This window comes from Halorubrum depositum, assembly GCF_007671725.1.
Taxonomy (GTDB): Archaea; Halobacteriota; Halobacteria; order Halobacteriales; family Haloferacaceae; genus Halorubrum; species Halorubrum depositum.
The window spans coordinates 550,331-661,414 of sequence record NZ_VCNM01000001.1 but is presented as its reverse complement, the minus strand read 5'-3'; the positions used below and the strand labels follow the sequence as shown (position 1 = coordinate 661,414).

The 111,084-nt window shown below is 69.0% G+C and carries 105 protein-coding genes, 5 tRNA genes and 1 pseudogene (2 of these 111 only partly in view); 52 read left to right on the top strand and 59 right to left on the bottom strand.

What is annotated here, in order from left to right:
• The 5 genes from thyX to FGM06_RS03375 all read left to right on the top strand — a co-directional run.
• Positions 1-270: the 3' portion of an FAD-dependent thymidylate synthase gene (gene thyX / locus FGM06_RS03400; protein ID WP_144797554.1), read on the top strand. Its footprint begins 435 nt before the window's first position; only the last 270 of its 705 coding nucleotides appear in the window; the start codon falls outside the window, past its left edge; the stop codon is at positions 268-270.
• A complete protein-coding gene (gene dcd, locus FGM06_RS03395; protein ID WP_144797552.1) occupies positions 267-824 on the top strand; it encodes a dCTP deaminase in 558 nt (185 codons plus the stop codon). Before thyX ends, dcd begins: the two co-directional genes overlap by 4 nt.
• The gene (locus tag FGM06_RS03390; protein ID WP_144797550.1) at positions 811-1,239 is read left to right on the top strand and encodes a hypothetical protein; all 429 of its coding nucleotides are present in this window, start codon (positions 811-813) and stop codon (positions 1,237-1,239) included. The genes dcd and FGM06_RS03390 overlap by 14 nt, the downstream gene beginning before the upstream one ends.
• Before the next feature lie 177 nt (positions 1,240-1,416).
• Positions 1,417-1,629, top strand: a complete 213-nt coding sequence (locus FGM06_RS03380; RefSeq protein WP_144797546.1) for a hypothetical protein — start codon at positions 1,417-1,419, stop codon at positions 1,627-1,629.
• A 360-nt stretch (positions 1,630-1,989) separates the two neighbouring features.
• Positions 1,990-2,433 (top strand): hypothetical protein, encoded by a 444-nt coding sequence (locus FGM06_RS03375; protein ID WP_206668651.1) that lies wholly within the window; start codon positions 1,990-1,992, stop codon positions 2,431-2,433.
• Between the two features lie 21 nt (positions 2,434-2,454).
• On the opposite strand, the gene FGM06_RS03370 is transcribed toward FGM06_RS03375, so the two are convergent.
• The 5 genes from FGM06_RS03370 to FGM06_RS03350 form a co-directional block, all read right to left on the bottom strand.
• The gene (locus FGM06_RS03370; protein ID WP_144797542.1) at positions 2,455-4,284 is read right to left on the bottom strand and encodes a DUF262 domain-containing protein; all 1,830 of its coding nucleotides are present in this window, start codon (positions 4,282-4,284) and stop codon (positions 2,455-2,457) included.
• A 112-nt stretch (positions 4,285-4,396) separates the two neighbouring features.
• Positions 4,397-4,639, bottom strand: a complete 243-nt coding sequence (locus FGM06_RS03365) for a HalOD1 output domain-containing protein (protein WP_144797540.1) — start codon at positions 4,637-4,639, stop codon at positions 4,397-4,399.
• Positions 4,640-4,760: 121 nt separating this feature from the next.
• Entirely contained in the window at positions 4,761-5,954 is a 1,194-nt protein-coding gene (locus FGM06_RS03360) for a tyrosine-type recombinase/integrase (protein WP_144797538.1), read from the bottom strand.
• 183 nt (positions 5,955-6,137) lie between these two features.
• A tRNA-Thr gene (locus FGM06_RS03355) sits at positions 6,138-6,209 on the bottom strand.
• A 110-nt stretch (positions 6,210-6,319) separates the two neighbouring features.
• Entirely contained in the window at positions 6,320-6,985 is a 666-nt protein-coding gene (locus FGM06_RS03350; protein ID WP_144797536.1) for a DUF7114 family protein, read from the bottom strand.
• 59 nt (positions 6,986-7,044) lie between these two features.
• Between FGM06_RS03350 and FGM06_RS03345 the strand changes: the two genes are divergently transcribed.
• The 3 genes from FGM06_RS03345 (at position 7,045) to FGM06_RS03330 (ending at position 9,326) form a co-directional block, all read left to right on the top strand.
• A complete protein-coding gene (locus FGM06_RS03345) occupies positions 7,045-7,758 on the top strand; it encodes an enoyl-CoA hydratase/isomerase family protein (RefSeq protein WP_144797534.1) in 714 nt (237 codons plus the stop codon).
• 88 nt (positions 7,759-7,846) lie between these two features.
• Positions 7,847-7,917, top strand: a tRNA-Gly gene (locus FGM06_RS03340).
• A 242-nt stretch (positions 7,918-8,159) separates the two neighbouring features.
• Positions 8,160-9,326 carry an inorganic phosphate transporter gene (locus tag FGM06_RS03330; protein WP_144797530.1) on the top strand — a complete coding sequence of 389 codons (1,167 nt, stop codon included), beginning with the start codon at positions 8,160-8,162 and terminating at the stop codon, positions 9,324-9,326.
• Positions 9,327-9,353: 27 nt separating this feature from the next.
• Here the strand turns inward: FGM06_RS03330 and FGM06_RS03325 are convergent, their stop codons facing one another.
• On the bottom strand, positions 9,354-10,034 hold the full coding sequence (locus tag FGM06_RS03325) for an undecaprenyl diphosphate synthase family protein (protein WP_144797528.1): 681 nt from the start codon (positions 10,032-10,034) through the stop codon (positions 9,354-9,356).
• A gap of 82 nt (positions 10,035-10,116) precedes the next feature.
• Between FGM06_RS03325 and FGM06_RS03320 the strand changes: the two genes are divergently transcribed.
• Both FGM06_RS03320 and FGM06_RS03315 read left to right on the top strand, forming a co-directional pair.
• On the top strand, positions 10,117-10,689 hold the full coding sequence (locus FGM06_RS03320) for a hypothetical protein (RefSeq protein WP_144797526.1): 573 nt from the start codon (positions 10,117-10,119) through the stop codon (positions 10,687-10,689).
• A 44-nt stretch (positions 10,690-10,733) separates the two neighbouring features.
• A complete protein-coding gene (locus FGM06_RS03315; protein ID WP_144797524.1) occupies positions 10,734-11,222 on the top strand; it encodes a DUF5812 family protein in 489 nt (162 codons plus the stop codon).
• A 1-nt stretch (position 11,223) separates the two neighbouring features.
• Here the strand turns inward: FGM06_RS03315 and FGM06_RS03310 are convergent, their stop codons facing one another.
• Complete coding sequence (locus FGM06_RS03310; RefSeq protein ID WP_144797522.1) at positions 11,224-11,628, bottom strand: hypothetical protein; 405 nt, start codon at positions 11,626-11,628, stop codon at positions 11,224-11,226.
• Positions 11,629-11,787: 159 nt separating this feature from the next.
• On the opposite strand from FGM06_RS03310, the gene secF reads away from it, so the two are divergent.
• From secF to FGM06_RS03295, 3 genes are all read left to right on the top strand, one after another.
• Positions 11,788-12,669, top strand: coding sequence for a protein translocase subunit SecF (gene secF / locus FGM06_RS03305; protein WP_144797520.1), 882 nt, complete (start codon positions 11,788-11,790; stop codon positions 12,667-12,669).
• Positions 12,669-14,270, top strand: coding sequence for a preprotein translocase subunit SecD (locus FGM06_RS03300; RefSeq protein ID WP_144797518.1), 1,602 nt, complete (start codon positions 12,669-12,671; stop codon positions 14,268-14,270). Before secF ends, FGM06_RS03300 begins: the two co-directional genes overlap by 1 nt.
• A 210-nt stretch (positions 14,271-14,480) precedes the next feature.
• The gene (locus FGM06_RS03295) at positions 14,481-15,233 is read left to right on the top strand and encodes a TMEM165/GDT1 family protein (RefSeq protein ID WP_144797516.1); all 753 of its coding nucleotides are present in this window, start codon (positions 14,481-14,483) and stop codon (positions 15,231-15,233) included.
• A gap of 8 nt (positions 15,234-15,241) precedes the next feature.
• Here FGM06_RS03295 and rnhB read toward each other — a convergent pair whose 3' ends face one another.
• The 3 genes from rnhB to FGM06_RS03280 form a co-directional block, all read right to left on the bottom strand.
• Positions 15,242-15,979 carry a ribonuclease HII gene (gene rnhB / locus FGM06_RS03290; protein WP_144797513.1) on the bottom strand — a complete coding sequence of 246 codons (738 nt, stop codon included), beginning with the start codon at positions 15,977-15,979 and terminating at the stop codon, positions 15,242-15,244.
• 55 nt (positions 15,980-16,034) lie between these two features.
• Positions 16,035-16,406 carry a 30S ribosomal protein S8e gene (locus FGM06_RS03285; protein WP_144797511.1) on the bottom strand — a complete coding sequence of 124 codons (372 nt, stop codon included), beginning with the start codon at positions 16,404-16,406 and terminating at the stop codon, positions 16,035-16,037.
• Positions 16,407-16,554: 148 nt separating this feature from the next.
• A complete protein-coding gene (locus FGM06_RS03280; RefSeq protein WP_144797509.1) occupies positions 16,555-18,189 on the bottom strand; it encodes a potassium channel family protein in 1,635 nt (544 codons plus the stop codon).
• A 129-nt stretch (positions 18,190-18,318) separates the two neighbouring features.
• On the opposite strand from FGM06_RS03280, the gene FGM06_RS03275 reads away from it, so the two are divergent.
• The 4 genes from FGM06_RS03275 to FGM06_RS03260 all read left to right on the top strand — a co-directional run bounded on the left by FGM06_RS03275 (position 18,319) and on the right by FGM06_RS03260 (position 20,436).
• Entirely contained in the window at positions 18,319-18,717 is a 399-nt protein-coding gene (locus FGM06_RS03275) for an ArsR/SmtB family transcription factor (protein ID WP_144797507.1), read from the top strand.
• The gene (locus FGM06_RS03270) at positions 18,714-18,992 is read left to right on the top strand and encodes a DUF7521 family protein (RefSeq protein WP_144797505.1); all 279 of its coding nucleotides are present in this window, start codon (positions 18,714-18,716) and stop codon (positions 18,990-18,992) included. Before FGM06_RS03275 ends, FGM06_RS03270 begins: the two co-directional genes overlap by 4 nt.
• A 111-nt stretch (positions 18,993-19,103) precedes the next feature.
• Positions 19,104-19,805, top strand: a complete 702-nt coding sequence (locus FGM06_RS03265) for a helix-turn-helix domain-containing protein (RefSeq protein ID WP_144797503.1) — start codon at positions 19,104-19,106, stop codon at positions 19,803-19,805.
• A gap of 85 nt (positions 19,806-19,890) precedes the next feature.
• Positions 19,891-20,436, top strand: a complete 546-nt coding sequence (locus FGM06_RS03260) for a DUF1684 domain-containing protein (protein ID WP_144797501.1) — start codon at positions 19,891-19,893, stop codon at positions 20,434-20,436.
• Between the two features lie 38 nt (positions 20,437-20,474).
• Here the strand turns inward: FGM06_RS03260 and FGM06_RS03255 are convergent, their stop codons facing one another.
• Complete coding sequence (locus FGM06_RS03255; protein ID WP_144797499.1) at positions 20,475-20,870, bottom strand: CopG family ribbon-helix-helix protein; 396 nt, start codon at positions 20,868-20,870, stop codon at positions 20,475-20,477.
• A 101-nt stretch (positions 20,871-20,971) separates the two neighbouring features.
• Here FGM06_RS03255 and FGM06_RS03250 point away from each other — a divergent pair, with 101 nt between their 5' ends.
• A complete protein-coding gene (locus tag FGM06_RS03250; protein ID WP_144797496.1) occupies positions 20,972-21,721 on the top strand; it encodes a hypothetical protein in 750 nt (249 codons plus the stop codon).
• Between the two features lie 60 nt (positions 21,722-21,781).
• Here the strand turns inward: FGM06_RS03250 and FGM06_RS15940 are convergent, their stop codons facing one another.
• Positions 21,782-21,943: a hypothetical protein gene (locus tag FGM06_RS15940; protein WP_186310955.1), complete on the bottom strand. Its 162-nt coding sequence runs from the start codon at positions 21,941-21,943 to the stop codon at positions 21,782-21,784.
• Positions 21,944-22,095: 152 nt separating this feature from the next.
• On the opposite strand from FGM06_RS15940, the gene FGM06_RS03245 reads away from it, so the two are divergent.
• The 3 genes from FGM06_RS03245 to FGM06_RS03235 all read left to right on the top strand — a co-directional run bounded on the left by FGM06_RS03245 (position 22,096) and on the right by FGM06_RS03235 (position 24,682).
• On the top strand, positions 22,096-23,199 hold the full coding sequence (locus FGM06_RS03245) for an NADH:flavin oxidoreductase/NADH oxidase (protein ID WP_144797494.1): 1,104 nt from the start codon (positions 22,096-22,098) through the stop codon (positions 23,197-23,199).
• 56 nt (positions 23,200-23,255) lie between these two features.
• On the top strand, positions 23,256-24,068 hold the full coding sequence (locus tag FGM06_RS03240; RefSeq protein WP_144797492.1) for a DUF7547 family protein: 813 nt from the start codon (positions 23,256-23,258) through the stop codon (positions 24,066-24,068).
• 104 nt (positions 24,069-24,172) lie between these two features.
• The gene (locus tag FGM06_RS03235) at positions 24,173-24,682 is read left to right on the top strand and encodes a universal stress protein (RefSeq protein ID WP_144797490.1); all 510 of its coding nucleotides are present in this window, start codon (positions 24,173-24,175) and stop codon (positions 24,680-24,682) included.
• Positions 24,683-24,725: 43 nt separating this feature from the next.
• Here FGM06_RS03235 and FGM06_RS03230 read toward each other — a convergent pair whose 3' ends face one another.
• The 4 genes from FGM06_RS03230 to FGM06_RS03215 all read right to left on the bottom strand — a co-directional run bounded on the left by FGM06_RS03230 (position 24,726) and on the right by FGM06_RS03215 (position 28,939).
• Positions 24,726-25,475 carry a sugar phosphate isomerase/epimerase family protein gene (locus FGM06_RS03230; RefSeq protein WP_144797488.1) on the bottom strand — a complete coding sequence of 250 codons (750 nt, stop codon included), beginning with the start codon at positions 25,473-25,475 and terminating at the stop codon, positions 24,726-24,728.
• A gap of 255 nt (positions 25,476-25,730) precedes the next feature.
• Positions 25,731-26,645, bottom strand: coding sequence for a DMT family transporter (locus FGM06_RS03225; protein ID WP_144797486.1), 915 nt, complete (start codon positions 26,643-26,645; stop codon positions 25,731-25,733).
• A 222-nt stretch (positions 26,646-26,867) separates the two neighbouring features.
• The gene (locus tag FGM06_RS03220; RefSeq protein WP_144797484.1) at positions 26,868-27,938 is read right to left on the bottom strand and encodes a methionine synthase; all 1,071 of its coding nucleotides are present in this window, start codon (positions 27,936-27,938) and stop codon (positions 26,868-26,870) included.
• Positions 27,938-28,939, bottom strand: a complete 1,002-nt coding sequence (locus FGM06_RS03215; protein ID WP_144797482.1) for a 5-methyltetrahydropteroyltriglutamate--homocysteine methyltransferase — start codon at positions 28,937-28,939, stop codon at positions 27,938-27,940. Before FGM06_RS03215 ends, FGM06_RS03220 begins: the two co-directional genes overlap by 1 nt.
• A gap of 112 nt (positions 28,940-29,051) precedes the next feature.
• Here FGM06_RS03215 and FGM06_RS03210 point away from each other — a divergent pair, with 112 nt between their 5' ends.
• A complete protein-coding gene (locus FGM06_RS03210) occupies positions 29,052-29,963 on the top strand; it encodes an ABC transporter substrate-binding protein (protein WP_144797480.1) in 912 nt (303 codons plus the stop codon).
• A 7-nt stretch (positions 29,964-29,970) separates the two neighbouring features.
• On the opposite strand, the gene FGM06_RS03205 is transcribed toward FGM06_RS03210, so the two are convergent.
• The 6 genes from FGM06_RS03205 to gpmI form a co-directional block, all read right to left on the bottom strand.
• Positions 29,971-30,588, bottom strand: a complete 618-nt coding sequence (locus FGM06_RS03205) for a HemK2/MTQ2 family protein methyltransferase (protein WP_144797478.1) — start codon at positions 30,586-30,588, stop codon at positions 29,971-29,973.
• Positions 30,585-31,706, bottom strand: coding sequence for a mechanosensitive ion channel family protein (locus tag FGM06_RS03200; RefSeq protein WP_394348615.1), 1,122 nt, complete (start codon positions 31,704-31,706; stop codon positions 30,585-30,587). Before FGM06_RS03200 ends, FGM06_RS03205 begins: the two co-directional genes overlap by 4 nt.
• A gap of 209 nt (positions 31,707-31,915) precedes the next feature.
• Positions 31,916-32,815, bottom strand: a complete 900-nt coding sequence (locus FGM06_RS03195; RefSeq protein WP_144797474.1) for a 16S ribosomal RNA methyltransferase A — start codon at positions 32,813-32,815, stop codon at positions 31,916-31,918.
• Positions 32,816-32,860: 45 nt separating this feature from the next.
• Positions 32,861-33,445, bottom strand: a complete 585-nt coding sequence (locus FGM06_RS03190) for a DUF655 domain-containing protein (protein ID WP_144797472.1) — start codon at positions 33,443-33,445, stop codon at positions 32,861-32,863.
• Positions 33,446-33,492: 47 nt separating this feature from the next.
• Positions 33,493-34,635, bottom strand: coding sequence for a thiolase family protein (locus tag FGM06_RS03185; protein ID WP_144797470.1), 1,143 nt, complete (start codon positions 34,633-34,635; stop codon positions 33,493-33,495).
• Between the two features lie 63 nt (positions 34,636-34,698).
• A complete protein-coding gene (gpmI, locus tag FGM06_RS03180; RefSeq protein WP_144797468.1) occupies positions 34,699-36,276 on the bottom strand; it encodes a 2,3-bisphosphoglycerate-independent phosphoglycerate mutase in 1,578 nt (525 codons plus the stop codon).
• A gap of 167 nt (positions 36,277-36,443) precedes the next feature.
• On the opposite strand from gpmI, the gene FGM06_RS03175 reads away from it, so the two are divergent.
• The 4 genes and pseudogenes from FGM06_RS03175 (at position 36,444) to FGM06_RS03160 (ending at position 39,529) form a co-directional block, all read left to right on the top strand.
• A complete protein-coding gene (locus FGM06_RS03175; RefSeq protein ID WP_144797465.1) occupies positions 36,444-37,115 on the top strand; it encodes an ArsR/SmtB family transcription factor in 672 nt (223 codons plus the stop codon).
• Between the two features lie 99 nt (positions 37,116-37,214).
• Positions 37,215-38,132, top strand: a complete 918-nt coding sequence (locus tag FGM06_RS03170) for a DMT family transporter (protein ID WP_144797463.1) — start codon at positions 37,215-37,217, stop codon at positions 38,130-38,132.
• Positions 38,133-38,235: 103 nt separating this feature from the next.
• Positions 38,236-38,848, top strand: a pseudogene (locus FGM06_RS03165) (GNAT family N-acetyltransferase).
• Between the two features lie 102 nt (positions 38,849-38,950).
• Entirely contained in the window at positions 38,951-39,529 is a 579-nt protein-coding gene (locus tag FGM06_RS03160) for a transporter (RefSeq protein ID WP_144797461.1), read from the top strand.
• 40 nt (positions 39,530-39,569) lie between these two features.
• Here FGM06_RS03160 and FGM06_RS03155 read toward each other — a convergent pair whose 3' ends face one another.
• A complete protein-coding gene (locus FGM06_RS03155; protein ID WP_144797459.1) occupies positions 39,570-40,022 on the bottom strand; it encodes an RNA-binding domain-containing protein in 453 nt (150 codons plus the stop codon).
• Entirely contained in the window at positions 40,019-40,621 is a 603-nt protein-coding gene (locus FGM06_RS03150; protein ID WP_144797457.1) for an AAA family ATPase, read from the bottom strand. The genes FGM06_RS03155 and FGM06_RS03150 overlap by 4 nt, the downstream gene beginning before the upstream one ends.
• A gap of 101 nt (positions 40,622-40,722) precedes the next feature.
• Between FGM06_RS03150 and FGM06_RS03145 the strand changes: the two genes are divergently transcribed.
• The 3 genes from FGM06_RS03145 (at position 40,723) to FGM06_RS03135 (ending at position 44,234) form a co-directional block, all read left to right on the top strand.
• A tRNA-Arg gene (locus FGM06_RS03145) sits at positions 40,723-40,797 on the top strand.
• 509 nt (positions 40,798-41,306) lie between these two features.
• Positions 41,307-42,221: a substrate-binding domain-containing protein gene (locus tag FGM06_RS03140; protein ID WP_144797454.1), complete on the top strand. Its 915-nt coding sequence runs from the start codon at positions 41,307-41,309 to the stop codon at positions 42,219-42,221.
• A gap of 99 nt (positions 42,222-42,320) precedes the next feature.
• The gene (locus FGM06_RS03135; protein ID WP_144797453.1) at positions 42,321-44,234 is read left to right on the top strand and encodes a S9 family peptidase; all 1,914 of its coding nucleotides are present in this window, start codon (positions 42,321-42,323) and stop codon (positions 44,232-44,234) included.
• Positions 44,235-44,267: 33 nt separating this feature from the next.
• Here the strand turns inward: FGM06_RS03135 and moaA are convergent, their stop codons facing one another.
• Together moaA and FGM06_RS03125 are read right to left on the bottom strand one after the other, a co-directional pair.
• Positions 44,268-45,272, bottom strand: a complete 1,005-nt coding sequence (moaA, locus tag FGM06_RS03130) for a GTP 3',8-cyclase MoaA (protein ID WP_144797451.1) — start codon at positions 45,270-45,272, stop codon at positions 44,268-44,270.
• Positions 45,273-45,395: 123 nt separating this feature from the next.
• Positions 45,396-46,163, bottom strand: a complete 768-nt coding sequence (locus tag FGM06_RS03125) for an MBL fold metallo-hydrolase (RefSeq protein ID WP_144797449.1) — start codon at positions 46,161-46,163, stop codon at positions 45,396-45,398.
• A 265-nt stretch (positions 46,164-46,428) separates the two neighbouring features.
• Between FGM06_RS03125 and FGM06_RS03120 the strand changes: the two genes are divergently transcribed.
• Positions 46,429-47,832 (top strand): FAD-dependent oxidoreductase, encoded by a 1,404-nt coding sequence (locus FGM06_RS03120; RefSeq protein WP_144797447.1) that lies wholly within the window; start codon positions 46,429-46,431, stop codon positions 47,830-47,832.
• A gap of 28 nt (positions 47,833-47,860) precedes the next feature.
• On the opposite strand, the gene FGM06_RS03115 is transcribed toward FGM06_RS03120, so the two are convergent.
• The 6 genes from FGM06_RS03115 to FGM06_RS03090 all read right to left on the bottom strand — a co-directional run bounded on the left by FGM06_RS03115 (position 47,861) and on the right by FGM06_RS03090 (position 55,337).
• Positions 47,861-48,286: a universal stress protein gene (locus FGM06_RS03115; RefSeq protein WP_144797445.1), complete on the bottom strand. Its 426-nt coding sequence runs from the start codon at positions 48,284-48,286 to the stop codon at positions 47,861-47,863.
• Between the two features lie 405 nt (positions 48,287-48,691).
• A complete protein-coding gene (locus FGM06_RS03110; protein ID WP_206668650.1) occupies positions 48,692-50,518 on the bottom strand; it encodes a flavin-containing monooxygenase in 1,827 nt (608 codons plus the stop codon).
• A gap of 869 nt (positions 50,519-51,387) precedes the next feature.
• Complete coding sequence (locus FGM06_RS03105) at positions 51,388-51,945, bottom strand: diadenylate cyclase (protein ID WP_144797443.1); 558 nt, start codon at positions 51,943-51,945, stop codon at positions 51,388-51,390.
• A gap of 97 nt (positions 51,946-52,042) precedes the next feature.
• Entirely contained in the window at positions 52,043-52,945 is a 903-nt protein-coding gene (gene cruF, locus FGM06_RS03100; RefSeq protein ID WP_144797441.1) for a bisanhydrobacterioruberin hydratase, read from the bottom strand.
• On the bottom strand, positions 52,942-53,841 hold the full coding sequence (locus tag FGM06_RS03095) for a prenyltransferase (RefSeq protein ID WP_144797439.1): 900 nt from the start codon (positions 53,839-53,841) through the stop codon (positions 52,942-52,944). The genes cruF and FGM06_RS03095 overlap by 4 nt, the downstream gene beginning before the upstream one ends.
• Positions 53,838-55,337 carry a phytoene desaturase family protein gene (locus FGM06_RS03090; protein WP_144797437.1) on the bottom strand — a complete coding sequence of 500 codons (1,500 nt, stop codon included), beginning with the start codon at positions 55,335-55,337 and terminating at the stop codon, positions 53,838-53,840. The genes FGM06_RS03095 and FGM06_RS03090 overlap by 4 nt, the downstream gene beginning before the upstream one ends.
• Before the next feature lie 183 nt (positions 55,338-55,520).
• Between FGM06_RS03090 and FGM06_RS03085 the strand changes: the two genes are divergently transcribed.
• Both FGM06_RS03085 and FGM06_RS03080 read left to right on the top strand, forming a co-directional pair.
• Positions 55,521-56,267 (top strand): SDR family oxidoreductase, encoded by a 747-nt coding sequence (locus FGM06_RS03085; RefSeq protein ID WP_144797435.1) that lies wholly within the window; start codon positions 55,521-55,523, stop codon positions 56,265-56,267.
• A 438-nt stretch (positions 56,268-56,705) separates the two neighbouring features.
• On the top strand, positions 56,706-57,557 hold the full coding sequence (locus tag FGM06_RS03080) for an SDR family oxidoreductase (RefSeq protein ID WP_144797433.1): 852 nt from the start codon (positions 56,706-56,708) through the stop codon (positions 57,555-57,557).
• Positions 57,558-57,584: 27 nt separating this feature from the next.
• Here the strand turns inward: FGM06_RS03080 and thiE are convergent, their stop codons facing one another.
• On the bottom strand, positions 57,585-58,217 hold the full coding sequence (thiE, locus tag FGM06_RS03075; RefSeq protein ID WP_144797431.1) for a thiamine phosphate synthase: 633 nt from the start codon (positions 58,215-58,217) through the stop codon (positions 57,585-57,587).
• Between the two features lie 83 nt (positions 58,218-58,300).
• On the opposite strand from thiE, the gene FGM06_RS03070 reads away from it, so the two are divergent.
• Complete coding sequence (locus FGM06_RS03070; protein WP_144797428.1) at positions 58,301-59,764, top strand: MATE family efflux transporter; 1,464 nt, start codon at positions 58,301-58,303, stop codon at positions 59,762-59,764.
• Between the two features lie 50 nt (positions 59,765-59,814).
• Here the strand turns inward: FGM06_RS03070 and FGM06_RS03065 are convergent, their stop codons facing one another.
• From FGM06_RS03065 to FGM06_RS03035, 7 genes are all read right to left on the bottom strand, one after another.
• On the bottom strand, positions 59,815-60,678 hold the full coding sequence (locus FGM06_RS03065) for a mechanosensitive ion channel family protein (protein WP_144797426.1): 864 nt from the start codon (positions 60,676-60,678) through the stop codon (positions 59,815-59,817).
• Between the two features lie 111 nt (positions 60,679-60,789).
• Entirely contained in the window at positions 60,790-61,953 is a 1,164-nt protein-coding gene (gene cofG / locus FGM06_RS03060; protein ID WP_144797424.1) for a 7,8-didemethyl-8-hydroxy-5-deazariboflavin synthase subunit CofG, read from the bottom strand.
• Positions 61,954-62,045: 92 nt separating this feature from the next.
• The gene (gene cofC / locus FGM06_RS03055) at positions 62,046-62,744 is read right to left on the bottom strand and encodes a 2-phospho-L-lactate guanylyltransferase (protein ID WP_144797422.1); all 699 of its coding nucleotides are present in this window, start codon (positions 62,742-62,744) and stop codon (positions 62,046-62,048) included.
• Between the two features lie 13 nt (positions 62,745-62,757).
• On the bottom strand, positions 62,758-63,936 hold the full coding sequence (locus FGM06_RS03050) for a tubulin/FtsZ family protein (RefSeq protein ID WP_186310954.1): 1,179 nt from the start codon (positions 63,934-63,936) through the stop codon (positions 62,758-62,760).
• Positions 63,937-64,093: 157 nt separating this feature from the next.
• Positions 64,094-64,990 carry a complex I NDUFA9 subunit family protein gene (locus tag FGM06_RS03045; RefSeq protein ID WP_144797420.1) on the bottom strand — a complete coding sequence of 299 codons (897 nt, stop codon included), beginning with the start codon at positions 64,988-64,990 and terminating at the stop codon, positions 64,094-64,096.
• A 131-nt stretch (positions 64,991-65,121) separates the two neighbouring features.
• Positions 65,122-65,988, bottom strand: coding sequence for a universal stress protein (locus FGM06_RS03040; RefSeq protein WP_144797418.1), 867 nt, complete (start codon positions 65,986-65,988; stop codon positions 65,122-65,124).
• A gap of 52 nt (positions 65,989-66,040) precedes the next feature.
• Positions 66,041-67,390: a hemolysin family protein gene (locus tag FGM06_RS03035; protein ID WP_144797416.1), complete on the bottom strand. Its 1,350-nt coding sequence runs from the start codon at positions 67,388-67,390 to the stop codon at positions 66,041-66,043.
• Positions 67,391-67,524: 134 nt separating this feature from the next.
• Between FGM06_RS03035 and tmk the strand changes: the two genes are divergently transcribed.
• The gene (gene tmk, locus FGM06_RS03030) at positions 67,525-68,124 is read left to right on the top strand and encodes a dTMP kinase (RefSeq protein WP_144797414.1); all 600 of its coding nucleotides are present in this window, start codon (positions 67,525-67,527) and stop codon (positions 68,122-68,124) included.
• 12 nt (positions 68,125-68,136) lie between these two features.
• On the opposite strand, the gene FGM06_RS03025 is transcribed toward tmk, so the two are convergent.
• Together FGM06_RS03025 and FGM06_RS03020 are read right to left on the bottom strand one after the other, a co-directional pair.
• Complete coding sequence (locus tag FGM06_RS03025; protein ID WP_144797412.1) at positions 68,137-68,460, bottom strand: hypothetical protein; 324 nt, start codon at positions 68,458-68,460, stop codon at positions 68,137-68,139.
• Positions 68,461-68,530: 70 nt separating this feature from the next.
• Entirely contained in the window at positions 68,531-69,037 is a 507-nt protein-coding gene (locus FGM06_RS03020) for a DUF5813 family protein (protein ID WP_144797410.1), read from the bottom strand.
• Between the two features lie 104 nt (positions 69,038-69,141).
• Between FGM06_RS03020 and FGM06_RS03015 the strand changes: the two genes are divergently transcribed.
• Together FGM06_RS03015 and FGM06_RS03010 are read left to right on the top strand one after the other, a co-directional pair.
• Entirely contained in the window at positions 69,142-70,452 is a 1,311-nt protein-coding gene (locus tag FGM06_RS03015; RefSeq protein ID WP_144797408.1) for a carboxylate--amine ligase, read from the top strand.
• Between the two features lie 215 nt (positions 70,453-70,667).
• A complete protein-coding gene (locus FGM06_RS03010) occupies positions 70,668-71,375 on the top strand; it encodes a hypothetical protein (protein ID WP_144797406.1) in 708 nt (235 codons plus the stop codon).
• Positions 71,376-71,433: 58 nt separating this feature from the next.
• On the opposite strand, the gene FGM06_RS03005 is transcribed toward FGM06_RS03010, so the two are convergent.
• The 4 genes from FGM06_RS03005 to FGM06_RS02990 all read right to left on the bottom strand — a co-directional run bounded on the left by FGM06_RS03005 (position 71,434) and on the right by FGM06_RS02990 (position 74,101).
• On the bottom strand, positions 71,434-72,348 hold the full coding sequence (locus tag FGM06_RS03005; RefSeq protein WP_144797404.1) for a DUF106 domain-containing protein: 915 nt from the start codon (positions 72,346-72,348) through the stop codon (positions 71,434-71,436).
• 98 nt (positions 72,349-72,446) lie between these two features.
• Positions 72,447-73,070, bottom strand: a complete 624-nt coding sequence (locus FGM06_RS03000) for an adenylate kinase (RefSeq protein ID WP_144797402.1) — start codon at positions 73,068-73,070, stop codon at positions 72,447-72,449.
• Between the two features lie 93 nt (positions 73,071-73,163).
• Positions 73,164-73,736, bottom strand: a complete 573-nt coding sequence (locus tag FGM06_RS02995; RefSeq protein WP_144797399.1) for a GNAT family N-acetyltransferase — start codon at positions 73,734-73,736, stop codon at positions 73,164-73,166.
• A complete protein-coding gene (locus FGM06_RS02990; protein WP_144797397.1) occupies positions 73,733-74,101 on the bottom strand; it encodes a universal stress protein in 369 nt (122 codons plus the stop codon). The genes FGM06_RS02995 and FGM06_RS02990 overlap by 4 nt, the downstream gene beginning before the upstream one ends.
• Positions 74,102-74,220: 119 nt before the next feature.
• On the opposite strand from FGM06_RS02990, the gene FGM06_RS02985 reads away from it, so the two are divergent.
• Positions 74,221-75,036, top strand: a complete 816-nt coding sequence (locus FGM06_RS02985; RefSeq protein WP_144797395.1) for a DUF5806 family protein — start codon at positions 74,221-74,223, stop codon at positions 75,034-75,036.
• Positions 75,037-75,049: 13 nt separating this feature from the next.
• Positions 75,050-76,624, top strand: a complete 1,575-nt coding sequence (locus FGM06_RS02980) for a sensor histidine kinase (RefSeq protein WP_144797393.1) — start codon at positions 75,050-75,052, stop codon at positions 76,622-76,624.
• A gap of 4 nt (positions 76,625-76,628) precedes the next feature.
• Here the strand turns inward: FGM06_RS02980 and FGM06_RS02975 are convergent, their stop codons facing one another.
• Entirely contained in the window at positions 76,629-77,447 is an 819-nt protein-coding gene (locus FGM06_RS02975; protein WP_144797391.1) for a hypothetical protein, read from the bottom strand.
• 85 nt (positions 77,448-77,532) lie between these two features.
• Positions 77,533-78,111 (bottom strand): YfcE family phosphodiesterase, encoded by a 579-nt coding sequence (locus tag FGM06_RS02970; RefSeq protein WP_144797389.1) that lies wholly within the window; start codon positions 78,109-78,111, stop codon positions 77,533-77,535.
• A 153-nt stretch (positions 78,112-78,264) separates the two neighbouring features.
• Between FGM06_RS02970 and FGM06_RS02965 the strand changes: the two genes are divergently transcribed.
• Positions 78,265-79,461: a multicopper oxidase domain-containing protein gene (locus FGM06_RS02965; protein ID WP_144797387.1), complete on the top strand. Its 1,197-nt coding sequence runs from the start codon at positions 78,265-78,267 to the stop codon at positions 79,459-79,461.
• Positions 79,462-79,485: 24 nt separating this feature from the next.
• On the opposite strand, the gene FGM06_RS02960 is transcribed toward FGM06_RS02965, so the two are convergent.
• The 3 genes from FGM06_RS02960 to FGM06_RS02950 all read right to left on the bottom strand — a co-directional run bounded on the left by FGM06_RS02960 (position 79,486) and on the right by FGM06_RS02950 (position 84,042).
• A complete protein-coding gene (locus tag FGM06_RS02960; protein WP_144797385.1) occupies positions 79,486-80,253 on the bottom strand; it encodes an SIMPL domain-containing protein in 768 nt (255 codons plus the stop codon).
• A gap of 91 nt (positions 80,254-80,344) precedes the next feature.
• Positions 80,345-82,609 (bottom strand): formate/nitrite transporter family protein, encoded by a 2,265-nt coding sequence (locus tag FGM06_RS02955; RefSeq protein ID WP_144797383.1) that lies wholly within the window; start codon positions 82,607-82,609, stop codon positions 80,345-80,347.
• A gap of 158 nt (positions 82,610-82,767) precedes the next feature.
• A complete protein-coding gene (locus tag FGM06_RS02950; protein ID WP_144798512.1) occupies positions 82,768-84,042 on the bottom strand; it encodes a TIGR00341 family protein in 1,275 nt (424 codons plus the stop codon).
• A gap of 136 nt (positions 84,043-84,178) precedes the next feature.
• Here FGM06_RS02950 and FGM06_RS02945 point away from each other — a divergent pair, with 136 nt between their 5' ends.
• On the top strand, positions 84,179-84,430 hold the full coding sequence (locus FGM06_RS02945) for a hypothetical protein (RefSeq protein ID WP_144797381.1): 252 nt from the start codon (positions 84,179-84,181) through the stop codon (positions 84,428-84,430).
• Between the two features lie 139 nt (positions 84,431-84,569).
• On the top strand, positions 84,570-85,451 hold the full coding sequence (locus FGM06_RS02940) for a homoserine kinase (protein WP_144797378.1): 882 nt from the start codon (positions 84,570-84,572) through the stop codon (positions 85,449-85,451).
• A 32-nt stretch (positions 85,452-85,483) separates the two neighbouring features.
• Here FGM06_RS02940 and FGM06_RS02935 read toward each other — a convergent pair whose 3' ends face one another.
• The gene (locus FGM06_RS02935; protein WP_144797376.1) at positions 85,484-86,035 is read right to left on the bottom strand and encodes a hypothetical protein; all 552 of its coding nucleotides are present in this window, start codon (positions 86,033-86,035) and stop codon (positions 85,484-85,486) included.
• A gap of 133 nt (positions 86,036-86,168) precedes the next feature.
• Positions 86,169-87,077 carry a pyridoxal 5'-phosphate synthase lyase subunit PdxS gene (gene pdxS, locus FGM06_RS02930; RefSeq protein WP_144797374.1) on the bottom strand — a complete coding sequence of 303 codons (909 nt, stop codon included), beginning with the start codon at positions 87,075-87,077 and terminating at the stop codon, positions 86,169-86,171.
• 165 nt (positions 87,078-87,242) lie between these two features.
• Here pdxS and mobA point away from each other — a divergent pair, with 165 nt between their 5' ends.
• Entirely contained in the window at positions 87,243-87,944 is a 702-nt protein-coding gene (gene mobA / locus FGM06_RS02925; protein WP_144797372.1) for a molybdenum cofactor guanylyltransferase, read from the top strand.
• A gap of 20 nt (positions 87,945-87,964) precedes the next feature.
• On the opposite strand, the gene FGM06_RS02920 is transcribed toward mobA, so the two are convergent.
• Complete coding sequence (locus tag FGM06_RS02920; RefSeq protein ID WP_144797370.1) at positions 87,965-88,534, bottom strand: J domain-containing protein; 570 nt, start codon at positions 88,532-88,534, stop codon at positions 87,965-87,967.
• A gap of 121 nt (positions 88,535-88,655) precedes the next feature.
• On the opposite strand from FGM06_RS02920, the gene mutS reads away from it, so the two are divergent.
• The gene (mutS, locus tag FGM06_RS02915; protein WP_144797368.1) at positions 88,656-91,526 is read left to right on the top strand and encodes a DNA mismatch repair protein MutS; all 2,871 of its coding nucleotides are present in this window, start codon (positions 88,656-88,658) and stop codon (positions 91,524-91,526) included.
• On the top strand, positions 91,516-93,276 hold the full coding sequence (gene mutL, locus FGM06_RS02910; protein ID WP_144797366.1) for a DNA mismatch repair endonuclease MutL: 1,761 nt from the start codon (positions 91,516-91,518) through the stop codon (positions 93,274-93,276). The genes mutS and mutL overlap by 11 nt, the downstream gene beginning before the upstream one ends.
• A 37-nt stretch (positions 93,277-93,313) precedes the next feature.
• On the opposite strand, the gene FGM06_RS02905 is transcribed toward mutL, so the two are convergent.
• Positions 93,314-94,537, bottom strand: a complete 1,224-nt coding sequence (locus FGM06_RS02905; protein WP_186310953.1) for a mechanosensitive ion channel family protein — start codon at positions 94,535-94,537, stop codon at positions 93,314-93,316.
• An 84-nt stretch (positions 94,538-94,621) separates the two neighbouring features.
• Positions 94,622-96,022 (bottom strand): DUF7115 domain-containing protein, encoded by a 1,401-nt coding sequence (locus FGM06_RS02900; protein ID WP_144797363.1) that lies wholly within the window; start codon positions 96,020-96,022, stop codon positions 94,622-94,624.
• A 167-nt stretch (positions 96,023-96,189) separates the two neighbouring features.
• On the opposite strand from FGM06_RS02900, the gene FGM06_RS15935 reads away from it, so the two are divergent.
• The 4 genes from FGM06_RS15935 (at position 96,190) to FGM06_RS02880 (ending at position 100,895) form a co-directional block, all read left to right on the top strand.
• Positions 96,190-96,343: transfer RNA gene (locus FGM06_RS15935), tRNA-Met, on the top strand.
• 538 nt (positions 96,344-96,881) lie between these two features.
• Positions 96,882-99,722 (top strand): BGTF surface domain-containing protein, encoded by a 2,841-nt coding sequence (locus FGM06_RS02890; protein WP_144797361.1) that lies wholly within the window; start codon positions 96,882-96,884, stop codon positions 99,720-99,722.
• A gap of 148 nt (positions 99,723-99,870) precedes the next feature.
• Complete coding sequence (locus FGM06_RS02885; protein WP_144797359.1) at positions 99,871-100,365, top strand: CBS domain-containing protein; 495 nt, start codon at positions 99,871-99,873, stop codon at positions 100,363-100,365.
• Between the two features lie 62 nt (positions 100,366-100,427).
• Positions 100,428-100,895, top strand: coding sequence for an OsmC family protein (locus FGM06_RS02880; protein ID WP_144797357.1), 468 nt, complete (start codon positions 100,428-100,430; stop codon positions 100,893-100,895).
• A gap of 16 nt (positions 100,896-100,911) precedes the next feature.
• Here the strand turns inward: FGM06_RS02880 and FGM06_RS02875 are convergent, their stop codons facing one another.
• Positions 100,912-102,060: a zinc-dependent metalloprotease gene (locus FGM06_RS02875; RefSeq protein WP_144797355.1), complete on the bottom strand. Its 1,149-nt coding sequence runs from the start codon at positions 102,058-102,060 to the stop codon at positions 100,912-100,914.
• A gap of 45 nt (positions 102,061-102,105) precedes the next feature.
• Positions 102,106-102,396: a hypothetical protein gene (locus tag FGM06_RS02870; protein ID WP_144797353.1), complete on the bottom strand. Its 291-nt coding sequence runs from the start codon at positions 102,394-102,396 to the stop codon at positions 102,106-102,108.
• 142 nt (positions 102,397-102,538) lie between these two features.
• On the opposite strand from FGM06_RS02870, the gene FGM06_RS02865 reads away from it, so the two are divergent.
• Positions 102,539-103,603, top strand: coding sequence for a M20/M25/M40 family metallo-hydrolase (locus tag FGM06_RS02865; RefSeq protein ID WP_144797351.1), 1,065 nt, complete (start codon positions 102,539-102,541; stop codon positions 103,601-103,603).
• 145 nt (positions 103,604-103,748) lie between these two features.
• Positions 103,749-103,823 (top strand) — tRNA-Glu (locus tag FGM06_RS02860).
• Positions 103,824-104,610: 787 nt separating this feature from the next.
• On the opposite strand, the gene FGM06_RS02850 is transcribed toward FGM06_RS02860, so the two are convergent.
• Positions 104,611-105,351 (bottom strand): hypothetical protein, encoded by a 741-nt coding sequence (locus FGM06_RS02850; protein WP_144797349.1) that lies wholly within the window; start codon positions 105,349-105,351, stop codon positions 104,611-104,613.
• Positions 105,352-105,693: 342 nt separating this feature from the next.
• Here FGM06_RS02850 and FGM06_RS02845 point away from each other — a divergent pair, with 342 nt between their 5' ends.
• Entirely contained in the window at positions 105,694-108,279 is a 2,586-nt protein-coding gene (locus FGM06_RS02845) for a PD-(D/E)XK nuclease family protein (RefSeq protein WP_144797347.1), read from the top strand.
• Positions 108,276-111,084, top strand: the 5' portion of a protein-coding gene (locus FGM06_RS02840) for a UvrD-helicase domain-containing protein (protein ID WP_144797344.1). 38 nt of this gene lie beyond the right edge of the window; only the first 2,809 of its 2,847 coding nucleotides appear in the window; it begins with the start codon at positions 108,276-108,278; its stop codon lies off the right edge, out of view. Before FGM06_RS02845 ends, FGM06_RS02840 begins: the two co-directional genes overlap by 4 nt.

Sequence of the window (111,084 nt, the reverse complement as noted above, 5' to 3'; positions counted from 1 at the left end):
TCGGTGGAGCTGTATGAACGGCTCATCGAGCAGGGAATGGCGAAGGAGGACGCCCGGTTCATCCTCCCTATTGGCGTGGAGGTTGATCTGACGTTCTCCGCGAATGCTCGGACGCTGATGCACTTCTTCGACCTTCGGAAGAACATGAAGGCCCAATGGGAGGCCCGCGAGTTCGCCACTCAGGTACTCAATGAGTGTAAGGAGTGGTCGCCGCTCGTCTTCACGGCCTACGAGGAAGTCACGAACAACAACTCAATCATCGCCCCATGATTCTCTCTCAACACGATATTCAGCGGTCGATTAGCAACGGCGATCTCGGGGCTGTTCGCGGCGACGGGAAGACTCTCGCCGTCGAGCCTGCCTCGATGGATTTGCACCTCGGGTCGGAGCTTCGGATTCCTGCCGCGACCGGCGTGGTCGAGGTGGACGACGCCGACACTTACCCCGGTCACTACGAAAGAACCAGCGAGCTATCGCTCTCTCCCGGCAAGTTCGCGCTGGCCCATACGGAGGAGAACATTACCGTCCCCGACGACAAGGTAGGAATCCTCCACGGTCGCTCGTCGGTCGGTCGGCTCGGGCTGTTCATCCACAATGCAGGGTTCATCGACCCCGGTTTCCGTGGGCAGATCACGCTCGAACTGTTCAACGCCGCACCGTATCCGATTCGACTCTGCGACGAGATGCGGATTTGCCAGCTCGCGCTTCACGATATGAAGTCGAAGCCTGACGTGGCCTACTCATCTGAGAACGGGAACAAATACAACGACCAGACCGGGCCGACCCCCTCCCGTCTGTACGAAGACTTCGATGAATCGGCTTGAGCAAGTCCACGAGCTTCTGGAACAGACCAAGCTCGGGGAAGAACCCATCAAGAACGGCGTTGCTGGAGACATAGGGACGCTCCAGCAGTTTGTCCCGAAGCCGGAGCCGAACGCTGACGTTCGGATTGCTCGCCACCTGAACGCCCTCCTACAAGAGCTACCGCGTAGTGCGCTCTCCCCGGAGACGGAACACGAACTCTACAATCTCCGCAACGAGTTTGAGGCCGTGGCGAAGGACGCGATCTTCGAGCGGTGTGAAATCGACTCGATGGAGTTGATGAACTTGCAGAGCTACGATGCTCACGACCCGGTTTCCAAAATCCGGTTCAGCATCTCCGAGTCGGAATACAAACACCACGACAACCCGGTTCGGACGGCGAAGCATTGGCTCGCGCGGGCTGTGATGGAGCCTTGACGACACCTGCTATTCCCGAGGACGCAGAGGTTCGAGCGATTACTGACCATAATGGAAACGTCTGCGGCTATCTGTTCGGTCGATACGAACTCCCGTGGCCGCTCATTGAGCAGATCGACCAGCACACTCCGACGACCGGCTATCACGGGGTGAACTACCGCACAAGACCTCTCTCCGATGAGGGCTGAGAACACCTACATCTACTCGTTCTACCTCGGGTTCACGGTTCAGATATTCTTGCTTCTGTTCGTGAAGGTCGCGTTCTACGCGGTGCTGGCTGTTTCGTTCCTGAATGTGCTGGCGACGATGTTCGTCTATCCGTGGTTCTTCGTGTGGATGATGAGGGGAGAGTGGTCGGTTCCTCTCCGGTTTTTGGAGCCGCCTCAGTAGCCCGTCAAGACTCAAATAAGTATCTTTAAGTCATATAGTACCGTCTGGTACTATACGACGAAACATCCGAATGAACGCGGGTGTGGCCGCTAACGCGGGCGAAATATCTAACTTAGATATATACTCTAAGTAGTTAGCTACTCAGAGTTCTACTCTAAGTGTTCTACCACATCGAGGGTTTTTCAGTAAACTAAGACAGTACCAAGTAGAACACTCTAAGTTATACAGTCAGATTCAGACAGAGGTAGAAATCAGAGGAGGTGAGATGGGGGATGGGACTTCTTAGTTTTTGTAGCCAAGGGGTTTTCACACCTTCAGGTAGAACGTCAAATTATGTCGTCAGACCAACCGGATGGCGTAATGACGCTCGAACTTTCGGGAGAACAGGGACTTCACGCCTTCAATCAATTCATCGAGGAGGCCGGGTTTGCTGATTCAGTCGAAAACATCAGGGTGACAATCGAGGCCGATTCCCCGATAGATTTGACTCAATACATCACGGGCGAGGCAATCGAGCCAAGAGAAACGGACGAGCCGGAGGTAGTTACCTTTGAGGAAGGCTCTCGGACTCGAAAGCTCGCTGAATTTCTATACGAACATAACGGTGAGGAGTGGCACACGACGACTGAGATCAGGGGAAAACTGCCCGAGGATTCGGAGATAGACCCGGATGACGTGAGCCAAATTCTGTGGGAATTATCGGAGCGTGGTGTAGTGGAGAAGCAACCTCACGATGGGGATGGTCGGAAGAAGGAATATCGTCTGAACGATCTCGGAACGCGCTCTATTTCGCAACTGAACTAATCCGGTAGATTTGCTCCCTCTCTAATTCGTATCGTGTGCTTCGCGTAGTTCGTCACAGACTTCGAGCAGATGCTCCCGAATCAGTTGTTCGCGCTGTTCCACGAACTCGGGGAAGTTCTCTAATTCGTAGAGCGACCCATCATCCGATTCCGGGATATAGTGGCGCTCTTTGTATTCCTCAGTCTGTGAGGTGAGCCAATTAGCGAAGTCGCTACTGTGTTTAGACAGGTTCTCGTCGTCACGAAGGAACTGGAGATTCCCCACGCGGTGCATCAAGTCCGCGTACTCATCTTCGACCTGACTCTGTGGGAAGATGTGGTCGGCTTCATAGCTATGTCCGGGGTCAGCAGACTCGGGGAACCTGAGCAGATGGAGAAGGAACTCCCCACGTTGCGTATTGTACGTCGCTTCATCGAAGATGCTGTCAATATCGTCGTGTGAGAGGTAGACAGATTCTCCGTAGCTCGTTCTTAGCCGTTCGTCGATGCGGTCTATCGGGAAGCGAACCTCATCGGTGTCGTCTATCTCGTCTCGTACCGCCTCGGCAATTTGGGCGGACGACAGCCGGGACAGCCGTTTGAGCTTGGCCGCACACAACCAGTAGAGAACGTCCCGTCGAGCATCGTGGCCTTGGGCACTATTCCAGCCTAACGCGGGGCTGTCGTGTTTGTAGAGGAAGTAGATGGCAGGAGCCGAGAGCAGGGGACTGTGGACGTGCGAGATCGTAATATCGTAGCCCCGCATCAGGTTCACGAACTCCTCCAGACTGTTCCTGAATCGGTCTGTTAGCCAGACTTCCTTCATCCGCTCAAGGTTCTCCGCGCTGAAGTTCGAGAGTCGATACTGAACTTCCATACCGGAGCAGGTCAACAGGGCGCGGAGGACGAAGTTCGTCGTGAACGGCTCATTCCCACCGGGAACATCACGGTTCAGTCGATCTCGCAGTTTAGGGACGGCCTCTCTTGCGACGATGAAAGGCTCCTCCTGTTGCCACTCCGACGTTGCGAGGGATAGTAGAATTTCGTGGTGTTGGAGCTGTGTACCGCCCTGATTGATGCGGATGAATATGTCTAAGATGCGGTCGTGGTCTTCGGTGTCGTCGGTGAAGAAGTTGAGATGATCGCGGTCGTGAACGTTCGTCCAGAGACTATTGAGATTCTGTTTCGCCCACTTCTTGTATTCTCTGACCCGTTCGGCGCTGAGTTCGGGGTCTTCTTCTATGAGGTGTTGTTCGATCTCGTCTTCGACCTCGAACAGATAGTTGTTAAAGTCGTTCTCGTCGCGGTATTGGAGTATATCGCCAACGGAATACCAGTAGTGTTCTGCGTCGTTCTCGGGGTGTGGCTTCTTAAATTCGAGATGATACCGACGACCGATTCCTTCGGTAATCCGATTCGGGTTCGAGAGAAGATTCAGATAGAGTTTCTTGCGAACCCACGAGCTGACCTCATCCCGGCGGGCGTTGAATTTCCGCTCACAGAAGCTTCCATTGAGTCCGATATTGAGCGCGGTCAGCCGTTGCTGGCCGTCGATAACGAGGTTCGTTGTTGGAGGGAGCGCCCCGTCTAAGTCTTCGCTCCACTTCGGGTTGTGGTGATTTACGTCGTCAATTTCTCGGGGGTAGTTCGGTTCCTCGATGTAGTCGCTGACGAACTTGTATTTGATTTCGCTCTGCGCCCGGTCATCTCGGACTTTCCAGAGTAGCAGAGAGCCGATGGGGTAGTCGCGGAGAATAGAGTCGAACAGATCGAGAATTTGGTCGGTATCCCATACGAACTCTCGCTGGATTGCAGGAATCAGATACGTGCTGTTTAGTTCCGGTATAACATCCGAGATAGTCTTCGGCTCCATACTACCGACTTAATTTGTGCTATACACATAACAGTACGCAAGATGCGAGCGCAGATGTCGCGCAAGGGTTCCCGCCAAGCCCGTACTTCACTAATCGGTTGACCGCAGGCTTTCAATTAGTGGCTTCGATGGCTATCTCCGAATCGGCGGTCACAGTTACCTGATACCCCTCATAGTGAAAGATCACTTCTCCACTATCCATTGATTCTATCAAACACACTAATGCATCACAATCTACTGTTGACCCAATCGGTGGGAGTTCGGCTTCATCTTTCGACTCTCTATCAGCAATACGCCCCACTATCTCCTCAACTATGCCCCCGTATTCCGGTTCACCCGAAAATATGTCTCCCATAATAGGGTGCTAATGGCTAACAGTCAGTAAAGATTAGGTGTCTCAAATACGGTCGAATCCAGCGATAGAGTGCCGTATTCTGTTACCCACATCTTCAAAATAAGATTTCAACGGCATCTGCTCACCAGATTTGTTCGACCGCGCTCCCTCGGGTGTCCGAGTCCGAGTGGAGATACTTCATCGTCGTCGTCACGCTCTTGTGCCGGAGCTGTTCCTTCGCGTGGTGCGGGCCGACGTGGTTCGCCCAATACGTTGCGACCCCGTGGCGGATGCTGTACCACGAGAGGTCTTCCTTCTGGTTCTCGGGAATCGGGACGTTCCCCGACTCAATGATTCGATCAAGGAGGCCGTTACACGAATCGGAGTTGTACGGGCGGGCTTTCTGCGTGAGCCACAGCTCGTCCCGACCGTCGTACTTCTCCATCGTCGCCCGCTCGTCTATCCAGCGTTCGAGCGCCTTCGCCGTGCGCTTCTGAATCGCGCAGTTCCAATGGCCCTCGTTCTTCGTGGACTCGTCCTTCGGGATATTCAGCTCGTTATCTTGGAGGTTCACCCACGACACCTTGGCGCGACCGACCTCGATGGGTCGAAGCCCTGTATCGAGAGTCGCGGCGATCATCGAGGGGTACTTCCACGAGTTTGCCCGCTTGAACTCCTCCGCCCCGACCTTCGACTTGGGGACTTGGAGCCGCTGAGAGACGTAGGACTTCAACTCCTGTCGTTCCTCCGGGGTGCAGGAGTAGTAGCTCTTGACCGACGAGTGCTGGAGCGCGGCTTGATACAGCGGCTCGAACGCGGCCCGGCGGAGGTAGTCTCGTTCGTCGCCGTTCGACTGAGAGAGTTCTATGTCGGGTTCCCAATCGTAGTCCTTCCCCTGAACGTGGTTACAGTAGCGGAAGTACCGGCGAATATCCTTCGCGTGGTGAAGCACCGTGCTGTCGATCATCGAGTCGCTTTGATTCAACAGCGAGATGAACTTCTCCGCGTGTTCGGGCGTGAACTTGGTGGTGTATTGGCCCTCGTACTTCCATAGCCACCGGAAGACGGTTTCGAGCTTGTAGTGCGTGGACTCCAGCGTGGTGGGGGCCAGCCCTTCGTGCTTGTCGGGGTTCTTCCCGTAGTTGCCGAGCCACGTCAGGACTTCCTCTTTGAAATCGCGGTAGTCCTGAACCATGTTGAGGCCGAACGCTTCGAGGTCTTCGCGCGACCGTTGGCTCACGAGTGGGAAGCCGAACTCGATGGGTTTGGGCGCGGGTGGTATATCCTCGGATGCCGCGCTCATTTCCATCTGGTCGAGGGGGTCGTCGCGGTTCATCGTCCGGCCCCCACCCCGAGAATACGCGCTTCTCGGGGGTTCTGTTTTATAGTGTCCTGACAGTTCTCGGAATCGCAAGACGGCGTGGGGGTGGCCGTTTGTGGGTAGAGTGCTTTCTTGGGGTACATTGATTCGCTCCCAAGAAGCACGCAAAGTGGGAATACAGGCCGTGTAGCCCGTGAAAGCCTGAGGCGGGATTTGAACCCGCGCTCTCGTCCTTACCAAGGACGCGCTTTACCGCTAAGCTACCCAGGCACGCAATCAGTCGTTGACCGGATTCGACTTTATGGGTTTCGATCCGCCGCCGCCTCCCCCCGATCCGGCTGCCCCGCGGTGGCGCGACCGGGCGCTCGTCGATCGGACGCTCACCGGTCCGTCGCGCTCACGGCGCGGTCGGAGATGTCCGCGATCCGGTCGGCGGTCGCGTCCGGGAGCGCGCGCCCCGGCGGCGGGAACTCGTCGTCGTAATCGGCCGCCAGCTCCCGGGCGTACGTCAGCAGCTCCTCGGGCGGGTCGCCGCCGACCGCCGTGGTGCCGGCGACGACCGCCAGCTCGAGGGCGTCGACCTCCAGGTTCCGGTCGAGCGCGGCCGCCGCCGCGGGGTCGGTCCCCTCGCGGTCGCGGAGGGTCTGGTCCCGGCCGAACGCGCGCACGACCTCGACCGCGGCGGTGGCGGCGTCGGTACACGCCAGCAGCGAGAAGCCGCGCGAGACGAGCACGTCGGCCGTGAGCACGTCCATGTCCGCGTCGATGTCGGTCTCGCGCGTGGGCGCGGTCAGCCACGGCTCGTCGTGGGCCACGGTGCGGGTGAGCCGGAGCCCCTCGTAGATGAGCTGTACGCCCGCCGCCCGGTCGACGACCCCGTCGAGGCGCACGTCTGGGTCGACCGCCCGGGCCGTGACGAGCGCCAGCACACCGGGCGTCACGGCGGCGTCCAGAATACGGCTCTCGAGGGCCTCGCGCAGCCGCTCGGGCTCGACGTCCGCGAGCGCCTCGTGAGCGGCCTCACGCGCTCGCGCGGCATCGTCCATTACCGCGATGTAGTCGAGCGAAGGGCAAAGACCTTTGGAAACGACCGGGATACGAGGCCGTGATCCACACCAGCACCGACGGCCGCGTCCGCGTCGTCACGATCGACCGCCCGGAGCGACGAAACGCGCTTCGTCCCGAGGACCTGGACGCGCTCCGCAGCGCCGTCTCCGACGCCGAGACGTCCGTCACCTACCTCCGCGGCGCCGGAGACGCCTTCTGCGCCGGCGCCGACCTCGACGCCGTCGCGGCCCTCGACACGGCCGCCGACTCGGAGGACGCGGCGTCGTTCGCCCGACGGGGACAGCGCACCGCCGCCGCGATCGAAGGTGCGGACACGGTCGTCGTCTGCGGGATCGACGGCGCGGCCCGCGGCGGCGGGGTCGAGATGGCGCTCGCGGCCGACGTCCGGGTCGCCACGCCCGCGGCGACGTTCGCCGAGCCGGGCGTCGATTTCGGGCTCTTCGGCGCGTGGGGCGGCACGGTCCGCCTCCCGCGGGTGATGCGCGAGGGCGACGCCCTGGAGTTCGCGCTCTCGGGCCGCGTCCTCGACGCCGACGAAGCGCTCCGGACTGGACTCGTCTCCCGGGTCGTCGACGACCCCCGCGCGGTCGCCGACGAGATCGCGGACGGGAAGCCGGACGCGCTGCGCACCGTGAAGCGCCGGGTGCGCGACCGGCGGGACGACGCGACGCAGGCGGACGCGGAGGCCGAGGCGTTCGCCGCCCTCGTCCGGTCGCACGGCGCGGAGATCGCGGCGTCGCGGAGGGAGTGAGCCGCGCGAGCGAAGCGGTCCGACCCCGGCGCCGTCCCGATGTGACAGGTTTAAGTGAACCTCCGACCAACCATTAAGTGCGAAGCACGCACCGGTAGTGTAGTGGTATCACGCAACCTTGCCATGGTTGCAACCCGAGTTCAAATCTCGGCCGGTGCACTCCTTGCAGTCGTGCACCGCCCTGACTCCCCGCTCGCGCTGTCGCCGGCGCTACGCGCCGGCTGCAAGAGGGACCGGAGGTCCCTCCCTGCTCGCGGGGAGTCTCGGCCAGTGCATTTCTCGAACTGACTTCCGTCGGTAGCGTCCAGCTCGTTCGACCGCTGATCAAACCGCGAGAACATCCCGTTATCGTCGGCGCGAACCTGTTCGCTTAACCGGGCGTGTGTCGTTGTAGCGAGTATATGGTTGAGGTCTTACTTCTCGTCGGATTCGTGGTCGCGGCGTTCGTCGGGTACAACATCGGTGGCGCCACGACCGGTCCGGCCTTCGGGCCGGCCGTCGGGTCGGGAGTGCTCTCGAAGTCGGGTGCGGCGGCGCTGATGTCGATCTTCTTCTTCGTCGGCGCCGGGACGCTCGGGCAGCGCGTCGTGACGACGCTCGGAGAGGACCTCGTCACCGGCGGCAACGTGTTCACGCTTGAGACGAGCATCGTGGTCCTCTTTTTCATCGGCGGCGCGCTGTTCGTCGGGAACTTCGCCGGCGTCCCGGCGTCGACGTCGATGACGGCGGTCGGGGCGATCGCGGGGCTCGGGCTCGCGACGGGCACCCTCGACCGGGCGGTGATGGGCGAGATCGCCATCTGGTGGATCGTCGCGCCGATCATCGGCTTCTGGGTGTCGGGCGTCGTGGGACGCTACTTCTACCCGGCAATCGACAGCTGGGTGGCGATAGACAGCACGGAGGGGGCGCTGTTCGAGTTCGACCGGTCCGGGCCGATCCCGAAGCCGGTTCCGGGCCCGAACACCACTCGACGCGAGCTCGTTGGCGGCTTCGTTGTCATCGCCATCGGCTGTCTGATGGCGTTCTCGTCGGGTACCTCGAACATCGCGAACGCGATCGCGCCGCTCGTCGCGCTCGATAACGTCGAGATGACGCCGATGATCCTGCTCGGGAGCGCCGCCGTCGCGGTCGGCGCGTTCACGATCGCCCGGCGGACGCTCGACACGCTCGGCAACGACATCACCGACCTCCCGCTGACCGCGGCGATCGTCGTCGCCTGCGTCTCCTCCGGGATCGTCATCAGCCTCTCGGCGGTCGGGATCCCGGCGTCGTTCGTCATCATCGCGACGATGTCGATCGTCGGGCTCGGCTGGGGGCGCGCGACGCGGACCGTCACGGTGCGGCAGGGGATCCGCGGCGAGAAGGAGCCGAAGGTGTCCGTCGGCGCGCTGAAGGCGGACGAGACGGGGCCGATCGGCGAGGGCGACCCGACCGACATCCCCTCGGCGTCGGACCTGTTCAACCCGAGCACCAGCGCGCGCGTCGTCCTGATGCAGAACGTCGTCCCGATCCTCTCGACGGTCGGGGCGCTCGTCACGTTCACGGTCCTGTTCCGCTTCGTCTGGTAGCCGTCGAACCAGCCGCTCTCGGACGTCCTACCGACCGAACCGTCGCTGCCGGTCCTGGAAGTCGAGCACCGCGCGCAGGTAGTCCCGCCTCCTGAAGTCGCGCCAGTTCACGTCGGTGAAGTAGAGCTCGGCGTACACCGACTGCCAGATCGCGAAGTCGGAGAGCCGCTCCGCGCCCGTCTTGATCACGAGGTCCGGCTCCTCCGGGAACACGAGCCGGTCGGCGACGTCGTCGGCGTCGATCGCCGCCGGATCGAGCGCTCCGGCGTCGACGTCGCTCGCTATCTCGCGGACCGCGGCCGCGAACTCCGCCTTCCCACCGAGTCCGACGGTGATCCTGATCGGGGCGTCGCCGTCGGCGGTTCCGTCGTCGGCGCCCCCTCCGTCGCCGTCCGCGCTCCCCGCCTCTCGGTCGACGCTCCTCTCCACGTCGGCGTCGTCCGGCCCGCGAACGACGAACGGGGCGGGCGCGTCGAGCCGGCGGAGCTCGCGCGCGAGCGTCGGGACCACGGACTCGTCGAGCACCGACACCGAGACGGTGACGCGCTCGGCGCCGTACTCCAGCGCCCATCCGAGCGCCTCGGCGAGGGTGTCGAACGCGCCGTCGACGAGGAGGTCCCGTTCGGTGATGACGATCGCGACGTGCTCGGGAGGGTCCCCGTCGTGGAGTCGGTGGCGGACGGCGAGGTACGCGTCGTACAGGCCCACGGGAGACGATTCCGTCGCGGGAATTTAAAAGCTCGCGTCCGCCGACGAGGGGTTTAATTCGGCGTCGGCCCTAGCCGAGGCGATGGCAGACAGCTACCGCGGGGTGTTCGGCGCGATCCCCTACGCGATCCGGCACACCGAGTCGTGGACCATGCGCGTGTACGGGGTCGTCGGCGCGCTCGCGGCCGGGCTGATCGCGACCGTCGTCACCCTCGCGCTCGTCGTCTGGATGGCGGAGACGGCCGACGTGCAGGGCGGCACGTTCCTGTTCTCGCGGTCGCTGTACGTGATCGCCGGCTTCGCCGCGGTCGCGCCGCTGCTCGCGCCGCTTCTGTTCGTCGCGCGCCGCCACCGCCGCGGCGACCCCGTCCGGTCGGGGTACGACCGGAAGATGGCGTACGGCGGTTTCCTCTTCCTCCTGTCGCTGTACGTCGGCCTGGTGATCTCCGCGCCGGCGGCGCTCCGGGACCCGACCGAGTCCGCCGTCGTCGGCGCCCTCTACGCGCTCCCGCAACCGGTCGGCGTCGTTCCCCCGGTCGCCGCCGCGGTCGTCGTGTTCGCGATCCACTACCGTCTCCGCGTGACCGACGACGCGGGCGCCGCGGAGACGGTCGACGATCCCGCGGCCGACGAGCCCACAGTCGACGACGACTGACGCGGCTCGAAACCCGGAAAAGGGTCGGTCGCCTATCTCGCCCAATGACCGACGAGCCGACGGATACGGACGAAAAAGAGAGCACGTTCCTCGTCACGCACGTCGAGAGCGACTCGGCGGTGCTGAAGGACGTCCACGACGGACAGGTCCACACCCTGAGCTCGAACCCGGGCCTCGACGTCGACGACGCGGTGGAGGCGACCGTCGCCCCCGACCCCCCGATGGAGGTCACGTACCGGGTGATCGAGGTGGCGGCGCGCCGACCACTCTCGATCGAGGAGAGCGAGGAGCCCCCGACCGTCCACGAGCGCGAGCTCGCGGCGGAGACGCCGACGGGGGAGCTCGCCCGCGAGCCCCGCGCCGGCGAGGGCGAGGTCCACGTGCTGACGCCGCCCGAGCCGGACACCGAGGACGCGGTCGCCGACGTGATCGAGGACCGCGAAGCGACGCTCTCTCGGGCGGCTCGGCTCGGAGTGAACCGCGTCGAGATCCGGTCGGAGCCGGGGGTCGTCAGCGTCCGCTACATGCCCTGACTCATCCGGCCTCGGTGTTCGAACCCGACGGACCGGCCGCGCTCTGGACCCGCCAGCCGCCGTCGACGTCGCCGTCGCGCGTCTCGTAGTCGACGGTCGTCTCGCTCGTCACGACCGCGGTGTCGACGGTATCGCCGCGAGTGCCGTCGAGGCCGTCGCCGCGAGTCTCGTCGGCGTCGTCGCCACCGCCGCCGGCCTCGATCCGCTCCACGCGGAACGGCACGTCGAGGCTGTCCCCGCAGCAGCCGACGTCGACGAACTCCTCGCGGACGTCGCCGACGGCGACCTCGTCCATGACCCGGGCGAAGTACGACCGATAGCGGTCCGTCTCGACCTGATCGCGTCCCCAGTCGCTGAGCCCCTCGGGGTACGAGAGGACGACGCGGGCGGCCTCAGGCGCATCCATGGGTGACGGTAGCACGCCCGGCGGTTAGTCCGTTTCGGCGGTCCGCGTCTCGGTCGCCCGGACGGGGGCGAACGGGATCGCCGGCTCGCGACCGAACGACGCCGCCGGCTCGCGGTCGAGTGAGAAGGCTTATTCGCGCCCGCGCAGGAACCGGTATTTATGGTAGCGATCGAGGTACCGGAGGTCAACTACACCGAGTACTCGAACCGGCAGCTCGTGGCGGTCCCGCTCGCGGTCCTCGCTCTCGCGCTCGCGATCATCCTGGGATGGTATCTCGTCACGGGAGCGCCGGCGAACCTCGGGCTGGCGTTCACGGGCGGCGTCGAGCTCCGGATAGCCGACGACGGCGGTAACGTCGAGGAACGCATCGAAACCGAGTTCGACAGGCAGCCCGACTCGATCCGGTCGATCCCCGCGGACGACGTGTACGTCGTCACCTTCCGCGCGGCCGACGAGGACCCGGAAGGACTGGCCGAGGGTCTCGAGCAACAGGCCGACGACGCGGGGCTCACCACGACCGCGGTCGACCAGGTGTCGCCGAGCTTCGCCGGCGACACGGCCCGGACCGCGGTGTTCGGAGTCGCGCTGGCGTTCCTCGGGATGAGCGTGCTCGTGTTCGCGCTGTTCCGGACGTTCGTCCCCTCGCTCGCGGTGGTCGCCTCGGCGTTCTCCGACCTGGTCATCCCCGTCGCGGTGATGAACCTCCTCGGGATCCAGATGACACTCGGGACGATCGCGGCGCTGCTGATGATCATCGGCTACAGCGTCGACTCAGACATCCTGTTGAACAACTCCGTGCTGCGGCGGACGGGCGACTTCTACGAGTCGGTGAGCCGCGCGATGCGGACCGGGGTCACGATGACGCTCACGTCGATGGCCGCGATGATCGTGATGGCGGTCGTCGCGACCCTCTTCGGCGTCGACCTCCTGCGGAACATCGGGATCATCCTCTCGGTCGGCCTCTGTGCGGACCTGATGAACACGTACCTGCTGAACGTCTCGCTGCTCCGCTGGTACAAGTTCGAGGGGGTGAAGCGCTAATGCTCGAACCGATCAAGAACAACTGGCGCATCCTGCTCCTCGTCGTCGTCGTGCTCGGCGCGACGGTCGCGCTGTTCGCCCCGCAGTTCGCGCCCGCGACCGCGCCGGGTGAGAACCAGAGCGAGGCGAGCCAGGGGATCACGAACCTCCAGTACGGGCTGGACCTAGAGGGCGGCACCCGCGTGCGGGCCCCGCTGGAGGGGTACACCGCGACCGGCGTCGACTTCGCCGGCGACGACCCCGCGACGGTCGAACGGGCCGTCGCCGACGAGCTCGAGGACGTCCAGCTCCGCGACGTGAGCTCGAGCGTCGGCGAGGACGTCCGCGCCGTCGAGGTCACGGACCCGTCCGTGACCGAGGAGGAGTTCCGCGCGGCGATGGACGCCTCGGGGTACTCCTACGAGGGCGTCCGGCCCGGCGTGACCGCGGAGACCCGCGACCTCACGCAGAGCATCATCGAAGGCAAGATCAACGAGGCGGGGCTCTCCGGCGGGAGCGTCCAGCAGGTCCAGTCGCTCTCCGGCGAGTACTTCATCCTCGTCGAGGTGCCCGGCGAGGGACGAAGCGACGTCGTCGACCTGCTTCAGGAGCGGGGGACGGTCCAGATCGACATCGCGTACCCGAGCGGGAACGGGACCGCCGTCGACGACGGAGTGCTCATCCAGGACGACTTCGAGAACATCGGTACGGCCTCCCAGCGCGAGGGGACCACCCGCGCGTACGTGCCCGTGAACGTTCGGAACACGGCCTCCGGCGGCCAGCCGTCGCCGGCGGAGCGGTTCCAGCAGGCCGTCGTCGACCGCGGGTTCCCCTCGTCGTACCAGTCGGAGGCGGACCGCTGCGAGTACGACCCCGAGACGGGCGAGCTCGGCAACTCGAACCCCTGTCTCCTGCTCACCGTCAACGGCGAGGTCGTCAACTCCTTCGGGATGGACCCGGGGCTCGCCGACAGCATGGCGAGCGGCTCGTGGGCCGAGCGCGGGAGCTTCGAGCTGACCACCAACGAGTTCTCGACGGCCCAGGAGATCTCGGTCAACCTGCGCGCCGGCGCGCTGCCGGCGGAACTGGACATCAGCGGCGAGGGGACTTCCAGCACGATCTCCGCCACGCAGGGCGAGAACTACAAGAACTACTCGCTGGTGACGGGGATCCTCGCGGTGTTCGCGGTCGCGGGCATGGTGTTCCTGCGCTACCGCGAGCCCGCGGTGGCGCTGCCGATGATCGTCACGGCGCTCGCGGAGGTGTACGCCCTGCTCGGCTTCGCGGCGCTGGTGAGCTACCCGATCGAGCTGGCGGTCATCGCCGGCTTCATCGCGGTCGTCGGGACCGGCGTCGACGACCTCGTGATCATCGCCGACGAGGTGATGAGCGAGGGCGAGGTGAACTCCCGGAAGGTTTTCAACTCCCGGTTCCGCCGGGCCTTCTGGGTCATCGGCGCCGCCGCCGCGACGACGATCGTCGCGATGTCGCCGCTGATGGTGCTCTCGCTCGGGGACCTCTCCGGGTTCGCGATCTTCACCATCCTCGGCGTCCTGATCGGCGTCCTGATCACGCGGCCCGCCTACGGCGACATCCTGCGCCGCCTGCTGACGATCCGGTGAGGCGACGCGGCGGCGGTCCCGTCTCGCTGACTCGCCGCCGCGCCGTCGCTCCGTCCCGCCGCTACCCCCTTTCCGCCCCGCCGTTCGGTCCGACGACGCGGACGGGAGCCAACAAACTCTTAATTTAGACTCCTCTAAATCGACCATGACGACCGGCGGCCGCCTCGGGACGGGGGGCTCGACCGACGAGCGTCGAGGGGACGGAAACGCATGACCTACACCGAGATACTGATCGTCGCGTTCGCGGCCCAGCTCGCTGTGCTTCCCGGCGAGAAGGTGCAGTTCATGATCGCCGCGCTGTCGACGCGGTACGACCCGAAGGTGGTCGTCGCGGCCGCCGGGTCGGCGTTCGCCGGCTGGACCGCGGTCGAGATCGCCTTCGGACAGGCGCTCCAGTCGGCGCTGCCGGGCGTCGTCCTCGACGCCGTGACCGCGGCGCTGTTTTTCGCGTTCGCGTACCTGCTGTACCGGTCGATGCCAGAGCGCGACACCGGTCGGGTCGCGTCCAGCGACGGCGGCACGGAGGCGACGGTCGCCGGCGCCGAGCCGCCGGATTCTCCGACGGTCGACGCCGACTACGCCGACCTCGACTCGGTGACGCTCCCCGGCCCGCTCGACCGGTACGAGGGGTCGCTCGGCGGCTTCCTCCCGATCTTCGTGCTCATGGCCACCGGCGAGTTCGGCGACAAGACGCAGCTGGTCACGATCGGGCTGGCGGTGCAGTACGGGGCGACCTCCGCGATCTGGGTCGGCGAGATGCTCGCGATCATCCCGATCAGCCTCGCGAACGCCTACTTCTTCCACACGTTCGCCCACCGCTTCGACGTGCGGCGCGCGCATATCGCCTCCGCGGCGCTGTTCGCCTTCTTCGGCGCCGACACGGTCCTCTCGATCGTCGCCGGCTTCTCGGTCTGGGAGACGTTCATCGGCGCCGTGAGCGCGGCGGCCTCGGCGCTCGTTTGAGCGGCGGTCTAGAACTCGTCGAGCCCCGACTGCTCGGCGGCCGCCAACACGTCGTCGCAGGTCGCCCACGACCGACGGGCGCAGTTCGGGACGTCGCCGTCGTCGGCGACGTACGCCCGCAGGAACGACCGCGTCGTCGGGTCGCTCGGGTAGCCGCTCCCGACGCCGTCGTACTCCGGATACCGCTCGCCGATCGCGGCCATCCGGGCGTCGCGGACCACCTTCGCGACCACGCTCGCCGCGCCGACGACCGGGTCGTCCTCGTCGGCGCCGTGGAAGGCCTCGACGTCGACTGCGGGGAGGGCGGCGGAATCACCGTCGTCGGGGTCGCCGATCCCGTCCTCGTCGACGGCCTCGACGAACTCGCCGAGCCGACGCGCGAACCGTTTCTCGCTGGTGTCGCCCGCGTCGGCGACGACGCGGATCGGTTCCGTGGGAGGCTCCTCGCCGGAGATCTCCCCGATCTCGGCGAGCGCGGCCCGCACCGCTCGCGCCTGCCCGCGGACCGTGAGCGTGTTCATGTCGGTGTCCGGCCGGTCGATCTCGGCCGGTTCGACGAGCGCGACGCCGACGGCGACGCCGTCGCTCTCGCGGACGGTCTCGGCTATCGCCTCGCGCCGATCGGGAGAGAGCCGCTTCGAGTCGTCGACGTCGGCCGGGAGGCTCGCCGGGGTCGCGAGCACGGCCGCGGCGACCATCGGTCCGAGCACGGGTCCCTTACCGGCCTCGTCGACGCCGAGGTACACGCGTCGCTCGTCGTCGGCGAACGGTAAATACGTTCAGAAAGCGGGCGGGGCGGACTCAGTCGATGAGGACCGCGTTGACCTGTCCGGTCTGGCCGGGGCGCGAGGTGACGCGGGCGCGGCCGGCGGAGGTGTCGATGACGGCGCCCTTGGTGACGATGTTCCGGCGGGCGTAGTTGACGTTCGAGGGGTTGTCGACGACGTTCTCGATCTCGGCCTCGCTGACCTCGCCGCCGTCGGCGACCTGCGCGACGTTGGTCGAGAGCGCGCGGACCTTCTTCTCCGTGCCGCGGGAGTCGATGTACTGGACCCGCGTCTCGCCGACGGTGGTCTCGGCGGGCTCGCGGCCGAGCTGGTGGCGCTTCTTGTTCGAGGCGTGCTTGAGTCGACCGCCCGTCCGCTTGCGCGTGGAGCGTCCCTGATCTTTCATACAGGTACGAACAGCCAGCGAATACTTGAAGCGTTCGACTCGCCTCGGCGGCGAGCCGGCCCGTGACGGGTCCGAGGAGACGTGACGGCGCGACGCACGCGAGTCCGCGCGAACCGGCGAACGCGGTCAGGCGGACCGGCGAACGCGGTCAGGCGAACCGGCGCTCGAACGACCGGATCCCCTCGTCGGTGCCGACGACGACGAGTTCGTCGTCCGCCCCGATCCGGGTGTCGGGACCGAGATCGGTCAGGGTCTCCTCGTCGCGCTCGATGGCGATGACGGTGCAGCCGGTGGTCTCTCGCACGTTCGCCCGGCCGAGCGTCCGCCCGGCGAGCCGCGGCACGCGCCTCCTGACGACCTCTATCTGCTGGTCGAGCGAGAGCACGTCGCGGTCCTCGATGACCGTCGAGGCGGACAGCCGCCCGGTGACGGTCGCGAGCGAGAGGACGTAGTCGGCGCCCGCCCTGTGCATCTTCCGGACGCTCGCGGCGTCCTCGACGCGGGCGAGCACCTGCGTGTTCGGCGCCAGGTCGCGGACCACGAGCGTCGTGAACTCCGTCGTCGTGTCGTCCGGGAGCGCGAGCACGACCGTCTGCGCCGCCTCGACGCCGGCGGCGCGCAGCGTCTCCGGCTCGGTCGCGTCGCCGACCACGTCGACGCCCTCGGCGTCCTCCCGGTCCACGACCGTTACGGGCAGGTCGGCGTCGGCGACCGTCTCGGCGACCGCCCGCCCGACCTGTCCGTACCCGATCACCACCGTCTCGCCCGCGCCGAACCGCCGCGTGGCGGAGTTCGTCAGCTCGACGAGCCGCTCCAGCTGGTCCGGCCGCCCGGAGACGAGCAGGACCGTCCCGGCCGACAGCGTCGCGTCCGGCGGAGGCGCCGCGTCGAACTCGCCGTTGAACCACGCGCCGATGACGTTGACGCCGGCGCGCTCGCGGATCCCGCTGTCGCCCAGCGTCGACCCGGCGAGGCGGCTCCCGTGCGGGACCGACACCTCCGCGAGCCGGAGGGAGTCGCCGATGGCGACCGCCTCGCCGAGGTCGGTCTGGAGCGCGGTCGTCACCTTCGCGGCGAGGCTCTCCCCGAGCAGCGACCGCGGCGAGAGCACCTCGTCCGCGCCGGCGAGCCGGTGGTACCGCTCGCGGTCCGGGTCCTCGACGACGCTGACCACGCGCACGTCCGGGGCCAGCTCCTTCGCGGCGAGCACGATGCTCGCGTCCACCTGGTCGGAGACGTCCGTCACCAGCGCCCGGGCGTCGGCGAGGTTCGCGGCCGCCAGCCCGTCCGTCGACTCCGGGTCGGCGCGGATCACGGTCCGGCCCCCCTCGTGGAGCCGCACGGCGCGGTCGTCGTCGGGTTCGACGATCACGTAGGGGATCCCGTGGGAGTCGAACTCCGCGATGAGCGCCGTCGACCGAGAGGTGTCCGAACAGACGACGACGTGGTCGGACAGGTCCTCGTCCAGCGACCGGGGGGCGGTCGTCGAGAACGCCTCCTCCAACAGCGGCGTCACCACGACCGGCAGCGCGCCGATCAGCAGCACCATCCCGACGAGGTCCATCACGGCGATGAAGGCGTTCAGCTGTTGGCTCTCCCACGGGGAGTCTCCGCCGAACCCGGTGGTGGTGAACATCTCGACCGAGAAGCGCAGCGCCTCGATCATCGTGCGCGGGTCGCCCTCGTACACCCGCATCCCGTAGCGGTAGACGACCGCGGTGAAGATCAGCACGAAGAGGACGAAGCCGAAGTACCCGACGACGCGGCGCTTCCACGAGTCCATCGAACCGTCGTACGCCGTCCACCCACAAAAACGGGCGGCGTCCGGCCGCGCGACGGCGGGGTCGCGGTCGCGCGCTCGGCCGGGCCGAAGTTCGATGGTTTAAGACACGGGGGGTACCAACGGTAGGACATGGTGCGGGACCCGTCGCGCGAGGAGGATCCGCCGTCGGTCGACGACGTGCTGGACGCGTTGGCCGACGACGCCGCGCGCCGGATCGTGACGGCGCTCACCGAACCGAAGACGGCGAGCGACCTCTCCGAGGAGTGCGACATCCCCCTGTCGACGACGTATCGGAAGCTGGAGAAGCTCACCGACGCCTCCCTGCTCCGGGAGTCGACGGACATCCGCCGCGACGGACAGCACACGACGCGCTACTCCGTCTCGTTCGACTCCGTGACGGTCTCGATCGACGGCGGGGACGGCGAGGCGGACGATCGCCGCGAGCTCGCCGTCGAGTTCTCCCGCCCGGAGCGCACTCGGGACGAACGGCTGGCCGACCTCTGGTCGGAACTGCGAGAGGAAACATGACAACGCACATCGACCTCGCCATCATCGTGGCAAAGACCGCCATCCTCGTGCTCGGTGGCAGCATCACCTACTACGCGCTCCGCGCGTACGGCAGGACCGGCGACCCCTCGCTGCGCGCGCTCGGACTCGGGTTCGGGATCGTCACCGTCGGCGCGCTCATCGGCGGCGTCTCCCACCAAGTCATCGGGGCCGATCTGGCCGTGGGTATCGCGATCAACAGCCTGCTGACCGCGGTCGGCTTCGGCGTCATCGTCTACTCGCTGTACGTGGAGTAGTTCCGCTCGCGTTTCTCCTTTGGCCCGCCCTCCGATCCCGCGGCGGCTGTCGACGTTCGACGAACCTCGCTTTCGGTAGCCTTTTGCAGCGCTCCGCCTTCGGACCGCCTAATGAGCGACGCACGCGAGGAGCTCTCCCGCCGGATCGCCGGCGAGATAACGCTCAGCGACGACCCCGGGGCGACGCTCCGGAAGTGGCGGACCGACTTCGACGTCTCTCAGACCGAGCTCGCCGAGCAGCTCGACGTCTCCTCGTCGGTGATCTCCGACTACGAGAGCGGGCGGCGGAAGAGCCCGGGTATCGGCGTCGTGCGCCGGATCGTCGACGGCCTCCTCGACATCGACGAGCGGCGCGGCGGCGGGCGCCTCCGCCAGTACGCCCGCGTGCTCTCGGCGGGCTTCGAGAGCGACATCGTCCACGACCTCCGCGAGTACTCCACCGCGGTGCCGGTCGAGGAGTTCTACGAGGCGATGGACGCCACGGAGATCGTCCGCGGCGACCAGGATCACGTCAACGGCCACACCGTGATCAACTCCATCGAGGCGATCACGCGGCTCTCCAGCGAGGAGTTCTACCGCCTCTACGGGCAGTCGACGAACCGCGCGCTCGTGTTCACGGGGGTGACTCGCGGCGAGTCGCCGCTGGTCGCGCTGCGGGTCGTGAGCCCGACGCCGAACGCGGTCGTCCTCCACGGGATCGAGGCCGAGGACCTCTGGGACCACGCCGCCGACCTCGCGCGCGTCGACCGCTTCTCGCTGGCGACGTCGACCCGCGACCTGGACGACTGCCTCGCCGATCTGCAGGCGCTGTGAGCGCCCCGGCGCGGGACGCCCTTGGTTTCGGCGCCGACCCGCCCGAACCGCGGCCCTGAAACCGCCGGCGCTCCTCTCGCCGCGTATGACCGACGAGTACGCCGAGCGGCTCCGCGCCAACCGCCGCGAGAAGGACGAGTTCTTCGCCGATCACCCGCAGTCGCCGATCCCGCCCGAGCACCGCGACGGGTTCGACGGGCTCGACTACTTCCCGCCCGACGCCGACTACCGCGTTGAGGCGACCGTGACGGTCCACGACGACCCTGAGCCGGTCGAGATGGAGACCACCGCGAGCAACCCGGTCCGGTACCTCCGGGTCGTCACCTTCTCCTTCGAGGTCAACGGCGAGGAGCACGCGCTCGCCGGCTATCGACAGGAGGGCGAGGACGGCGCGATATTCGTCCCGTTCCGCGACAAGACGACCGGCCAGCAGACGTACCACCAGGGCCGGTACATGGAGCTGGAGCCGGAGGGGGAGATCGCCGACGGGGACGTCGTCACCCTCGATTTCAACCTCGCGTACAACCCGTTCTGCGCGTACAGCGAGACGTTCGCCTGCCCGCTCCCGCCCGAGGAGAACTGGCTGGAGATCGTCGTCCTGGCCGGCGAGCGCGCGCCCGACGTCGAGTAGCCGCTCGGCGGCGACGCGCCCCGCCGTCGCGAACCCGCTCACTCCCCGCGGTCGCGGATGACCATGACCTTCACCCGGCTGACCGCGTCGAAGTCGCGGAGCCGGTAGCTCAGGTCGCGGACGCGCGCGGCCTCGCCGCGGCAGAACAAAGACTCCAGACACCACTCCCCCTGGTGGGTGTGGCTGGTGTTGAGGATCACGTCCTGGTACGCGTGCTGGACGCCGTGGAGCTCTCGGATCACGTCGTGGTGGCGGTAGTCGAAGCCGACGAGCGCGACCACCTCGCCGGTCATCGATTCGAGCCGCGCGTGCGACTCGACGTACTCGCGCATCGCCTCCCGGACCGCCCGCGAGCGGTTGTCGAGTCCCTCCTCCCGCCAGACCCGGTCGAACTCGTCGCGGAGGTCCGCCGGCACGTTGACGCTCGTTCGCATGGGTCCGGCTTCGCCGCGCCCGCACAAGAGTCCCGAGTATTACGCTTCCCCGGATCCGGTAGTAACAACGGTTATCCTCCGATCGCTCGGAGTCGACGACGATGCTCCACGGCGACGCGACCGGACTGCTCCTCGGGGCCGTCGCGCTCGGCGCCGTCCACGGCGTCGAGCCGGGCCACGGCTGGCCCGTCGCGGCCTCCTACGCCCTCGATCGGACGCACAAGTGGACGTACGGGCTCGCCGCGAGCCTGATCATCGGCGTCGGCCACCTGGTGAGCAGCGTCGCGATGGTGGGGATCTTCTTCTACGCGAAGGAGTACTTCGAGCTCACGCGGGTCAACGAGCCGATCGCCGTGTTCGGCGACGTGCAGATCGGCGGTCCGGTCAGCCTCGTGGCCGGCATCCTGCTCATCGCACTCGGGGTCCGGGAGTACACGCACGGGCACGGACACTCGCACGGTGACGGGCACGAACACGGCGACGATCACTCGCACGACCACGGGGGAGGCCACTCACACGATCACGACGATCACACTCACTCCGGCGCGAGCCCCGCCGAAGCCGCCGATCGCGGGCTCCTCGGGATCGCGTGGTTCGCGTTCGTGCTCGGGTTCGCACACGAGGAGGAGTTCGAGATCATCGCCCTCTGTGCGGGCTCGACGCACTGTATCGAACTGATGACGGCGTACGCGCTCACGGTCATCGCCGGCATCGTCGGCCTGACGCTGCTTTTGATCGCGGGCTACGAGCGCCACGAGGAGCGGGTCGAACGGTACGCGCCGTACCTCCCGGTCTTCTCGGCCGCGGTCCTCGTCGCGATGGGGCTCGGATTCGTCTCCGGCCTGCTCTGAGCGAGCGACCGGCTGTACGGTCGGCGTGTCGAAAGAGAGGGCGGAGTCGGTCGTGCGGCGCTAGCGTTCCAACTCGACGGTCAGGTCCGTCGCGATCCACGCGTCGGTGTTCCCCTGCTCCGTGAAGACGGTTCGGTCGGGCGAGCAGCGACTCGCCGCGACGATCGGCCGTGCGTCCGCCGACTCCTCGGCGCCGCGCTCGATCCGGTCCCCAGTGCTCATTACCACTCCGTCAGGGGTACGGGGGGTTATAGGTTTCGGTCGGCCTAAAATAGTGGGATCCCCCGACGGCGCCGATCCGCGCGCCGGTGCGGTCGCGGTGATCCGCGCGGGGAATCGGAGCGCATTACCCGGCGGCGGCCGTCCCTCCGACGATGACGGATTCGCTCTTCGCGCCGCTGACGCTGCGCGACACCGAGCTCCGGAACCGCGTAATGTTGTCGCCCATGTGCCAGTACTCCGCGGACGACGGGTTCGCGAACGACTGGCACCGGATCCACCTCGGCTCCCGCGCGGTCGGCGGCGCCGGCGTCGTGATGACCGAGGCGACCGCCGTCGAGGAGCGCGGCCGGATCACCCCGGGCTGTCTCGGGATCTGGTCCGACGAGCACGCCGACGCGATCGAGCCGATCGTCGACTTCGTCCGGTCGCAGGGCGCGACGCCCGGGATCCAGCTGGCGCACGCGGGCCGCAAGGGCTCCCACCGCCCGCCGGCCGAGGGCGGCGACCCGATCCCCGCGGCCGACCCGGCGGGGTGGGAGACGGTATCGGCGACCGACGCGCCGTATCCCGACGGCGACCGCGCGGAGGGCGTCGAGCCCGCGGCGACCCGTCGGATGGACGGCGACGACGTCGACGACGTGATCGAGTCGTTCGCCGACGCCGCGGCGCGCGCGCTCGACGCCGGCTTCGAGATCGCCGAGGTCCACGCGGCCCACGGCTACCTCCTCCACCAGTTTCTCTCGCCGGTCACCAACGACCGGGACGACGCGTACGGCGGGAGCTTCGAGGATCGGACGCGACTCCTCCGCGAGGTCGTCGCGTCCGTCCGGGACGTGTGGCCCGACGACAAGCCCGTGTTCGTCCGGATCTCCGCGACCGACTGGCTGCCCGACCGCGACTCGTGGGACGTCGACGACTCCGTGCGGCTGGCCCCGCTGCTCGCCGAGGCCGGCGCGGACCTGATCGACGTCTCCGGCGGCGGGATTCACCCCGACCAGCGGCTCCCGGGCACGGGTCCGGGGTACCAGGTGCCGTACGCCGAGGCGATCCGCGAGGGGACCGGCGTGCCGGTCGCCGCGGTCGGCGGGATCACGGAGCCGACCCACGCCGACGCGCTCGTCCGGAACGGCCGGGCCGACCTCGTCGCGCTCGGCCGCGAGATGCTCCGGCACCCCTACTGGCCGCTCGAGGCCGCCCACGAGCTCGGCGCGGAGGTCGAGTGGCCGGTGCAGTACCGGCGCGGCCGGTTCGACTGAGGCCGACGCGGAGGCGCCGGCCGGGCTTTTTATCCGCGCGCCGCGTACCACGCGGTATGAGTTCCCGCGACGACCGACGCGACGACGAGCTCGAGGAGCGGCTCGACGAGCTCGAGGACGTCCTCAGCGAGCTTCGGCGCGACCTCCGGGACACGGAACGCGACCGCCCGGGGCCGCCGCGGCCGCCCCGGCTCTCCGAGCTGCTTCGGTTCACCGAGCAGTACACGATCCCGACGATCATCGCCCTCTTGGAGACGACGATCAAGTCGCTCGAACTGCTCCGCGGGACGCTCCGGCTCGCGGACCCCGGTCGGAGCCTCGCCGACGACTCCGACGCGACGGCCGACCGCCTCGCCGACGTCCGCGACGGCGCGAGCGCCGGCCTCGCGCGGTCGCTCTCGGAGCTCCGGACGGCGCTCTCCGAGGCCGACCTTCCGGAGGAGGCCGCCTCCCGCTCGATCATCGAGGACGCCCGCGACCTCACCGCCGAGATCGAGTCGCGGATCGAGGAGGGCCGCCGGGAGGCCGACGCCGCGCGTCGCGGACGACGGGACCGGCCCGACGGGCGGAGCGAGGAGCGACGACGCGAGACCGGCGGCGGTGACGCCACCGGTTCGGCCGGCGACGACCGCGGCGTCCGGATCGACGTGACCGACCCGGACGCGGACGGCGAGAGCGACGGAGACGGTGAGGCGGACGACTCGGGCGACGACCGCGCGCCCGAGGTCGACGTCGAGTCGGAACTGGAGTCCATCAAGCGCCAGTTCGACGACGAGTCGGGGGACGCCGGGGAAGAGGCCACGGGCGCCGACGGAGAGGCTGCGGACGACGGAGGAGAGGACGACGACACCGACCCCGAATCGGCCTGACGGCCGCACCGGCGGTGTTTACACGGTGGATTGCACGATATTGTCGGTTTCTCGTTGGCGGGAAACACCGGAAGACATTCTCGTACACCGGACAATACAGAGGTATGACAATTGTCGTTCCGTTCGACGGATCGGGACTGGCCGAAGCAGCGCTCGTCCGTGCCACCGAGTTCGGGAGCGTGTTCGACGAAGACGTGCTGGCCGTGAGCGTCATCCCGAATGGGAATAGGGAGTACGCCAGGGAACGCGACTGGATCGAACGGGACGAGGAGTTCGATCTGGCATCCGTCGTTTCGACGTTACATAACCAGGTAACTGACCTGTGTCCGAGCGCCGATTTCCGTCACAAAGTCGTCGATCGGTACGCTCCCTCCGGTACCATCTCGAAACGTCTGCGAAGGGTGGCGCGAGACGAAGACGCGTCAATGGTCTTCCTCGGGAGCGAGAACGCCGGTCATCTCGTCACCGCAGTGAGCAGCGTCGCGGGAACTGTCGCGGCGGAGGACTCCTACGACGTTGTCATCGTTCGCGACCGAAGCCCTGCGAAGATCGCCAAACTCAGGAACGCCTCCTCGCACGACAACCCAAAATCGGAGTTTTACCTCCCCAACTGAACCCGAACCCGATTCGTAGTGGAGGGCTTTAACGAGGCCATCACTAAAACTCTGCTCCCAGCCGGGCCGCGACGCGCTCCGCGGAGTCGACGAGCAGAGCGTCGTCGTCGGTGAACACCTCCAGCGCGACTGTGCCGTCGAATCCGTCGATCTCGGCCGCGACGCTCTCGTAGTCCACCTCGCCGGCGCCGATCGGGAGGTGGGTGTCGCCCCGGCGGCGCACGTCGTGACAGTGGAGGTGCGAGACGCGGTCGCCGTGGGAGCGCAGGAACCGCTCGATCGCCTTGTCGCCGCCCTCCATGTACGCGTGCCCCACGTCGAAGCAGACCGGGGTGTCGGTGTCGCGCGCCATCTCGCCGAGGACGGAGAGCTGGAGCCCGGCGTGCTGGTGGCCGACGTTCTCGACGACGACCTCGACGCCCGCCTCGCGGCCGGCGTCGGCGACGCGGCGGAGCTGCTCGGCGGCGACCTCGCGGAACTCGACGTCGTCGCGGTCGGCGGAGGTCGCGTGGAGCACCGCCTTCTCGGCACCCAAGCCACCGGCCGCCTCCAGGAGCCGCCGCTGGTAGGCGACGATGGCGTCGTTCACCTCTGGGACGTAGCTCGCCAGCCGCTGGCTGTAGGGGAGGTGGACGAGCAGGTCGCGGCCGGCGAGCGCGTCGTCGAGCCGCTCGGGGTCGATGTCGCCGGGCACGAGCGTCGGCTCGCCGACCCCGAGCTCGCAGAAGTCGAACCGGGAGGGCGACGCCGCGAGGCGGTCGAGGTCGTCGCCGACGGTGAGACCGATCTCCATGTCGGCGGTGGGGACGGCGGTCGTATAAATGATGGCGCCGATTCGGTGGACGTGTTGAGATTCAGTTGATAGCTATCTCCCTCGATCGCTCGGTACAGACGAACGCTGTATCATACCGGATCGTCATCTACTCAGGAACTGTCAGTAACGTGCTGCTGAATATAGAGGCTCTATGCAGCACCGGGTGTCCCTTCGATTCACGACGAACGCTCTGTAATCGCTGATAGAATTTCGTTGCTTGGTTGACCGGCGATTTCACCGGTACAGGCTGCGGTACTTGATGAGTTCGGCACTGATCTCCCGACTCTCCAAGAGCACGAACCCGGCGACGATGATCCCGAAGCCGACGAGCGTCATGAGTTGGATGCTCTCGCCCAGCAGTACCACCCCGATCGCCAGGGCGACGATAGGGGTGAGATACGTCGTCAGGTTCGCTTTTAACGGGCCCACCTCGCCCATCAGCACGAGGTACGCCACGAGCCCGAAGACGCCGATGAAGACGCTGAGATAGATCACCATCACCACTGCCAGTGGCGTCGGTTGGATGCTGGCAATTGATTCGCCGACTGCGAATGCGATCACGATGTGGACAGTCCCCCCGAGCATCATCATCCAACCGGTGAGGGCGGGGATCGGCATGGACGTCCGGCTACGCCGGATGAGGACGGCCCCGAGTTCGACGACCACCAAGGCGCCGAAGAAGAGCAATTTTCCGACGAGTTCCGGGTCAAGGAGGCTTGCGGGGTCCGGACGGATGACGACGGCGATGCCGACGAAGCCCAGCAGTACACCGGCGTAGTCGCGGCCGGCCAGTCGCTCGGCCGGGAGGAGCGGCCACGCGAGCACCGCGGTAATAATCGGGGCGAGACTGAAGATGATCGCAGCGACACCGGCAGTGATGAACTGTTGGGCCACGAAGCCGATACCCGTTCCGCCGACCAGAAACAGCCCCCCGGCGAACACCGCGGTCAGGTCTCGTCGAGAACGGGGATACCAGTACTCCGTCGTCACACCGACGTAGACCAACAAAACCGCGGAGGCCAGGTAGCTCCGGGCCGCTGCGAACAGCAGTGGCGGGATGAACGACAAGCCGGTCTTCACCGCTGGGAACCCTGACCCGAACAGGAGCGTGACGAGAAGGAATAACCCGATAGTTCGGTTGCGAGACAAGGTGAAAGATTGTTGATCGTGGGCTCATAAAGTAAGAAATCCTCTACTACGCGTAAGCAACTCTTATCGATCAATCAAAACGTGCCACATACGTGCGTTGCATCTCGCACAGCTACCGACAAACCTCGCTGAACTGATATTTTCCGACGGTCAGTACGCAGTCGGAGCCCAGCGGCTAGCTCAGCGGGAACGGTATCGAAATGAAAATTCAACAGCGCCGCCTCAGTCGTCGAGCGGGTTCTCGACGTCGATCGCGCCGGAATCGATCTCGGCTTCGATCTCGCGGACCGCGGTCACCATGTTCTCGGTCTTCCCGTACGCGATCTCGCGCGGGAGGAGCTTCAGCCCGCAGTCGGGCGAGATCGTGAGCTTCTCCGGCGGGACGACGCGGAGCCCCTGCCGGACGTTCTCTTTGATCTCCTCGACGGACTCGATCTCGGCGGTGTGGGCGTCGACGACGCCGAGCGCGAGGTCGGGCTCGAACTCGGGGTCGGTGAACGTCGGGATCTGCTCGAAGTCACCGTTACACAGCTCGACGTCGAACTCGTCGATCGGGTAGTCGTTGATCTCGGGGTAGATCCGCGAGTAGTCGCCGTAACAGACGTGGAGCCCGATGCGGACGTCCTCGTCGATGCCGGAGACGATGCGTTCGAGGGCCTCGCCGACGATAGCGTGGTCCTCCGGCGTCGTCGCCAGCGCGGGCTCGTCGATCTGGATGTAGCGCGCGCCCGCCTCGACCAGCTTCTCGACCTCCTCGTTGACGAGGTCGGCGAGGTCGTACACGAGCTCCTCGGTGGAGGGGTACGCCTCGTTGAACGCCCAGAATCCGAGCGTGTACGGTCCCGTGATGGGGACCTTCACCGGGCGCTCGGCGACGTCCGAGGTGAACTCGAACTCGTCGACGAGCCACGGCTCGTCGTAGGTGACCTCCTCGACGACCGACGGCTTGTCGAAGTAGTTGTGGCCCCACACCTTCACCGGGCCGTTGAACTCGTAGCCGTCGATGCGGTCGGCGAAGAACTCCACCATCTCGTTGCGGCGCATCTCGCCGTCGACGACCGTGTCGAGCCCGGCGCGCTCGTGCTCGTGGGTGATCAGCCGACAGGCGTCGTCGTGGGCCTCCTCGAGGTCCTCGGCGTCGAACTTCGAGTCCGGGTCGTCGACGAGCTCGTCCGCGCGGTTCAGCCACTTCGGCTTCGGGTACGAGCCGACGACGGTCGTCAGCAGGAACGCGTCGTTCGGGTGGTCGTTCGGGCGGAACTGTTCGCGGTTGGCTTCGGGGTTTCGGACCATTAGTCGAGCACCTCCGCGGCGGCGGCCAGCGCGTTCAGCTTCGCGCGGTACTTGTTGGCGGGCAGGTAGAACAGCTCGGTGTTCGGTGTCAGGTAGGTCCGGTCGAACCCCTCGGCGGGGATCTGCGACTCGAACCACTCGACGCGCTCCGCGACCGTCTCCGGCTCCTCGACGAGCGTGTTCTGCCCGTCGACGAGGCCGAGCGCGAGCGAGTCGGTTGAACCGAACTCCTGGACGTTGTACACCGTGTCGTCGCGGTCGCCGGCGACGAGGTCTAAGCCGAGCGCGTCCGCGCCGGCCTCGTCGACGAGGTGCGCGTACAGCTTCTCGCCGAGCGCGCCGTAGAAGGTCTGGACCACGACGTCCGCGTCGGTCGCGTCGGCGACCGTCGCGATGGCGTCCGTCGCCGTCGACTCCGCGCCCTCGGCGGGCGGGTTCGTCACCAGCGACGGCTCCAGGAGGAACAGCGTCTCGTGGGCGGGGAACGCCTCGACCTCGCCGGCGAGGAACTCGGCGATCGCGGCCTGGAACGCGGCCTCGTCGCCGTAGTGCTCGTCGCTCGCGAGGTCGGCGAGCGAGTACGGGCCCGGCAGCGTCGCGGCGAGTGGCGCCTCGCCGTCGATCAGCCGCTCGGCCGACTCCAGCTCGCGCGCCACGTCGCCGGAGAAGTCGAGGTCGTCGACCACGCGCGGGTCGCGGTAGAAGTTGTTGTTGTCGTAGTACCGCACGATACCGCCGGTCTCGACCGAATCGTGCACCGTCAGCGGGTGCGCGATCATGTCGTCCCACCGGCCCTGCCCCTCGACGACGCGGTCGAGGCCGGCGTCCAGCTGGTCGTCGACGAACTCCGCGCGGACCTCGTCGTACTGCTCGACGATCGCTTCGCTCTCGTCGCCGCTCAGTAGGTCCCCCTTCTGGTGGCCCTTGAGGTCCGAGAGCGTCCCTTTCGCCCAGTCCGGGAGCGGATACAGCCCCGGCGTGGCCGCGACACGTTCAGTCATCACCAGTCGTTCGATATGCCGCCGTATAATATTTGCTAATGTATATTATGCTCAATGGTTATTATCTGCCGCGGGGCCGAACGGTTAAGCCGCTGCTCGGGGACCGATCCCCATGAGCGTCGTCTCCCTGTTCCCCTCCGCGACCGAGTTGGCGGCCGCGCTCGGCGCGGTCCCCGCCGCGGTCTCCCATCAGTGCGACCACCCGCCCGCAGTCGAGGACCGGCCGACCCTCACCGGGCTCGTCCGCGACCTCGAATTCGACCCCGCGGCGCTCGACCGGATCGCCGCGCACGACGACACCTACTACCTCGACGGCGACCGGCTCGCCGCAGTCGACCCCGACGTGATCCTCACGCAGGGCGTCTGCGCGGTGTGTGCGCTCGACGCCGGGCTCGCCCGCCGGGCGGTCGAGCGGCTCGACCTCGACGCGACGGTGCTCGACGTCCACGCCGACGACCTCGACGACGTCCTCGCGAACGTCGAGCGCGTCGGCGAGGCGGTCGGACGCCAGTCGGCCGCGGTCGCGCTCCGCGACGACCTCGACGCCCGGATCGACGCCGTCGCCGACGCGACTCCGTCGACTGGCTCCCGCCCCCGCGTCGCCGTCCTCGACTGGACCGACCCGCTCCGCCACGCCGGGCTCTGGGTCCCCGACCTGATCCGGCTCGCAGGCGGGGAGCCCGGGGTCGTCGCGTCGGGCGAGCGGTCCCGGAAGGTGACCCCCGACGAGCTCCGCGCCTTCGACCCGGAGGTCGTCGTCGTCGGTCCCTGTAGCGCCGACGTCGGCGAGGCCGAGCGCGCGGCCCTCGACCTGCTGGAGCGTGAGTCGATCGGCGAGGTGGCGGCGGTGCGCGGCGGGCGGGTGTACGCGATGGACGGCACCGCCTACCTGAACCGCCACAGCCACCGCGTCGTCGACACGCTGGAGGCGCTGGCGGCCGTGGTTCACCCGGATCGATTCGGGGAGCACGGCGAGAAGGTGCGGCGCGTCGACCCGGCGGCGGGAGTCCCGAAGGGCGGGTGAAATCGACTCACTCCCGCCGTTCGAGCCGTAACACGGTGAGCGTCTCGAACGGGAACGACTCCTCGACGACGGCCTCGGCCTCGAAGCCGGCCTCGTCGACCAGCGCGAGCACCTCCTCGTAGCCGGTCAGCGAGGAGACGAGCAGCAGGGCGACGCCGCCGGGCGCGAGGACGCGCCCCACGTCGGTGAGGAACGGCTCGATCAGCTCCCGGCCCGACTCGCCGCCCGAGAGCGCGTGCTCCATCCAGTCGCCCCACTCGTTGTCGGGGTCGGTCGGGAGGTACGGCGGGTTGAAGCAGACGGTGTCGAACACGTCCGTGCGGAACGGGGCGCAGAGGTCGGCGACGACGGCCTCGACCCCGCGCTCGCGGGCCTGCCGCGCCGCGTGCGGGTTGAGGTCGGCGCCGACCACGTCCAGGTCGCGCTCCGCGGCGATCCGCGCGGCGACCCAGCCGGAACCGGTGCCCACCTCCAGCACGCGACCGCGCGCGGCCTCGACCGCGGCCTCGGCGAGGAGGCCGGAGTCCTCGGCGGGCTGGTAGACGACCGCGTCGTCGACGCCGCGGCGCGCCGCGAGGTCGGACCCCGAGTCGGCGTCTCCCTCCGGGTCGTCCGGGTCGCTCACTTGTCCGCCCCCTCGCCGTCGTCGCCGGACCCGGCAGTCGCGTCGCCGCCTCCGTCACCCGACCCGTCGGCCGTCTCGTCGCCGTCGCTCCGGTTGCCGTCCCCTCGCGTCGCCGCCCTCCCCTCGACCGACGCGTCGAGCTGCGGTCCGGACGTGCCCTCCTCCCGCGCGGAGAGCGTCTGCTGCGGGAACGGGATGACGATCCCCTCGTCGTCCAGCGCGGACTTGATCGCGCCCATCGCGGCCGTCTGCGTGCGCCAGCGCTTCCGCATGCTCGGGTTCCGGATCCAGTACCGGGCGCCGAGGACGACCGCCGAGTCGTCGAACCGCTTCGTCACGGCGTCCGGCTCGGGCATCGCGGCGACGTCGTCGACGCCGGCGATCGCCTCCTCGATCACCGCCGCCGCGCGCTCGAGGTCGCTCGCGTAGTCGACGCCGACCTCGACTTCGATCCGCAGGCGGTTCCGGCGCGACCGGTCGATTATCGACCCCGACCGCACGTCGTCGTTCGGCAGCGTGACCATCTCGCCGTCGAACGACCGGAGGCGGGTGCTCATGATCGAGATCTCGGTGACCGTCCCCTCGTGGTCCCCGACCTCGACCCAGTCGCCGACCTCGAAGGGCCGGGAGAACATCAGCACGAACCCGGCGAGCACCGCGCCGAGCGTCTGCCGGGCGGCCATCCCGACCACGATCCCGAGGAATCCCGCGCCGACGAGGAGTCCGCCGACGTTGTCGGTGAACAGCCCGACGACGACGAGCAGCGCGAAGGTGTACACCGTCAGCTGCGTGAGCCGCCGGACCACCTCCTCCTGGTGGTCGGTAAGGACGGTGCTCTCGGCGGAGAGCTCGCGGATGACGCCGCCGAGGAAGTCGGTGACGGCGTAGGCGCTCGCCAGAAGCACCACCGCGAGCACGACGTTCGACAGCTGGTCCGTGATCGCGGCCGCCTCGAACGCGTCGAGGAGCGCGCCGCTGCGGTCCCACACCGCGAGCAGCGAGAGCGCGCCGAGCGCGGTGGCGGCGCCGACGGACGCCGAGAGCAGCAGGCGCTGCGTCGAGGTGAGCTCGCCGTCCCGCCGCTTCGCCCACGCGGTGAGCAGCCGCACGGCGAGCACGGCCGCGACGATCAGGACGGACGCGAGGGTGCGCCTGACGTTCTCGGTCAGGGTGTCGTAGACGCCCCCCACGGGACCGGTGGCGTTGCCGCCGGCGGTCAGCAGCTCCGGGAGTGTCGCGACGGGGAGCGAACCGGCGAACAGCGAGCCGACCGCGAGGACGACGTCCGCGAGCGTCGACTGGGCGATTGCGAGCGTCATCCCCGCGATCACACCTCGGTCGGCGCGCCGTGCTCGCGGGCCAGCTCCGCCAGCGCGGCGAACGCGCTCGGCTCCAGCGTGCCGGGGCGCCGGCGGAGCAGCTCCTCGTCGGCGGCCTCGACGACGGCCTCGGGCTCGTCGAGCCCGGAGATATGGCCGGTGTTCCGGATCGCGTTCCGCACCGTCTTACGCCGCTGGGTGAACAGCGCCTTCACGAACCGGAGGAAGAACGCCTCGTCGCCGACCTCGTAGTCGGGGTCGCGGGGCGTACACCGGACGACGGCGCTCTCGACGGCGGGCTGCGGGTCGAACGCCTCCTTCGGGACGCGCTCGACGATCTCGACGGCGGCGTAGTGCTGGGCGGACACCGAGAGGCGGCCGTACTCCGACTCGCCCGCGGACGCCACCATCCGCTCGGCGAACTCGGCCTGGAACATCAACACGAGCGGCCTCCCCTCCGGGAGCAGTCGGAAGGCGATCTCGGAGGAGACGCCGTACGGGAGGTTGGCGACGCAGGCGGTGAACGGCGGGATATCGACGTCGAGCGCGTCGCCCTCGATCACGTCGAGGAGGCCGTCGTCGACCGCGGCCGCGAACTCCTCGCGGAGGAAGGCGGCGAAGGTTCCGTCGCGCTCGATCACGGAGAGGCGGCCGGGAGCGTCTCGATCCTCGGCGGTAATCGCCGCCAGCAGCCGGTCGGTGAGCGCGCCCGCGCCCCCGCCGATCTCCAGCAGGTGACTCGCGTCCGCGTCGTCCGGCAGGTACCCCGGGATCCGGTCGAGCACGCGGTCGTCGACGAGGAAGTGCTGGTCGCGGTCGGGGTTCGCGCGCTCCCCGGCGCGCCGCGCGAGGGCGTCGGGGTCGCGGTCCCCGTACGCCGCGGCCTCACCCGTCGATAGGTCGGTCATGGCCGCGATAGACCGGCGCTCCGGGTAAAAGTCCCGTTTCGAGGATCACTCCTCGCGGCCGGCGAACGTCCTGTACTTCAGGTCGTCCTCGCGGATCTCCTCGACGATCCGTTCGACGATCACCTCCCGCGGGCGGTGGAGCCCCGAGACGCGCTCGGACACCTCCGCGAAGCTCTCAAAGGGGCCGCGCTTGCGCTCGTCGAGGACGTTGTTCCGGAGCTGCTTGCCGACGCCGGGGAGGAGGTTGAGCTGGTGGAGGCGGAGGGTGATCGGCCCGGCCTCGTTGTAGAAGTCGACGAAGCGCTCCTCGTCGGCCTCGACGATCTCCTCGACGGCGTACTCCACCTCCGCGGCCGCGTTCCGTGTGAGGTCGTCGTACGACACCTCGCGGTACCGGCCGACCGTCGGCCCGTCGAGCGCAAGCCGATCGCTCACGGAGACGTCGGCCTCGTCGTCGAGCGAGAGCTCGTACAGCCGGAAGGAGTCGGTCCCGAGGCCGTAGGCGACCGGCGACTTCCGCGACGGCGGCCGGTCGTCGTCCGGTCGCCCGTTCGGTAACACGTCCAGCAGGACGGCGACGGGACCGTCGTCGTCCGCCGCGTCGGGCGCGTCGGCGTCGGGATCGGTCATACTCGTTTAACCGCGCCGAACGGTGAAAAAACCGCTGCCGCGTCGGCCTATCGCGAGAACTCGATCGCGGCGCCCTGCCCGAAGCCGACGCAGAGCGTCGCAAGCCCGCGGTCGGCGTCGCGCTTCTCCATCTCGTGGAGCAGCGTGACGGGAAGCCGGGCTCCGGAGGCGCCGAGCGGGTGGCCGAGCGCGATGGCGCCGCCGTTGACGTTGTAGCGCTCCGCGTCGACGCCGAGCTCGCGCCGGGCGTACTCGCACTGAGAGGCGAACGCCTCGTTGAGCTCGACGAGGTCGTAGTCGTCGATCGACCGTCCGGCGCGGTCGAGCAGGTTCCGGGTCGCGGGCACCGGCCCGATCCCCATCACGGTGGGGTCGACGCCGGCGACCGCGTTCGTGCCGACCTCCGCGAGCACGTCGAGCCCGTGGTCCTCTGCGAACGCCTTACTCGTCACCAGCGTCAGGGCGGCGCCGTCGGAGATCTGCGAGGAGTTCCCGGCCGTTACCGTCCCGTCGCCCGTGAATGCGGGCGAGAGTCCCGCGAGTTTCTCGGCCGTCGTGTCCGGGCGGATCCCCTCGTCTTCCTCCACGAGCCCCTCCTCGGTCTCCACCGGCACGATCTCGTCGTCGAACCGGCCCGAGTCGGTCGCCTCGGCGGCGCGCTGATGGCTCCGCGCGGCGTACTCGTCCTGCGCCTCGCGGCTCACCCCGTACTCCTCGGCCACCTTCTCGGCGGTCATTCCCATCTGGAGCTGGAAGACGTTGTACTTCTCCGACAGCTCCGGGTGGAGGTGCTGGTAGGAGTCCCCGTCCATCGGGACGCGGCTCATGTTCTCGACGCCGCCGGCGACGACGCAGTCCCGATTCCCGGCCGCGATCGCGTCCGACGCGGAGATGATCGCCTGCATCGAGGAGGCGCACCAGCGGTTGATCGAGGTCGCGGGCACGGACTCACCGAGCTCCGAGAGGAGCGCGATGACGCGGGCGACGTTGTTGTCCTGCTCGGTGCGCTGCTGGGCGACGCCCCACATCAGGTCGTCGACGTGGTCGCTCGTCAGTCCCGTCTCCGCCAGCGTGTGGTCGATGAGCCTCGTCGAGAGGTCCTCGCTGCGGACGTCCTCGTAGACGCCTCCGTCTCTCCCCTGTGGCGTTCGGTAGGCTGCGGCGATCACCGGCGTGGTCTCGTCTGTCATGATCGATCAGAGACCGGTGACGCTCTTAAATGGCCGTGGAACCGACGAAAATATACCCGGAGTTTATCGTTTATCAGAAAGGAGCGGCTCGCCGGTCATCTCCGCGGGGCGGTCGAGCCCGATCAGGTCCACGAGCGTCGGGGCGATGTCGCACAGCGAGCCGCCCTCGCGGACCGCGCGCCCGCCGTCGTCGCTGTCGGGGGTCAGGTAGACGAACGGGACCGGGTTGAACGTGTGGGCGGTGTGGGGGTCCTCGGGCGTCCCCATGTCGTCGGCGTTGCCGTGGTCGGCCGTCACCACGGCGTGCCCGCCCGCGTCGGCGACCGCGTCGAGGAGCCGGTCGAGCTGCGCGTCGACCGCCTCGACCGCCTCGACCGCGGCGTCGAAGTCGCCGGTGTGGCCGACCATGTCCGGGTTCGCGTAGTTGAGGACCATCAGGTCGGGGTCCTCGTCGTCGATGATCCCGATCGCCTCGTCGGTGAGCTCGGGGGCCGACATCTCCGGCTGCTGGTCGTACGTGGAGACGTCGGGGCTCTCCACGATCTCGCGCAGTTCGCCCGGGAACTTCACCTCGCGACCGCCGTTGAGAAAGTAGGTGACGTGCGGGTACTTCTCCGACTCGGCGATCCGGAGCTGCGTGAGCCCCGCGTCGGCGACGACCTCGCCGATCGTGTTCTCGGGGATCTCCGGCGGGAACGCCACTGGGAACTCGAACGTCTCGTCGTACTCGGTCACCGTCGTCAGCCGGACGTCCGGCTGGTCGAGCTCGAACTCCCACTCGGGCCGGGTGTCGGTGAGCAGCCGGACGAGCTGGCGGGCGCGGTCCGCCCGGAAGTTGAAGAAGATCACCGCGTCGCCGTCGGCCAGCGCGGGTTCCTCGTCGACGAGCGTCGGCTCGATGAACTCGTCGGTCTCGCCGCGCGCGTGTGCTTCGGTCGCGGCCTCGACTGCCGTGTCGGCTCGGTGGGGCGCCTCGCGCTCGACGATCGCGTCGTACGCCTTCCGCGTCCGCTCCCAGTTCTCGTCGCGGTCCATCGCGTGGTAGCGCCCCGTGACGGTCGCGACGCGGCCGGTCCCGCGCTCCGCGGCCTTCGCCTCCACCTCGGCGAGGAAGCGGTCGGCGATCTCGGGGGCCGTGTCGCGGCCGTCCGTGAACGCGTGGGTGGTCGCGGGCACTCCGGCGTCGGCCGCGGCGTCGATCAGCGCGAGCAGGTGCTCGACGTCGGAGTGGACGCCGCCGTCGGAGACGAGCCCCATGAGGTGGACCCGCCCGCCCGTCGACTTCGCGTGCTCCAGCGCCCCCGCGATCGCGTCGTTGTCCGAGAGCGACCCCTCGGCGAGCGCGTCGGTGATCCGGGTGTACGACTGCTTGACGACGCGCCCCGCGCCGATGTTCAGGTGGCCCACCTCGGAGTTCCCCATCTGACCCTCGGGGAGCCCCACGCGCCGCCCGTGGACGACGAGCCGGCCGTCGGCGCCGCGCTCGGTCGCGTCGTCGAACGCCGGGGTGTCGGCGACCGCGACCGCGTCCCGGCCGGCCGGTCGCCCGGAGGGGTCGACCGTCTCGCCGTCCTCGCCGTCGCCGCCTCTCGCGCCGCTCCCGAGTCCCCAGCCGTCGAGGACGATAAGTGCCGTCTCCATACGCCCCGTTCCGCTCCCCGGGGTAACTACCCTTCGCTCCGGCCGAATTCCGGCGGCGGCCACCCGACGCCGACCCGCGGCGACGGGGAGCGAACCCCGGGACGGGAGCCGGCCGCGCCGCGCTCCGGAAGTCAGCCTTTTACGCTCTGGACGCTAACCATACGTTAATGGACTCCGCGGTACTGCTCGATCTCCTCGGGAACGAGAACCGGCGGCGCATCCTCCGGCTGCTCGCGACCAAGCCCTGCTACGTCACGGAGATCTCGGAGTACCTCGACGTGAGCCCGAAGGCCGTCATCGACCACTTGCGAAAGCTCGAGGAGGCGGGCCTGATCGAGTCGACGACGGACGACCAGCGCCGGAAGTACTTCCGTATCACCCGCAGCCTCAGGCTGGAGGTCAGCGTCTCCCCGTACGGCTTCGGCGCGAAGAGCGCCTACCCGGCCAAGAACAGCCTCGACATGTCCGGGCGGTGTCCCCACCTCAGTATCGAGGCCCCCGACGGGTCGGGCACGTCGAACGACATCGCCGACCTCGCGGGGGAGTACGCCCGCCTCCAGGACCTCGACCGCGAGCTCTCTCTTGCCCAGCGGTGGGTGCAGGGGCGGGTCGAGGACACGCTCGCGAAGATCGACGAGCGGCTCGGCACCGAGGCCGACAGCCGGTTCTACGCCGCGATCCTCGCCGCGGTGATCGAGACGGACGGCACGCCCGCGGCCGTGGCCGACGAGGTCGGCGCCCGCGAGGGGACCGTCGACGACGCGCTCGGCCGCCTCGCCGACGTCGGCGTCCTCGCCCGCGAGGCCGACGGCGACGCCGACCGGTACCGAGTCCGGTAGCGCGCCGCCGTTGGCGCTCCCACGTCTCCCGCACGTCCGTCTCCCAGCACGACCGGCCGCTTCCGGAACCTTTTGAACCGCCGCCGGAGGAGGACGCCTGTGAGCCGAGCACGGGACCTCGCGTTGTTCCTCGTCCTCGCCGCCGTCTGGGGCTCCGCGTTCATGGCGATCAAGGCCGGCCTCGCGTACTTCCCGCCGGTGCTGTTCGCCGCGCTCAGGTACGACGTCGCCGGCGTCGTCATGCTCGCGTACGCCGCGTACGTCGTCGACGACCCGATCCCCCGGGGGCGCGACGAGTGGGCCGTCGTCGCGGTCGGCGCGACGCTGATCATCGCCGCCTACCACGCGTTCCTCTTCATCGGCGAGACCGACCCCGCCGTGACGAGCGCGGTCGCGGCCGTGATCGTCAGCCTCTCGCCCGTGCTGACCACCGTCTTCGCCCGGGCGTTCCTCCCCTCCGAGCGGCTGACCGCCGTCGGCGTGATCGGTCTCCTCGTCGGCCTCGTCGGCGCGGTCGTGCTGGCCGCGCCCGACCCCACGAACCTGACCGGCGGCGGCACGGTCGCGAAGCTCCTCGTGTTGCTCGCGGCGGCCTCGTTCGCGCTCGGGTCGGTGCTCACCCGCGCGTCGGACGCCGACATCTCCATTGAGACGATGGAGGCGTGGTCGATGATCGCCGGCGCCCTGCTGATGCACGCGCTGTCGGTCGGGCTCGGCGAGTCGGTCGCCGCCGTCTCGTGGACGACCGAGGGAATACTGGCGCTGGCGTACCTGTCGATCGCCGCCAGCGGGCTCGGCTTCCTCATCTACTTCGACCTGCTCGACCGGCTCGGGCCCATCGAGATCAACCTCGTCTCGTACGTCGCCCCGATCTTCGCCGCGGTCGCCGGCTGGGTGTTCCTGAGCGAGGGGATCACGCTCAACACGGTCGCCGGCTTCCTGATCATCTGCGTCGGCTTCGCGCTCGTGAAGCGGGCGGCGCTCCGGTCGGCGCTCCGCAGGCGCGGGATCGCCTGACGAGGGCGCTCTCGCTGCCGTCGCCGTCTCCCGCTCCCTGTAAAATGTGAACGCGTCTCACTCCCGGGGATCCTTTTTGGCGATTCCCCCGAGAGGGGCCGCCATGTTCCCCGAGACGATCGAGACGGATCGGCTGCGACTGGAGTCCCGACGCCCCGAGAACGTCGACTTCGACGCGTGTTACCGGATCTGCTCGTCGGACCCCGGGATCGACGAGGTGACGGAGTACGTCACGTGGGACCCCCACGAGACGAAAAAGGAGACCCGCGAGTTCCTCGAACGCGGCCGCGAGCGGTGGGAGGAGGGCGAGACCGGGAGCTAAGGGCGAGACCGGGAGCTACGTCATCCGCCCCCGCGAGGGCGAGGACGGCGCCGGGGAGATCGCCGGCTTCGGCGGTTTCTCCGTCGACTGGGAGCGGCGGACCGCCGAGCTCGGCACGTGGCTCCGTAAGCGGTTCTGGGGCCGGGGGTACTCCGGAGAGCGCGCCGCGGCGCTCGTCGAGGTCGCGTTCGACGATCTGGATCTGGATGTGGTCGCCGTCAGCCACCACCCCGACAACGACAACTCGCGGCGGGCGGTCGAGCGGTACGTCGACCGCTTCGGCGGCCGCCGCGAGGGCCGCCTGCGGAACACCCTCACCTTCCTCGACGGGAGCGTCCACGACGAGGTGCACTACACGATCTCGCAGGCCGAGTGGCGCGAGGCGACGGAGTGACCGATACCGCCACTGACGGGGGTTTTCGGTCCTGAAAGTCCTCTTTCCGCCCGCGGTAGCGAGCCAACAAACACTTACCACGGCCGAGACGACTCCGGGTGCATGTCAGTCCCCGACCGAACGAGCGGAACGAGCGGAATCGTCGGCGGCGCGGCCGCGGGCGCCGCTGCGTACCTCCTCGGCTACCTGTTCGCGTACGTCACGCAGGCCGGCGCGATAGAGGACCAGCTGGCCGGGTTCAACGTCTTCGCCGAGCTGTTCGGCGGCGATCCCATCCCGACGTGGCAGGCGGTCGGCTGGGTGTTCTACAACGGGCACTTCGTCGAGACCCGGGTGCCGTCGCTGGTCGGCGGGTCGCAGCTGACGAACCTCATCTCGCAGGCCGACGGCGGCTCGCTGACCCTGCTGTACGTCGTTCCGCCCGTCCTGCTGGTCGTCGCCGGGCTCGTCGCGAGCCGGGTCGCCGGGGAGCGCGAGCCGGCCGACGGCGCGAAGAACGGTGCGTTCGTCGTCGCCGGCTACCTCCCGCTGGCCGTGATCGGCGCGTTCCTCTTCCGGCACACGGTCAGGGAGGCGACGATCGCGCCCGATCTCATCACCGCCGTGCTGCTCGCGGGCGCGGTGTACCCGGCGGTCTTCGGCGCGATCGGCGGCGCGGGCGCGACGCTGCTGAGCGACTGAGAGAGCGGTATAACGGGCGGTCCGGACGGCCCCTCGTCGTTCAGTAGTCGCCCTCGTCGGGCTCGACGCGGTCGCCGTACTCCCGGACGGGGTCGACGGGCCGGCCCTCGTCGGTCTCCGGCGCGACGTAGTCGATGAACGACTCGACGTCGGGTTCGCGGACGCGGACGTCGACGTCGATCTCGCCGAGCTCGTCCGACTCCCCGACGGCGAAGTTGACGACGCCCTCGAACGCCGCCTGCTTCTTCAGCGAGAAGGCGAACCCCTCGTCGGTGCTGTTCCGCAGGAACACCCGGCGGGCCGTGTCGAGGATCTCCTGTTCGTGGAGCACGTCGGAGAAGGCGTCGAGGGTGTGCGCCTCGGCGACGAGCTTCCCGTCCTCGTGGACCGGCTCCGCGTCCGGGAACACGTTCCGCACCGCGTCGAAGACCCGGTCTGTCACCTCCGTGTCGTTGACCGGGACCTCGATCCGCACGTCGACGCTGTAGATCACGCAGACTCACCCCCGGTGTTCGTGGTCGCCGTCGACTCTCCCCCGGCGTCTCCATCGACCTCCAGCACCTCCCGGACGCGGCTCCGGAACTCGTCGAGCGTCCCCGTGTTGTCGACCTCGACGTCGGCGCGCTCCAGGGTGTCGCCCAGGCCGAGTTCGATCTCGCGCGCGTCGCGCTCGCGGAGCGCCTCCAGATCGGAGTCGGAATCGTCGCGTCCGCGGGCGTCGAGGCGATCGGCGCGCAGTTCGAACGGCGCCCGGATCGCCACGAGCGTGAAGTCGTCGCCGAACGCCTCGCGGAAGCGCTCTAACTCGACGGTGGAGCGCAGCCCGTCGACGAGGACGGCGTCGCGGTCGCTCTCGGCGGCGGCCTCGCGGATCAGCGGGAGCGTGCGGGCGGCGATGGCGTCGTCGCCCTCCTCCTCGCGGAGCGCCCGCGCGATCCGGCCGTGGTGCTCGGCGGGGTCGAGCCCGCGGCGGCGGCACTCCGCCCGGATCACGTCGCCCATGACGACGACCGGGATGTCCGCCGCCTCGGCCACGTTCGCCGCCTCCCCCTTCCCGCTCCCGGGGAGCCCGACGGTTCCGATGACGTTCATTGGCGGGGGTAGTCCCGTGCCGGACTTAGGTCTGCTGTTGACGCCGCCCGCCGGGGCGAACCGTCGGCGTTTTTTATATCGGGCGGTAGAAGACGAGGTGAGGGCACATAGCTCAGCTCGGATAGAGCGTCGGACTTCTAATCCGACGGTCGTGGGTTCGAATCCCACTGTGCCCGTACAGCGACGAGCGAACCGGCTCGCAGGGGATTCGAACCCCATCAGTCGCGCGCAGCGAGCGAAGCGAGGTGCGAACGAAGTGAGCACCTCGGTAAGTGAGCGGCGGAGCCGGGAGCAGCGAGCGAGCACGTCTGATTCTGGTTCGAATCCCACTGTGCCCGTTCCTCACTTCATTCGTCACAAGCACAGTGTACTCCCCCTCGCTCCCTGCGGTCGCTCGCGGGAGTCCCACTGTGCCCGTTCATTCCCTCCGGTCACTCGCGAGCGCGGTGCGAAACCCCCGCTCCCCGCCTGCGTGAAATCGTCGCCCGTTACGCCCTCGAGCGACACGCGGAGAACACCCGAACCGGCGTTCCCGATCGCACGTGCCGGCTGCACGCGAGCGCCACTCGTCGGGCGTCGAACTCGGCATCCACGCTCTCGCCGACCGCGCGTCGATACGCGTCCGTAACGTAACCTCGATCGGTATCTAAAAACAGTTTTGTGGCCGGTGACGTTTACTCCGACAATGGATCGCCGGCGCTACGTGGAACTCGTCGGTGTCGGCGGCGCCCTCTCGCTTTCGGGCTGTCTCGGCGGCACGTCGGCATCGGCCTCCGATTCGGCCGATTCCGGGCCGAGCGGCGAGACGCTGACGGTCGCGACGGCGACGACGACCCGGGACAGCGGGCTCCTCGAGGAGCTGGTGCCCGGGTTCGAGGAGACGTTCGGCGCGACGCTGGACACGATCGCTCGCGGCACCGGCGCGGCGCTCCGGACCGCCCGAAACGGCGACTGCGACGTGGTCCTCGTCCACGCCCGGCCGCTGGAAGACGAGTTCATCCGGGCGGGACACGGGATCAACCGACGCGCGGTCATGGCGAACGACTTCCTGCTGGTCGGTCCTCCGGACGACCCGGCCGGGGTCGCCGGCGCGGATCCACTCGAGGCGGTCGCGGCCGTCGCCGAGGCCGAGGCACCGTTCCTGTCGCGGGGCGATCGGTCCGGCACACACCTCCGGGAGCGCGGGCTGTGGCGGGAAGCGGGGATCGACCCCGCCGGCTCCTGGTACCGGGAGTCCGGACAGGGGATGGGGACCACGCTGGTGATGGCCGCGCAGTCCGGGTCGTACACCCTGACCGACCGCGGGACGTTCCTCAACGTCGGCGACGACCGGCTGGCCGCTCACGTCGCGCGGGGGATCGAGAGCCCGCCGCCGCTGCTCCGCAACGAGTACGCCGCGATCCCGGTCAACCCCGCGCGGCACGACGCCGCGTACCCGCTGGCGATGGCCTTCCTCGGCTACCTCACCGGGCCCGGACAGGCGCGAATCGAGGGGTTCCGCGTGGCGGGCGAGCCGGCGTTTCGACCCCTCGCTCGCTCGCGACGGCCGCGGTTCGACCAGTACGTGCCGAGCGACTGGCCGGAGGGGAACGGGGACTGATCCCGCCGCGTCTTCGGCGGTTCCCTCGGGCGGCGCGGGGCCCCGGCCGACGGTTCCGCGAGCCACAGGCCCAAGTGTTCGCTCGCCCGACACCCACGCGTGTACCGACGAGACCTCAGGGACACCGACTACGACGGCCTCCTCGCCGACACGGCCGTCGCGGACCGCGTCGTGCAGGCCGCGGTCGGGCCGGACGGCCGGATCGCCTACGCGAAGAACCGCGAACTGACCACCGACCTCTGGCTGGCGGCCGACGGCGACGACGTCCGACTCACGAGCGGGGGCGTCTCGGCCATGCGCTACGGCCGCACCGACGCGCGGTGGCTCGACTGGAGCCCCGACGGCGACCGGATCGCCTTCGTCACCGCCGACGCCGAGCTGGCGACCGTCGACGCGGACACCGGTGCGGTCGAGGTGCTCACGGACCTGTCGGGCGGCATCTCGGGGCTCGCGTGGGGCGAGCCCGGCATCGCGGTCGTCACGGACGCCTTCTCGCGGGCGAGCCTCGCGGTCGTCTCCCCCGACGGCGACCGCGTCGAGGCGATCGCGAACGACGAGCACCTCTACGCCGACCCGCACTGGCAGGGCGAGAGCGTCGTCGCGACGCGCTCGGAGCACGCCGACCTGTTCGATTACGAGGCCGCGCTCGTCCGCGTTCCAATCGACGGCGACGAGGAAATCGCGGAGCTGTTCGCCGAGCCGGGCGTCCGGGCGGCCTGCCCGCGCCCCCGCCCCGGCGACGACGAGGCGGTCGCGTTCGTCCACGACGGAAGCGGATACGACGCGGTGTACGGGATCGACGGCGGCGCCGCGGCCGACGAGGGAGACGAGAGCGGCGACTCTCCGATCCCGATCTACGCCGTCTCGGAGACGGAGGTCGCGGCGCCGGAGTGGAACGACGCCGGCGACCGGATCGTCGTGACGGCGACGAAGGACGGTCGAACGCACGTGCACGCGGTCGACGTCGACGGTGCGCTCGCGGACGCCGGCCCCGGGGCGGACGCCGAGACCGACCCCGAGACGGCCGACGACGTGACGGTCCTCGCCTCGGGCGACGCGATCCACGGCGCGCCGCGGTGGGACGGCGACCGAGTGCTTTCGGTGCGGGAGACGCCGACCGAGCCGCCGGCGGTCGTCGATGCGGCGAGTGGGGAGCGGCTCACGCCGTCCGCGACCGCGGGACTGGCGGCGCGGCTCCCCGCGCCCGAGGCGTTCACCTACGACTCGGACGGGACCGAGATCCACGCGGTGGTCCATCCGCCGGGGCCGGACGCGGAAGGGCGATCGGTCCCCCTGCTCGTGAAGCCGCACGGCGGGCCGACCGCCTTCGACGGCTTCGGCTTCGACCACCGGGCGGCCTACTTCGCGGCGCTCGGCTACGCGGTCGTCCGCCCGAACTACCGCGGCTCCGACGGCTTCGGCCGGGCGTTCCGGATGGCGAACGACGGCGACTGGGGCGGCGGCGACCTCGACGACGTGATCCGCGCCGCGGACGCGACGGCGGCGCGGTACGCCGCCGTCGACGGCGACCGTGTCGGGATCTTCGGCGGCTCCGGCGGCGGGCTGATGACCGTGAACGCGCTCGGGAACAGCGACCGGTACCGCGCCGGCGCCGCCTTCTACGGCGTGTACGACTACGAGTCGTTCGTCGACGACACCGACGACGTGGGCTGGCAGCTCCTCAAGCGGGAGCTCGGCGACTTCGTCTCCGACCTCGACGCCTACCGCGACGCGAGCCCGATCCGGACGGTCCCCGACATCGACGACCCGCTGATGGTGCTCCACGGCGAGGCGGACGCCCGCGTCCCGATCAGCCAGTCGGAACAGCTGGTCGAGGAACTGGAAAAGCACGACGTCCGCCACGAGCTCCGCCGGTACGAGGGCGAGCCGCACGGCTTCGGGAGGCGAGAGAACGTCCTCGACGCGTACACGCGGGTCGCGGACCTGTTCGCGAAGTACCTCCGAGAGCTGCCCGACGACGGGAGCAGCCGGCCGTACGAGCCGCCGGAGTGAGTCGGCGGGGCAAACCGCACCTTCGGACCGCCCTCAGTCCGCCGCGCTCGGCGTCCCGAGGTACTCTTCGTTGATCTCGTACTCGCCCTCGTCGTTCTCGACCAGGTACTCCCCGTAGTAGGGGACGCGGTTGGCGACGACCGCCTCGAACGTCTCCGCGATCTCCTCGCGGGTCATCTCGCCCATCGACTGGAGGTCGTCGTTGCGGTTGAGACACCCCTTCAGGTACCCCTCGTGGGTGACGCGGACGCGGCCGCAGTTCGCGCAGAACTCCTCGTTCTCCACGGGGTCGACGATCTCGACCATCCCGCCGCCCTCGCCGTCGGCGTCCTCGCCGACGAAGTAGCGCTTGCGGTCGTGCATCTCGCGGTGCTCGACCCGGTCCGCCTCCTCGGCGAGCCAGTCGTGGACGCGCCCGATGTCGATGTTCCACTCCGGCTTCCCGGTGAGCTCCGGCATGTACTCGATGAGCTGGAGCTGGAGCCCCTCGTTGTCGGCGACGTGCTCGACCATCTCCTCGACGTAGCCCGCGGTGTGGGTGAACACGACCATGTTGAGCTTCACGGGGTCGAGCCCGGCGTCGACGGCGGCCTTCACGCCCTCCAGCACCCGCTCGTAGGCGCCGGACTTCGTCACCTCGGCGAAGTCGTCGGGGTCGAGCGCGTCCTGCGAGACGTTCACGCGGTCGAGTCCGGCCGCCTTCAGGTCCTCGGCGCGCCCCGGGAGGAAGGTGCCGTTCGTCGTCATCGACACCTCCATCGAGTCGGGCGTGCGCTCGACGATCTCCTCTAAGTCCTGACGCAGCATCGGCTCGCCGCCGGTGAACTTCACCGAGTCGACGCCGTACCCCTCGACGACCTCAAGGAAGCGGACCACGTCGTCGGCGCTCATCTCGTCGTCGCTCGGCTCCATCGGCCCCCGCGTGTCGCCTAACCCCTCGTTGTGACAGTAGACGCAGTCGAAGTTACACCGGTCGGTGAGCGAGACCCGGACCCCCGTCACCTCCCGTCCGAAGTCGTCCGCGAGCGGCTCGGTCATGTCCCAACGGAGCGGCTATGATCGCTTAAATATCAGGGTCCATCACGGGGTCAGGTAATTGTCAACGGTTACGTTTACGGCCGAAACGCCGACGAGAGGGACCGGATCCGGGTCGAGGGCCGCTCAGATATCGACGCGCAGCCCGTCGCTCGCGACCTCGACGTCGCCGTCGAACCCCGCCTCGCGGACGCTCCGGGCCATCTCGCGCTCCCGGCCGCCCGTGTGCGGGTAGAGGTGCGACAGGAGGAGCGTGTCGACGTCGACGCCCGCGAGCGACGCGCCCAACTGCGTGGGGTTCGGGTGGTTCGACACGTCGGTGCCGTCCGGGAACGAGCAGTCGTGGACGAGGAGGTCGCTCCCGTCGGCGAACGACGCCATCCCCGCGAACGCCTCGGTGTCGCCCGAGAGCGCGAGCGGGCCGTCGGTGGGGTCGACGTCGGAACTCGGCGGCGAGAACCGGTAGGCCAGCCCGTCCATCGAGTGGCGCGTCTCGTGGGCGGCGACGTCGAACCCGGCCGCCGCGAACGGGCGCGACGGCGACACCTCCCGGACCGCGAGGTCGACCCGCCCGTCGAGGTAGTCGTGCACGTCGAGGAGGCCGTCGACGAGTGCCTTCGTCCCCGCGGGACCGACCACTTCGAGGTGCTCGGCCCCCGCGAGCCACCGGGCCTTCAGCAGGGGGAGGAGCGCGGCGACGTGGTCGAGGTGGTGGTGCGTGAGGAGGACGGTCGAGACCCCCTCGTAGCCGGTCTCGGTGCCCGCGAGCCGCTGGAGGACGCCGCTGCCGCAGTCGACGAGGAGGGAGCGCTCGCCGTCGTCGAGGAGGTACCCCGCCTGCGCGCGGTCGGGCACCGGCATCGCGCTGCCGGAGCCGAGGACGGTGAGCTCCATCAGCGGAGGCCTCCCGTTTCGACGCCGGACCGCGGCGTCGCTCCGTCGGTTCCGGATTCACGCGGCGGTCTCACTCCGGTTCGGTATCGACGTTTTTCGCGCCTCATCGTGGATCATCGGCGGTGAGGAGGACGGTTAACGGTGTTGCGACGTCGCCCCCGGATCGACGCGGGGCCGGCTCGGCACCGACCGGACGCCGGCCGGGTCGGCGGATCCGTCACCGCTCCGCGGAACGGTTATGTGTCCCGACCGAAAGGGTCGGGGTATGTCAACGCACGTCGCGGTCGTCGGCGCGTACGGGAGCGCCGGCGTCGCCGCCGCCGAGCGGCTCGCGGCCGACCCCGAGATCGAGCTGACGCTGATCGACGACGGCGACCCGGGCGGCGGGCTCTGTATCCTCCGTGGGTGTATGCCCTCGAAGGAGGTGTTGTCCGCGGCCGAACACCGCTTCGCGGCGCGCCACGACGACCGGCTCTCCGGCCCGCTCCCGGACGTCGACTTGGAGGCGGTCGTGGACCGGAAGAACGAGCACACGTCGGACTTCGCCGCCCACCGCCGCGCCGCCGTCGACGACCTCGCGGAGCGGGAGGACGTCGAGTTCCTCCGCGAGACAGCCCGGTTCGTCGGCGACCGCCGCCTCGCGGTCGGCGACCGGACATTCGAGCCCGACTACGTCGTGATCGCGACCGGCTCGACGGTGAACCTCCCGTCGCTGCCCGGGATCGACGACGTGGAGGTGACGACGAGCGCCGACGTGCTCGACGCGACCGACTTCGACGACTCCGGCGTCGTCATGGGGTTCGGCTACGTCGGCATGGAGCTCGTCCCGTACCTCAGCGAGGCGGCGGGGATGGACCTCACCGTGATCGAGCACGACGCCCGCCCGCTCGACGAGGCCGACGCCCCCTTCGGTGACGCGTTACTCGAGTACTACCGGGACGCGTTCGATGTTGACGTGCTCACGCACGCGAGCGAGCGACGCGTCGAGCCGACCGACTCCGGCGGCGTCAGACTCCGCGTCGACCGCGACGGAGAGGAGACGGCGATCGAGGCCGACCAGCTGTTCGCGTTCACCGGCCGCCGCTCGGCGCTCGACCGGCTCGGGCTCGAGGAGACGCGCCTCGACCCGGGCGAGGGGTGGGTCGACGACGCGATGCGGGCCCGCGACGACGACCGGGTCTTCGTCGTCGGCGACGCCAACGGGAAGGAGCCGATCCTCCACGTCGCCAAGGAACAGGGCGTGACGGCGGCCGAGAACCTCCTGCGGCACCGCGACGGCGACCCGCTCGTCGACTACGAGAACGTCCACCACCACGTCGTGTTCTCCGGGCTCGGCGTGCTCCCGTTCGCCCGCCTCGGTCACTCGGCGGCGTCGGCCGAGGCGGCCGGCCTCGACCATCGCGTCGTCACCCGCGAGGCGGCCGACGACGGCGTGTTCAAGACGAAGAACGTCCCGGAGGGGCTCGCCCGGCTCGTCGTCGGCGCCGACGGGACGGTCCTCGGGTATCAGGGGCTCCACTACCACGCCGACGCGATGGCGAAGACGATGCAGGTGATAGTCGAGACCGGAATGGACGTCAGGGACCTGCCCGACCGCGCGTACCACCCCACCACGCCGGAGATCCTCGACGGGCTCTTCCGGGAGGCGTCAGCGGCGCTCTCGGAGTAGCGTCCGTCCCGACACAGTGCGGAGCCGCCTACTTGATCAGGAACACCGGCACGTTCGCGTCGTCGGCGACGCGGTCCGAGACGCTGCCGAGCGACCGGATCCGTTCGCGCGGCGACTTCCCCTCCGGACTCATCACGATCACGTCGATCCCGCGCTCGTCGGCGTACGAGACGATCTCCGTGTCGGGCGTTCCCCGGAGGACGCTCGTCTCGACGTCGAGCCCCGCCTCCTCGGCGCGCTCGGCGACGGCGGCGACCGCCTCCTCCCCCTGCGTCTCCAGGTCCTCGACGATCTCGTCGTGGAGGTCGCCGGAGTTCGCGGTCGCTATCCGTTGATCGACGACGTACAGCGCGTGGACCGTCGCGCCGTGGTCGCTCGCCAGCCGCAGCGCGTGATCGAGCGCGCGGTCGACAGCCTCGCTCCCGTCGGTCGGCACCAGGATCTCGTCGTACATACGCGACGGTTCGGCGGGCGGGCCAATAACGATGGGGCCTCGGACCCGCGTGCCGGAAACGCGGTCGATCGAGTCGAAAACGGGTCCGGCTGGCTCTATCGACGTATTCCGCCGATGTGATATTTAAATACGACGTGCGGGGCTAAGGCGAGCGCTCGAACGAACGGATCGGTGCCGATGCGTGTGTGAGCTGGGCCGCCAGTGAGGAGCTGATCTCACTGGCGGCCCGCCTCGAGGTGGAGATGGATCTGGTCGGGGCGCACGTGCTTGCGATGGACACACCACCTGCGGCGCAGTTCGGCCGGTGACTGCAGACGGCGAGCACCACCAGAGGTGATGCCGACCAGCCATCCGATCTCCGAAGGGGAATCGCCTGTCAGGCGACCGTCCTTGGGAGAGCGGCCGCTAGATCCCCTCGTGGTGGACCTCCTGCCTGCCGTACATCGGCGTGGGGATCTCCTCATAGCGTGCCTTCAGCTGCAGCGCCAGATACAGCGAGTAGTGGCGTGACTGGTGCAGGTTGCCACCGTGGAACCACAGTTGGTCCACCTGCGTCGGCTTCCACATGTTGCGCTGCTCGCCCTCCCACGGTCCGGGGTCTTTAGGCGTGTCTGAACCGACCCCCCAGACCTTCCCCGCCTGCCGCGCCGTCTCCTCATCTATCAGGTCGGCCACCCAGCCGTTCATCGAACCGAACCCCGTGGCGCACACGACAAGGTCGGCCGGGAGCTCGGTGCCATCTTCCAGCAGGATCGCATCCTCGGTGAACTCGGTCACCTGCCCATGGGCCATATCGATCTCTCCGTCGATAATGAGCTGACTGGTGCCGGTGTCGATGTAGTAGCCCGAGCCACGTCGGAGGTACTTCATGAACAACCCCGATTCGTCGGGACCAAAGTCGGTCCAGAAGCCGGCGTCCTCGAGTGCATCGTAGAACTCGGAGTCGATTTCCCTGATTTTGTCGTATTTGGGTTTCTCGAACTCATTCATGATGCGGTACGGGACGGATGCGAAGATCATGTCCGCCCGGTGGGTGTCGATGCCGTTCTCGACGGCCCGCTCGGAGTACAGATCACCGAGTGCGTGCTCCAGTATTGACTCCGTCTTGATGACGCACGTCGATGACCGCTGCACCATCGTCACGTCCGCGTCGACCTCCCAGAGCCCCTCACAGATGTCGTGGGCTGAGTTGTTCGAGCCCACCACTACCACGGACTTGCCCTCATACTTCCCGTCGGGACCGGGGTACTCGGATGAGTGTAGTACCTCGCCGTTGAAGCGCTCCTCGCCGGAGAGGTCGGGCATGTTGGGCTTGCCGCTCATGCCCGTCGCCATCACGAGCTCCTGTGGGCGCAGCACGATATCCTCTCCATCGCGGTTGACCTCGACCTCCCAGGTGCCCGTCTCCTCGTCGTACTCTGCACTGGTGGCCTCGGTCTTCGACCAGTAGTTCAACTCCATCACCCGCGTGTACATCTCCAGCCAGTCGCCGAGCTTGTCCTTCGGCGAGAACACCGGCCAGTTTTTGGGGAACTTGATGTACGGGAGGTGGTCGTACCAGACGGGGTCGTGCAGCGCGAGCCCCTTGTACCGGTTGCGCCAGGAGTCGCCCGGCCGGTCGTTCTTCTCGACGATGATCGTGGGCACGCCGAGCTGGCGGAGCCGTGCACCGAGTGCGATGCCGCCCTGTCCCCCACCGACGATCACGGTGTGCGGTTGTTCGGTGTACCCCAGGTTCTCCTTCTCCTCCTCACGGCGCTCTGTCCACGTTTTGCGGTCTGGGTCCGCAACCGGCTCTGAGCCTATCGGTCGGTCTCTGCCCTTGGGCTCCTCATGCCCCTTTAGCTCCGTCAGTGCGGTCAGGAAGGTCCACGCACCGCCATCTTTCAGCCGGACGACACCCTCACCACGACCCACCTCGGTCTCGAAGGTGAACCAGGCGGTGATGATCCCATCTTCCTCTTCCGCCGGCTCGCTAAGCTCGAAGTCCGACGGACCGGTGTGCGCGAGTGTCTCCTCGAGCATGTCCTCGACGCCGCTGGGATTCTCCACCGTCTTGATGTTCCAGGTAAACGCGACCAGGTCGCGCCAGTAGCTCGTCGCACAGAACATCTCCGCCGCAGCGGCGGCATCCTCCCGGCGCATCGCATCCTCGAACTCCTCCAGGTACGCCTGTGCCGTCTCGGTCGCAGAGTCGATGTCGCCATCGGACATCTGCTCTAGCGAGCTCATCGGCCCACTTCCTCCGCTTCGGTGGTCGCCACAGTGGGTGTCGGTACCGATTGCAGTTCAGGTTGGTCGGTTTGGTCACCAGAGAACATCATCTTTCTGAAATTTCGCCTCTTACTTAATGATTATTTATATGATTTGTCATCCATACCGGCTCAGCTGCAAGGCTTGGATTGTGACGGTGGAGACGTTACGCAATTCAAAGCCATCATCTCTTCCCGCGAGCCCAGTTAGAACGGGCAGGATACGATTCGGGGAACAACCACCCCGACAGGAAGCGTGTGAATGAGATCGCGAACCGTGTCCCGCTCACCGAATCGAGAAACCTCGACATATTCGATTCACGACCGACTGAGCGTCTCCCAACCGTCCGCGAGAATCAGCTAGGTGCGCTGGAACCCGCGTTTACTCCGCTAGATGAACGGCTCTGGACGGACTCGTGGAGGACTCATTTCTTCGTCCTCCCACGGACCAGTCCATGATTTAGTGGGCATTCGTGGTTACAACCCTTATTGATTGATCGCTCTTGGTTCAGCCCCGTTCGGCATCCGGAAAGTAGCGTCAACGCTCATCTATCAATTCGTCAGTCTTAGGGACTTCTGATCGCTGTTGTCGGTGTACACGGCTAGAATATTCGATGTGACCGAATGCCCCGATGGTAGTGCACTAGTCCAGATTACCGGTGTCGTATTCGATACTGTATATTCCCTCTTTCGCCAAGCAGTACCTCTCTGTCTCTACGGGTTTCAACAGTGCCAAACAACCGCGAAACCGATCCCCGTCACCGATCGGGAAGCATCGCTCAGCGACCGGCCGTTTCAGACGAGAACGACTCCAACGAAGCGGATCGCGACAGAGACCGCGTCCGAGACCTACTCCGCGCGCCACTCGCCGCCGAGCTCGTGGCGCCGCATCGACGTCGCCTCCCCGTCGCGGAAGCGGCTCACGCGCCCCGTCTCCTCGCTCAGCGTCACCGTCGCCACGACCTCCGGCCGGACCGAGGTCTCGATCGCGCTCATGTGTCGCGATCCCATCCACGGCTCGTAGCTCACGTCGTCGACGAGCTGTGACTCGCCGCTCCGGGTGCCCAGGTCGCGGAAGCGGACCATCTGCTCCTCGATCTCGCCGTCGACGGCGACGACGATCCCGCCGTCCTGCTCGACGCTCACCGACCCGACCGCGTCCACGAAGGCGTCCTCGTCGAACACCGACGCGCAGCTCTCGCGGGGCCAGCGGTTGTCGCCCATCGGGTCGGCGTACGCGCCGTAGCCGCGGTCGGCGACGACCGCGAAGTACAGCCCCGGCCCCTTGACGTGCGGCTCCTCCCAGCCGTCGAACGCGACGCTGACGTGCTCGGCGCAGTAGGTCAGACGGTCGACGACCTCCCTGACGCGCTCGTGGGCGCCGTACTCGATCGCCAGCCGGCTCATTCCGCCTCCCTGCCGTGCCGCCCGCGACTCTCCTGAACGCTCATGTCTCCGAGAAGGTGACGGGCGTATATAAGGGACACCGAGTCGGGTCCGAGAGTCACCCCCGCGGCGAAAACACCCGCGCGTCGAACCGGTCCGCGCGGACGAGGCCGACGCCGAACGCGGCGGCGACGGCGACCGGCAGGAGGTTCCCGTACCAGAGGTTGATCCCGCCCCAGAGGATCACGAAGCTCACCATGTCGTCGAGCATGAACTCGCAGTCGCGCAGCCGGTCGCGGAGCGTCGTCCCCGCGAACGCGCGGTCGAGGGTGACGACCGCCACCGTCGCCGACACGACCCAGCCGGCGTAGTTCGAGAGCGGGACGCCGTAGAAGCTCCCGCTGCCGAAGCTCCAGAAGCCGAGCGCGACCGCGCCGGGGTCGAGGACCACGTCCATCGCGACGACCGCGGCGATCACGGTCAGCAGTCGGAGCCACCCGTTCGAGGCCCGCGGACCGAGGAGGAGGAGACAGAGCAGGTAGGCGTTGGCCACGAGCGGGATGAAGAACACCGGGAGCGCGACCGGCACGCCGGCGAGCATCGGCCCGAGGTCGACGGCGTACTCGAAGCTGCCGTACGGCCACCCCGTGGCGACGCCGACCAGCTCGATCGCGTAGGTGTACGCGATCAGGACGCCGATCCACCCGAGCGCGCGGCGGTCGACCGCGGGGAGGGTTCCGACGACGAGCGGCGAGCGCATCACCAGCACCCCGAACAGCACGAACCACGGGTGGAAGGCGAACGGCTCCGGCACCCACCCCTCCGCGCTGCCGACCAAGGCCAGCGCACCGACGAGCGGGAACAGCACGGCGATGGTGAACCGGTTCTCGCGAACGGTCCGGTCGAGGAGCGCCTCGGCCCCGCGGCGCGTGTCGGGGAGCCGCGCGCGGAGCGCGTCGACGCCGGACGCGGTCGACTCAGTCGACCTCGCGGAGCCCGCCGACCCGTCCGGGTCGCTCACGCGAGCACCTCCGTGACCGGGTAGACGCGCCAGAGGCCGCCCATCGCCAGCAGCGTGCCGACGGCGGTGTTCAGCGCCGGGAACCACCAGTACGCGCGGTCGACCGAGATCGACGAGGCGGCGACCCACGCGACGAAGAGCGGGTAGACGCCGAGCAGCGCGCCGAGCCGGAGGTCGACCGCGGCGAACGCGGCCGCGGCGACGGCCCAGCACGCGAAGCAGTAGGCGTACGTCCGCCCCTCGCCGAGCAGCGTCGCCGTCGTCCGGATCCCGGCGGCCCGGTCCGGCTCGATGTCGGGGATCGCGGAGAACGTGTGCATCCCCATCGTCCAGAGCCACGCGCCCGCGAGCGCCGCGAGCGGCGGGTGGGCGCCGGCGACGGTCGCGTACGCGGCCGCGCCGGGGAGTATGTAGAGCCCGTTCGAGGCGGAGTCGAGGAGCGGCGTCGTCTTGAACCGCACCGGCGGGGCGCTGTAGCCGACCGACAGCAGGAGGAACCCGGCGAGGTACGGCCACGCGACCCGCGGCGCGAGCGCGAACGTGGCGAGCCCCGCGAGCGCCGACGCGAGCACCGCGAGCGCGACGAGGCGGCTCCCCCGCCAGCGCGCCTCGCGGTCCTCTTTCTTCGGGTTCAGCTCGTCGATGTCGGCGTCGAAGGCGTCGTTGACGCCGTAGAGGAAGACGTTCGCGGGCACGAGGAAGTACGCCGCCAGCGCGACGGTCGTCGGCGTGAACAACCCGCTCACGTCGCCGATACCGTACGTGACGCCGACCGCGACCGGCCCCGCGAGATACAGCCAGAAGCGCGGCCGCGACAGCACCAGCAGGTACCGGAGGTCGTCGGCGATCGACCGTCGACCGGCGTCGGTCGCTGTGCGGGTCACGGCGTCGCTCACGTCGGCTTCGAGACCGCCTCGGCCGTTATCTGTCCGCTGATGAGACACATGGGGACGCCGATGCCGGGCGTCGTCGTCGACCCCGTGAAGTAGAGGCCGTCGACCGCGTCGGACTCGTGGGACGGCCGGAGCAGCGAGGTCTGCCGCAGCGTGTGCGCCAAGCCGAGCGCGCTCCCGCGGTAGCTGTTGTAGCGGTCGGCGAAGTCGTCGACGCAGAACGTCTCCTCGAAGACGATCCGGTCGCGCAGCTCCGTCCCGGTGTTCTCGGCGATGTCGTCTAACACGAGGTCGCGGTACTCCTCGCGGAGCTCCGGGGTGTCCTCCAGCCCCGGTGCGATGGGCACCAGCGCGAAGAGGTTGCTGTGCCCCTCCGGCGCCACCGTGTCGTCGGTCTCGGAGGGGACGCAGAGGTAGTAGGCGGGGTCGTCGGGCCACGACGGGTCGTCGAAGATCTGCTCGAAGTGGCCGTCCCACGCCGTCGGCAGCACCAGCGTGTGGTGTTCGAGGTTCGGCACGTCGCCCTCGACGCCGAGGTATAACAGGAACGCCGAGGGGGCGTACGTCCGCGACTCCCAGTACTCGTCGGTGTACTGCCGCTTGCGCGACGGCAGCAGCTCCTGTTCGGTGTGCGCGTAGTCGGCGTCCGAGACGACGAGGTCCGAGAGGTAGCGCTCCCCGTCCGCGGTGTCGACCGCGAACCCGCCGCGGCGCCCCTCGATCCCCGTCACCTCGGCGTCGGTGACGTACTCCACGCCGAGGTCGGCGCCGAGTTCGACGATCCCGTCGACGACGGCGCCGATGCCGCCTTCCGGGTAGTAGACGCCCATGTTGTAGTCGACGTGGCTCATCAGGTTGTACAGCGCGGGGGTGTTGTACGGCGAGCCGCCGAGGAAGACGAGCGTGTACTGCATCAGCTGCTGGAGCTTCGGGTGGTCGAAGTACTCCTCCACGTGCCCCTGCATCTTCCCCAAAAGCGAGAGCCCCCACGAGTACCGGAGCACGTCCGTGTCGACGTAGTCGCGCAGCCGCGGGCGGTCCTCGTACACGAAGTGTTCCATCCCGATCTCGTAGGTACGCTTCGACTCCTCCAGGTACGCCTCGAACGCCTCGCCTGCGCCGGGCTCGTACTCCTCGAACAGCGCCTTGTTCGCCTCGCGGTCCGGAAGCACGTCGACTTTGTCGCCGTCCTTCCAGAACACGCGGTAGTGCGGGTCGAGCCGCTCCAACTCGTAGAACTCGTCGGGCGAGCGCCCGAAGTGGCCGAAGAACCGCTCGAACACGTCCGGCATCAGGTACCACGAGGGGCCCATGTCGAACCGGAAGCCGTCGGCCTCCAGCCGGCTCGCGCGCCCGCCGAGCTGCTCGTTCTTCTCCAAGAGGGTCACGTCCGCGCCGGCGTCCGCGAGGTAACACGCTGTCGAGAGCCCGCCGAACCCGCCGCCGATCACGACGACGGATTCGCCGGCCACGGCGTCGATGTCCGGGGCCACGTCCATGCGATCTCGTAGGGCCGGAAGCGGTATAAATACCGGCCAGACGCGGCGGGGCGGCGCCGACACGAGCGGTGGGTGGGCGCCGAAGCGAGCCGCGGGTGCGGGCCGGCCGACGCGGCGATCGGCCGCCGATCCGATGCGGCGAGTGGGTACGCCTAAGTCGCGGACGCTCCTACCGGTTCGCACATGGATCCGACGGTCGCGATCACCGGCGCAACGAGCGGGATCGGGCGGGCGGTGGCCGAGGCGTTCGTCGACTCGGGGGCGTTCGTCGCCGTCTCCGGCCGCGACGGCGCCGCCGTCGATCGCACCGTCGCGGAGCTGAACGGCGAGGGCGGGGAGTCGGCTGAAGCCGACGACGCCGGCGGGGACGACGAGGGCGGCCCCGCCGGCAGGGCGTGGGGCGAGCGCGTCGACGTCCGCGACGAGTTCGACCTCGAGCGCTTCTTCCAGCGGGCCGCCCGCGAGGGCGGGCCGATCGACGTCGTGTTCGCGAACGCCGCCGTCTTCCACGGCGCGCCCGGCGAGAGCCCGGCGGACGCGCTCTCGTACGCCGACTACGACGACACCATGCGCACCAACGCCCGCGGCGTCTTCGCGACGGTCAACGAGGCCGTCCCCCACCTCGCCGACGACGCGCGGGTGATCGTCCCCTCCGGCTCCGTTGCTCACGAGTCGACGGCCGGAATGGGCGCGTACGCGGTCTCGAAGGCCGCGGCCGAGGCGGTCGCCCGCGGGTTCGCCGCCGACCTCGACGCGGCGGTCGGCGTCGTCGACCCCGGGCTCGTCGCCACCGACCTCACCGGGAAGGAGCGCGCCCGCGACCCCGAGAGCGTCGCGCCGCTGTTCGTCTGGGCGGCCACCGAGGCGCCCGCCGAGGACCTGAACGGCGAGCGGTTGGGGCTGCGCGAGTGGAAGAAAGCGACGCGATAGGACTCGATCGAGTTCGGATCGACAGTCAAAACCTCTAACGCCCCAGCCGCTCGGCTGTACGCGTTCGATGACTCGACGGTGAACACCTCCAAAGCCCCAGCCGCGAGGACTCGCGCGGCTCGGTGCGCTCCTCGCTCAGTCGCTACCGCTCCTTCGCTGCGGTGCTTCCGTCGCCGTACTTCGCCCTCGCGGCTGCCCCTTTGAGTCCCGCCCGACCACACCGCAACCGCGCCTCACGCCTCCCCAGCCTCGCGGCTCCCTTCGGTCGCCGCGTCCCTCGCGCGTGCACCTCGCGCCCTACGGGCGCTCGGCGGCACGCGCCACCGCGGCCGTTCTTTATAAGTAATTGTCGTCGTCCTTGCGGATATTTAAACATCGTCTCACTGATTCCGTGACCCGACCACCGAGAATTATCCCTCGGTCGGCCGAACGGGGGGCATGGCACTCGCGGACCCCGACCTCTCGGGCTCGACGGCGTTCATCACCGGGACGACCCGCGGCATCGGCAAGCAGCTCGCGCTCGCGCTCGCCGACCGCGGCTGTAACGTCGTCTCGACGGGCAAGACGACCGACGACGACGACTCCGAGCTGGAGGGGTCGGTCGAGCAGACCGCCCGCGAGGTGCGCGACCGCGGGGCCGAGGCGCTCGCGCTCGAACTCGACCTCCGCGACGAGGCCCGCGTCGAGGCGGCGGTCGAGGAGTCGATCGACCGCTTCGGCGAGGTCGACGTCGTGATCAACAACGCGAGCGCGATCCAGCTGGCGAATATCGCCGACCTGCCGGCCGACCGGTTCGACCTCCTGACCGACGTGAACGTCCGCGGGACCCACCTCGTCGCGCACGCGTTCGCGGACCACCTCGCGGGGCTCGACGAGGCGTGGTTCCTGTCGAACTCGCCGCCGGTCGTGACCGACCGCTCGCCGGGGAAGGCGCCGTACGCGTGGTCGAAGCTCGGGATGTCGTTCGTCACGCTCTCGCTCGCCGAGGAACTGGCGAGCGACGACGTCGGCTGTAACACGTTCTGGCCGGTGACGACGATCGACACCCGGGCGACGCGCTACTTCGGGCTCGGGACCGAGGACGACTGGCGCACCCCGGAGATCGTCTCCGACGCCGTGCTCGAGATCCTCGCTCGCGACCCGGCGGAGTGCACGGGCGAGAGCTTCTACGACGAGGACCTGCTCCGCGAGGCGGGCGTCACCGACTTCTCGGCGTACAACCTCACGGAAGGCGACCCGGCACCGATGTCGGCGCGGCTGTTCGATCCGTCGTTCGAACGCGAGGCGTGACGGCCCGGAGCCCGTCGCGACCGGTCGTCACTCCGTGACCGCCTCCCGGATCGCGGCGGTCGCCGCCTCCGGGTCCTCGGCGGCGGTGATCGCGGAGACGACCGCGACCCCCGCGGCGCCGGCCGCGGCCACCACGCCCGCGTTGTCGGCGTCGATCCCGCCGATCCCGATCACCGGGAGGTCGACCGCGGCGGCGACCTCCCGTACCCGCTCGGTCCCGATCCCGTCTTTCGCGTCCGGCACGTCCTTCGTGCGCGTCCCGTACACCGCGCCGACGCCGAGGTAGTCGGCGCCCGCGTCGGCCGCGGTCCGCGCCTGCTCGACCGTGGACGCCGAGACGCCGACGATCGCTTCCGTTCCCAACTGCTCGCGCGCGACCGCGACCGGCAGGTCGGACTGCCCGAGGTGGACGCCGTCGGCGTCGATCGCGGCGGCGACGTCGATCCGGTCGTTGACGATCAGCGGGACGCCCGCGTCGGCCGTGAGCCCGCGCAGCCGCTTCCCGACCTCGTACCGCTCCGCGTCGGGGACGTCCTTCTCGCGGAGCTGCACGGCGTCGACGCCGCCCGCGAGCGCCGCCTCGACGACCGCCTCGGTGTCGCGACCCGCCGACCGGCTCGCCTGCGTCACGAGGTACGTCCGCCACTCCGTGGGATTCATCGGTCGTACCCTCGGGTGGTCGCCGTGAAAAACTGTCGTTCCGGGTGAACAGACCCAAGCCGCCCCGGTTCCAACCGACGCCGATGCGCTCACGACTCCGGGCGGCGGCCGCGCGGCTCCGGGCCGGCCTCGGCTCGGCGACGGCGGACGGGCTCGACCGCGCCGGCGTCATCGACCGCGGCCGGCTCGGCGAGACCCTCGACCTGGCGTGGCCCCGGATCGTCACCGGGTTCGCCATCATGTCGAAGAACACGGTGGACCTGGCGGTCGTCGGGTTCGCGCTCGGGGCGCCCTCCGTCGCCGGGCTGGCGTTCGCGTTCGCCTACTGGCAGCTCGCGAAGTTCGTCTCCATCGGGCTCGCCGGCGGGACGGTGTCGCTCGTCTCGCAGAACTACGGCGGCGGCGAGGGCGACCGCGCCGCGCTCGTCGTCAAGGGGTCGCTCCTCGTCGCGCTGGCGCTCGCCGCGCCCATCGTCGTCGGCTTCGTCGCGTTCGCCGAACCGCTCATCGCGCTCGTCGGCGGCGAGGGGACCGCGCTCCGGGCCGGGACGGTGTACCTCGCGGTCACCGCGCCGGCGCTTGCCTTCGAGTTCTTCAACATGATCGCGAGCCGCACCTACGCCGGCGTCGGAGACACGTTCACCCCGATGGTGGTCCGGGCCGGGGGCGCGCTCCTCAACGTCGTCCTCACGGTCTGGCTCGTGCTCGGCGCCGGCCTCGGCGTGTTCGGCGCGGGGCTCGGCACCGCCGTCTCCGTCGCCGCCGTCGGGGTCGCACTCTCGTGGGGGATGACCGGCCGGTCGTACTTCGGGCGCGGCGCCTCGCCGGTCCCGGTGGGCCGCGCCGGCCCGTGGATCGACGCCGGGCTGATCCGGCAGCTCCTCCGGGTCTCCGCGCCCCTGATCGCGCGCCGGGTGGCCGAGGGCGTGGCCGTCTTCCCCCTGCTGTGGATCGCTTCCTCGTTCGGCGACGCGACCGTCGCGGCCCTCGAGGTCGGCCGACGCGTCCGGGCGCTCCTCGGGAGCTTCAGCTGGGGCTTCTCCATCGCCGCGAGCACGCTCGTCGGCCAGCGGCTCGGCGCGGGCGAGGAGTCGCTCGCGACGGAGTACGGCCGCGACGTGATCCGGCTGTCGGCGCTCGTCTACGTCCTCGCGTCGGCGGTCGTCCTGCTGGCCGCCGATCCGATCGCCGGCGTGTTCGTGGACGACCCGGCCGCCGTGGCGGCGACCGCGGCGTTCGTCGTCGTCGCCGCGATATCGGCGGTCCCGCTCGGCGTCGACGGCTCCGTGACCGGGTCGCTCCGCGGGGCGGGCGACACCCGATGGCCGTTCCTCGCGTCGATGGTCGGGCTGTACGTGGTCGCGCTCCCGGCAGCGCTGCTCGGGCTGGCGACGCCGCTCGGCGTCGGGGGACTGTACGCGGCGGTGATCGCCGAGAAGCTGGTACCGGCCGGGCTGAACCTCGCGCGATTTCGCTCGAACCGGTGGCAGGCCGTCAGCCGGCAGTACCGACCGGACGCGGTCGAGGGCGACGCGCCGGCGGAGTAGCCCGAGCGCGACGCTCCCGGACTCGCCGGCCGGCGGCCGTCGCTGACCGGTTACTGGTCGTCGTCCGCGACCGATTCGAGCACCTCGACGCTGCCGGTGAGCTGCCGGTGGACGTACGGCATGTCGATGCCGGCCTCGTCGAACGCCTCCTTCACCGCGGTGACGTACTCCGAGCGCACCCGGACGAAGTCGCCGCGGTCCGGGTCTGAGATCCACCAGCGCGACTGGAGCCCCACGGCCGAGTCGCCGAGCTCGACGAGCCGGACGGAGACGCCCGGGTCGTCGAGGATCTCCCCGTGGGCCTCCGCCTTCTCGACGATGATGTCGGTCGCCTCCGCGATGTCGTCGTCGTAGCCGATGCCGAAGACGAACTTCTGACGCAGCGTCTCGTACGCCACCGGGTTGGTGACGGCGTTGTTCGCGAGGTCGCCGTTCGGCACCGTGACCCGCTCGTTGTCGAACGTCCGGACCCGCGAGACGCGCAGGTCGATGTCCTCGACGCGGCCGGCGTTCCCGTCCCACTCGATCCAGTCGCCGACCTCGAACGGCTTGTCCTTCAGGATGAAGATCCCGGCGACGAAGTTGCCGAGGAGGTCCTGCGCGGCGAAGCCGACCGCGAGCGCGATGGCGCCGCCGAAGACGGCGAACGCCGAGAGGAACGCGCCGTAGCCGGCCATCGTGAAGCCGATGGCGATCGCCGCCACCCAGACGACGGCGTTCGCCACGCTCGACGCGAGGCTCCGGACGGCGCCGTCGAACCCGCGCGAGCTCAACACCCGCCTGACCGCCGGCACGAGCACGAGCTTGCCCAGAAGCAACACGCCGACGAACCCGACGAGGAACAGCGCCACGGAGAACAGGATCTCCGTCAGGGCCGCGTTCAATCCGGCACCGCCGAACTGTAGTGGTAGCATCACTCACCCATTCGGAGAGATATTTAAAGAAGCTACTGGCAGCGCAGTTGTTTATCGGGGGTCGATCGCCGGATCCGCCGTCGGAGCCCGTCGCCGGATCCGCCGTGGACCTCAGTCGCCCCGGACCGCGAGCGGCCCGTCGCCGCGGGCGACCCCGCGGAGCCGCCGCCCGTGGACGTCGTCCGCGCGAATCCGGTCGCGGACCGCCGGCGGGACCCACGCGTCGCGGTCCGTCGGCGGCGGGGCCGGATCGACGCTCGCCGGCCGGAGGTCGCTCGGGAGGTATCGCGCGTAGGTCGGGAGCCGCTCGCGTAAGGGCATCCCGCCGGCGTCGGCGACCGAGCGGAGCCCGTCGAGGTCGGGCCACTCGTAGGCGGGGTTGATGTAGTCGTCCGTCACCGGCGAGACGCCCCCGAGGTCGTCGATCCCGCAGTCGACGAGGTCGGCCGCGGGCGAGAGGTTCGGCGGCACCTGCACGGACACCTCCGGCGGGAGCGCGGCCCGGGCCATCGCGACGACCCGGCGCATCGTCTCCAACTCGGGCTTCGCGAACTCCGACCGCTCGTTCGGGACGACGTTCTGCACGATCACCTCCTGGATATGGCCGTGGCGCTCGTGGAGGTCGCGTATCGCGAGCAGGCTCTCCGCGCGGTCGCGCCAGTCCTCGCCGATGCCGACGAGGATGCCGGTGGTGAAGGGGACGCCCCGCCGACCCGCCGCCCGGATCGTGTTGAGTCGCTGGCCGGGTGTCTTGCGCCGACCGCCGCTGTGCGCGTCGACGTCGGCGGTCGTCTCCAGCATGACGCCCATCGAGGCGTTCACCTCGCGCAGCGACGCGAACTGCGCCTCCGTGAGGTCGCCGGGGTTCGAGTGCGGGAGCAACCCCTCCTCCAAGGCGATCTCGCAGGCGCGGTGGAGGTAGTCGTGGACCGAGTCGAACCCCCACTCGTCGAGCGTCTCGTGGATCTCGACATATCGGTCGTCCGGGTCGTCGCCGAAGGTGAACAGCGCCTCCGTGCAGCCGGCGTCGGCGCCGACGCGGCAGCGCTCGCGGACCTCCTCGGGCGAGAGCAGGGAGGCCTCGCCGGGCACGTCGTAGTAGGTGCAGTAGGTGCAGGTGTACCGGCAGGCGGTCGTCAGCGGCACGAAGACGTTCCGCGCGAACGTGAGCCGCTCGGCGGGGTCGACGTCCGCGGGCGTCACCGAGAGCAGCCGCTCGACGCGCTCGGCGTCGATCGACAGGTCGATCCCGTACTCGTCGGCCGCCGTGAACACGTCCGCCCCTCACGCTCGCGGTTCAAAAAGGATCGCGGTCGAGGATCCGAGCGAGTCGCCCGTCGAAACCGATCGCCCGGGCTGCCCCCGCCTCACTCCCGCACGACGCCCACCCGCCCGTCCGCGGCGTCGAGCGCGAAGCCGGCGTCGCGGAGCCACCGCGTCGCTCTCCCTGCGTTCATGCTGTCGTCTCCGCCCCCCCAGCCGTCCGCCTCGGCGTGGATCAGCACCTCCGCGAGGTCCGCCGGCTCGTCCACGTCGGTCGCGAGCCGATGGGAGTCGACGACCGCGACGCTCGCACCGATCTCCGCCGCGATCCGCCGGTGGTCGAGGTACGAGGCGCCGTGGTAGTCGACCTGGAACGACGGGTGGCTCGCGACGAATGCGTTCGTGCCGCCGCCGCGGCCGGGCGCGAGCGCGACGTCGGCCTCACGCCCGGCCGCGAACAGATCCCGGAGGGCCGCCGGCGTCGCGAGCGCGAGGTCGGCCATGACGACCGCGACGGGGTCCGGGTCGCCGTCGCTGCGGTCGCCGTCGCCGCCCCCGAACCGCCCGTCGAACGCCGCGTTGACCGCGTCGGTCAGCGCGCGCTCGTCGATTTCGACGGGACAGCCGAGGTCGGCGTCGACCGGACCGGTGGCGAGCACCCGCGGGTCGCCGCCGGCGGCCCGGACCGCGTCGAGGACGTCGCGGAGCATCGCCCGCGCGAACGCCGCCCGCTCGTCGGGATCGAGGACGGCGGAGAGTCGGGACTTGGGGCGGTCGGTCGAGAACGGGACGAGGACCTCCATCGGGAGGGTCGCCCTAGAACAGGGATTCCAGCTCGTCGCTGTCGTCGCTGACGAGCTCGTCGAGGTTCTCGTCGCTCTCCTCGCGGATCTCGTCGAGGTTGTCCTGCGCCTCGATGGCGACCTGCTGGAGCTCCTTGATCCGCGGGACGTTCGTGACGCCCGCGAGCAGGATCACCGTCGCGACGAAGCCGGCGCCGCGGTACGGGTAGTCCCCGCCGCGGACCTCCATCGAGCCGGTCTGCTCTTCGAGCCACTTGCGACCGCGCTCGATACCCTTCCGGTTGAGGTACTCCGGCGGCCCGGCGAGCACGAGCAGCGCGCGCTCCGCGCCCTCGATCTCACACGGGAGCGTGAGCCGGCCCAGCGCCGCCTTGCGGACGAGGCTGGTGATGCGGTTCGTGGTGTGCGCGCTGTCGAGCTGGTCCTCGCCGTTGTCGTCGCGCAGCCGCGAGAGCAGCCCGCCCGAGCTCCGCTCTTCGACCTCCTCCTCCGCGTAGCCGACGGTGGAGACGCCGCCGCCGGCGAGCGTGTTGATGATCTCCGAGGAGTCGACGACGCTCTCGGCGACCTCCTGGCCCTGCTGGATCTCGCCGGCGCCGAAGAGGATGCCGAACCGCCGCACGATCTCCTCGTTGATCTCCTCGTAGCCGCCCTGGACGGACTCGCCCGTCTTCCGCCAGGCGTCGTTGTCGAACACCATCAGGTTGTCCACCTCGCGGACGAACGTCTGGAACGACCGTGCCGCGTTGAGGGTGTAGATACCGCCCTCGTCGCTGCCCGGCAGGATGCCGAGCCCGTAGACGGGCTCGGTGTAGATCCGCTTGAGGTGTTTCGCGAGCACCGGCGCGCCGCCGGAGCCGGTGCCGCCGCCGAGCCCGGCGACGACGAGGAACGCGTCGACCTCGTGGACCGGGATCGAGTCGATGGCGCCCTGCACCTCGTCGATGTCCTCCTCGGCGATCTCCGCGCCGAGCTCGTTGTCCGCGCCGACCCCGTGGCCCTTCACCCGGGACTGCCCGATGAGTACGCGCTGGTCCTCGGCGACGTGCTCGAGTCCCATGAGATCGGCCTTGGCCGTGTTGACGGCCGCGGCCGCGCGGACGATCTCAGACCCCGTCCGCTTGTCGTACTCCAGGAACTTGTCGACGACTTTTCCCCCCGCCTGTCCGAATCCGATCATTGCAAGTTTCATCGTGTGCTCCCTCGGCCTTTGAAAAGAACAGAACGTGAAGGCATATTTAAGCCTTCGGTTGCCGTTACCATCGCTGATATCCACCTGCGTGACACGAACGGCGCCGCGGCTCCGACGTCGACCGCCGAATCGCCGCTCAGTCCCGCGATCGACCTCGTCATCGGACGCCGAGATGCGCGCCGAGCGTGGTCAGTTCGTCGGGGTCGACGCCGAACGCGGCGACGTCGTTGTCGGCCGTCGTGTTGTCGAACTGTAACGACCGGTACTGGTCGGGCCCCATCGGGAAGCCGGGGACGGCGCCGAGCACCGTCAGGCCGATCCTGGCGAGCGGCATCGGCAGCGGGACGATGGTGACGTCCTTGCGCTCGGCCTCGTACACGAGGTCGGTCACCTCCCGGAGCGTCAGCGTCTCCGGGCCGCCGATCTCGTACGTCTCGCCGACGTGTTCGTCCTCTTCTAACGCCGCTACCAGCATCGGGACGAAGTCCTCGACATCGATCGGCTGGAACCGAGTCTTCCCGCCGCCGGGAAGCGGATACAGCGGGAGGCCGGGCGCGAACATCCCCTTCAGCCGCTTGGTGAACGAGAGGAACCCGGCGCCCTCACCGAACACGACCGAGGGGCGGAAGATGGTCCAGTCGAGGTCGCTCTCGCGGACGATCGGCTCGGCCCGTCCCTTCGCGCGGATGTACGCCGTGTCGCCGTCGGGGTCGGCCCCGAGCGCGCTCAGCTGGAGGAACCGCTCGACTCCGCCCGCTTCGGCGGCGTTCACGAGGTTCTCCGTCCCGCCGCGGTGGACCCGGTCGTGCATCACGTTGCCGCCCTTCGGCTCGAACAGCGGCGGGAGCGCGACCAGGTTCACCACGGCGTCCTGTCCCTCGACCGCCCCGGCGATCGAGTCGTAGTCCGTGACGTCGCCCCTGACGACGTCGACCCCCTCGGGCGTCTCGCTCCCCGAGCGGGAGAGGGCCGTCACGTCGTGGCCCCCCTCGGCGAGCGCGCGACAGAGGTACGACCCGATGAATCCGGTCCCGCCTGCGACCAACACCTTCATGCACGGAATAAGGCGAGGAACCCCCGTAAACCTACCGCGGCGTCAGACGCCGCCGCGCGGAGCGGCGTCGCCGTCGGCGGCCCCCGCGGTCGGCGGCCCCGCCGGCGAGCGGTCTCGGGTCGGCGGCCGCCTCACTCGGAGCCTTCGTCGGGCACCGTCAACACCGGGACGGGGGAGGTCCGAACGGTGCGCTCGGCGACGCTCCCGAGCAGGTAGCGCTCGACGCCCGTCAGCCCCCGCGTGCCCATGACCACGAGGTCGACGTCGCCGTCCGCGAGGTACGACCGGATCCCGCGGGCGGCCGACGAGCCCACCTCGACGCGCTCGACCGTCTCCACGCCCGCCGCCTCGGCGACGGCGGCGGCCTCCGCGACGATCTCCTCGGACGCCGACACGAGCGCGTCGGTGCCCGAGTACGCCTCGGCCCCGATGGTCCCGACGTCGACGACGGAGAGCACGTGGAGCGTCGCCCCGCTTCGCGCCGCCAGCGCCACGGCGCGGTCGAGCGCCTCGGCGGCCCGATCGCTCCCGTCGGTCGGCAGGAGGACGTTCCGGTAGGGGTACCGCGCCGGCTCGCCGTCGGGCCGGAGACTGAGCACCGGGACCGGCGACCGGCGCACGACGCGCTCCGTCGTGCTCCCGAGGAGCAGGCGGTCGAGCCCCGTCCGCCCGCGCGTCGGCATGGCGATCAGGTCCATTTCGTGTTCGGTCGCGTAGGCGACGATCGTCTCCGCGACGCCGCCCTGGAGCACCGCCGTGACCGCCTCGACGCCGCGCTCTGCGGCCCGCTCCGCGGCCGCCTCGACGACGTCCTCGCCCTCGCGTTCGAGCACGTCGACCACGTCTCGGCCGACCCGCGTGACGCTGTCGTGAGTCGTGTCGGCGACGTTGAGGACGTGGACCGTCGCCTCGTGGTCCGCGGCCAGGTCGAGGACGTGGTCGAACGTCGCGTCCGCCCCGTCGCCGCCGTCGGTCGGGAACAGGATCCGGTCGAACATGCGCGGAGAGTCGCGGCCGACGCTTAAAAAACGCCGCGGCCGTCGGCGCGTCCTACTCGCCGTCTCCGCCGTGTTCGTCGACACCGCCGTCGCCGTCGATCCGGTCGATACGCACCGTCGAGATCCGGGCGCCGTCCACGGCGGTGACCTCGAAGCGGTGGCCGCCGGCCTCGGCGACGTCGCCCGATTCCGGCGTGCGGCCGAGCCGGTCCAGCACGAGCCCGCCGAGGGTGTCGTACCCGTTCCCCTCGAGGTCGGTCCCGAGCGCGTCGTTGACGACCGAGAGGGAGACGGAGCCGTCGGCCTCGTACGCGCCGCCCTCGCGGGCGCGGATCGTGTGCTCGCCCCGGCCGTCGTCGAACTCGTCCCGGAGGTCGCCGACGAGCGCCTCCGCGATGTCCTCGACGGTGACGATCCCCTCGAAGGCGCCCCACTCGTCGACGACGGCGGCCATCTGCCTGTGCTCCTCGCGGAACTGGACGAGGAGGTCGCCGATCGCCGTCGTCTCGGGCACGACGACGATCTCCCGCGCGAGGTCCGCGGCCGTCGCCGACTCGTCGCCGGCCTCGCCGGCGCGCAGCACGTCCTTCACGTCGACGAAGCCGACCACGCGGTCGGCGTCCTCGTCGGCCACGACCGGGTAGCGGGTGTGTCCCGCCTCCAGCACGGTCGCGCGGATCTCGGGGAGGGTCCGGTCGGCGGCGAGCGTCACCACGTCCGGCCGCGGCACCATCACCTCGCGGACGACGGTGTCGTCGAGCTCGAAGACGCCCTCTATCATGTCGACCTCGCCGGGGTCGACGTGACCGGCCTCGCCGGAGCGCGCGAGGACGCGCCGGATCTCGCGTTCGCCCATCGTCTCGTCGGTCTCCGAGGCGGGCGGGACGCCGATGGCGCGCGTGAAGGCGTTCGCGGCCCCGTTGAACACGACGATGCCGGGGGAAAACAGGTAGTAGGAGAGCTTCATCGGCGGGGCGAGCATGAGCGCGATCCGCTCGGCCTGCGCGATGGCGATCGTCTTCGGCGCCAGCTCGCCGAACACCACGTGGAGGAACGTGATGACGCCGAACCCGATCGCGAACGCGACGAGGTGGACCGCGCTCTGCGGCAGCACCGACCCGAGCGCCGGCTCGATGAGCGCGGCCACCGCGGGCTCGCCGATCCACCCGAGCCCGAGCGAGGCGAGCGTGATCCCGAGCTGGGTCGCCGCGAGGTAGTCGTCGAGACTCCCCATCACGTCCTGGAGGGCTCCCGACCCGGGCCGACCCTCGGCGGCGAGCTGTTCGACCGAGGTGGACCGGACCCGGACGAACGCGAACTCCGACGCCACGAAGAACCCGTTCAGCACCACCAACACCAGCGCGGCGGCCACTCGGCCGACGGAGATCGCGACGTCTACCATCGGTGCCTCCGGGCGGAGCGCGGCGCGGGGGAGCGGCTGACCATAGCGACGGTTCGTCCGCGGGCCACTAAAAAGGGACACGTCGCGTCCTCGGAACCCGGTCGGTTTATTCCCCGGCGCGTCCGAGCGCGACCATGCTGATCACGCTGGAGGGGCTCGACGGGAGCGGGAAGACGACCGTCTGGGAGGCGCTCCGCGAGCGCCACCCGGACGCGACGTTCACCCGCGAGCCCACCGACAGCTGGTACGGGGAGGCCGTGGACCGGTCGATCGCGGCCGACGACGCCGACCCGCTCGCGGAGCTGTTCCTGCTGACCGCCGACCACGCGAACCACCTCTCCGAGACGATCCGGCCGGCCCTCGCCCGCGGCGACCTGGTCGTCTCCGACCGCTACTCGGACTCCCGGTTCGCGTACCAGGCCGCGACGCTCGACGCGAGCGGCGTCGCCCTCGACGACCGCGACCCGCTCGAATACATCAAAGAGGTCCACGCGCCGTTCTCGCGGCCGCCCGACGCGACGGTCTACCTTGACCTGGACGCCCGCACCGCCGCCGAGCGCGCGGGCCGCACGAACAAGTTCGAGCAGGACGGCTACCTCGCCGCGGTCCGAGACAACTACGAGCGGCTGATCGACGCGGAGCCGGACCGGTTCGTGCGCGTCGACGCGACGCGGTCGCCCGAGGACGTCACGGCCCGCGTCGCGGCGGTCGTCGCGGATCTGGTCGAGGAGTAATTCGCAACTCTCCTACTGCGTCTCCGGCAGCTCGTACTCCTCCGGCGACGGCACGTAGAGGTAGTCGACGGCCGCGCCGAGCACGACCGGGAGGAAGACGAGCAGTCCGAAGAGGACGGTCGTGCTGCCGAGGTTGACGCCGGCGCCGACGTTGAGCGCGCCCGTGAACACGAGCGTCGAGATCAGGAGGAGCATCGGCGTCAACACGATCGTGTACACCACCGACCCCCACGCCGTCGACAGTCGAAGCCGGAAGAAGCGGGTCGTCACCCCGGCGACCAGCGTGTGGAACGCCACCAGCGCGAGGAGGCTGACGAACCCGAGCAGCGCGAGCATACCTCCCGTACGGGCTCCCGGCATTTGCCCCTATCGGCCCGGCGCCGCGGATCCCCCGTTCGAAACGCGGTCAGAACGCGCCGTCGTTCCCCTGCTGGCGCGCCGCCGACAGGAGCCCAGCCACGGGGTCGACGTACTCGTACCCCGGAATGACGCCCTGCACGTAGGTCCCCTCGACGAAGTCGATCAGCGCTCCCGCGTCGTCGACGCCGCGCCGCTCGTTGACGTCGGTCAGCTCGAACTCGACGGTGATCTCGTCGTCGCCGACCGCGACGGTCGGGTCGAACTCGCGGTCGCCGCGCGTCACGCCGCCGACGTCGACGACGCGGAGCTCGAACGTCTCGGTCCACCCCTCCTCGACCACGTCGGCGACGTCGTCCGCGGTCGCCGCCGAGAGGGTCGGCACCCGGACGGTCACCGCGAACCGCACCCGGCCGTCCGCGGCGGGCTCGGCGCGCACCGTCCCGTCGAACGCGGTCGTTTCCGAGGTCCACGCGCCCGCCTCGTCGGCGGGCTCGAAGGAGCCGTGGTCCGCGAACGCGCGGCGGACCCGCCCAGGCAGCTCTGTCTCGCTCATACCGAGGATGAGGCGCGGCGGGACCAAAAGCGCGTTGCGTCACCGGTAGTGGCACGCGGGGCCGATACTGGTGCGCCTTTGTGTCCCGACGGCCAACGCCGGGTATGGAAGCGCAGTTCCTCTCGACCGAGGCGCTCGTCGAGGCGCTCGCGGACGCCTCGTTCGACCGCCCGCCGGCTCTCGTCAGCAACGCCCACGTGACCGGACTCGGCGTCGCGCGCGCGCTCGACGCCCACGGCGTGCCCGTGATCGCGCTCGACCGCGCCGGCGACGGGGGCGGGGACGGCGGCGACGCCGCCGCGGTCCCCCACGACGGCCTCGCCCCGCCCTCGGACGCGGTCGACTTCGCGGGCGCGGTCACCTACCCCCTCGACGACCTCGACGGATTCCGCGAGGACGTGGAGGCGATCGTCGACGCCGCGGGGAACGAGGCGGTCGCGTTCGGCTGCATGGACGAGTGGGCGCTGGCGTACGCCGAGGCCGACCCCGACGGCGTCCGGCTCCCCTTCGCCGGGATCGACACGCTCGACGACGTGTTGAACAAGTCCGAGCTGTACGCGACCTGCGAGGCGCTCGGCGTGCCGTACCCCGAGACGTACCGGCTGGCGGAGACCGCGTCGGCGGCGACGCGCGAGCCGGACGCCGGGGTCGACGAGGCCGCCGCGGCGCTCGGCTTCCCGCTCGTGGTGAAACCCGAGCTCAAGCGCGACTTCGAGGAGGCGTTCGGCACCAACGTGATCGAGGTCGCCGACCGCGGGGAGTTCGAGGACGTCGCGGCGGCCGCGAGCGACGAGGGGATCGCCGTGATGGCGCAAAAGCGCGTCGACATCGCCACCGGCCGGGACCACTCGCTCGCCTCCTACGTGCCGCCGTCGGGGACCGACGACGCGCTCGGGGTCGTCGGCAACGCCGCGGTGCGGTACCCCCGGCAGTTCGGCACGTCCTGTCTGGTCGAGACGGCCGACGAGCCCGCCATCGAGGAGCGCGCGCTCGCGGTGCTCGACGACGCCGGCTACCACGGGATCAGCGAGTCGGAGTTCGTCTACGACGCCGACCGCGACGAGTTCCTCCTGCTCGACGTCAACACCCGCCCGTGGAAGTGGATCTCGATGCCCGTCGCCGCGGGGGCGAACCTCCCGATGGCCGCCTACGCCGCGGTCACCGACGCGGAGTACGAGTCCGAGGGCGTGGAGCCGACCCGGTGGGTGTACCTCCGGGACTACCTCTCGCTTTTAGCGGGCGACGACGCCTTCTGGGACCAGCTCTCGGTCGCCGACTGGCGGCGGCTCGTCTCCGGCGCGTTCGAGCGCGAGGGCGACCTGACGACCGGCGTCTACCGCCCCACCGACCCCGGCCCGGCCGCGAAGTTGTTCGAGACGGAGTTCGTCGACCGCGACTACTACTGCTCCTGTTGAGCGGTCGGCGGTTATCCCGCTGTTGCGGGTAGTGAAGCCCCGCTCGATATCTCCGCGGGCTACACATCTGAGCGCATGCGGTCGCGCTGCCACATCGAAGAGACCATTACCGCACGCCCTGATCCAAGAGCCACCCCCTCCGACGAGAGCGTGAGCCGACTGCGAGGAGCCCCCGGACACGACGACCACTGCACCACACTCCCGCCCGCCATCTCATGACGAACGTTCTGCAACCCGTGTTCTACGGCTTCTTGGCGGGGATCTTCGGAACGGTCCTGATCGGGCTGCTGTCTCGGAACCTACAAGCGGTCGTGAACGGGATCGCGTCCCTCGCCGTCGCCGCCCTTCCGACGCTCACCGAATTCGCGATCGCGTTTAGCGGCGGGGCTGACGTCGCGTTCGGCCCCGGGCTCTCCGCGTGGATCGCCGTCGCGGGCTTCCTCCATATGCTGGGGATGCTGGGATGGTACGACACCGTTTCGTGGTGGGACCATCTCACACACACCGTCTCCGCCGCTCTCGTCGCAGCACTCGTCTACGCGACCCTCCAGACCCCGGCCGCGCTCGGATCGCACGTCACGGGCCCCTACGCGGTCCTTTTCACCCTCCTGTTCACGCTCGGCGCCGGCGTCGTCTGGGAGCTCGTGGAACTGGCCGCCCGCGAACTAGGCGAGTACATCGACAGACCGCCGGTGCTCGAATACTACGGGCTACGCGATACGGCTCTCGACATGGCGTTCAACGGGGTCGGCGCCGTCGCCGTGGTCGCGCTCGACGTCCGGGTATTCGCGTCGGTCGTAGCGCAGATCCCGCGGATCGCCGAAACGGCCGTCGTCGGGGGAACCGTCCTTCTGTTCGCCGGCGCACTCGCCCTCGGACTCGCTCTCGAGGCGGTTCGAAACGCCGCAACCGATACCGAATGAAGAGTCGGTGCCGTTGAAATCCGCGGCCCCCGACACGGATAGCGCGTCGAACGCGGAATTACGACGTCGACGGCGACATCTGGATGTTGAGGCTCTTCTGGACGAGCTGGGTGAACGCCATCGAGCAGAGGAAGTACCAGAGGATCCACATCTGGATCGGGCCGACGATCCCCGTGTCCCACGTGACGGTCCCGGCGAGCGGCACCACGAGCTCTTGGGCCGCGATCTCCGGGTAGGCGGAGTCGGAGCCACGGTAGCCGATCACCCAGAACATCCACAGGAACGCCGGGATGGTGAGGAACATGATCCACACCATCGGGCGGAACTGCTCTTTGAACATCCCGAGCTGGTCGCCCATCGCGTCCATCTGCTCCTCCTGGATGGCGTCTAACGCCGCGTCGTCGTCGCGCTCCTTCGCCTCCTTGCGCCGCTCCTGGATGTCCTGCATCCGCTCCTGGTACTGGCTCATCTTCTCCATGTCCATGAGTCCCGCGCGAAGCAGCGTGGAGTACATCCCGGTCCCGAGCGCGATCACCATGATGACGACGTAGAAGGGGACGACGTTCAGCAGCGGGCCGAGGACGACGTCGATCGCCCCCGCGATCGTGTCCCGGACGGGGCCGACGGCGTACCCGACGAAGGCGCCGATGGTTGCGACGGCGGCGAGCTTGTCCCACTTCGTCCACGACGTCGTCTCCGGTGTCTCGACGTCGCTGCCGCCGCCGCCTCCGCCGCCGTCACTGGTCATCCCCGCCTCGATCCCGTCGGGGTCGGCCAGTGCGAAGCCGCGCTCGCCGTCCACGAGGATCTCCTTCTCGATGAGGCGGCCCCACTGGCCGCTGGTGATCTCGTCGCGGACGTCGACCCACTGGACCTCGCCGTCGGTGGCGCGGTCCAAGACGACCTCCAGGGCGTCCCGCATCTCGCCGTCCTCGTTGACGAGCGAGCGGACTCTCCGTTCGACCTTGCTCATTATCGGTCGGTTAGCGGCCGACGGTTAAGAACCTTGTAGGATCGCCGGCGCGGGTCGCCCTCGGGGAACGCGGTCCTCCCCGAGGAGGCGCGTTCTCCTTACGCCTCGACGACGTCGCGGATCCGGTCGAAGACCTCGTCCGGCGTCGCCTCGCCGTCGACCTCGACGAGGACTCCCTCGTCGCGGAAGTGGTCGACCACGGGCTCGGTGTTGTCGTAGAAGACCTGGAGCCGCTCGCGCGCCGTCTCCTCGGTGTCGTCCTCGCGCTGGATCAGCTCGCCGCCGCACTCGTCGCAGACGCCCGCCTCCTCGGGGGGTTGGAAGTCGACGTGGAAGTTCGCGCCGCAGTCGTCGCACACCCGGCGGCCGGTGAGCCGGTCGACGAGCACCTCCTCGTCGACGGCGAGGTAGATCACGGCGTCGAGGTCGGTGATCTCCGAGAGGTACTCGGCCTGGTCGAGGTTGCGCGGGTAGCCGTCCAGCACGAACCCGTCGGCCTCCTCGAGCGCGGCCCGGACGATCTCGTTGACGACCGGGTCGGGGACGAGCTCGCCCGCCTCCATGAACGAGCGCGGCGTCCCGTACTCCGTCTCCATGTCCTTGTTCGCGCGGAGCGCGTCGCCGGTCGTGACGTGCTCGACGCCGTACTCCTCGGCGAGCTTCGCGCTCTGCGTCCCCTTTCCGGCGCCGGGCGCCCCCAGCAGAAGAATTCGGTGACTCATACCGGAGCGCTCGCCCGCCGCACGTAAAGGCTTGAAGATCCCGGCGAGCGAGGGGCGTCGGGAGGCGGTCGCCCCGTGGGCGCGGCGGCGGCGCTACGCCCCGTCGCCCTCGTCGATCCCGTCGCCCTCTTCCCCCTCGTTCAGCCGGAGCCCCATCTCCAGCTCGAAGCTCTCGGCGTCGGAGGTCTCGAAGCCGATCTTCTTGTACAGCGAGACGGCCGCGCGGTTCCACCGCTCGACGGTGAGCCACACCTTCCGGACCCCCTCGGCCTGCCCGTGGCCGAGCAGCCCGCGGATGAGGTGGGTGCCGATCCCGGCGCGCTGGTACTCCTGGTGGACGAAGATCGCCAGCTCGTAGGCGTCGCCGTCGGGTACCAGCGTCGCGTGGCCGGCGACCTCGTCGCCGCACCACGCGATCACGTTGTAGCAGTCGCCGCCGAGGATCGCGTCCAGCCACTCCCGGATGCGCTCCTCCCCGCCGGGGGGGATCCCCTGCGCGCGGTCGGCCGGATCGAAGGCGTCGTACATCGCGACGAGCGACTCGTAGGCGGCCTCGCCGCCGTCGTACGGTCGGATCTCGACGGTCCGGTCCTCCCGGTCGGTGAACTCGGTGGGGGGGACGGGGAACTCGTCGGCGACCGCGTCCGGGTAGCGTCGGTCGCTCATCTGACCAGCGTGACCGATGTCTTGGCGTTCAACAGGACGAACTCGGCGATCGGTCCGATCGTGATCTTCCCCATCGGGCTCGTGTGCCCCCCGCCGAGGACGATCTCCTCGAACTCCTCCGTCTCCGCGATCTCCACCAGCCGGCTCCCGGGGTCGCCCTCGACCCGCCTCACGTCGGCGTCGATCCCCGCGTCGTCGATCGCGTCTCCGGCGCGCCGTATCACTTCTTCGGGGGGGACTCCAGAGTCCTCGTTGTCGACCACCGCGACGGTGAGGTCGTCGCTCGCGACCGCCGCCCGCTCGACGGTCCGATCGAGCGCGCGGAACGAGTCGTCGCTGCCGCCGATCCCGCAGAGCACCTTCATACGACGCACGTCCACACGACGGTACAAAAATGGATCTCCGCGATCGCGGTCCGGTGTCCCCGTCGAACCGACCGCCGACAGCGACAACCCTTTTGTTCGGGGGTCAGGTTGGTACGGACATGAACGACCAGCCCGGTTCCGCGTCGGACGACGCCGACGCGGGGTCGGACCCCGCCAGCGAGCCGCCGGTCGGCGACGAGGGGAGTCAGGGGTCCCTCGGCGAGGCGTCCGCTCCGACCGACGGCGAGGCCCCTCCCGACGAGGAAGTTTCGGGCGGGGACGCTTCCGATGGGGACGCTTCCGACGGGATCGACGCCGAATCCGACAGCGGTACCGCCGACGGCGACACCACAGCAGACGGCGGCAACGACGCGACCGACGCCGCCGACGCCGCCGACGCCGACCTCCCGCCGGAGGTCCGCAAGTACGAGCGGTTCAAGAAGATGGACGGCGCCCGCTACGAGCGCGTCAACGAGTTCCTCCGCGACCGGACGTACGTCACGGCCCGGGAGTGGGCGATCGCGCGGCTCTGCGCCGACTTCCGCACCGAGACGGGCGTCGAGATGACGAAGATCGGCGAGAACCTCCCGGAGCTCGTCCCCTTCATGACCGACACGTACACGCCGCAGGCGGTCAACCAGGCGCGTTACTCGTTCGAGGAGAAGGTGACGAAGGCGGGCGCGACGTTCCTCTACGGGGCGATGTCCGGCTTCTTCACCGCCGAGGACTTAGACGAGATGATGTACGAGGTGACGGAGGTCGCGAAGTTCCTCCTGGAGGTCGAGGGCGTCGACCTCGCCGTCGCCGACGAGCTGGAGGCCGAGGACAAGATCAGCGAGGTGATGCGCGAGGTGCGCGCCTCCTCGGCCGGCCTCCGCGGCGAGGAGGTCCGGTGCCCCGAGTGCGGGCACGTCCACGAGCCGGCCGAGGAGTAGGAGGCGGAAGCGAATGGAGCGATTCCCGGAGGCGCTCGGCGGCCTTCCCGACCCGGTGCTGATCGTGGACACCGACGGCGTCGTCCGCGCCGGCAACTCCCGCGTCGAGGCCGTGTTCGGCCATCCACCGGCGGATCTGGAGGGGACCGACGTCGAGCGACTGCTCTACGACGCGGCCGGCGGCTCGGCCGGCGCCGAACTCTACGGTCACGTCGCCGACCCCGAGCCGCGGTCCATGGCCGCGAGCCTCGACCTGACGGCGCGGCGGCGGGACGGAACCGAGTTCCCCGTCACGATCAGCCTCGGCCCGTTCGAGCAGGGGGGCGAGACGTACCTCGTCGTCACCGTCGTCGACGTGCGCGAGCGGCGGGCACAGCAGGCCGAGATCCGCCGCCGGACGCGGACGCTGGAGGCGCTCCACGAGGCGACGCAGGACCTCCTGAAGACGACCGACCGCGAGGTCGCCGCGGCGGCCGCCGTCGACTACGTCGAAGAGGTGCTCGGCCACCCGATCGCGGGGATCTGGCTGTACGACGAAGACCGAGACGCGCTCGAACCGCTCGTGTGGACCGACGCGGCCGACGAGGTCGTGGGCGAGCATCCCGCCTTCTCGGCGGACGAGCGGAGCATCTCCTGGCAGGTGTTCGAGTCAGGGGAGCCGGAGTACGTCGCCGACACGGAGACGGACCCGGACCGGTACAACCCCGACTCGCCGATCCGGAGCGAGCTCGTGCTCCCGCTCGGTCGCTACGGCGTCATCAACGTCGGCGCCACCGAGCCCGACGCGTTCGACGACTCCGACCTCGCGGTCGCGCGGATCTGGGCCGCGACCGTGACGATGGTGTTCGTCCGGATCGAGCGCGAGCGACAGCTCCGAGCCCGCGAGGACGAGGTCGCCCGCGAGCGCGACCGGCTCGAGGAGTTCGCCGGCCTCGTCTCCCACGACCTCCGGAACCCCCTCAACGTCGCGGCCGGCAACCTCGAACTGGTCCGCGCCCGACTGGAGGAGACGCAGACGGTGCCGTCGGAGATCGACGCCGTCGCGCGCTCGCTCGACCGGATGGGCGCGCTCGTCGAGGACATGCTCACGCTCGCCAGACAGGGCACCGCGATCGACGAGACCGAGGCGGTGTCCCTCGCGGCGCTGGCCGAGGAGTGCTGGGCGAACGTCGACACGGTGGCCGCCGAACTGGTTGTCGGCGACGACCTCGCGCTGCGCGCGGACGGGAGCCGGCTCCGACAGGCCCTGGAGAACCTGTTCGCCAACGCGGTCGCTCACGCCGGTCCGGACGTCCGCGTCGAGGTGGGGGCGCTCGACGCCGAGAACGGGACGGTCGGCTTCTACGTCTCCGACGACGGGCCCGGAGTCCCCGAGTCGGTGCGCGAGGACGCGTTCGACGCGGGCGTGTCGACCGACCGGGACGGGACCGGCTTCGGCCTGAAGATCGTCGCGGAGGTGGCCGAGGCGCACGGCTGGTCGCTCGAACTCGTCGACGCGGAGGACGGCGGCGCGCGCTTCGAGTTCCGCGGGATCGAGGCGGCGGACGCCGCCGACGTTCCAGCGGCTGGCGACGACGCCGCCGACTGACCGCTCAGATCCCCTCGAAGGAAGGGAGGTGCCACGCGGAGACGCCGCTCTCGCCGACCACGACGTCGACGTTGGGGCCGCGGTCGGCGCTCGGCAGCCCGACCTCGATCCGGCCCTGTCCGGTGACGCCGTGGTCCTCCATGCTGGCGACGACGCGGTAGCCGCCGCGGACGCTGGTGACCTCCAGGAGCTCCACGGCGCTCTTCGGCTCGAGCTCGACCGTCGCCGAGAGGACCGGGTCGTCGCTCTCGTCGGTGAGATCGCCGCTGACGCCGCCTCCCGCGTCAGGCTCGTCCGGCGCGCTCCGCCGGTCGACCGTCACCGCGAACTCGCGCGGCTCGCCGGTGACGTTGCACAGCCGGACGCCGAGCGGCGGCGACGCCGTCTCGTCCGGCGGGCGGTCGGACCCGTCGGACCCGACCCGCCGCCGCTCCACCGGCATCCGAAGCGTCCGGTCGGGGGCGACCAGATACGGCACCGGGCGGCCGTACAGCTCCCCCACCGACCGGGCGCCGTCCTCCTCGTAGTAGACCGTGCCGGCGTGCTGGGCGGTCGCGAAGCGCTCGTCGCCCGAGGCGTGGTCGAACGTCGCGACGGCGTCGACGCTCACCTCGGTCGCCCCCTCCCTCGCGTGCCGGTTGTGCGCGCGGACCTCCTCGTACTCGGCGACGTACGCCGCGACCGACTCGGGCGAGAGGTCCGCGGGCCGCTCGGGGAGGGCGCGCTCGGCGACGGTCGGGTCGCCGAGCGTGACGAGGTCGGCGCAGCCGGCGAGAGCGCTTGCCGCGCCGCCCGCCGCGACGAGGAGCGCGCGTCTGTCCATAAAACCTTCTTCGACTGACACCTCAAAAGGTCCTCGATGGGACAAGCGCCCGTTTGCGTCTCGCTCGCGGCGTCGGGGCCAGCGCTCACACGTCGAGCGCGTGGTGCGTCACCGCGTCGGCGCCGGTCGCCCCGTCGGCGTCCGCCCCGACGTCGAGGACCGCGACGCGGAAGACATCGTCGGCGCCGTCGACCGGGATGGGTAAGCCGCCGGGGTTCACCCGGACCGTCCCGTCGCGCTCCTCGACGCCGTGCGCGTGGGTGTGGCCGTGGAACACGTAGTCGTAGTCGCCGCAGTCGACGAGGGCGTCGACGACGACGCCGCTCGTCCCGTGGGTGACCGCGACGTCGACGGGGTCGCCGTCACCCGCTCGTTCGGCGTCCCCGTCCCCGAACGAGAGCGTCCCGGCCTCCCCGTGGTAGGTGCCGAACGCCTCGACGGTCGACTGCACCGCCCACTCCCCGTCGTTGTTGCCGCGGACGGCGTGGAAGTCGAAGCCGGCGTCGGGGTCGTCGCCGTCGACGTCGAAGGGCGCCACGGAGAAGGGGGCGACGAAGTCGCCGCAGTGGACGACGGCGTCGACACCCTCGCGGTCGAACAGCGCTACGGCCGCCTCGACGGCGGCGAGGTCGTCGTGGGTGTCGGAGACGATGCCGATCCGCATTGGTCGCGTCGACGGTGACGTCCCGCGACAATAAATGTCGGCCGACGGTTCGCGGACGCTCGGTGATATATAAATGAACCGACCGGAGACCGCGTTCTCACGATCCGTGGATCCGGTTTCCTTTTTAAGCCGATTCGCCGTTCATGTTCGGCCATGACGAGAGACGGAGACGAAACCGGTCGACGCACGGCTTCCAGACGCGGGTTCCTCTCGGCGGCCGCGGCGCTGGGGACGGTCGGGATCGCCGGCTGCGGCGCCCCGCGGGCCGAGAGCACCGCGGCCGCGGAGAACGCGGCCGGCACCGGGGCGGCGGCCGAACAGGTCGAGGAGTGGTCCGGGAGCGACGCCACCGACGTGGAGACGGACCACCCGTACACGACCCCGCGGACGACGATCGACCTCGACGAGCGGGACGGCGCGATCACGGTGTCGACGACGCCGTGCCGCCACCAGCTGCTCGGCGACGAGACGAAGGGCGGCCCGTGGGAGCTGCCCGAGGTCTGGGCGTGGCAGACGCCGGACACGGACCCCAGCGTCCCCGGCCCGCTGCTCCGCGTGACCGAGGGGACCGACATGGAGATCACCTACGACAACTCGGAGCACAACCGGCCGCACACGTTCCACGTCCACGGGCTCTCGAAGAGCTGGATGGACGACGGGGTCCCGACGACGACCGGCCAGCAGGTCGCGCCGGGCGAGGAGCACACCTACGAGATCACCGCGAACCAGCCCGGGACGCACTTCTACCACTGCCACTACCAGACGCAGAACCACCTCGACATGGGGATGTACGGGATCCTCCGCGTCGACCCGGAGGGGTACGAGGCCCCCGACAAGGAGGCGTTCATGACGATCAAAGACTGGGACACGCGCCTCTCGGCCTCGACGGCCGGCGGCGACGTCGACTTCAGCCACCGCGACCGCAACCCGGACGCGTTCACCGTGAACGGGCGCTCCGCGCCGTACACCTTCCACCCCGAGCAGGGGTCGCCGCTGATCGTCGAGGAGGGCGACCGGGTGCGGATCCACTACGTCAACGCCGGCTACGAGTCGCACGCGATGCACACCCACAACCACGGGTTCACCGTCGTCGAGAAGGACGGCGGCGTCATCCCGGAGTCCGCGCGCCACCGCGAGGACGTGATCCCGATCGCGCCCGCCGAGCGGAAGACGATCGAGTTCACCGCCGACGCCGATCCCGGCGTGTACGCGCTCCACTGCCACAAGGTGAACCACGCGATGAACGGCGACACCTACCCCGGCGGAATGATCGGCGGGATGGTGTACGAGAGCGTCACGGACACCGAACAGTTCGCGTCCGTGATGGAGATGGCCGGCTACGAGGCCTGAGGAGAGAGTCGGTTCGGAGGCGTCTCAGACCTGTTCCGCTCCGTAGACGACGTTGACGCTGACGCGCACGCTCACGTCGCCGGTCTCGACGCCGGTCGCGGCGTCGCCGCCGTCTCCGCCCCCGGCCATCGCGCTCTCGGCGATCCGGTACGGCGTCACGCCGGCGTCCGCGGTGGAGACGCGGTACGCGCCGGTGACCTCTAGCCCGCTCGAGTTCGCGAGCACGGCCGCGTCGTCGTCGGCGTTCGCCATCGCGTTCTCGATCGCCTGCGCGCGCACCTCGCGCTCCCGCTCCTCGCTCAGCCCGAACTCGATCCGCTCCACCTCGTCGGCGCCCCCGTCGATCGCGACGTCGATGACCTCGCCGACCGCGTCCACGTCGTCGATCGTCAGCGCGTAGCTGTGGACGCCCTGGTACGTCGTGCGATCCGGATTCTCCCGCGTCTCGTAGGACTCGCGCACGTCGTACCGCTCCGTCCGGATGTCGTCCTCGGTGAGCCCCCAGTCGGTCAGCGCCGCCCGGAGCGACTCGTCCGCGGCGGAGAGCTCGTCGCGGACCGCCGCCGAGTCGTCGCCCGTCGCGGTCACCGCCACGCGGACCGTGGCGCGGTCCGGCTGGGCCGTGGCCTCGCCGTCCGCGGTCACTTCGATGCTCCTGTCGAGTGCCGGTTCCTCGCCCGGGGCCGCGTTCGCGGCGGTCCCCGCCTCTCCGGTCGAGCCGGGGAGCCCCGCGCAGCCCGCCAGCGCGACGAGCAGCACGAGCCCGGCCGCGGTCGCCAGTTTTCGATCCATACCCGGGTCGTCGCCGGGGACGCACAATAAGTCGCCGGTGAGACAAAGAGCCGTTTGCGCTATCGGACGCGTCGTCCCGCGTCGCGGTCGATCACGCCCTGTCGTCCGTCTCGTCTTCCATGCCGTCCGTCTCGTCTTCCATGCCGTCCGTCTCGTCTTCCATGCCGTCCGTCTCGTCTTCCATGCCGTCCGTCTCCCCGTCGGCGTCATCGCCGTCCGGATCCTCGTGATCGGTGACGACCGACCGCTCCGGCGGGGGACCCTCTCCTCCACCGTTGTCCTCGTCGTCGCCCTCGTCGCCGTCGCCGTCGCTCTCGTCAGGGTCCTCGTGGTCGGTGATCACCGCCGGCTCGGCCGGCTCGTCGTCGGTTTCCTCCGCCGTGAACTCCTCGTCCTCGGCGTCTCCCCCGTCGTCCGAGCCGCTGACCGCGAGCGGCGCGGGGCCGGAGTCGTCGGGGCCGGAGAGCTCGGCTCCTTGCGACGCGTCGGGGTCGCGCTCGACCCCGCCGTCCGGCGGGCCGGAGACCCGTCGTCCCGAGCCGAACAGCCGCTCGCGGATCGAGCGGCTGCTGGGGCGCTCGGCGAGCAGCACCGAGCAGTCGACGTCGTGGATCACGTCCAGGTGCAGCGAGTTCGAGACGAGCCGGGAGAGGAGCCCCTTCTCGGTCGCTCCGATGATGACGAGGGTGTTGTTCGCGGCCTCTCGCGCGATCGCGTCCTCGACGTCGCCGCCGTCGTCGACGACCGTCCTCGCGTCTGTGAGGCCGTGCTCGGTCGCCCAGTTGGCGAGGAATCCCTCGCCAGCGGTTCGGTTCTCCGGACCGTCGACGACGTGTAACACCGTCACCTCGGCGCCGGCGGTCCGCGAGAGCACGCTCGCGACCTCCGCGCCGAGCGCCGAGTCCGGCCCCCCGGAGGTGGGGAGGAGCACCTTCGAGGTGTCGAGGTCGCTCTCGCTCAGGATGAGGAAGTCGCAGGGGAGCTGGTTGGTGAGCTCGTCGATCGGGCGCTCCGCGCGGGCGGCGCTCCACAGCTGGTCCTCGCCCCAGCCCATCAGCACGGCCTCCGGGCGGGTCCGGCGGGCCATGTTGAACACCTCCTCGAACGAGCGGTGCGAGACGACGGTCGACGTGGAGACGTCGACGTCGTACCCCTCGGCGGTGTCGCGGAGGCCGGCCATCCCCTCCTCGGAGACGTCGGCGATCCGGCCCGCGCCGGCCGACAGCGACATCCGCTCCGGCGCCTGCACGACGTGGACGATGTGGACGAGCCCGTCCTCGTGGTCGCTCGCGAGGCGGCTCGCGAGCTCGACGATCGGCCCGTCGGTCCGCGGGTTCGTGATCGGGACCATGATCCGGTGGCCCTCGTTGGCGAACAGCGTCGCCTCCGTGGCGTCCAGGATCGGGACGTACGAGCGCCCCGCGGCCCGGCCGAGCACCCATTCTGGCACCGTCAGCCGGCGGTTCATCCCCTCGAAGCGCGCCTCCTCTAACCGCTCCTCGCTGGTCTGGAAGTAGTTCACGATCGTGACGAGCACCACCCCGCCGATGGTGTTGCCCAGAAGCACCGGGAGGACGAAGCCGCCGAGCCCGCCGGCGAGGGTGATCCCGCCGGTGTACAGCCCGAGCTGCTGCGCGAACAGCAGGTACAGCACCTCGGTGAACGAGACCACGACGTGGTAGAGGTTTCCGAGCGGGATCGCGAGGAACGCGAGGTAGACGACGAGCAGGCGGGTGACGGAGTTGGTGGAGGCGAAGCCGACCCAGACGACGCCGGCGACGATGAGTCCGGCCATCGCGGCCTTGAAGAAGAGCGGCCAGAAGCCGACGTCGAGCCCGCCCGTCGAGATGTAGATCGCGGCGTCGACGACGCCCTCCTCCGAGAAGACGCCGCCGTACGAGAGCACGATCGCGCCGAACGCGCCCCCCGTGAAGTTCCCGGCGAGGACGATCCCCCAGTGGCGCAGCAGCGTCGGCAGGCTGGCGAGCCGTTCCAGGGTCAGCGCCACCGGCGGGAGCGTGTTCTCGGTGTACAGCTGGTACCCCCCGATGATGATGTAGACGAACCCGAGCGGATAGAGGAGGACGCTCAGGATCGGGTGGGTGTCGGTGGCGGCGGTCAGCGAGACGTACAGCATGAACGTGATCGTGATCGCCAGCCCCGCGGCGACGCCGCTGAAGAACAGTTCGCGTCCGCCGGAGGTCACCTCCTCGTCCGCGGCGGCGACGATCCGCTGGAACACCTCGTCCGACGAGAAGCGGTCTCGGACCGCCTCGCCGACCGCCGGCGCTCCGCTCTGGGAGCGCTCGACGACCTCGCGTATCGAGTCGTCGTCGGGCCGTTTCGAATCGGTCACTGTGCTACGGCACTCGGGCCGCGTTAAAAAGTACTTCCACTTTCGGCATGTGCCCGCGAAACCGCCGATCCTGGTGTTCTGTTCGGGATCGACCCGAGCTTTCCCCGCATTCGCCGAGAAACCGGATCGGTCGGTCGGTACGCCGCCGCGGCGCCGGATCAGGCGCGCTCGACCGTCACGAGCCGCACCTCCACCCGCACGTCCTCCCGGATCGTCGCCTCGATCCGGCGGTCGAGGGCCTCGGCGACTCCCCCGACGTCGCTGCCCGGGGGCGCCCCGACCGTGACCACCACGCGCTCGGTGTCGAGGGGCGGGACGGTTCCGCCGCGCTCGACCTCGAGTTCGATCAGCTCCATCCCGGCGTCCATCGCGGCCAGCTCGTCGCCGACGGCGGTCCGGACGTCGGCCTCGGTCGTCGAGGCGACGTACGAGTCGTACGTGACTCCGCCGAGGAACACCGACAGCACCGCGATGGCGGCGACGAGGACCGCGACGCGTTTCACGAACGCCGCTCGCGCGTCGTCCTCGCGGAACCACCGCTGGGGCCGGTACCCCTCGTACCACAGCACCACCAGCGCCGAGAGGTTGATCGAGAGGACGTTCACCGCGACGATCACGCCCGCGCCGACCACGAGCCGGGGGATCTGAAAGGCGATCCCGATGCCGACGGCGGCCGCCGGCGGGATGAGCGCCACCGCGATCATCACGCCGACGAGCGTCGCGGAGACGCCCGTCATCAGCGACACGATCCCGGCGACGCCGGCGCCGATAGCCACGACGAGCACCAGGACGTTCGGGGCGAGCCGCTCGGAGACCTCGGCGAGTTCGAGCGGGTCGATCCCGGGGGGTACGAGCGCCAGAGACCGGATCGCGAACGCGAACAGCGTCGCGGCCCCCACCGCGACGACGACGCCGAGCACCTGCATCCGCACGCCGCGCCGGAACATCTCCTCGTCGTCGACGACGGTGCCGATCGCCGCCGACATCGCGGGACCGATCAGGGGGGCGATCACCATCGACCCCACGACGGTCGCCGGCGAGTCGAGCAGGAGGCCGGCGGTCGCGATCACCGCCGAGATGACGGTCATCAGCACGTAGGTCCCGAGCCCGGAGGCGAGGTCGTCCGCCTTCGCCTGCAGCTCCTCGCGGGAGATCCGGTCGCCGCCGCGCTCGGACTCCTCGGCGTACTCCTCCTCGAGCGCCTCGAACCGCCGGGAGATGACGGTCTCGGCTGCGACGATGACGGTGTAGGTGCTCTCGTCGATCCCCGCCTCGCGGAGGCGTTCGAGGACGGGCTCGACCGCGGCGGTGGGGAGCGGGAACGTCGCGACCGCGGTGTACTCGCGCCCGCTCGTCTCGTCGGTGACGACGTAGTCGACCCCCTCCTCGTCGAGCGCGCGGACCACGGCCGCGCGCTTCCCCGCCGGGATCATGACCTGAACGAGTCGCACGGTGGGTGGTCGCGCCGCCGGCTCTTATATCGGGCGGTGGGGACGGCGGGCCGACCTCCGACCGGCCTCGCGAGAAACGGAACTTTAATGCGCGAATCCCTCGCACCTTCGGACAAGAATGCTCTCGCCGCTGGCTATCGACACGTTCCTGCTCGATTACCATCTCGGGCACGTCATACTGCTCGGGTTCATCGTCTCGCTGCTCGGAGCCGCGCCGCTGAAGTCCCAGCGCGTGATCGCCTCCGTCTTCGCCGGCTTCGGGCTGATCTTCTTCGTGGCGCCGTACACGACGATGCCCAAGACGTACATCCTGATCGGGATTCCGCTCATGCTTATCGGCGCGCTGCTGTGGACGATGGCCGATAGCTGATCGGCGCGCGCCACCGTTTGCGGCCCTTTTCGTCGCTCCGCTCGCTCCCCACCCAGCGGCGCGGTCGGAGCCGGTCGTCGCTCCCGTCCGTCGTTGTTCGATCCCGCTCCTTTTTGCACCCCGGGCGACACCTCTCGCCATGGTCACGGTACGGGCACCCGCCACGAGCGCGAACCTCGGCAGCGGGTTCGACGTGTTCGGGGCGGCCCTCACGCGGCCGGCCGACGTCGTCACCGTCGAGAAGGCGGCGGAGACGACGATCGAGGTCACCGGCGTCGGCGCGCAGTACATCCCCGAGGACCCCGAGAAGAACACGGTCGGCGCGGTCGTCGAGGCCCTCGACGCGCCCGCTCGCATCCACATCGACAAGGGTGTCCGCCCGGCCTCCGGGCTCGGTTCCTCGGCCGCCAGCGCCGCGGGCGCCGCGGTCGCGCTCAACCGGCTGTACGACCGCGGGCTCTCCCGCTCCGAGCTGGTCCCGATCGCCGCGGAGGGGGAGGCGGTCGTCTCCGGCGTCGCGCACTCGGACAACGTCGCGCCCTCGATCCTCGGCGGGTTCACGGTGACGACGAGCGAGGCGACCCACGCGGTCGACGCCGCGGTCCCGCTCGTCGTCTGTCTCCCCGACGTCGCGGTCTCCACTCGGGACGCGCGCCGAGTCGTCCCCGATAGCGCGCCGATGGACGACCTCGTCGAGACCGTCGGGAACGCGGCGACGCTCGCCATCGGGATGTGTCGCTCCGACCCCGCCCTCGTCGGCGCCGGCATGAACGACCCCGTCGTCACCCCGGAGCGCGCACGTCTCATCACGGGATACGACGAGGTTCGCGCCGCCGCCTTCGACGCCGGCGCCGCGGGCGTCACCGTCAGCGGCGCTGGCCCCGCTATCATCGCCGTCTGCCGCGAGGACCGCCGGCGAGGGATCGCGGCCGCGATGCTCGACGCCTTCTCCGGCGCCGGCATCGACGCCCGCGCCTACCAGACCCGGATCGGAAAGGGGTCGACGGTGTTGGAGGGGTAGGGGCGGGCGACGGGACTCTACCTGAGCCGCGCTCAACAGTTGTTCTCGATCTCCGCGGCCTCCCAGACCTCGTCGACGAACGCCTCCCGGTCGAGCTCTCCGCGATCGAACGCCACCGCGGTCTCGGCGCAGACGTGCCACGTCCCGGTCGTGCACTCGTGGAGCGAGGTGGCCCGCAGCGACACGCCGTCCGGCCGATTCGACGCGAACGCCGCGGACAGCGCCGAGATCTCATCCCGAAACCGGTCCTCTCCGGCGTGGAGGGCGCCGTGATACCTGATCTCCCAGACGTCTCCGCCTTCGCTGAACCCGACCCGCTCGACGCCGTCGTCGGTGAACCGGGTCACCCCGTCGGTCTCCGCCTCGACGGCGGCCAAGAGCTCTCGGGCACCGGGATTCTCGGGGGTCTCGTTCGCCGCGAGGAATCGCTCCTCGCCGTCGCCGGCGGTCGCCGGGGTCTGCGCGCAGCCACTGTCTGCGGTATCGCCGTCATCACCCTCCTCTCCGGGCGTTCCTCGGAGACACCCCGCGAGCGCCGCCGCGAGACACCCCGCGGCTCCGGTGAGGCAGCCTCGTCGGTTCATACGCTCGCTACTTCGGGCTCGCGAGTAATTATGTTGGGTGCTAACGCTCCGGTGTGGTTTTAGCGTCGATGGGTCGCCGACACCCGTCGCTCCCGTCGTACGCGGAAACCGCACCGAAATCGGAAAATGCTACTTAAACGCCGCGGCCCTGCAGCTTCTCTTCTTCGGCCATGTCCGCGTTCGACTGGCCCTTCATCCCCTTGCCGGGGCTCTTCGCAATCTCCTTGAGCTTCTCGGGGTCGTCGTAGTTGTTGACCGCCGCGACGATGGACTCGCCCATCGCCGGGGGGTTCTCCGCGCCGAAGATACCCGACCCGACGAAGATGCCGTCACAGCCGTGTTGCATCATGAGCGCGGCGTCGGCGGGCGTCGCGATGCCGCCGGCCGCGAAGTTGACGACCGGGAGGCGACCGCGGTCCGCCGTCTCGTGGACGAGCTCCCGGGGGGCGCCGTGTTCGCGGGCCCACTCGTCGCGCTCCTCGTACGCCATCCCTTCGAGCTGACCGATAGCACGCTGGATATTGCGCTGATGGGTGACCGCCTGGTTCACGTCGCCGGTTCCCGCTTCGCCCTTCGTACGGATCATCGCCGCGCCCTCGTCGATACGGCGGAGCGCCTCGGGGAGGTTCCGCGCCCCGCAGACGAACGGAGCGGTGAACTCGCGCTTGTCGATGTGGTAGCGGTCGTCGGCCTGCGTCAGCACCTCGGACTCGTCGACCATGTCGGCGCCCGCGGCTTCCAAGATCTGTGCCTCGGCGGTGTGGCCGATCCGAGCCTTGCCCATCACGGGAATAGACACCTCTTCGATGACTTCTTCGAGTTTCCCCGGGTCGGCCATCCGAGCGACGCCGCCGCGCTTGCGGATGTCGGCCGGGACCGATTCGAGGTGCATCACTGCGACCGCCCCGGCATCCTCGGCGATCCGAGCCTGCTCGCGGTTGACGACGTCCATGATGACTCCGCCCTTCTGCATCTGTGCGAAGCCGCGCTTGACTAGGTCAGTCCCGCGTTTTAGTCCCTCCAGGTCGGTGTCCTCTGCCATATCCTATATGTGGCTCCCCGACCACTTAACGGGTCGCTTTCGCCCGGAATCGACTCGCGTTTCCTCGACGTACCAGCCCGCCGTGAGCCGCTTCCATGTCGGCCTCGCCACGTCGACTCCGTCGCCACCGCAACGGCGAAGTCCCCGCCGCTCGCAGATCCGTTCGTGACCACCGGAGCCATCGTCGCCGGCGGGCGCTCGACCCGCTTCGGCGACCGCGACAAGTCCGTCGCCGCGCTCGCCGGGACGCCGATGATCCGCCGGGTCGCGGACCGGCTCGCGGGGGCGGACGACCCGGTCCCGCCGGGTGCGGCCCGCGCATCGGAGGGTGACCCCGTCGTCGACGACCTCGTGATCAACTGCCGGCCCGACCAGCGCGAGGCGATCGCGACCGCGCTGGCGGGGCTCTCGCTCCCGGTTACCTGGGCGCTCGACGGCGAGCCCGACCTCGGGCCGACCGCCGGGATCCGCAACGCCTGCCGGGCCGCCCCCTCCGAGTACGTCGCCGTCGTCGCCTGCGACATGCCGTTCGTCGACCCGGAGTTCCTCGCCTCGCTCCGCGAGGACGCGGCGGGCCGCGAGGCCGCGGTCCCGCGGCTCGACGACCGATGGCTCCAGACGACGCAGGCGGTCTACCGCGCCGACGCGATGGCCGACGCCTGTGATCGCGCGCTCGCCCGCGGCGACCGGAAGGTGTTGGCGGCGTTAGAGGAACTGGACCGGGTCGTCGTCGGCGCCGAGGCGATCCGCTCGCGGACGACGGAACGGACGTTCACGAACGTCAACACCCGAGCGGAGCTCTCGGAGGCGGAGGACGCGATCGCGGAGGCGGTCGGGGCGGCCGGTAACGGCGACGGTCAGGAGTAATCCCGCGCCCCCAACGCCCCTCAGTTCTTCAGGAGCTCGTACGCCTCGTTCAGCTCCTTGAACGTCTCCTCGTCGCCGTCCTCACCGTCGGGGTGGAGCCGCTTCGCCCGCTCCCGGTACGTCTCGCGGATCGTCTCTTGGTCCGCGGTCCGGTTGAGGCCGAGCGTCTCGTACGCGTCGCGCTCGGTCATCCCGGCGGTCGGCGGGGCGCGGTCCCGGGGGTCCCGTCGTCCGCCAGCGCCCGGGCCGCGCGCACCGGGACCGCCCGTGCTCCGCGCGCCGCCGGCCGCCGCGCCGCCGAACCCGCCGTCTGTCGCGCCCGCGGTCCGGCGCGCGGAGCGGCGGTGTTCGGCCGTCCGGGCGCGGCGTCGCGCCCGCTCGCGCTCGGTCGGGCCGGCGTGAGCGGCCTCCCGGCGGACCCGATCGCGGAGCTTGCCGCTGGCGTGGTACCAGAGGAAGTACGAGACCACGCCGAACGGGACGGCCACGGCCAGCAGGACGGGCGAGACCACGACCCCGGCGACGAGCAGCAGGGCCGTCAGCCCGATGAACGTCGCCGCCATGCCGACGATGATCGTCCGATTCGTCACACGCGTACTGAGGCGTCCATCGTTGTAAGGCTCCCGGCGGCCCGCGCCGTCGCTCGGCGGGTTCTCCTCCCGCCCGCCGCCCTCCGTACCGTTTATGCTCACGGGCGCCCGGGTTCGCGGTATGCCAACCCCGGACCGAGCGGTCGCGACGGGGCTCCCGCCGGGCGTCGCCGCCGCCCGCGAGGAGCTCACGCCGATGCTCTCGCAGTACGCGGACCTGTGTGCCGCCCACGAGGACGCGCTGGTGCTGTTCCAGGTCGGCGATTTCTACGAGGCGTTCTGCGAGGCGGCCGAGGTCGTCGCGCGGGTCTGCGAGGTGACGCTCACGGAGCGCTCCGACTCCACCGGCGACTACCCGATGGCGGGGATCCCGATCGACAACGCCGCTCCGTACCTCGAGTCGCTGCTCGACGCCGGCTACCGCGTCGCCGTCGGCGACCAGGTCGAGGACGCCGAGCAGGCGTCCGGGCTGGTCGACCGCGCCGTCACCGAAGTGATCACGCCCGGAACCGTCGTCGAGGACGACCTGCTGGAGGCGGGGACGACGAACTACGTGGCGGCGGTGGCCGCGAGCGACGGGGGCGAAGTCGGCTCCGAGATCGAGGTCGGCCTCGCCGCCGTCGACGTCTCCACGGGCGAGTGCCTCGTCACGTCGGGCGACCGCGACGCCGTCGCCGGGGAGCTCGACCGGATCGCGCCGGCGGAACTGATCGCGGGGCCGGACGCCTCCGCCTTCGAGCCCCCGGACGCCGAGAACGGTTGGACGACCCACGAGCACGACCCGAGCGCCTTCGGGCGGCGCGCCGCGACCGAGCGGCTGGAGCCGTACCTCCCGGCCCCGGACCGGCGGTTCGAGGCCGACACCGAGCTGCGCGCGGCCGGGGCGGTGCTCGCGTACGCCGAGTACACGCAGGGCGACGACGGCCCGCTCTCGTACGTCACCCGGATCCGGCGGTACGACCCCCGCGACCGGCTCCGGCTCGACGCGGCCGCCCAGCGCAGCTTGGAGCTGTTCGAGAACCGCGGGCTCGGCGCCAGCGACACCCTGTTCGACGTCCTCGACGAGACGAGCTGCGCGCTCGGCCGACGCTGTCTGGAGCGGTGGCTCCGCCGCCCCCTCGTCGACGCCGACGCGATCCGGCGCCGCCACGACGCGGTCGGCGAGCTGGCCGACCGCACGCTGGCCCGCGAGGGGGTCGCCGACGCGCTCGCGGCCGCCTACGACCTCGAACGCCTCGTCGGGCGCGTCTCTCGGGGCCGGGCCGACGCCCGCGACCTGCGCTCGCTCCACGCGACGCTCGCGGTCGTGCCGGAACTGAAGGCGACGCTGGCGGGTGCTGACGACGCGGGCGGGGGCGGCGCCGGGGACGACGCGGACGAGGCAGACGACAACGACGCCGATCGCCCCCGCACCGACCACCTCCGCGACCTCCGCGACCGCCTCGACGAGCTGGTTGAAATCCGCGAGCTGATCGACGAGGCGATCGCGGTCAACCCCCCGCCCGAGATCACCGACGGCGGCGTGATCCGGGAGGGGTTCGACGACGACCTCGACGCGCTCCGCGCGACCGAGCGCGAGGGCCGCGAGTGGGTCGCCGACCTGGAGGCGGGCGAGCGCGAGCGCACCGGGATCGACTCGCTGTCGGTCGGGCACAACAAGGTCCACGGCTACTACATCGAGGTGACCGACGCCAACCTCGACAGCGTCCCCGACGACTACCGCCGCCGGCAGACGCTGAAGAACAGCGAGCGCTACGTGACGCCCGAGCTGAAGGAGCGCGAGGAGGAGATCGTCGGCGCCGCCGAGCGCGCGGACGCCATGGAGTACGAGCTGTTCGCCGACGTCCGCGAGCGTGTCGCGGCCGAGACGGAGCGGATCCAGGGGCTCGCGGACGCGCTCGCGGAGCTCGACGCGCTCGCGTCGCTGGCGACCGTGGCGGTCGAGGGCGACTACGTCCGCCCGAAAATTCGCGACGACCCCGACGCCGGGATCGAAATCGAGGGGGGTCGCCACCCCGTCGTCGAGCGCGCCGAGGCGTCGTTCGTCCCGAACGACGCCGACCTTCCCCGGGGGTCGGTCGCCGTGATCACGGGGCCGAACATGAGCGGGAAGTCGACGTACATGCGGGCGGTCGCGCTGGCGGTCGTCTTGGCACAGACCGGCTCGTTCGTCCCCGCCCAGGCGGCCTCGCTCCCCGTCTTCGACCGGCTGTTCACACGCGTCGGCGCCTCCGACGACATCGCGGGCGGCCAGTCGACGTTCATGCGCGAGATGAGCGAGCTGACGGAGATCCTCCACGACGCCGGCCCCGACTCGCTCGTCCTCCTCGACGAGGTCGGCCGCGGCACCGCGACGACCGACGGGCGCGCCATCGCCCGCGCGGCCGCCGAGTTCGTCCACGACGAGCTGGGCGCCACCGCGCTGTTCGCCACCCACTACCACGGGCTCACAGACCTCGCCGACGAGCGCGAGCGCGTCTTCAACCTCCACTTTACCGCCACCCGCGAGGACGGTGACGTGACGTTCCTCCACCGGGTCGTCCCCGGCGCCTCCTCCTCGTCGTACGGCGTCGAGGTCGCCGAGCTCGCCGGCGTCCCCGCGCCCGTCGTCGAGCGCTCCCGGTCGCTGGTGGCGGCCGACGAGACGGGCGAACCGTCCGAGGGCGAGGCCGCGTCGGAGGGCGACGGATCGGCGAGTCCGGACGCGTCAACCGACGCGACGACCAGGGCACCAACCGACGGGGCGGATCCAGACGACGTCTCCCTCCGCGAGTTTCTCGCCGAGGAGAGCAGCGATGACGCGACCGGCGACGACGCACCGACCGCGGCCGACGGGACCGAAGTCGGCGAAACCGAGGTCGACGATCCCGGCGTCGCCCCCGAGAGCGACCTCGCCGCCGACCTCCGCGACCTCGACCTCGCCCGGACGACGCCGATCGAGGCGCTGAACGCCCTCCACGACCTCCAGTCGAGGCTCGACGATGGCGGGTGAGGAGCGCGCCGGCGGGGACCGGTCGGACGAGACCGCGAGGCCGGCCCGGGAGGCCCCCCGCGTCCGCCGGCTCGACTCCGCCACGGTCGACCGGATCGCCGCCGGCGAGGTGGTCACCCGGCCGGCGCGGGTCGTCGGCGAGCTGATCGACAACGCGCTCGACGCCGGCGCCTCCGCGGTCGAGGTCGCGGTCGACGGCGACGGCACCGACCGGATCCGGGTCGCCGACGACGGCCGCGGGATGTCCCGCGCGGACGCCCGCCGCGCGGTCGAGCGCCACGCGACGAGCAAGCTCGCGCCCGACGGCGACCCGGTCGGCGTCGCGTCGCTCGGCTTCCGCGGCGAGGCGCTGGCCGCGATCGCCGACGCCGCGCGGCTCGAACTGACGACCAGCGACGGCGACGCCGTGGGGACGCGAGTGGTCGTCGACGGGACGCGGGCGACGGGAGAGGACGAGGGAGGCGATATTGACGTGGCCGACGCCGGGCGCGCCCGCGGAACCACGGTCGTCGTCGAGGACCTGTTCGCGACCCGCCCGGCGCGCCGGGAGTCGCTCGCGGGGGCGGCCGCCGAGTTCGCGCGGGTCTCGTCGCTTGTCGCCGACTACGCGCTCGCGAACCCCGGCGTCGCGTTCGCGCTGGACCACGACGGGTCGACCACGCTGTCGACGCCGGGAACCGGCGTCACGGACGCGCTGTTCGGCGTCTACGACCGCGACACCGCCAGCCGGTCGACCGAGCTCGCGGCGGGCGTCGACGTCGGGACGGACGGGGGGGAACCGCTCTCCGTCGACGTCGCCGGCGCGCTCGCGTACCCCTCGGTGACGCGGGCCTCCCGCGACCACGTCCGGGTGTCGGTGAACGGGCGTCCCGTGCGGAACGACAGGCTCGCGGCCGCGGTCCGGGCCGGGTACGGGCGCCTGATCCCGGACGGGCGCGAGCCGGTGGCCGCCGTCGACGTCGCGGTGCCGCCCGCCCGCGTGGACCCGAACGTCCACCCCGCGAAGCGCGAGGTCGGGCTGCGCGACGCCGACCGGGTCGCGGACGCGGTCGAGTCGGCCGTCGCGGACGCGCTCACGGGCGCCGACCTCCGGCGAAAGGGGGACGTGGACACCGGGATCGAGTCAGCGCTCGACCCGGTCGGCGGGGAGGCGGGCGAGCGGCCCGGGACCTTCGCGGAGGCGGACCCGGTCGGCGTCTTCCGCGACCTCTACCTCCTCGTCGAGGCGGGCGACGAGCTACTGGTCGTCGACGGCCACGCCGCCCACGAGCGCGTGAACTACGAGCGGCTCTCGCGGGCCTTTTCGGATGAGCCGGTGCCGACGGCCGCGCTCGACCCGCCCGCGACCGTCTCGCTGTCGGCCGACGAGGCGGCGGCCGCGGAGGCGCACGGCGACGCGCTGGACGCGCTCGGCTTCGAGGCGGAGCCGTTCGGCGGGGGGACCGTCAGGCTCCGGACCGTCCCGGCGCCGTTCGGGCGGGCGGCCGACGCGGACGCGTTCCGCGACGCGCTCGCGACCCTCGCGGGCGGCGAGTCGCCGCGGGACGCCCGGGAGGCGCTGCTCGCCGACCTGGCGTGTCACCCGTCGCTGAAGCGCGGGGAGATCGGGGGGCTGTCGCGCGGCGAGCAGCGCTCGCTTTTGGACCGGCTCGGCGAGTGCGACCGGCCGTACTCGTGTCCCCACGGGCGGCCGACGGTCCTGTCGGTCGACGAGGCGACGTTCGCGGCCGGGTTCGGGCGGGACCGGTGAGGGCGGTACGTGCGGTGAGGGGGCGGTAACGGTCCCTCTAGGCGGGGCGGTCGCTCGCGCGGTTCTTCCCGTCGCCGTCCAAGCGCTCGACGCGCTCGACCGTCTCGTCCGCCTCCCCCGTCTCCGGCGGGTACGAGACGGTCCGCTGCGGGTACGGGATGGAGATCCCGGCGTCGGCGAACCGGTCCTGGATCAGCTCGACGGCGCTGGCCTTCGAGCGCCACCGGGCCTGCGGCGTCGGCGGGTCGATCCAGAACCGCAGGTCGAGCAGGATCGCGGAGTCGCCGAAGCCGGAGGGGATGACGTACGGCTTCGGGTTGTTGGCGACCGTGTCGATCTCCGTCAGGACGTCCTCGGCGATCTCGCTGGCGGCGTCGGGGTCGTCGTCGTAGCCGATGCCGACCTCCATGTGGATGCGGAGCCGGCCCTCGCGGCTCCGGTTGGTGATCGCCTGGTTGGTGACCAGGTCGTTCGGGACGACGACGTACTCGCCGTCGAAGTTCCGCATGTGGGTGTTCATGATCGTGATCTCGGTGACGAACCCCTCCTGGTCGCCGATCTCGACCCAGTCGCCGATCTCGAACGGGCGCGCGAACATCAGCACGAAGCCGGCGATGAGCGAGCCGAGGGTCTGTCTGGCCGCCATCCCGAGCACGATCCCGAGGAAGCCCGCCCCGACGAGCAGGCCGCCGAGGTTGACGCCCCAGATGCCGAGGACGGTGACGCCCGCGATCACGAGCAGGCCGACCTGCATGATCCGGGTGAGGAGCTGCTCCTGGTGGGCCGTGATGCGGTCGCTGTCGTCCGAGAGGTCCGCGACGTACTCCTCTAACACGTCGCTCGCGACGTAGGCGCCGCCGAGCAGGAGCGCCGAGAGGACGGCCCGCCCGGCGACCGTCGCGGCGTTCTCCGCGACGGGGAGCACCGCGACGACGACCGCGAACTGCCCCCACAGCGTCAGCACGGCGACGGCGGCGAGCGCGAACAGCGCGAGCTGCAGCAGGCCGACGAGCAGCCGTAAGCCGAACGAGACGGGTACCGCCTCGCGGAGCGTCTCGACGGAGGACTCTCCGCGCCCGTCGAGGAAGCGCTCCAGCCGGTCCGCGGTCACCCGCTCGCCGGCGCGGACGATCCGGGGGAGCAGCAGCCATCCGATAAGCGCCGTCAGGAGGAGAATGCCGACCGTCACGGCGAGCCGGGCCTCCGTCGTGGCGACACCGCCCAGCGTCGCGTCGATCCAGGGGCCGAGTCGTGCGGTCACTTCCTCCGTATTCGTCGTCGGCGTTAAAAATGCACCTCCGCGGCTATCGATTCGGAGAACCGGACCCGGACGGCGGTCCCGGTCTCAGCGCCCGCGCCGGAGTTCCTCGATCAGCCGTTCGATGAGCGCCGACTGCCTGTCGAGCCGCTCGGACTGCTCCTCGACGACGCGGCGGAGCTCGGCAACCTCCGTTGCGAGGTCCTCGCCCTCGACGCCCGCGGTCTCGAACGGGGACCCGTCGAAGCCGTCGTCGGTCGGCGCCGCGCCCTCTCGCGCGGCGGGCTCGTCGGAGTCGGCCGGCGCGGCCCCATCGGACGGGGCGGTCCCCTCCGCGGGCGGCTCCCCGGCGGTGTCGCTCGCGAAGTCAGCGCCGTCTCCCGGGTCGACGTCGACCGCCGATTCCTCGGCCGGGCTCTCGGCCAGCGGGTCGGCGTCGGCCGCGCGACCGGCGACGGCGTCGTCGCTCGCGCTCCCGGCGGTCTCGCCCAGCGGGTCGGGACCGTCACCGGAGTCGGCGTCGTCGACGGGACCGGGGTCGTCTCCGGGTTCGGCGCCGGCGACGTCGGTCGCGGACGCGCCCGCGGGGTCGTCCTCCGTGGCGCCCGTCGCGGCGGTCGGATCGGCGTCGCCGACCCCCGCCGAGAGGGGGTCCGCCGCCGCGTCCGCGTCGCTCTCGGCGTCCGTCCCCGGCTCGGCGTTCGTCCCCGGCTCGGTGTCGGCTCGCGTCCCGGCCGCCGCCTCCGCTTCGGCCTCCGCGTCGGCGACGGGCGAGGCGGAGAGGGGGTCGGGCCCCTCGCCGAAGTCGGTCGCGCCGTCGGCGTCCGCGTCGGCCTGGGGCTCCTCGTCGTCGGCGACGGTGACGCGGAACTCCTCCAGACTGTCGACGCCGTGGTACGCGCAGACGGCGTCCACGAGGGTTTCGCGGAGCGCGCGGGCGGACTCGTTGGGGGCCTTGAAGCGCTCGGAGCGGCCGCCGTGGGCGAGCACGACCGCGGTCGCGACCGTCCCCTCCTCGAAGTCGAGGTCGGTGAGGTCGGCGAACGGGAACTCCTCGAACTCGTCGTCCCAGACGGCGGAGCCGACGTGTTTGACCAGTCGGTCGCTGGTGACGACGAGGGTGAGCTCCGAGAAGCGGAAGGTGCGGAGGACCGACTCGCCGGGGTCGGTGACGCCGGTCGCCGAGAGGACGCCGGCGAGGATCGGGTGGAGCGCCTCGTCGGCGCGCTTCGCCGGCAGCGAGAGGGTCTCGTCGCCGTCGAGGCCGTAGCCGAGGGTGAGTTTCGCCTTGCGGCGGCCCGTCGAGACCGCGATGCGCTCGACGTCGTGGGAGTACTCCGCGACCGACTCGTCCGACAGCAGCCCGTCGCCGCGATAGACGAGCGTCCGCGTCGGCGTCACCGCGAGCCGGTCGTCTCCTCCCAGCGAGACCTCGGCGACGGCGTCCTCGTCGCCGACGGTCTCCGCGAGCAGGTCGGGAAGGCTCATACCCCGGAATTTTCCCCGTCCCGCATAAATCCGCGGGGTCCGATTCTCGGATCGGTCACCTCGGGCACCGCCGCGACCGGCGGCCCCGTCGCCGCCCTCTGTCACCGCCTCACATCCCTCCGACGGATGGGAAGCTTAAAGGGTCTCATCGCGGTACGAGAAGGTGAGGCCGGGTGGCTTAGCTGGACATAGCGCCGCACTCATAGGGTTCGGAGATTCGGTGCGGTGACGCCTTGGAAGCGTCCGCGTCCTTCCCGTGGCTCCGCCGAGCCTCGGACCTGGGACATGCGGAGATCGTGGGTTCGGAGCCCACCCCGGCCACTACCCCAGTTCGTTACAACGGCCAGCCGCGGCGTTACCTTCTGAGTGTGCTCTTCGCGCGAAATACGACGGCGGAGTGACAACAACTGAGGTAAGCCGTAATTATATCCCAATCAACTGTCTCTTGTCAGACGCTGAAGCGCCGATGGACGTGTCGCCGTGACAGCGCAGTTCAGCGGTCGCTTCAGCGTTGCTTTGTGTTTCTCTCGTACGTACGCGCGCTAAGAACTCACCCCGCGATTTTGTCTCGATAGCGATATTTATGCCAGATTGCGACTCGCCGCGATCCCCGCTCAATAGCTGATCGGCCGTCTCAGGCCCCAACGAGCCATTGTGATGGGTTCACACACCCTAAACACCACACAAAGTATTTATAGCGAACGCTGTATGTTTCGCTTGCAACCCCTACCCAAATGACTGCAGTACTGAGTACCATGCACCGAGTCCGGTCGCACTCTGACGAGATTGTTGGCGGCGACGAAGATCGGGCGTCAGGTGAGGGGAAAGCTGCTGTGGTCGACGCGAAACACAACTAACAATGACAAACGACACAAACTATCGCGGAAAGGCCAACGCGGTCTTCTTCGCGGCGGTCATGGTCATCTCCATGGTTGCCGTCGGCTTTGCGGCTGCTCCCGCAGCTGCGGTCGGTACCGGCGACGATGTCACATTCGATGACCAGGAGCTTGCTAATGATGACACAGTCGAAGTGGATGTACAGAACAATAGTGGAACGATTGACGGCTCTGTCGTCATCACCTACAATGACTCTTCCGGCACTCCGATCGTTGCCGGCGTTGAAAACGTAGATGATGGCGGCACCGTCAACGTTGAAGTTGAAGACGACGGAGGATTCCCCGGTGCCCACACGGCTCACCTTACCTCCGACGATGCTTCCGCACAGACTATTGGCGAAGCCGTTGACGCCAGTAACGTCGAAAACTCCAGCAGTGCAACTGTCTACGCGGATGACCTAGTTACCGGTGCGACCCAGTTCCAGGGCCAAGAGCTAACCCAGAACGTTACGGGCGAGTTCGGTAACGACGATCTCGAACTGCGTGAAGTTGACACGAGTGACAGCACGAACACCATTGCTGGCCTCGAGCAGGCACTCACGATTCGGGAGTCCTTCGGTGTGGAGACTGTCTCCTTTGAGACGGACGACCTCGAGCCTGGTGTCTACGCAGTTACCAACAAGACGCGTGGAAGCAGTCTCGGTGCTGAGACCACTTTCGAAGTCGTCACTCAGAGCGTTTCGGCTGAGTTCGACGAGGATTCTGTCGGCAACGTCGACGGTGAAGACGAAGTTGACTTCGAGATCAGTTCCAGCCAGCGGAACACCTACGACGCCGAAGTCAGCGCTGACGGCCTCGACGGCGACGAACTCGAGGACATCTTCGTCAACTCTGGCGCGTTCGACTCGTCCGACGTGGACGTGGACAGCGACGACGACATCGTCACCCTCACCGACGCTGAGGGTGACCACACGCTGAACTTCACCGACATCGACGCCGGTGAATACGAGTTCGAAGTCGCCGTCACGGACACGACCGCGGAAGACACAGCGAACGTCACCGTGGAAGACGTGGCCGACGGCGAGATCAACATTGAGGAAGGTAGCCTCACCGAGCAGCAGGGTGACACGGTCGAATTCACCGTGACTGCTGACGGCGCAGTGAACAGCGGTACGGTCGTCATCGGTAACGAGGACGACTTCGGCTACCAGACGAACATCACCGTCGATGACTTCGGCGACGACGAGCAGATCACGCTCGCGTTCAACACCTACGCGGCTGGGTTGAACCAGAGCGACCTTGACCCGGTTCAGGTTGTCGACACCGACGACGATGACGACGAGATCACCGTCGAAGGCGAGACCGAACTGGACGACATCCTCGCTACTGGGGACTACGACGTCTCCTCGTCCGCAACGACGGGCGACTTTGACGAGACGATCAGCGGGGCCGACGACGTTGCGACGCTCTTCATCGAGGAGCGGAGCACGGATGGCTTCCAGACGTGGACCGCGTCCACGTCCAGTGCTGACGAGGTCCTCGACGCTGACGAGGACGAGCAGCTCGAGACGCTGACCGGTGCCGTCGAAGATGACCTCATCACGCAGACTGATACGGTCGCAAACGGCGACGTCATCGTCCACCAGATCAGCGCCAGCGGCCTCGAAGGCCCGATCAACGCGCTCATCGATAACAGCAGTAACTCCATCGATAGCGAAGAGGCGGCCCTCGACGCGCTCGTGAACAATGCGCAGGACGGCGAGTTCAACGAGAACTCCCCCATCCAGCTCCGGATTCGCGAGACCTCCTCCAGCGCTGGTCCGAACGCGGACCGCGAGACCGTCCCCGTCAATGAGGGCGACATCGATGTCGTCGTCGACGAGGAGAACGATGACTACTACGTGATCCAGCAGCCCAGCGGTTACAGCAACCTGGCTGACGACGAGGATTACGAGTTCAACGTCGACTTCGCTGTCCGCGACGAGCGGTTCTACGTCGACAGCTTCGACGATGACTTCGATCAGGACGATTACGACAGCGCGGTCAGCGAAGACCGCGTCAGCACCACGCTCGGCATTGACGAGCGCTCGGCTGAGTTCGACCAGGATCCGTTCAACGTGACGAACACGGAGAACGAAACGGTCACGGGTACGACGAACGTCGCGCCCGGAACTGAGTTCACGGTCCGTGCCCGCTCCGATTCCGGCACGCAGCCCTCGTTCGTCAAGACTGACAGCGAGGTCACCGTGGCCGCTGACGGTGCGTTCGGAGCTGAGTTCGACTTCAGCGACACGTCCGTTGGCGACGAGTACACCCTCTCGGTCCAGCAGCTCCAGCTGAACGACGCCGTTGAGGCCGACGGTACGGTTGTCGAGTCCACTGAGGAAGTCGCGACCTTCGAGGTCTCGGACCTCAGCCCGGCCGAGGCGACCGCCTCGGCTGGCGATTCGGTGACCGTCTCCGCGACGATCGAGAACACCGGCAACGCAGAAGGCACCCAGTCTGTCGCGCTCACGCTTGACGGCGAGGAACTCGACAGCCAGGAAGTCACGCTCGAAGCCGGCGGTAGCCAGACCGTCGAGTTCACGGCCGACACGTCCGGCCTCGACGCTGGTGACTACGAGCACGGTATCTCCACCGACGACGACGAAGCGACCGGCACGCTCACCATCGAATCCACCGGCGACGACGGTGGCGACGGTGACGACGGTGGCGACGGCGACGACGGCGGCGACGGCGGCGACGGCGGCGACGGAGACGATGGTGGCGACTCCACCGACGACTCCACGCCCGGCTTCGGCGCTCTCGTGGCCCTCGTGGCCCTCATCGCGGCTGCGCTCCTCGCTACGCGGCGTACCGAGTAACGCAGCAGCGACACTCCACGCTCGATAACTATCGGCCCTCGCGGGCCGACTCCTTGCGGCACTTCTTTATCGGACTCGACCGCCCAGCGACGGCCAGACGCGTCGCACGGTCGAAACGCCTACACCCCCAGACCGCCTCGGCGACGGTATGCAAGCGCGTGACCTGATGGAGACCGAGGTGAAGACGGTCGCCCCCGACGACGACGTCGCCGACGCGTTCAAGAAGTTCGCCCGCTACGAGTTCAGCGGCTTCCCCGTCGTCGACGACGAGGACCGCGTGGTCGGCGTCGTCACCGAGTCGGACCTCGTCGACCTCTTCGAGCCCGACGACGAGACGCTGTGGATCCCGATCGGGCTCCCCCCGTTCGTCGACACGCTCACGTATCAGGTGAAGGCGCCGTGGGCCGACCTCGATCTGGGCGTGGACATGGTCCGGAACGCCGACCGCCCGATCTCCGACGTGATGAGCACCGACGTGGCGACGGTCACCCCCGACGCCTCGATCGACGAGGTGCTCGACCTGCTCGTCGGCGACGACCCCGACATCAATCGGGTTCCGGTCGTGGACGACGACGGACGGATCGTCGGGATCATCGCCCGGCAAGACGTCATCCGAGCGTTCCACGACAAGCGGCTGGCGTAGCCGGTCTCTCGGCGTGAGAACGCTCCCCCCGGTTGATGTTCGAACCGCGCGTATCGACGCGTATGAGCGACTCATCTCAGCAGATCGCGACGTTCGACGCCCGCACCGAATTAGAGGAGGGAACCCGGGTCCGCGCGGAGACCCGCCACTTCGAGTTCGCCATCGACGAGCCGGACTCGCTCGGCGGCACCGACGCGGGCCCCAATCCGGTCGAGTACCTGCTCGGCTCGCTGGGCGGCTGTCTGAGCATCGTCGGTCGCCTCGTCGCGGACGGGATGGAGCTCGAAATCGCCGAACTGACCGTCGACCTCGAGGGGGACCTCGACCTCGCGACGTTCCAGGGCGCTGCCGTCGACTCGCGCGCCGGCTTCCAGGAGATCCGCGCGTCGGTTCGGGCGGAGCTTCGGTCGCGAGACGGCGACCCGGTCGGTGACGACACCCGCGAGGAGTGGCTCGCCCGCGTCGAGCGGCGATGTCCGGTGAGCGATAACCTCGGCGGAGAGACGCCGATAGCGCTCGATCTGTCCTAACTCGCGGCGTCGGCCGTCACGGGTTCACCCGCACCAGCCACGCCTCGGGGTCGTCGAGCTCGGACGCGGTCGGGAGGTTCTCGGGGCGCTCCCAGACGGCGCCCGCGGCCTCGATCCCCCGCGCGTCGGCGACGTGTCGGAAGAAGGCGGCGCCCCGCTCGTACTGCCGGCGCTTCATCCCCAGTCCGAGCAGTCGTTGGGCGAGCTGGCGGATCGGCCCGCCGCCCCCGCGGCGCTCGTCGAGCTTGCGCCGCAGGTCGGCGTACTCGTCGTCGAACGCGCGGTCCATCAACACCTCCGCGTACCCCTCGACCGCCGTCATCGCCGCCTGTAGCTCCGCGAACGCCTCCGTGTCCAGCCCGCCGATCGTCATCTCGCCGGCCGTCAGCCCCTCGACGCCGCGTTCGACGCGGGACTCGAGGTACTCCGGGAGCCACGGCGCCGCGCCGAACTCGGCCGCGTGCGTCACCTCGTGGAAGGCGATCCACCGGCGGAATCGCGGGTAGTCGACGTCGAGCGACGCCGCGACGCGCACGATGTTCGGGTGGACGAAGTAGAGGCCGTGCTCCGCGTCCGGCTCGTCCGCGAGCAGCAGCGGGTCGTACTGCCCGAGGACGTTCCGCGCGAGGAAGCCGAGCGCGAACGCCATCGTCCCGGTGTTGGCGACCCGCGAGACGTCGCGCGAGAACGCGGCGATCGGGCCGCCCGGACCGCCGAAAACGTCGATTTCACCGGACCCCCCGGCACCGCTGGCGCTCCCTTGTCCCCCGCCGAACGGCTCTCGCACTCGGTCGAGCGGGCCTTCGCTCGTCCAGTCGCCACCGGTCGCCGGTCCGTCGGGGGCGCCGCTCGCTTCCGTCTGCCCCGTCGCCGCCGCCTCGATCGGCGCCATCACGTTCCGGAACGTGTCGACGCTCGCGTCGATCCAGTGGTGACGGTTCTGCACCTCGATCTCGTCGGGGACGTCGAACGCGATCCCCGCGACCTCGCCGAGCCGCGTGCGGGCGTCCCGGACGTCGGCGGCGTACCCCTCGCGCTCGCCCGGCGTGAGCGCGACCGAGCCGGGGTCCGTGCTCGCCTTCGCGGCCGCCGCGGCCCGGTCCCAGTCGACGACGCCGGTGCCGGACGCCTCGGAGACCGCGCGTAGGCTTCGGAGGATGTCCATACGCACGGGACGGGTGCGCGACTCAAATCGCTTGCGTCGGTTCGGTCACTCGTCGCCGGCGATGCCCGAGGGGACCTCGTCGTCGCCGCGGAGCTTCACGACGCCGACCGCGACCGCGACGAGCGCGGCCAGCGCAAGCAGGAGCCCGGCGACCGAGAGCGCCGACACGCCGCCGGCTTCGGCGTCGGCGGCGTCGGCGCCGCCTTCCGCTTCTCCTTCCGAGTCGGAATCCGACTCGGCCGGCTCGTCGTCCGTACCGAACAGTTCGAACGGGCCGATTCGCACGTCGCCGTCGCCGAGGTGGAGCTCCACCAGCGTGAATGACGAGTCGGTCATATCCCGTCGTTCGCACGGCAACGATTTATGCGTGGCGGCGCGGTCGTCGCGGTTCAGTGCGGTTTCGTCGAGCATCGCCGGGAGGGCCCCGTCGAACTCGCGGACCGGCGCTTTCTTGGCCGGTCCGGAGCCACTCGCGTGCATGCACGAGAGCGGCCGGACGTTCCTCGACGACCTGCTCGCGACCGCCAGTCCCTCCGGGTTCGAGACCCCGAGCCAGCGGGTCTGGGCCGACTACGCCCGGGCGTTCGCGGACGACGTCTCCGTCGACGCCTACGGCAACGCCGTCGCCGTCCACGAGGGCGACCCCGACGCGCCGACGATCGCGCTCGCGGGCCACGCCGACGAGATCGGGTTCATCGTTCGCGACGTTCTGGACGACGGCTTCCTCCGGATCTCCCGGATCGGGGGCTCCGACCGCACCGTCTCGAAGGGCCAGCACGTCACGGTCCACGCCGACGAGCCCGTCCAGGGCGTGATCGGCCAGACCGCGATCCACCTGCGGGACCCGTCGGACGAGGAGTACGAGGAGATCGCCGGACAGTTCGTCGATATCGGCGCGACCGACGCCGCGGAGGCCCGTGAGCACGTCGAGGTCGGCGACCCCGTCACCTTCTCGACCGACTTCGAGGAGCTGGTCGGCGACCGGATCGCCGCCCGCGGGATCGACAACCGCACGGGGACGTGGGCGGCCGCGGAGGGGCTCCGCCGCGCGGCCGAGCGCGACGTCGAGACGACCGTGTACGCCGTCTCCACGGTCCAAGAGGAGGTCGGCCTCCAGGGCGCCCGAATGGTCGGCGTCGACCTCGACGACGTGGACGCGTTCGTCGCCGTCGACGTCACCCACGCCACCGACAACCCCGACGTCGACCGCGAGCGTCAGGGACCGATCGAGCTCGGCGCCGGCCCGGTGATCGGCCGCGGGAGCGCGAACCACCCGTCGCTCGTCGCCCTCGCGCGCGAGGCGGCCGAGGACGCCGACGTCGACGTCCAGCTGCAGGCGGCGGGCTCGCGGACCGGCACCGACGCCGACGCCTTCTACACCGCGCGCGGCGGCGTCCCGTCGCTCAACGTCGCGATCCCGAACCGGTACATGCACACGCCCGTGGAAGTGGTCGATCTCGGCGACCTCGACGCGGTCGCCGACCTGCTCGCCGCCGTCGCCGACGGCGCGACCGAGGCGGCCCCGTTCGCCGTCGACGTCTGAGTCGCGCCGCACCGTGGTTCTTCGACCCGCTCTCCCCGCCGCCGTCGGCGAAAAACGAGCCACGGTAAACCGGAGCACGGCGCCGCCGAAACGGAACTGTTTTACAATATCCAGTCGTATCCGAGAATGCGTCGAACGGACGTGCGCTCTGGTAGTGTAGTCCGGCCAATCATATTGCCCTCTCGAGGCAATGACCGGGGTTCAAATCCCCGCCGGAGCATCCTTCGGTCTTCCCACTTCTAACGGCGGTTCTCGGCGATATTAAGTTAAGAACGAGACGGTCGGTGCTTCGAATTGTCTCCGTCCGAATCCAACTGCCTCAACGGTTCTACTGAATGGGTAGACTTGGATTTGGGGAGCGAGAACGGACATCCCACGAGATCATTGAAGCCGGTGTTCAGTTCCACCTTGCTGTAATGCCACTTTCAAATACAAAATAGTACTTTGAGATGTTGGTGTCGATCGAAGTCGAACAGCAATCCACGACTGGATTCAAAAGGCCGACCTACAGCCAGCTGACGGCGCGAGGTCGAATCGCGTTGCGGTCGATGGCACCGCGATTCAATCGACTCAGACGGGTTCTGGCCGTATGTCACCGTAGATTTCCGTGAAAATGAATTTCTCCACTTTGACTCTTCTACCGTTCAAAAGAAGCAATTTAACCTGGTGTTCCTCCGCGATCTCGGAGAGAAAACACCGTGTTGGGCATACGCAATTTCTCGTTGACGCTGGCGGACGTCTCATAGCTTCGCTCTCACGAATCTCACTCCGATTTCAAACCGCCCGCCACGGAAGTATATACTGTCTGATGTGTCTTTGAAAAACTAAAACGCAGAAATTATTTATTTTCAAATGTGTTTAAAACGCGTATCTGACGACAGTGGAATCATCGCTCCGAGCCTTCGCCGTCTGCTGGAACCGACGCTTAAATTAACATGATCGACTGACGGCGGTCGCGTTCCGGATAATTCCGAAACGGGATATTGATGCGGGTCAAAACGTCAGGTTCAGTAGTCGATGTCCGCTGCCGTTCGACGGTACGACTCGTTGAGCGCCGGACCGCCGAGTGCGGTGTACAGTTCGATGAGGTCGGCGACGTCACTGAGGCAGTAATCTTCGAGGAGTCGCGTGAGTTCTCGGTGGACGCTCGTGTCTTCGATGCCGGCGGTGACGTTGTCCACGTACCGTTCGCCGAGCACCTGCCCGACGTGTTTGCCTTGGACGCCGCGATCGTCGATCTCTGAGAGGTACGTGGCCGGGAACTCGTAGTCGTCGTACCAGACGCTGTCGTTGTCTATTCCTGCAAGTTGGTACGCTTTCCAGTCGGGGAGGATGTGCTGGTCGTCCCAGAGTTCGTCGGCATACTCGTCGGCCGCGGCGAGCGCGACGTCGACATGGTTTTCGAACAACGCTTCGGTGCGTGCGAGGAACTCGCGGGTTGTCGTGGCGTCTATCTCGCGGGCCCATGCGAGAAGGTGTGTTCCGTCGAACCACGTGCCGTTGTAGGTGAGGAGCCGGTCGATAGATCGGTCGTCACACCAGTCAAACAGTCGTTCGTACAGATCGATGGTGTAGGCGTCGTCCCAGTTTCCGCGGCGGAACAGCACCTCCGTCTCTGGCGGTTCGTCCAGGTCGTCAGCGTACGCGAGACTGACGGCGAACCACTCGTAGTGCTCCGTGTCGTTCGTGTGTTCGGGCGGTTCTTCGAACGGACTTGCGGTTTCGATATCAAGGACGAGTGTCCCCATGTTAGGAGAGCCTTCTCCGAACGGTCACTTTGAGATTCCCGTTTTGCGGCGCCATAGACTGGCCTGGCTGGCTGTCAGGATAAGTATTATTTTATGATCGAGATGCTCCGACACCATCCGAGTGTCATAGCCGCATCTCGTTTTGAAGACTGCATCGTTGTCGCCAGTGTCACCCGGTGGGTTCACGTGGTGTACAGTTGGAATTCGAATTGAGAGCGACTCCTAATCTCTCGATATTCGGGGCCGTCGCAGCATGGTCGTTGTATCGGTGACGGTGCGGTGTCGGGTGGTGAGTGAGGGTGGTTGACAAACTTTTAACCGGCACCGCGGGTTTCGTGTGGTGTGTCAGTTCCCCGTGCGAAATCGCCGTCTCGGCTCTATCGTGACGTCCGGTCGTACGACCGGGTAATCGTGCCGGACGGGCCGCTTGCGAGTGCGCTGAACCGGCAGCTCGATCGGACGCATCTCGGGCCGTTCGCGATTCCGCCGCGGCGGTTGGCGGCCGGTCGGCGACAGGAGTCAGAGGACCGCTTGGCGTTCCTCGATATCATCGCCGCAGAGGACCTGTCGTGGAAGCGGTGTGCGTACGCGGTCGGGAACATCCTGCAGTGCTGGGAACACCGCGGGTCGCACGACGCAATCCTGGAGTACGAGGCGTACGCTGATGCGACGACTGAACGCGCCGTCGAGCGGATCGCGGAGCTCGAGACGGCGTCGATGCGGCTGACGACCGAGACCATCGACCCGGAGTTGGACGTCGTCGTCGTCGAGCCGGCGATGCTCACGCAACTCGAACGGTCGTATCTGCCCGCCGAGTACGACACGGTCGGTCTGTTCACCGACGCGGCGTTCGACGTGCCGCCGTTCCGCATTCACGATTCACCGACGGCGATCGTGGCGGCGGTCGTCGACTCCGTGACTGAAGGGACCGCTGAGAGCGTCGGGATCGTCCTCGATCAGGAGAGCGAGTATTCCCCGCTCATCGAGTCGGCGCTCGAGTCGGCCGGCATCCCGTTTTCCGGCGGCCCCGGGTTCACGGATCGCAGCGATCACCGGTTGTTCCTCCAGTTACTTCGAACGGCGTTCCGTGGCACTGAGACGCGGGTCGGTGAGGTTCGGTCGTTGCTGACGGCCGTCGGGTGTGATATCCGTGAGCGTGACGCGGAGAAACGGCTGCACGAACTCGACGAGGACGGGGTGTCGTGGCTGGTCGGGTTTTGTCACGACATCGGGTCGTACACGTTCGCCGACGCGCTCTCGGTGTTCGAACGCCGCACCAGCAGTTCGCTCGACGCGTTCCGTGCGGAGTTGGAGACGCTCGGGCTCGCGGGGAAAGCCGTGACTGAGGCGCGGCTGGACGAGTTGGCGTTCTACTTGCAGACGTACGAGGTTCCCGTCGACCGGGAGAACGAAGGGGTGTTGCTCGCGGATGCGAAATCCGCGTCGTACGTGGGACGCGAGGTCGTGTTCCACCTCGGGCTCGACGAGCGGTGGACGCACGCCGCGCCGCGTCGACCCTGGGTGGATCGGGACGCGCAGTTCACGCGGAATCTGAAGAGCTTCCAACTACTGCTTCAGAGCGGATCGCAACAGCACTACCTCGTGCAGGACGCGGCCGGCGGGTCGCCGGTCACGCCGTGTCTGTACTTCGAGGAGCTGCTGGACGCGGAGTTCGATCGGTTCGCCGACCTGCCGTCGACGACGCATCACACCGCGTCCGCACCGCGGGGCGACGCCGGGTTCGACAAGGAGCCGGTCGAGGCGTCGTCTGAGCCGGTCGAGACGATCAGTAAGTCGAGTCTGAACACGCACGTGAACTCGCCGCGGGAGTACTATTTCAGCCGCGTGGTCGACGGCCCGGAGAAGGCGTATCTCACAGAGGGGACGCTGCTGCACGACTTCGCGGAGTTCTACGTGAACCACCCGGACGTCGTCGACGACGCGGCGCTCACCGAGGTCGTCGAGCTGATGATCGATGCGGTGCGGCCGTTGGTCCGGGGCGTCGACGAGGCGACGCGCCGCACCGAGTACCGGGCGAGTCTGGAGACGATCGTCTCGTACCTGGATGCGAACCCGCCGACCGACGGGGCGTTTCTCACGCCGTCGAGTGGCGGCGAGAACGCGGTCGCCGCGCACTTCGACACGGACGTTGCGTCACCGGTGACCGAACGCCGGTTCGTCGACGAGGAACTGGGGATGAACGGGATGATCGACCTCGTCCAGTCGGAGCGCGCGTTGCTCGATTACAAGAGCGGCAGCAAGCGCAGCGCGAACGCGATCGTGAAACACGCCGCGTTCGACGAGGCGACCGACAAACCCGATTTCCAGGCGGCGTTGTATCTCACGTATTGGCGGACACAGGCCCCCGACGCGGAACTCTCGTTCACGTTCTTCTACGTCACCGAACTCGTCGACGACCTGATCACCGGCGACGCCGACGTGACGGAGGCGGTGACGACGGTGCCGTACTTCCCGGAGTCGGTGACTGAACACGTGCGTCGAGAGGCGTTCTTCGAATCGTTGCGCGAAGCGGGAGCGAACAAGTGCCAGAAGGTCCTCTCGAAAATCGAGTATCCGACGTACGACGCGTTGTTCGACGCTGCGCCGCTCGTCGAAACGACCGACAGCGACGAACTCATCGAGTCCGAGTTCGGTCAAACGATGATCGAGCGGCTGAAAGCCGGGATCGGCGACTACAAGTACGTGACGACGGGGAGCGAGCAGGTGATGCGGGCGATCGCCGACCGGCAGCGGTCGGCGTTTTTCGAACCCGATCTCGACGCGTTCGAGTCGTTCGTCGACGAGCAGCTGACGGCGGTGAATCGGCGGCGGACGGGCGCGGAGCGGTTCCCGATCGAGGGGCTCGCCGGGGAGCCGAACTACCGGCGCGTGGATAACCGTGACCTGTTGTTGGAGGGCGAGCGATGAGCGGTGTCACGCCAAACCCGGAGCAACGCGATCTCATCGAGGCGACCGACGGGCTGTACCTCGTCGACGCGGGCGCTGGGACCGGGAAGACGTTCACCGTGACGCGGCGGTACGCGAACATCGTCGCGCAGGACGGCATCGCGCCGGACGACGTGTTGTTGGTGACGTTCACGAACAACGCGGCCGAGGAGATGCGCGACCGGATCGTCCGGCAAACGACGTACGGGCTGCGTGAGTTGTCGAACGCGCCGATCCAGACGTTCCACTCGCTGGCGCACGACATCCTCGATGAACACGGGCACGACGCGCCGACGCACCTCGGGGTCGACGAGACGATCACCGGGTCGACGCGGATCGTCGAAGACGAGATCATCGAGGAGGCGCTGTTCCGCGAGTTCACCGGGCAGTTCACCGACGCGCACCCGGAGTACGACGCGTTCTTCACGGCGCTGTCGGAACCGGCGGAGCTGCTGGACCTGATCAAGGAGCTGTCGGCGAAGGGCGTGTTCCCGACGGCGGACGGCTGGTACCGTGACGGCGAGTCGCATCTCGACGGTGAGTTCGAGACGTTCGAGTCGCTGTTCGCTGAGCTGAACGAGCCGCGGAACGACGGGGGCAAGCAGTCGAAGCTCCGGTCGAAGCTGTACCGGTACGGACAAGACAAAACGTACCTGCCGGACGCCCCGGACAAATCGGAGATACGCGGCGACGGCAAACAAGTCCCGGAACGCGTCGCCGCCCGGGCGTTCGAGGCGGACAGAACCGCGCTCAAGCGGTTCGTTCACGACGTGTATCACTCGTATCTCGCGTTCGCGTTGCGGTGGAACTACCTGAACTTCGGGTTCCTCCAGCTGTTCGCGTTCGTGCTTCTATGCGAGGACCACGGCCTGCGAGAGGACCTCGGGTTCGAGTACGTGATGGTCGACGAGTTCCAGGACTCCAGCGAGATCCAATTCAAACTCATGCTGTTGCTGGCCGGCACGAACAACATCTGCGTGGTCGGTGACTGGAAGCAAAGCATCTACGGCTTCCAGTACGCCGACGTCGACAACATCCGCGAGTTCGACGACCGCCTCGACCGGTTCGCGGCGGCGTTGAACCGCGACGCGGACCGCGTCACGTTCCCGACGACGCCGATCGAGGAGAAGCGACTGACGCGGAACTACCGGTCGACGCAGTCGATCCTGGACTTCTCGACGCGCGCGCTGACGGCCACCGCCACGAAACGCGAGTCGGTCGACGAGGAAGCGATCGCGGAAGCGGTGACGCCGCTCGACGCCGACACGGACCGCGATGACACTCGCATCGAAGCGCTCACGAGCGCGGACGAACGCGAGGCGATCCTGGCGAAAATCGACGCGGTCGTCGGGAACGACGCGTACGCCGTCGAAGGCGACGACGGTGAGTCCCGCGCCCCGCGGTACGGCGATATCGCGGTGTTGACGCGGACGCGGGCGTTCGGTCGTGAACTACTCGACACGGCCGACACGTACGGACTCCCGATGGCGTACGAGGGCGGGATGGAGGTGTTCCGGACCGACGCGGCGAAGCTCGTGTTGGCGTGGCTCCGGATCCTCGAACGCGACGCCGACCGCGGCTGGGCGCTCGCGTTGGAAGACGCGGGGTACACGATCGACGAGGCGAACGCGGTCATCGACCGCGAGGCGTACCCGGACGCGATGGTGGCGTTTCGAGACGAGCTTCGGGAGTTGGAGACGGTCGGCGGCGTCGCACGCCGCGTGTTCGACCGGTACGACCGGACCGGGCCGACCGCGGACGTCGTGCTCGACACGATCCAGTCGGTCCACGGCACGACGACGTTCACTCGCGGCGAACTCGTCCGGTTCATCGAGCAAGCGATCGCGGACGGCAGCACGCACGAGGTCGACGCCGGGGCCGGGACAGACGCGGTGACCGTCCAGACGATTCACGCGACGAAGGGGCTCGAATACCCGATCGTTATCCTGGCGAATATGAACGCGAACGCGTTCCCGTCGACCGGCGGGAGCGGGAGCACGATCGCGTACACCGACCCGATCGGGCTCCGACAACGGAAGGTGTTCTCAGACGCCGCCCACGGCGTTCCGTACGTCTACGACGACTGGCGGACGGACGTGCTGAACGCGTGTCTCCCGCAGGACTACGACGAGGAACGCCGCCTCCTCTACGTCGCCATCACGCGCGCCGAAAGCCACGTCATTTTCACGAGCGGCACCGACCCGAACGCGTTCCTCGACGCGCTTCCGGTCGCCGTCGAGGCCGTCGATCCGGACCTGTCGGGGTTCGAACCGCCGGCGCGTGACCACTCGCCGTTCACGGCTGACATCCCGGCGACTGACGGGCCGACGGGCTTCTCGCCGCACACGTTCATCGACGATTCGGTGTTCGAAGGGGATACCGGCGGTCGCGGCGTGGAGTTCGGGTCCGCGGTCCACGACTTCGCGGAACGGTACGCACTCGGCGAGCCAGCCGAAGCGGACAACCCGGACAAACGACACGTGAGGGCACTGCTTGACTCGCTCGACGGGGAGACACTGGCGGAGATCGACGCGTATCTCCCGGTGACTGTCGACGGGAAAACCGTGTCGATCGGCGGGATCGTCGACGTACTCCACGTTACCTCTGATCGCGTCGACATCATCGACTACAAGACGGACCGGACCACCCGGGCAGAAGACGAGTACCGGAAGCAACTCAGCATCTACTACCACGTCGTCGTCGACCAGTACCCAGACCGATCAGTTGCTGCGTCGATCTTTTATACGGACGACGGTGATCGCCGTGAGATCGACCCGCTAAGTAAAT

What these genes read in the sequence shown, in the direction of transcription:
- FGM06_RS03005 (WP_144797404.1), bottom strand. Translation starts at nt 72,348, where the DNA reads ATGAGCAAGGTCGAACGGAGAGTCCGCTCGCTCGTCAACGAGGACGGC.
- FGM06_RS02965 (WP_144797387.1), top strand. Translation starts at nt 78,265, where the DNA reads ATGACGAGAGACGGAGACGAAACCGGTCGACGCACGGCTTCCAGACGC.
- FGM06_RS03390 (WP_144797550.1), top strand. Translation starts at nt 811, where the DNA reads ATGAATCGGCTTGAGCAAGTCCACGAGCTTCTGGAACAGACCAAGCTC.
- secF (WP_144797520.1), top strand. Translation starts at nt 11,788, where the DNA reads ATGGTAGCGATCGAGGTACCGGAGGTCAACTACACCGAGTACTCGAAC.
- FGM06_RS02960 (WP_144797385.1), bottom strand. Translation starts at nt 80,253, where the DNA reads ATGGATCGAAAACTGGCGACCGCGGCCGGGCTCGTGCTGCTCGTCGCG.
- FGM06_RS03065 (WP_144797426.1), bottom strand. Translation starts at nt 60,678, where the DNA reads ATGCTACCACTACAGTTCGGCGGTGCCGGATTGAACGCGGCCCTGACG.
- FGM06_RS03320 (WP_144797526.1), top strand. Translation starts at nt 10,117, where the DNA reads ATGGCAGACAGCTACCGCGGGGTGTTCGGCGCGATCCCCTACGCGATC.
- FGM06_RS03115 (WP_144797445.1), bottom strand. Translation starts at nt 48,286, where the DNA reads ATGTACGACGAGATCCTGGTGCCGACCGACGGGAGCGAGGCTGTCGAC.
- FGM06_RS03150 (WP_144797457.1), bottom strand. Translation starts at nt 40,621, where the DNA reads ATGAACGTCATCGGAACCGTCGGGCTCCCCGGGAGCGGGAAGGGGGAG.
- FGM06_RS03295 (WP_144797516.1), top strand. Translation starts at nt 14,481, where the DNA reads ATGACCTACACCGAGATACTGATCGTCGCGTTCGCGGCCCAGCTCGCT.
- FGM06_RS03010 (WP_144797406.1), top strand. Translation starts at nt 70,668, where the DNA reads ATGACGAACGTTCTGCAACCCGTGTTCTACGGCTTCTTGGCGGGGATC.
- FGM06_RS15940 (WP_186310955.1), bottom strand. Translation starts at nt 21,943, where the DNA reads ATGAGCACTGGGGACCGGATCGAGCGCGGCGCCGAGGAGTCGGCGGAC.
- FGM06_RS03040 (WP_144797418.1), bottom strand. Translation starts at nt 65,988, where the DNA reads ATGTTCGACCGGATCCTGTTCCCGACCGACGGCGGCGACGGGGCGGAC.
- FGM06_RS02980 (WP_144797393.1), top strand. Translation starts at nt 75,050, where the DNA reads ATGGAGCGATTCCCGGAGGCGCTCGGCGGCCTTCCCGACCCGGTGCTG.
- FGM06_RS02985 (WP_144797395.1), top strand. Translation starts at nt 74,221, where the DNA reads ATGAACGACCAGCCCGGTTCCGCGTCGGACGACGCCGACGCGGGGTCG.
- FGM06_RS03175 (WP_144797465.1), top strand. Translation starts at nt 36,444, where the DNA reads ATGGACTCCGCGGTACTGCTCGATCTCCTCGGGAACGAGAACCGGCGG.
- FGM06_RS02995 (WP_144797399.1), bottom strand. Translation starts at nt 73,736, where the DNA reads ATGAGCGACCGACGCTACCCGGACGCGGTCGCCGACGAGTTCCCCGTC.
- FGM06_RS03265 (WP_144797503.1), top strand. Translation starts at nt 19,104, where the DNA reads ATGAGCGACGCACGCGAGGAGCTCTCCCGCCGGATCGCCGGCGAGATA.
- FGM06_RS03220 (WP_144797484.1), bottom strand. Translation starts at nt 27,938, where the DNA reads ATGGTCCGAAACCCCGAAGCCAACCGCGAACAGTTCCGCCCGAACGAC.
- gpmI (WP_144797468.1), bottom strand. Translation starts at nt 36,276, where the DNA reads ATGGAGACGGCACTTATCGTCCTCGACGGCTGGGGACTCGGGAGCGGC.
- FGM06_RS03185 (WP_144797470.1), bottom strand. Translation starts at nt 34,635, where the DNA reads ATGACAGACGAGACCACGCCGGTGATCGCCGCAGCCTACCGAACGCCA.
- FGM06_RS03365 (WP_144797540.1), bottom strand. Translation starts at nt 4,639, where the DNA reads ATGGGAGACATATTTTCGGGTGAACCGGAATACGGGGGCATAGTTGAG.
- FGM06_RS03315 (WP_144797524.1), top strand. Translation starts at nt 10,734, where the DNA reads ATGACCGACGAGCCGACGGATACGGACGAAAAAGAGAGCACGTTCCTC.
- FGM06_RS02885 (WP_144797359.1), top strand. Translation starts at nt 99,871, where the DNA reads ATGCAAGCGCGTGACCTGATGGAGACCGAGGTGAAGACGGTCGCCCCC.
- FGM06_RS03045 (WP_144797420.1), bottom strand. Translation starts at nt 64,990, where the DNA reads ATGAAGGTGTTGGTCGCAGGCGGGACCGGATTCATCGGGTCGTACCTC.
- FGM06_RS03360 (WP_144797538.1), bottom strand. Translation starts at nt 5,954, where the DNA reads ATGAACCGCGACGACCCCCTCGACCAGATGGAAATGAGCGCGGCATCC.
- FGM06_RS03050 (WP_186310954.1), bottom strand. Translation starts at nt 63,936, where the DNA reads ATGAAACTTGCAATGATCGGATTCGGACAGGCGGGGGGAAAAGTCGTC.
- FGM06_RS03380 (WP_144797546.1), top strand. Translation starts at nt 1,417, where the DNA reads ATGAGGGCTGAGAACACCTACATCTACTCGTTCTACCTCGGGTTCACG.
- FGM06_RS03240 (WP_144797492.1), top strand. Translation starts at nt 23,256, where the DNA reads ATGAGTTCCCGCGACGACCGACGCGACGACGAGCTCGAGGAGCGGCTC.
- FGM06_RS02870 (WP_144797353.1), bottom strand. Translation starts at nt 102,396, where the DNA reads ATGACCGACTCGTCATTCACGCTGGTGGAGCTCCACCTCGGCGACGGC.
- FGM06_RS02945 (WP_144797381.1), top strand. Translation starts at nt 84,179, where the DNA reads ATGCTCTCGCCGCTGGCTATCGACACGTTCCTGCTCGATTACCATCTC.
- FGM06_RS03020 (WP_144797410.1), bottom strand. Translation starts at nt 69,037, where the DNA reads ATGAGCGAGACAGAGCTGCCTGGGCGGGTCCGCCGCGCGTTCGCGGAC.
- FGM06_RS03190 (WP_144797472.1), bottom strand. Translation starts at nt 33,445, where the DNA reads ATGACCGATCCCGACGCCGACGCGCCCGACGCGGCGGACGACGACGGT.
- FGM06_RS03330 (WP_144797530.1), top strand. Translation starts at nt 8,160, where the DNA reads ATGGTTGAGGTCTTACTTCTCGTCGGATTCGTGGTCGCGGCGTTCGTC.
- FGM06_RS03375 (WP_206668651.1), top strand. Translation starts at nt 1,990, where the DNA reads ATGACGCTCGAACTTTCGGGAGAACAGGGACTTCACGCCTTCAATCAA.
- FGM06_RS03160 (WP_144797461.1), top strand. Translation starts at nt 38,951, where the DNA reads ATGTCAGTCCCCGACCGAACGAGCGGAACGAGCGGAATCGTCGGCGGC.
- tmk (WP_144797414.1), top strand. Translation starts at nt 67,525, where the DNA reads ATGCTGATCACGCTGGAGGGGCTCGACGGGAGCGGGAAGACGACCGTC.
- FGM06_RS03105 (WP_144797443.1), bottom strand. Translation starts at nt 51,945, where the DNA reads ATGAGCCGGCTGGCGATCGAGTACGGCGCCCACGAGCGCGTCAGGGAG.
- FGM06_RS02890 (WP_144797361.1), top strand. Translation starts at nt 96,882, where the DNA reads ATGACAAACGACACAAACTATCGCGGAAAGGCCAACGCGGTCTTCTTC.
- FGM06_RS02865 (WP_144797351.1), top strand. Translation starts at nt 102,539, where the DNA reads ATGCACGAGAGCGGCCGGACGTTCCTCGACGACCTGCTCGCGACCGCC.
- FGM06_RS02990 (WP_144797397.1), bottom strand. Translation starts at nt 74,101, where the DNA reads ATGAAGGTGCTCTGCGGGATCGGCGGCAGCGACGACTCGTTCCGCGCG.
- FGM06_RS02940 (WP_144797378.1), top strand. Translation starts at nt 84,570, where the DNA reads ATGGTCACGGTACGGGCACCCGCCACGAGCGCGAACCTCGGCAGCGGG.
- FGM06_RS02950 (WP_144798512.1), bottom strand. Translation starts at nt 84,042, where the DNA reads ATGATCCCGGCGGGGAAGCGCGCGGCCGTGGTCCGCGCGCTCGACGAG.
- FGM06_RS03090 (WP_144797437.1), bottom strand. Translation starts at nt 55,337, where the DNA reads ATGGACGTGGCCCCGGACATCGACGCCGTGGCCGGCGAATCCGTCGTC.
- FGM06_RS03140 (WP_144797454.1), top strand. Translation starts at nt 41,307, where the DNA reads ATGGATCGCCGGCGCTACGTGGAACTCGTCGGTGTCGGCGGCGCCCTC.
- FGM06_RS03070 (WP_144797428.1), top strand. Translation starts at nt 58,301, where the DNA reads ATGCGCTCACGACTCCGGGCGGCGGCCGCGCGGCTCCGGGCCGGCCTC.
- FGM06_RS03255 (WP_144797499.1), bottom strand. Translation starts at nt 20,870, where the DNA reads ATGCGAACGAGCGTCAACGTGCCGGCGGACCTCCGCGACGAGTTCGAC.
- mutL (WP_144797366.1), top strand. Translation starts at nt 91,516, where the DNA reads ATGGCGGGTGAGGAGCGCGCCGGCGGGGACCGGTCGGACGAGACCGCG.
- mutS (WP_144797368.1), top strand. Translation starts at nt 88,656, where the DNA reads ATGCCAACCCCGGACCGAGCGGTCGCGACGGGGCTCCCGCCGGGCGTC.
- FGM06_RS03210 (WP_144797480.1), top strand. Translation starts at nt 29,052, where the DNA reads ATGAGCGTCGTCTCCCTGTTCCCCTCCGCGACCGAGTTGGCGGCCGCG.
- FGM06_RS03015 (WP_144797408.1), top strand. Translation starts at nt 69,142, where the DNA reads ATGGAAGCGCAGTTCCTCTCGACCGAGGCGCTCGTCGAGGCGCTCGCG.
- FGM06_RS03000 (WP_144797402.1), bottom strand. Translation starts at nt 73,070, where the DNA reads ATGAGTCACCGAATTCTTCTGCTGGGGGCGCCCGGCGCCGGAAAGGGG.
- FGM06_RS02935 (WP_144797376.1), bottom strand. Translation starts at nt 86,035, where the DNA reads ATGAACCGACGAGGCTGCCTCACCGGAGCCGCGGGGTGTCTCGCGGCG.
- FGM06_RS02900 (WP_144797363.1), bottom strand. Translation starts at nt 96,022, where the DNA reads ATGAGCCTTCCCGACCTGCTCGCGGAGACCGTCGGCGACGAGGACGCC.
- FGM06_RS03275 (WP_144797507.1), top strand. Translation starts at nt 18,319, where the DNA reads ATGGTGCGGGACCCGTCGCGCGAGGAGGATCCGCCGTCGGTCGACGAC.
- FGM06_RS02970 (WP_144797389.1), bottom strand. Translation starts at nt 78,111, where the DNA reads ATGCGGATCGGCATCGTCTCCGACACCCACGACGACCTCGCCGCCGTC.
- FGM06_RS03035 (WP_144797416.1), bottom strand. Translation starts at nt 67,390, where the DNA reads ATGGTAGACGTCGCGATCTCCGTCGGCCGAGTGGCCGCCGCGCTGGTG.
- cofC (WP_144797422.1), bottom strand. Translation starts at nt 62,744, where the DNA reads ATGGAGGTCCTCGTCCCGTTCTCGACCGACCGCCCCAAGTCCCGACTC.
- moaA (WP_144797451.1), bottom strand. Translation starts at nt 45,272, where the DNA reads ATGACCGAGCCGCTCGCGGACGACTTCGGACGGGAGGTGACGGGGGTC.
- FGM06_RS03120 (WP_144797447.1), top strand. Translation starts at nt 46,429, where the DNA reads ATGTCAACGCACGTCGCGGTCGTCGGCGCGTACGGGAGCGCCGGCGTC.
- thiE (WP_144797431.1), bottom strand. Translation starts at nt 58,217, where the DNA reads ATGAATCCCACGGAGTGGCGGACGTACCTCGTGACGCAGGCGAGCCGG.
- FGM06_RS03085 (WP_144797435.1), top strand. Translation starts at nt 55,521, where the DNA reads ATGGATCCGACGGTCGCGATCACCGGCGCAACGAGCGGGATCGGGCGG.
- FGM06_RS02975 (WP_144797391.1), bottom strand. Translation starts at nt 77,447, where the DNA reads ATGGACAGACGCGCGCTCCTCGTCGCGGCGGGCGGCGCGGCAAGCGCT.
- FGM06_RS03215 (WP_144797482.1), bottom strand. Translation starts at nt 28,939, where the DNA reads ATGACTGAACGTGTCGCGGCCACGCCGGGGCTGTATCCGCTCCCGGAC.
- FGM06_RS02850 (WP_144797349.1), bottom strand. Translation starts at nt 105,351, where the DNA reads ATGGGGACACTCGTCCTTGATATCGAAACCGCAAGTCCGTTCGAAGAA.
- FGM06_RS03195 (WP_144797474.1), bottom strand. Translation starts at nt 32,815, where the DNA reads ATGACCGACCTATCGACGGGTGAGGCCGCGGCGTACGGGGACCGCGAC.
- FGM06_RS03350 (WP_144797536.1), bottom strand. Translation starts at nt 6,985, where the DNA reads ATGGACGATGCCGCGCGAGCGCGTGAGGCCGCTCACGAGGCGCTCGCG.
- FGM06_RS03245 (WP_144797494.1), top strand. Translation starts at nt 22,096, where the DNA reads ATGACGGATTCGCTCTTCGCGCCGCTGACGCTGCGCGACACCGAGCTC.
- FGM06_RS03235 (WP_144797490.1), top strand. Translation starts at nt 24,173, where the DNA reads ATGACAATTGTCGTTCCGTTCGACGGATCGGGACTGGCCGAAGCAGCG.
- FGM06_RS03230 (WP_144797488.1), bottom strand. Translation starts at nt 25,475, where the DNA reads ATGGAGATCGGTCTCACCGTCGGCGACGACCTCGACCGCCTCGCGGCG.
- FGM06_RS03110 (WP_206668650.1), bottom strand. Translation starts at nt 50,518, where the DNA reads ATGAGCTCGCTAGAGCAGATGTCCGATGGCGACATCGACTCTGCGACC.
- FGM06_RS02875 (WP_144797355.1), bottom strand. Translation starts at nt 102,060, where the DNA reads ATGGACATCCTCCGAAGCCTACGCGCGGTCTCCGAGGCGTCCGGCACC.
- FGM06_RS03125 (WP_144797449.1), bottom strand. Translation starts at nt 46,163, where the DNA reads ATGGAGCTCACCGTCCTCGGCTCCGGCAGCGCGATGCCGGTGCCCGAC.
- FGM06_RS03280 (WP_144797509.1), bottom strand. Translation starts at nt 18,189, where the DNA reads ATGGACTCGTGGAAGCGCCGCGTCGTCGGGTACTTCGGCTTCGTCCTC.
- FGM06_RS03025 (WP_144797412.1), bottom strand. Translation starts at nt 68,460, where the DNA reads ATGCTCGCGCTGCTCGGGTTCGTCAGCCTCCTCGCGCTGGTGGCGTTC.
- FGM06_RS03310 (WP_144797522.1), bottom strand. Translation starts at nt 11,628, where the DNA reads ATGGATGCGCCTGAGGCCGCCCGCGTCGTCCTCTCGTACCCCGAGGGG.
- FGM06_RS03080 (WP_144797433.1), top strand. Translation starts at nt 56,706, where the DNA reads ATGGCACTCGCGGACCCCGACCTCTCGGGCTCGACGGCGTTCATCACC.
- dcd (WP_144797552.1), top strand. Translation starts at nt 267, where the DNA reads ATGATTCTCTCTCAACACGATATTCAGCGGTCGATTAGCAACGGCGAT.
- pdxS (WP_144797374.1), bottom strand. Translation starts at nt 87,077, where the DNA reads ATGGCAGAGGACACCGACCTGGAGGGACTAAAACGCGGGACTGACCTA.
- FGM06_RS03285 (WP_144797511.1), bottom strand. Translation starts at nt 16,406, where the DNA reads ATGAAAGATCAGGGACGCTCCACGCGCAAGCGGACGGGCGGTCGACTC.
- FGM06_RS03250 (WP_144797496.1), top strand. Translation starts at nt 20,972, where the DNA reads ATGCTCCACGGCGACGCGACCGGACTGCTCCTCGGGGCCGTCGCGCTC.
- FGM06_RS03370 (WP_144797542.1), bottom strand. Translation starts at nt 4,284, where the DNA reads ATGGAGCCGAAGACTATCTCGGATGTTATACCGGAACTAAACAGCACG.
- FGM06_RS03300 (WP_144797518.1), top strand. Translation starts at nt 12,669, where the DNA reads ATGCTCGAACCGATCAAGAACAACTGGCGCATCCTGCTCCTCGTCGTC.
- FGM06_RS03270 (WP_144797505.1), top strand. Translation starts at nt 18,714, where the DNA reads ATGACAACGCACATCGACCTCGCCATCATCGTGGCAAAGACCGCCATC.
- FGM06_RS02880 (WP_144797357.1), top strand. Translation starts at nt 100,428, where the DNA reads ATGAGCGACTCATCTCAGCAGATCGCGACGTTCGACGCCCGCACCGAA.
- FGM06_RS03260 (WP_144797501.1), top strand. Translation starts at nt 19,891, where the DNA reads ATGACCGACGAGTACGCCGAGCGGCTCCGCGCCAACCGCCGCGAGAAG.